This window comes from Methylobacterium brachiatum (assembly GCF_020523825.1).
Classification (GTDB): Bacteria; Pseudomonadota; Alphaproteobacteria; order Rhizobiales; family Beijerinckiaceae; genus Methylobacterium; species Methylobacterium brachiatum.
The window spans coordinates 168,742-272,029 of the sequence record NZ_JAJALK010000007.1 but is presented as its reverse complement, the minus strand read 5'-3'; the positions used below and the strand labels follow the sequence as shown (position 1 = coordinate 272,029).

General features: G+C 70.6%; 96 protein-coding genes, 1 tRNA gene and 1 pseudogene. 47 read left to right on the top strand and 51 right to left on the bottom strand.

Going from position 1 to position 103,288, the window contains the following annotated elements; all coding sequences use genetic code 11:
* Positions 1-342: 342 nt before the first annotated feature.
* Positions 343-1,836: an LTA synthase family protein gene (locus tag LGR69_RS17990; RefSeq protein ID WP_230366868.1), complete on the bottom strand. Its 1,494-nt coding sequence runs from the start codon at positions 1,834-1,836 to the stop codon at positions 343-345.
* 215 nt (positions 1,837-2,051) lie between these two features.
* Positions 2,052-3,548: a capsular polysaccharide export protein, LipB/KpsS family gene (locus LGR69_RS17985; protein ID WP_230366867.1), complete on the bottom strand. Its 1,497-nt coding sequence runs from the start codon at positions 3,546-3,548 to the stop codon at positions 2,052-2,054.
* Between the two features lie 336 nt (positions 3,549-3,884).
* Between LGR69_RS17985 and LGR69_RS17980 the strand changes: the two genes are divergently transcribed.
* The 4 genes from LGR69_RS17980 to LGR69_RS17965 all read left to right on the top strand — a co-directional run bounded on the left by LGR69_RS17980 (position 3,885) and on the right by LGR69_RS17965 (position 7,418).
* Positions 3,885-5,192 carry a capsule biosynthesis protein gene (locus LGR69_RS17980; RefSeq protein WP_230366866.1) on the top strand — a complete coding sequence of 436 codons (1,308 nt, stop codon included), beginning with the start codon at positions 3,885-3,887 and terminating at the stop codon, positions 5,190-5,192.
* 121 nt (positions 5,193-5,313) lie between these two features.
* Complete coding sequence (locus tag LGR69_RS17975) at positions 5,314-6,081, top strand: SDR family NAD(P)-dependent oxidoreductase (RefSeq protein ID WP_007560152.1); 768 nt, start codon at positions 5,314-5,316, stop codon at positions 6,079-6,081.
* A complete protein-coding gene (locus LGR69_RS17970; protein WP_230366865.1) occupies positions 6,081-6,941 on the top strand; it encodes a formyltransferase family protein in 861 nt (286 codons plus the stop codon). Before LGR69_RS17975 ends, LGR69_RS17970 begins: the two co-directional genes overlap by 1 nt.
* 66 nt (positions 6,942-7,007) lie before the next feature.
* The gene (locus LGR69_RS17965) at positions 7,008-7,418 is read left to right on the top strand and encodes a flagellar basal body rod protein FlgC (protein WP_230366864.1); all 411 of its coding nucleotides are present in this window, start codon (positions 7,008-7,010) and stop codon (positions 7,416-7,418) included.
* On the opposite strand, the gene LGR69_RS17960 is transcribed toward LGR69_RS17965, so the two are convergent.
* From LGR69_RS17960 to LGR69_RS17940, 5 genes are all read right to left on the bottom strand, one after another.
* Positions 7,402-8,814, bottom strand: a complete 1,413-nt coding sequence (locus tag LGR69_RS17960) for an amino acid permease (RefSeq protein WP_370881387.1) — start codon at positions 8,812-8,814, stop codon at positions 7,402-7,404. The genes LGR69_RS17965 and LGR69_RS17960 overlap by 17 nt on opposite strands.
* 59 nt (positions 8,815-8,873) lie before the next feature.
* On the bottom strand, positions 8,874-10,340 hold the full coding sequence (locus tag LGR69_RS17955; RefSeq protein ID WP_230366863.1) for a methyl-accepting chemotaxis protein: 1,467 nt from the start codon (positions 10,338-10,340) through the stop codon (positions 8,874-8,876).
* Positions 10,340-10,729, bottom strand: coding sequence for a hypothetical protein (locus tag LGR69_RS17950; RefSeq protein WP_230366862.1), 390 nt, complete (start codon positions 10,727-10,729; stop codon positions 10,340-10,342). The genes LGR69_RS17955 and LGR69_RS17950 overlap by 1 nt, the downstream gene beginning before the upstream one ends.
* A gap of 337 nt (positions 10,730-11,066) precedes the next feature.
* Positions 11,067-11,687 (bottom strand): hypothetical protein, encoded by a 621-nt coding sequence (locus LGR69_RS17945; protein ID WP_230366861.1) that lies wholly within the window; start codon positions 11,685-11,687, stop codon positions 11,067-11,069.
* A complete protein-coding gene (locus LGR69_RS17940) occupies positions 11,684-13,693 on the bottom strand; it encodes a hypothetical protein (protein WP_230366860.1) in 2,010 nt (669 codons plus the stop codon). Before LGR69_RS17940 ends, LGR69_RS17945 begins: the two co-directional genes overlap by 4 nt.
* A gap of 258 nt (positions 13,694-13,951) precedes the next feature.
* Between LGR69_RS17940 and rpsO the strand changes: the two genes are divergently transcribed.
* The 3 genes from rpsO (at position 13,952) to LGR69_RS17925 (ending at position 17,150) form a co-directional block, all read left to right on the top strand.
* Positions 13,952-14,221: a 30S ribosomal protein S15 gene (gene rpsO, locus LGR69_RS17935; protein ID WP_007560136.1), complete on the top strand. Its 270-nt coding sequence runs from the start codon at positions 13,952-13,954 to the stop codon at positions 14,219-14,221.
* 208 nt (positions 14,222-14,429) lie between these two features.
* Complete coding sequence (pnp, locus tag LGR69_RS17930; RefSeq protein ID WP_122159374.1) at positions 14,430-16,652, top strand: polyribonucleotide nucleotidyltransferase; 2,223 nt, start codon at positions 14,430-14,432, stop codon at positions 16,650-16,652.
* Between the two features lie 276 nt (positions 16,653-16,928).
* A complete protein-coding gene (locus tag LGR69_RS17925; protein WP_007560132.1) occupies positions 16,929-17,150 on the top strand; it encodes a YgaP-like transmembrane domain in 222 nt (73 codons plus the stop codon).
* An 86-nt stretch (positions 17,151-17,236) separates the two neighbouring features.
* Here the strand turns inward: LGR69_RS17925 and LGR69_RS17920 are convergent, their stop codons facing one another.
* Positions 17,237-17,500, bottom strand: a complete 264-nt coding sequence (locus LGR69_RS17920) for a GlsB/YeaQ/YmgE family stress response membrane protein (protein WP_007560130.1) — start codon at positions 17,498-17,500, stop codon at positions 17,237-17,239.
* A 180-nt stretch (positions 17,501-17,680) separates the two neighbouring features.
* On the opposite strand from LGR69_RS17920, the gene LGR69_RS17915 reads away from it, so the two are divergent.
* Both LGR69_RS17915 and LGR69_RS17910 read left to right on the top strand, forming a co-directional pair.
* Complete coding sequence (locus LGR69_RS17915; RefSeq protein WP_230366859.1) at positions 17,681-18,037, top strand: RidA family protein; 357 nt, start codon at positions 17,681-17,683, stop codon at positions 18,035-18,037.
* Between the two features lie 104 nt (positions 18,038-18,141).
* Positions 18,142-19,218, top strand: coding sequence for a polyamine ABC transporter substrate-binding protein (locus tag LGR69_RS17910; RefSeq protein WP_039902331.1), 1,077 nt, complete (start codon positions 18,142-18,144; stop codon positions 19,216-19,218).
* 43 nt (positions 19,219-19,261) lie between these two features.
* On the opposite strand, the gene LGR69_RS17905 is transcribed toward LGR69_RS17910, so the two are convergent.
* The 3 genes from LGR69_RS17905 to LGR69_RS17895 all read right to left on the bottom strand — a co-directional run bounded on the left by LGR69_RS17905 (position 19,262) and on the right by LGR69_RS17895 (position 22,488).
* The gene (locus tag LGR69_RS17905) at positions 19,262-19,675 is read right to left on the bottom strand and encodes a DUF3597 domain-containing protein (protein ID WP_230366858.1); all 414 of its coding nucleotides are present in this window, start codon (positions 19,673-19,675) and stop codon (positions 19,262-19,264) included.
* Positions 19,676-20,283: 608 nt separating this feature from the next.
* Positions 20,284-20,607, bottom strand: a complete 324-nt coding sequence (locus LGR69_RS17900; RefSeq protein WP_230366857.1) for a hypothetical protein — start codon at positions 20,605-20,607, stop codon at positions 20,284-20,286.
* A 27-nt stretch (positions 20,608-20,634) separates the two neighbouring features.
* Positions 20,635-22,488, bottom strand: a complete 1,854-nt coding sequence (locus LGR69_RS17895) for a DEAD/DEAH box helicase (RefSeq protein WP_268868634.1) — start codon at positions 22,486-22,488, stop codon at positions 20,635-20,637.
* A 254-nt stretch (positions 22,489-22,742) separates the two neighbouring features.
* On the opposite strand from LGR69_RS17895, the gene LGR69_RS17890 reads away from it, so the two are divergent.
* A tRNA-Tyr gene (locus LGR69_RS17890) sits at positions 22,743-22,826 on the top strand.
* Between the two features lie 50 nt (positions 22,827-22,876).
* Here LGR69_RS17890 and ruvC read toward each other — a convergent pair.
* Positions 22,877-23,500, bottom strand: a complete 624-nt coding sequence (ruvC, locus tag LGR69_RS17885; RefSeq protein WP_122159368.1) for a crossover junction endodeoxyribonuclease RuvC — start codon at positions 23,498-23,500, stop codon at positions 22,877-22,879.
* Between the two features lie 131 nt (positions 23,501-23,631).
* On the opposite strand from ruvC, the gene LGR69_RS17880 reads away from it, so the two are divergent.
* Positions 23,632-24,204 carry a peroxidase-related enzyme gene (locus tag LGR69_RS17880; protein ID WP_122159366.1) on the top strand — a complete coding sequence of 191 codons (573 nt, stop codon included), beginning with the start codon at positions 23,632-23,634 and terminating at the stop codon, positions 24,202-24,204.
* A gap of 7 nt (positions 24,205-24,211) precedes the next feature.
* On the opposite strand, the gene LGR69_RS17875 is transcribed toward LGR69_RS17880, so the two are convergent.
* Positions 24,212-24,532, bottom strand: a complete 321-nt coding sequence (locus tag LGR69_RS17875; RefSeq protein WP_122159364.1) for a YnfA family protein — start codon at positions 24,530-24,532, stop codon at positions 24,212-24,214.
* A gap of 184 nt (positions 24,533-24,716) precedes the next feature.
* On the opposite strand from LGR69_RS17875, the gene LGR69_RS17870 reads away from it, so the two are divergent.
* From LGR69_RS17870 to LGR69_RS17850, 5 genes are all read left to right on the top strand, one after another.
* A complete protein-coding gene (locus LGR69_RS17870; RefSeq protein WP_230366855.1) occupies positions 24,717-26,255 on the top strand; it encodes a PAS domain-containing protein in 1,539 nt (512 codons plus the stop codon).
* 55 nt (positions 26,256-26,310) lie between these two features.
* On the top strand, positions 26,311-26,562 hold the full coding sequence (locus tag LGR69_RS17865) for a DUF4926 domain-containing protein (protein WP_122159362.1): 252 nt from the start codon (positions 26,311-26,313) through the stop codon (positions 26,560-26,562).
* Entirely contained in the window at positions 26,562-26,900 is a 339-nt protein-coding gene (locus LGR69_RS17860) for a DUF6883 domain-containing protein (RefSeq protein WP_230366854.1), read from the top strand. Before LGR69_RS17865 ends, LGR69_RS17860 begins: the two co-directional genes overlap by 1 nt.
* A gap of 195 nt (positions 26,901-27,095) precedes the next feature.
* On the top strand, positions 27,096-28,064 hold the full coding sequence (locus LGR69_RS17855; protein WP_230366853.1) for a tyrosine recombinase XerC: 969 nt from the start codon (positions 27,096-27,098) through the stop codon (positions 28,062-28,064).
* Positions 28,065-28,218: 154 nt separating this feature from the next.
* Positions 28,219-29,076, top strand: a complete 858-nt coding sequence (locus LGR69_RS17850) for a response regulator (protein WP_091864218.1) — start codon at positions 28,219-28,221, stop codon at positions 29,074-29,076.
* A 21-nt stretch (positions 29,077-29,097) separates the two neighbouring features.
* On the opposite strand, the gene lpdA is transcribed toward LGR69_RS17850, so the two are convergent.
* From lpdA to gloB, 11 genes are all read right to left on the bottom strand, one after another.
* Positions 29,098-30,498, bottom strand: coding sequence for a dihydrolipoyl dehydrogenase (gene lpdA, locus LGR69_RS17845; RefSeq protein WP_091864217.1), 1,401 nt, complete (start codon positions 30,496-30,498; stop codon positions 29,098-29,100).
* A 68-nt stretch (positions 30,499-30,566) separates the two neighbouring features.
* The gene (locus tag LGR69_RS17840) at positions 30,567-31,316 is read right to left on the bottom strand and encodes an SDR family oxidoreductase (RefSeq protein WP_230366852.1); all 750 of its coding nucleotides are present in this window, start codon (positions 31,314-31,316) and stop codon (positions 30,567-30,569) included.
* An 8-nt stretch (positions 31,317-31,324) separates the two neighbouring features.
* Positions 31,325-31,639, bottom strand: a complete 315-nt coding sequence (locus tag LGR69_RS17835) for a DUF2442 domain-containing protein (protein WP_230366851.1) — start codon at positions 31,637-31,639, stop codon at positions 31,325-31,327.
* On the bottom strand, positions 31,636-31,890 hold the full coding sequence (locus LGR69_RS17830) for a DUF4160 domain-containing protein (protein ID WP_081496934.1): 255 nt from the start codon (positions 31,888-31,890) through the stop codon (positions 31,636-31,638). The genes LGR69_RS17835 and LGR69_RS17830 overlap by 4 nt, the downstream gene beginning before the upstream one ends.
* A gap of 46 nt (positions 31,891-31,936) precedes the next feature.
* Positions 31,937-33,268 carry a 2-oxoglutarate dehydrogenase complex dihydrolipoyllysine-residue succinyltransferase gene (odhB, locus tag LGR69_RS17825; protein ID WP_230366850.1) on the bottom strand — a complete coding sequence of 444 codons (1,332 nt, stop codon included), beginning with the start codon at positions 33,266-33,268 and terminating at the stop codon, positions 31,937-31,939.
* A gap of 110 nt (positions 33,269-33,378) precedes the next feature.
* The gene (locus LGR69_RS17820) at positions 33,379-36,369 is read right to left on the bottom strand and encodes a 2-oxoglutarate dehydrogenase E1 component (RefSeq protein WP_007560102.1); all 2,991 of its coding nucleotides are present in this window, start codon (positions 36,367-36,369) and stop codon (positions 33,379-33,381) included.
* Positions 36,370-36,524: 155 nt separating this feature from the next.
* On the bottom strand, positions 36,525-37,409 hold the full coding sequence (gene sucD, locus LGR69_RS17815) for a succinate--CoA ligase subunit alpha (RefSeq protein ID WP_007560100.1): 885 nt from the start codon (positions 37,407-37,409) through the stop codon (positions 36,525-36,527).
* A 2-nt stretch (positions 37,410-37,411) separates the two neighbouring features.
* The gene (gene sucC / locus LGR69_RS17810; RefSeq protein WP_007560098.1) at positions 37,412-38,608 is read right to left on the bottom strand and encodes an ADP-forming succinate--CoA ligase subunit beta; all 1,197 of its coding nucleotides are present in this window, start codon (positions 38,606-38,608) and stop codon (positions 37,412-37,414) included.
* Between the two features lie 116 nt (positions 38,609-38,724).
* On the bottom strand, positions 38,725-39,687 hold the full coding sequence (gene mdh / locus LGR69_RS17805) for a malate dehydrogenase (RefSeq protein ID WP_007560096.1): 963 nt from the start codon (positions 39,685-39,687) through the stop codon (positions 38,725-38,727).
* Positions 39,688-40,113: 426 nt separating this feature from the next.
* Complete coding sequence (locus LGR69_RS17800) at positions 40,114-40,683, bottom strand: TetR family transcriptional regulator (protein WP_007560094.1); 570 nt, start codon at positions 40,681-40,683, stop codon at positions 40,114-40,116.
* Between the two features lie 355 nt (positions 40,684-41,038).
* A complete protein-coding gene (gloB, locus tag LGR69_RS17795) occupies positions 41,039-41,815 on the bottom strand; it encodes a hydroxyacylglutathione hydrolase (protein ID WP_007560092.1) in 777 nt (258 codons plus the stop codon).
* Between the two features lie 183 nt (positions 41,816-41,998).
* Between gloB and LGR69_RS17790 the strand changes: the two genes are divergently transcribed.
* Positions 41,999-42,733, top strand: a complete 735-nt coding sequence (locus tag LGR69_RS17790) for a methyltransferase domain-containing protein (protein ID WP_007560090.1) — start codon at positions 41,999-42,001, stop codon at positions 42,731-42,733.
* Positions 42,734-42,786: 53 nt separating this feature from the next.
* Entirely contained in the window at positions 42,787-43,503 is a 717-nt protein-coding gene (locus LGR69_RS17785) for a MarC family protein (protein ID WP_007560087.1), read from the top strand.
* Between the two features lie 7 nt (positions 43,504-43,510).
* Here the strand turns inward: LGR69_RS17785 and LGR69_RS17780 are convergent, their stop codons facing one another.
* Positions 43,511-44,563: a hypothetical protein gene (locus LGR69_RS17780; RefSeq protein ID WP_230366849.1), complete on the bottom strand. Its 1,053-nt coding sequence runs from the start codon at positions 44,561-44,563 to the stop codon at positions 43,511-43,513.
* A 902-nt stretch (positions 44,564-45,465) separates the two neighbouring features.
* Between LGR69_RS17780 and LGR69_RS17775 the strand changes: the two genes are divergently transcribed.
* On the top strand, positions 45,466-46,302 hold the full coding sequence (locus tag LGR69_RS17775; RefSeq protein ID WP_007560082.1) for a nucleotide-binding protein: 837 nt from the start codon (positions 45,466-45,468) through the stop codon (positions 46,300-46,302).
* Positions 46,299-46,736: a hypothetical protein gene (locus LGR69_RS17770; protein WP_091864209.1), complete on the top strand. Its 438-nt coding sequence runs from the start codon at positions 46,299-46,301 to the stop codon at positions 46,734-46,736. The genes LGR69_RS17775 and LGR69_RS17770 overlap by 4 nt, the downstream gene beginning before the upstream one ends.
* A 377-nt stretch (positions 46,737-47,113) precedes the next feature.
* Here LGR69_RS17770 and LGR69_RS17765 read toward each other — a convergent pair whose 3' ends face one another.
* The 5 genes from LGR69_RS17765 to LGR69_RS17745 all read right to left on the bottom strand — a co-directional run bounded on the left by LGR69_RS17765 (position 47,114) and on the right by LGR69_RS17745 (position 55,144).
* Positions 47,114-48,157 carry a cytochrome-c peroxidase gene (locus LGR69_RS17765; RefSeq protein WP_230366848.1) on the bottom strand — a complete coding sequence of 348 codons (1,044 nt, stop codon included), beginning with the start codon at positions 48,155-48,157 and terminating at the stop codon, positions 47,114-47,116.
* A 145-nt stretch (positions 48,158-48,302) separates the two neighbouring features.
* Positions 48,303-50,447, bottom strand: coding sequence for a penicillin-binding protein 1C (gene pbpC, locus LGR69_RS17760; protein WP_370881386.1), 2,145 nt, complete (start codon positions 50,445-50,447; stop codon positions 48,303-48,305).
* Between the two features lie 78 nt (positions 50,448-50,525).
* The gene (locus tag LGR69_RS17755; RefSeq protein WP_091864244.1) at positions 50,526-50,744 is read right to left on the bottom strand and encodes a hypothetical protein; all 219 of its coding nucleotides are present in this window, start codon (positions 50,742-50,744) and stop codon (positions 50,526-50,528) included.
* A gap of 163 nt (positions 50,745-50,907) precedes the next feature.
* Positions 50,908-54,321, bottom strand: a complete 3,414-nt coding sequence (locus LGR69_RS17750) for an acyl-[ACP]--phospholipid O-acyltransferase (RefSeq protein WP_091864206.1) — start codon at positions 54,319-54,321, stop codon at positions 50,908-50,910.
* 562 nt (positions 54,322-54,883) lie between these two features.
* Positions 54,884-55,144: a hypothetical protein gene (locus tag LGR69_RS17745; protein ID WP_122159337.1), complete on the bottom strand. Its 261-nt coding sequence runs from the start codon at positions 55,142-55,144 to the stop codon at positions 54,884-54,886.
* A gap of 194 nt (positions 55,145-55,338) precedes the next feature.
* Between LGR69_RS17745 and LGR69_RS17740 the strand changes: the two genes are divergently transcribed.
* Positions 55,339-56,358: an SDR family oxidoreductase gene (locus tag LGR69_RS17740; RefSeq protein WP_230366847.1), complete on the top strand. Its 1,020-nt coding sequence runs from the start codon at positions 55,339-55,341 to the stop codon at positions 56,356-56,358.
* A 142-nt stretch (positions 56,359-56,500) separates the two neighbouring features.
* On the top strand, positions 56,501-57,376 hold the full coding sequence (locus LGR69_RS17735) for an MBL fold metallo-hydrolase (protein WP_230366875.1): 876 nt from the start codon (positions 56,501-56,503) through the stop codon (positions 57,374-57,376).
* On the opposite strand, the gene LGR69_RS17730 is transcribed toward LGR69_RS17735, so the two are convergent.
* Genes LGR69_RS17730 through nthA form a run of 3 tightly spaced genes read right to left on the bottom strand, consistent with a single transcriptional unit; the run spans position 57,364 to position 58,981 of the window.
* Positions 57,364-57,687 (bottom strand): nitrile hydratase accessory protein, encoded by a 324-nt coding sequence (locus LGR69_RS17730; protein ID WP_230366846.1) that lies wholly within the window; start codon positions 57,685-57,687, stop codon positions 57,364-57,366. The two genes, LGR69_RS17735 and LGR69_RS17730, sit on opposite strands and share 13 nt — an antisense overlap.
* Positions 57,684-58,343: a nitrile hydratase subunit beta gene (nthB, locus tag LGR69_RS17725; RefSeq protein ID WP_230366845.1), complete on the bottom strand. Its 660-nt coding sequence runs from the start codon at positions 58,341-58,343 to the stop codon at positions 57,684-57,686. Before nthB ends, LGR69_RS17730 begins: the two co-directional genes overlap by 4 nt.
* Positions 58,340-58,981: a nitrile hydratase subunit alpha gene (nthA, locus tag LGR69_RS17720; RefSeq protein ID WP_230366844.1), complete on the bottom strand. Its 642-nt coding sequence runs from the start codon at positions 58,979-58,981 to the stop codon at positions 58,340-58,342. Before nthA ends, nthB begins: the two co-directional genes overlap by 4 nt.
* A 200-nt stretch (positions 58,982-59,181) precedes the next feature.
* Here nthA and LGR69_RS17715 point away from each other — a divergent pair, with 200 nt between their 5' ends.
* Positions 59,182-59,886: a sigma-70 family RNA polymerase sigma factor gene (locus LGR69_RS17715; RefSeq protein WP_230366843.1), complete on the top strand. Its 705-nt coding sequence runs from the start codon at positions 59,182-59,184 to the stop codon at positions 59,884-59,886.
* A 277-nt stretch (positions 59,887-60,163) separates the two neighbouring features.
* Here LGR69_RS17715 and LGR69_RS17710 read toward each other — a convergent pair whose 3' ends face one another.
* Positions 60,164-60,412: a hypothetical protein gene (locus LGR69_RS17710; protein WP_230366842.1), complete on the bottom strand. Its 249-nt coding sequence runs from the start codon at positions 60,410-60,412 to the stop codon at positions 60,164-60,166.
* A gap of 119 nt (positions 60,413-60,531) precedes the next feature.
* On the opposite strand from LGR69_RS17710, the gene LGR69_RS17705 reads away from it, so the two are divergent.
* Positions 60,532-62,862: an FdhF/YdeP family oxidoreductase gene (locus tag LGR69_RS17705; RefSeq protein WP_007560052.1), complete on the top strand. Its 2,331-nt coding sequence runs from the start codon at positions 60,532-60,534 to the stop codon at positions 62,860-62,862.
* 12 nt (positions 62,863-62,874) lie between these two features.
* Here LGR69_RS17705 and LGR69_RS17700 read toward each other — a convergent pair whose 3' ends face one another.
* Together LGR69_RS17700 and LGR69_RS17695 are read right to left on the bottom strand one after the other, a co-directional pair.
* On the bottom strand, positions 62,875-64,266 hold the full coding sequence (locus tag LGR69_RS17700; protein ID WP_230366841.1) for an amidase: 1,392 nt from the start codon (positions 64,264-64,266) through the stop codon (positions 62,875-62,877).
* Between the two features lie 5 nt (positions 64,267-64,271).
* Positions 64,272-65,873 (bottom strand): ABC transporter substrate-binding protein, encoded by a 1,602-nt coding sequence (locus LGR69_RS17695; protein ID WP_230366840.1) that lies wholly within the window; start codon positions 65,871-65,873, stop codon positions 64,272-64,274.
* A gap of 207 nt (positions 65,874-66,080) precedes the next feature.
* On the opposite strand from LGR69_RS17695, the gene LGR69_RS17690 reads away from it, so the two are divergent.
* The 5 genes from LGR69_RS17690 to LGR69_RS17670 are packed head-to-tail and all read left to right on the top strand — an operon-like array spanning position 66,081 to position 73,554.
* Positions 66,081-67,625 (top strand): acetolactate synthase large subunit, encoded by a 1,545-nt coding sequence (locus tag LGR69_RS17690; RefSeq protein ID WP_230366874.1) that lies wholly within the window; start codon positions 66,081-66,083, stop codon positions 67,623-67,625.
* Positions 67,622-69,970: a penicillin acylase family protein gene (locus LGR69_RS17685; protein ID WP_230366839.1), complete on the top strand. Its 2,349-nt coding sequence runs from the start codon at positions 67,622-67,624 to the stop codon at positions 69,968-69,970. The genes LGR69_RS17690 and LGR69_RS17685 overlap by 4 nt, the downstream gene beginning before the upstream one ends.
* Positions 69,971-70,004: 34 nt before the next feature.
* A complete protein-coding gene (locus LGR69_RS17680; RefSeq protein ID WP_230366838.1) occupies positions 70,005-71,498 on the top strand; it encodes a M81 family metallopeptidase in 1,494 nt (497 codons plus the stop codon).
* A complete protein-coding gene (locus LGR69_RS17675; protein WP_230366837.1) occupies positions 71,495-72,637 on the top strand; it encodes a M20/M25/M40 family metallo-hydrolase in 1,143 nt (380 codons plus the stop codon). Before LGR69_RS17680 ends, LGR69_RS17675 begins: the two co-directional genes overlap by 4 nt.
* On the top strand, positions 72,634-73,554 hold the full coding sequence (locus LGR69_RS17670; RefSeq protein WP_230366836.1) for an NmrA family NAD(P)-binding protein: 921 nt from the start codon (positions 72,634-72,636) through the stop codon (positions 73,552-73,554). The genes LGR69_RS17675 and LGR69_RS17670 overlap by 4 nt, the downstream gene beginning before the upstream one ends.
* A 2-nt stretch (positions 73,555-73,556) precedes the next feature.
* Here LGR69_RS17670 and LGR69_RS17665 read toward each other — a convergent pair whose 3' ends face one another.
* Both LGR69_RS17665 and LGR69_RS17660 read right to left on the bottom strand, forming a co-directional pair.
* On the bottom strand, positions 73,557-73,721 hold the full coding sequence (locus LGR69_RS17665) for a hypothetical protein (RefSeq protein WP_230366835.1): 165 nt from the start codon (positions 73,719-73,721) through the stop codon (positions 73,557-73,559).
* Positions 73,722-73,796: 75 nt separating this feature from the next.
* Positions 73,797-75,191: an amidase family protein gene (locus tag LGR69_RS17660; protein ID WP_230366834.1), complete on the bottom strand. Its 1,395-nt coding sequence runs from the start codon at positions 75,189-75,191 to the stop codon at positions 73,797-73,799.
* Between the two features lie 319 nt (positions 75,192-75,510).
* On the opposite strand from LGR69_RS17660, the gene LGR69_RS17655 reads away from it, so the two are divergent.
* Complete coding sequence (locus tag LGR69_RS17655) at positions 75,511-75,672, top strand: hypothetical protein (protein WP_007560031.1); 162 nt, start codon at positions 75,511-75,513, stop codon at positions 75,670-75,672.
* Between the two features lie 72 nt (positions 75,673-75,744).
* Here the strand turns inward: LGR69_RS17655 and LGR69_RS17650 are convergent, their stop codons facing one another.
* Positions 75,745-76,653, bottom strand: coding sequence for a metallophosphoesterase family protein (locus LGR69_RS17650; protein WP_007560029.1), 909 nt, complete (start codon positions 76,651-76,653; stop codon positions 75,745-75,747).
* Between the two features lie 63 nt (positions 76,654-76,716).
* Positions 76,717-77,208: pseudogene (locus tag LGR69_RS17645) on the bottom strand (VIT1/CCC1 transporter family protein); the annotation flags it as partial.
* Positions 77,209-77,494: 286 nt separating this feature from the next.
* Between LGR69_RS17645 and LGR69_RS17640 the strand changes: the two are divergent.
* Genes LGR69_RS17640 through lpxK form a run of 3 tightly spaced genes read left to right on the top strand, consistent with a single transcriptional unit; the run spans position 77,495 to position 80,606 of the window.
* Complete coding sequence (locus LGR69_RS17640; protein ID WP_230366833.1) at positions 77,495-78,280, top strand: lysophospholipid acyltransferase family protein; 786 nt, start codon at positions 77,495-77,497, stop codon at positions 78,278-78,280.
* Complete coding sequence (locus LGR69_RS17635; RefSeq protein ID WP_230366832.1) at positions 78,277-79,608, top strand: 3-deoxy-D-manno-octulosonic acid transferase; 1,332 nt, start codon at positions 78,277-78,279, stop codon at positions 79,606-79,608. Before LGR69_RS17640 ends, LGR69_RS17635 begins: the two co-directional genes overlap by 4 nt.
* Positions 79,608-80,606, top strand: coding sequence for a tetraacyldisaccharide 4'-kinase (lpxK, locus tag LGR69_RS17630; protein ID WP_230366831.1), 999 nt, complete (start codon positions 79,608-79,610; stop codon positions 80,604-80,606). Before LGR69_RS17635 ends, lpxK begins: the two co-directional genes overlap by 1 nt.
* Here the strand turns inward: lpxK and LGR69_RS17625 are convergent.
* The gene (locus LGR69_RS17625; RefSeq protein WP_007560020.1) at positions 80,584-80,802 is read right to left on the bottom strand and encodes a DUF2093 domain-containing protein; all 219 of its coding nucleotides are present in this window, start codon (positions 80,800-80,802) and stop codon (positions 80,584-80,586) included. The genes lpxK and LGR69_RS17625 overlap by 23 nt on opposite strands.
* A gap of 52 nt (positions 80,803-80,854) precedes the next feature.
* Positions 80,855-81,841 (bottom strand): bifunctional riboflavin kinase/FAD synthetase, encoded by a 987-nt coding sequence (locus tag LGR69_RS17620; protein ID WP_230366830.1) that lies wholly within the window; start codon positions 81,839-81,841, stop codon positions 80,855-80,857.
* A 291-nt stretch (positions 81,842-82,132) separates the two neighbouring features.
* Between LGR69_RS17620 and LGR69_RS17615 the strand changes: the two genes are divergently transcribed.
* The 6 genes from LGR69_RS17615 (at position 82,133) to LGR69_RS17590 (ending at position 86,195) form a co-directional block, all read left to right on the top strand.
* Positions 82,133-82,516: a response regulator gene (locus LGR69_RS17615; RefSeq protein ID WP_007560016.1), complete on the top strand. Its 384-nt coding sequence runs from the start codon at positions 82,133-82,135 to the stop codon at positions 82,514-82,516.
* Between the two features lie 110 nt (positions 82,517-82,626).
* Positions 82,627-83,160: a protein phosphatase CheZ gene (locus LGR69_RS17610; protein WP_007560015.1), complete on the top strand. Its 534-nt coding sequence runs from the start codon at positions 82,627-82,629 to the stop codon at positions 83,158-83,160.
* 111 nt (positions 83,161-83,271) lie between these two features.
* Positions 83,272-84,066 carry a creatininase family protein gene (locus LGR69_RS17605; RefSeq protein WP_230366829.1) on the top strand — a complete coding sequence of 265 codons (795 nt, stop codon included), beginning with the start codon at positions 83,272-83,274 and terminating at the stop codon, positions 84,064-84,066.
* A 70-nt stretch (positions 84,067-84,136) separates the two neighbouring features.
* Complete coding sequence (locus LGR69_RS17600; RefSeq protein ID WP_230366828.1) at positions 84,137-84,853, top strand: DUF1223 domain-containing protein; 717 nt, start codon at positions 84,137-84,139, stop codon at positions 84,851-84,853.
* Positions 84,854-84,975: 122 nt separating this feature from the next.
* Positions 84,976-85,533, top strand: a complete 558-nt coding sequence (locus LGR69_RS17595; protein WP_230366873.1) for an RNA polymerase sigma factor — start codon at positions 84,976-84,978, stop codon at positions 85,531-85,533.
* The gene (locus LGR69_RS17590; protein ID WP_230366827.1) at positions 85,533-86,195 is read left to right on the top strand and encodes an NrsF family protein; all 663 of its coding nucleotides are present in this window, start codon (positions 85,533-85,535) and stop codon (positions 86,193-86,195) included. The genes LGR69_RS17595 and LGR69_RS17590 overlap by 1 nt, the downstream gene beginning before the upstream one ends.
* A 3-nt stretch (positions 86,196-86,198) precedes the next feature.
* Here the strand turns inward: LGR69_RS17590 and LGR69_RS17585 are convergent, their stop codons facing one another.
* Complete coding sequence (locus tag LGR69_RS17585; RefSeq protein ID WP_007560010.1) at positions 86,199-86,690, bottom strand: YcgN family cysteine cluster protein; 492 nt, start codon at positions 86,688-86,690, stop codon at positions 86,199-86,201.
* Between the two features lie 239 nt (positions 86,691-86,929).
* Between LGR69_RS17585 and LGR69_RS17580 the strand changes: the two genes are divergently transcribed.
* Genes LGR69_RS17580 through LGR69_RS17570 form a run of 3 tightly spaced genes read left to right on the top strand, consistent with a single transcriptional unit; the run spans position 86,930 to position 90,553 of the window.
* A complete protein-coding gene (locus LGR69_RS17580) occupies positions 86,930-89,230 on the top strand; it encodes a transglycosylase domain-containing protein (RefSeq protein ID WP_122159301.1) in 2,301 nt (766 codons plus the stop codon).
* A 4-nt stretch (positions 89,231-89,234) separates the two neighbouring features.
* Entirely contained in the window at positions 89,235-89,939 is a 705-nt protein-coding gene (locus LGR69_RS17575) for a DUF1214 domain-containing protein (protein ID WP_122159299.1), read from the top strand.
* Entirely contained in the window at positions 89,927-90,553 is a 627-nt protein-coding gene (locus tag LGR69_RS17570) for a DUF1254 domain-containing protein (protein ID WP_007560007.1), read from the top strand. Before LGR69_RS17575 ends, LGR69_RS17570 begins: the two co-directional genes overlap by 13 nt.
* 12 nt (positions 90,554-90,565) lie before the next feature.
* Here LGR69_RS17570 and LGR69_RS17565 read toward each other — a convergent pair whose 3' ends face one another.
* Together LGR69_RS17565 and LGR69_RS17560 are read right to left on the bottom strand one after the other, a co-directional pair.
* On the bottom strand, positions 90,566-91,411 hold the full coding sequence (locus tag LGR69_RS17565; RefSeq protein ID WP_268868633.1) for a hypothetical protein: 846 nt from the start codon (positions 91,409-91,411) through the stop codon (positions 90,566-90,568).
* 55 nt (positions 91,412-91,466) lie between these two features.
* Positions 91,467-91,679, bottom strand: a complete 213-nt coding sequence (locus LGR69_RS17560) for a hypothetical protein (RefSeq protein ID WP_007560004.1) — start codon at positions 91,677-91,679, stop codon at positions 91,467-91,469.
* 416 nt (positions 91,680-92,095) lie between these two features.
* Between LGR69_RS17560 and LGR69_RS17555 the strand changes: the two genes are divergently transcribed.
* Positions 92,096-92,389: a hypothetical protein gene (locus LGR69_RS17555; RefSeq protein ID WP_230366825.1), complete on the top strand. Its 294-nt coding sequence runs from the start codon at positions 92,096-92,098 to the stop codon at positions 92,387-92,389.
* Positions 92,390-92,435: 46 nt separating this feature from the next.
* Positions 92,436-93,392: a glutathione synthase gene (gene gshB / locus LGR69_RS17550; protein WP_230366824.1), complete on the top strand. Its 957-nt coding sequence runs from the start codon at positions 92,436-92,438 to the stop codon at positions 93,390-93,392.
* A gap of 3 nt (positions 93,393-93,395) precedes the next feature.
* Here gshB and LGR69_RS17545 read toward each other — a convergent pair whose 3' ends face one another.
* Positions 93,396-94,931, bottom strand: a complete 1,536-nt coding sequence (locus tag LGR69_RS17545; protein ID WP_007559998.1) for a cation:proton antiporter — start codon at positions 94,929-94,931, stop codon at positions 93,396-93,398.
* Positions 94,932-95,058: 127 nt separating this feature from the next.
* A complete protein-coding gene (locus tag LGR69_RS17540) occupies positions 95,059-96,510 on the bottom strand; it encodes a carbohydrate porin (RefSeq protein ID WP_230366823.1) in 1,452 nt (483 codons plus the stop codon).
* A 121-nt stretch (positions 96,511-96,631) separates the two neighbouring features.
* Here LGR69_RS17540 and LGR69_RS17535 point away from each other — a divergent pair, with 121 nt between their 5' ends.
* Positions 96,632-98,227: a gamma-glutamyltransferase family protein gene (locus LGR69_RS17535; RefSeq protein ID WP_230366822.1), complete on the top strand. Its 1,596-nt coding sequence runs from the start codon at positions 96,632-96,634 to the stop codon at positions 98,225-98,227.
* Between the two features lie 64 nt (positions 98,228-98,291).
* Here the strand turns inward: LGR69_RS17535 and LGR69_RS17530 are convergent, their stop codons facing one another.
* The 4 genes from LGR69_RS17530 to LGR69_RS17515 form a co-directional block, all read right to left on the bottom strand.
* A complete protein-coding gene (locus LGR69_RS17530; protein WP_230366821.1) occupies positions 98,292-99,146 on the bottom strand; it encodes a class I SAM-dependent methyltransferase in 855 nt (284 codons plus the stop codon).
* A 13-nt stretch (positions 99,147-99,159) separates the two neighbouring features.
* Entirely contained in the window at positions 99,160-99,669 is a 510-nt protein-coding gene (locus LGR69_RS17525; protein WP_091864176.1) for an OsmC family protein, read from the bottom strand.
* Between the two features lie 72 nt (positions 99,670-99,741).
* Positions 99,742-100,875, bottom strand: coding sequence for an aminotransferase class I/II-fold pyridoxal phosphate-dependent enzyme (locus LGR69_RS17520; protein ID WP_230366820.1), 1,134 nt, complete (start codon positions 100,873-100,875; stop codon positions 99,742-99,744).
* Between the two features lie 235 nt (positions 100,876-101,110).
* Positions 101,111-101,338, bottom strand: a complete 228-nt coding sequence (locus tag LGR69_RS17515) for a hypothetical protein (protein WP_230366819.1) — start codon at positions 101,336-101,338, stop codon at positions 101,111-101,113.
* A gap of 120 nt (positions 101,339-101,458) precedes the next feature.
* On the opposite strand from LGR69_RS17515, the gene LGR69_RS17510 reads away from it, so the two are divergent.
* Positions 101,459-102,724, top strand: a complete 1,266-nt coding sequence (locus LGR69_RS17510) for an adenosylmethionine--8-amino-7-oxononanoate transaminase (protein ID WP_230366818.1) — start codon at positions 101,459-101,461, stop codon at positions 102,722-102,724.
* Between the two features lie 133 nt (positions 102,725-102,857).
* Complete coding sequence (locus tag LGR69_RS17505; protein ID WP_007559982.1) at positions 102,858-103,247, top strand: response regulator; 390 nt, start codon at positions 102,858-102,860, stop codon at positions 103,245-103,247.
* Positions 103,248-103,288 lie beyond the last annotated feature (41 nt).

Below are 103,288 nucleotides of genomic sequence, written 5' to 3'. Positions count from 1 at the left end.
CCGTCGGCGGTCGCGACTTCCGCGCCCGCCTCGATCGCGCTCGCCGTCGGTCCCGCCGCGGGCAGATACGTGCAGCCGCCGATGGACCCTGCCGCAAGGGCGGCTGTCAGCGCAGTGAGCGCCGTCTTACGCAGCATCACAGAGACTTCTCCTCGCCGGCCTCCGCACCATCGCTGGCTCGGACCGGGACATCCATGGTGACCGCCAAACGCTGCGATGGCTTTAACGGCCGCGTCGAACCTGCGGGCTCCTCGCGGAACCCGCGTCTCGGACAGGGTTGCTATCCGTTCCCAATGCGACACCAGCGTGGCACGGCCAAGCTCGGTGCAGTTAAGCTTAACCTTATCGCGTCCGTAGCGGAATGTCTGCAAGTGTACAGGCCAGGGCTGAGCGCAGATCGCGCCCCAGGGCGTCGGCGGTGATGTCCAGGCGGCGCGGCGTGACCGGGGGAATGCCGAACCGGAACACTGCGTAATCTGTCGCTTGATCGCCGAAGCCCGGCTTGCAGGTCGGCAACGACGGTGCGTGATCGCCGAACACGCAGAGGGTGATGGTCTGGCCGCGTTCGCGGGCCAGCGCGTCGAGCCCGGCCACGAGGTTCTCGACCATGCGCCCGGTATTGACGACGTGGTGGAGGTACTGCGCCTCCGGGGCGTCGATGCCGGGCAACCGCCCGGGCTTCCACGGCCCGTGATTCTCCATCGTGACGCAGAACAGGAACAGCGGCGTGCGTCGTCCCCGAACCTCCTCCAGCAGGCGCTCGCCCAGGGCCACGTCGCCGACATAGGGGCCGACCCGGGGCGCGGCCGTGAACGTCTCGCCCATCACCAGATCGGCGAAGCCGAAGGCCTGCATCACCTTCGCCCGGCGGAAGAAATCCCTGTGGAACGGGTGCAGGAACAGGGTACCGTAGCCCCGGCTGCCCGCCAGCCGGGCGAGGCTGGTCGGCTCGTCGCCGCTGCGGGACGTGTAGGGATCGTACCGGCCGAAGCCGAGGCTGTCGGAGGGCCGGCCGGTGAGCACGGCGTGCTCGCTGCGCATCGTGTAGGCGCCGTGCGCCGGAACCCGCAACCGGCCGTATTGGATGGCCCGGGTGCGGAACAGCTCCATCGCCGGCAGTGCCGGGCCGCCGAGTCGCTCGGGATCGATGAACGACTCGAGCTGGATCACCACGACCACGTCGTCGCCCGGGCCGGAGGGCAGCGTCGGCACCGCCGGCACCGGAGCGCTGCCGGCCAGCGCCCGGGCCGTATAGCCGAGCAGGCTTGCCGGCAGGCCGACCCGCGCGACATCCGTCTCGAGGTCTGGCTCGGGGAACCAGCGCGCGATCAGCTTCGCCAGCGGCGGCCGGGAGGCCGCGCGGAACAGCAGCCAGAGCCCCAGGGGCAGGCCGATGAGGGCGGCGACGCGCGGGACCGGCGCGTCCGGCAGGACGCTCGGCTCGGTCCGGTACCAGATCACCGTCGCGATCAGGGTCAGGATCACGGGGATCGAGATCCGCGGATCCCAGACCGGCGGGATGTAATAAAGCTGCGGGTGGCGCGGCACCTGCGGCAGCAGGACGAAATCGCTGAACAGGAGCGGCTCGCCGATCACCGAGCGCTTGGCGCGGCTGACATAGATCAGCGCCGCCACCGAGACGACGCAGGTCAGGGCCGCCAGCCAGGGCCGCCACGAGAAGGCGAACCAGAACAGCAGGATCAGCAGATAGCCCAGCAATCGTAGGGCCAGGTCGCGCGGGGCCAGGCTCGCCCGGGTGAGCGAATCGCCGACGAAGACCTCGAGGGCGAGGCAGATGGCGAGCGTCAAGCTGGCGGCGATGAGGAACGTCGTCACGATACGGGAACTCGGTGAGATGCGCGCGTGCCAGGAATCGCCACGGGATGCGGACCGGCCCGGAAAATGATGCGAAAGCAGGGGCTTCGGAGGACTTTTCGGAGCGCGGATGTCGGGCCCGTCACGTCACCGCCGACGGCGACCGGAACGGCCTCTATCCCCCTGCTCGCGTGCGGAGATCCCGAGAAGCTGGATGCCACGATTGCGCCCCCGCCCTAGCGCGGCCCGGCCTCACGGCCGACGCCGCGGCGGTTGCGCAGCGCCCGCACGATCGGATTGAACAGGCCGTAGCGCATCCGCATGACGAGATGGGCGGTGCGGCCGATCGAGAGCGCGTTGCGCGGGGCGGCCTCCCGGGCGGCACTGAGCCGGTCGAGGAGCTGCTCGGGGCTGCACGGCTTCATCGCCACGGGATCGAGGTAGCGCGAATAGAGGATCATCGCGCCGGCCACCAACTCGTCGAGCGTCAGCGTGCGGCCGCGGTCGGCCCCCGGTGCCAGATCCTCCGACAGGCCCCAGCCGGAGTAGAATGGCCGGCCATGGGCCGCCACGCTGAGCCCACGGATCAGCGCCTCGAAGCCCGCGAGCGACGTCATGGTCTCGACGTGATGCACCCGGTCGAGCAGGTCGACGATGCTGATCCCCGCCACGATCCGGTCGGCCAGGGTCAGGGCCTCGGCCTCCGGGATGATGCCGGGCCGGAACCCCGCCTCGACATCGGGATGGGGCTTGTAGAGCAGGAAGGCGTCGGGGTTGCGCCGGCGGGCGGCCTCCAGCAGCGCGCGGTTCGAGCGGACCAGCGGCGAGCCGTGCTGCACCGAGGCGTCGTCCTCGACCTGCCCCGGCACCAGAACGATCCGCCGACCGGCCGGCCAGTCGAGGGCGGCGGCGTCGAGGCCGACATTGTATTTGCTCAGGCGGCGCGCAACGACCTCCTCGCGCAGGCGCTTGGCCCGATCCACCAGCTCGGGCGGGAAATCCGCCTCGGCCAGCAGTCGCTGCAGGCGGCTCTCCCGGCGCGGGTCGTAGTAGATGCCCAGGTCGTCGATCACGATGGAGGCGCCGGGCTGCAGGCTCGCCCCGAGGCCCACCGAGCGCAGGAAACCGTCCTCCACCCGGGCGAGCGGCAGACCGGCCTCCCTGCAGGCCTCTTCGAGCTTGCCCGGCGCGCGGGTCGCCCAGGCGAGGATCCGGCCGTGATGACGCTTGCCCGCCTCGACCGCGGCCTCCGCCGTCATGGTGTGGACCGGGCGCCCGGCCGGTCCGGTGCCGAGCACGTCGAGGGCGGGCCGCTTCCAGCGCGACATGCCCACATAGACGACGCGCCGGTCGTTCTCCGCAAACCGTGCCGCGAGCCAGGCGACGTGCTCGGTGCAGGCCTCGCGGCCGATCGGCTGGCGGGTCCAGGGATCGAAGTAGTGGATGCCGCCCTGCCCGCCGAACGGTTTGCCGTCGAGGCTGATCCGCAGGGACGCGAACCCGGTCTCGGGCCGGTCGTACGGGCTCAGCAGCGGGCCCGGCGCGACGATGAGCCGGCGGCGGCCCCCGAGCGCGAGCATCCGGTCCGGCAGGCTCTTCGCCCCCCAGACGGCGCCGACCGCGCTCGGCCGTACCGGGGCGAAGGCGAGACCCGTCGCAGCCTCGATCTCCGCCCGCAGGCGGCGGATCGTCCGGCCGGTCGCGTAGAGCGCCGGGGTCGGTTCAAGGGACATGATGGGGCGTCCAGCTCCGGTCGTCTCGATCGTTCGGGCCGCCTAGTAGCGCATTTTACCCGGCATGGGATGGCCGGCCGAATGGGGACAAGCGTGGCAGATCCATCAAAGCGTCACGGCGTGGAAAGGATTTGGACATATCGTCGCCGTGATTGCCCCCTCAATCCAGGCGGTGGCCGCGAAACTGCGACCGTTGCAGACGGGCCACGCCGGAGCGGAAACGCCACCCTGCGACGCGGCCTCGGATTGCCGGGCCGCGATGCTGCGTGCCACCTCTGGTCATTCTTTCCGGTCCGGCTCCGTCCGGCCGAGGGTCAAGGATAGAAGCGCCGCGGAATGCAAAAGACCGCCCCCGACGCCCTCCGCGACCGTCCTGCAACCTTTCTGTTCCTGCAGGGCATCGCCTCTCCGTTCTTCTCCGACCTCGGCAAGGCCCTGCGCGCGCGGGGCCACGAGGTGCGGCGCATCAACCTCTGCCCGGGTGACTGGCTGTTCTGGAACGGGAAGGCCGACAATTACCGCGGTCGCCGCGAGGCCTGGGGCACCTATCTCGAAGCGTATCTCGACCGCGAAGCCGTCACCGACATCGTTTTGTTCGGCGATTGCCGGCCGTTCCACCGGGCGGCCCGGATGATCGCGGAGGTCCGGGGCCTGCGCGTCCACGTGTTCGAGGAAGGCTATATCCGGCCCAACTGGATCACCTGCGAGCTCGGCGGGGTGAACGGCTTCTCGTCGCTGCCGCGCACGGCGGACGAGGTCCGCGCCCTGGCGCGGCGCCTGCCCCAGCCCGGCCGGGCGATGCCGTCCACCGGCGACATGGCCCGCCGCAGCGTCTGGGACGTGAGCTACAACGTCGCCAACATCGCGTTTCCCTATCTCTTCCCGCACTTCCGCAGCCACCGGCCGACCCATATCGCGGCCGAATACGCGGGCTGGATCAAGAAATTTACCCGCCGCTCCCATACCCGACGCGAGGCGGCGCGCTGCGACGAAATCTACCGTGCGGTCGGCTGCGACTACTTCCTGCTGCCGCTCCAGCTCGACAGCGACTACCAGATCCGGGTGCACTCGCCGTTCCTGGGCGTCGAAGGCTTCATGGACCGGGTGATCAAGTCCTTCGCGGACGCGTCCTCGGCGCCGACCCGGCTCCTGGTGAAGCTGCATCCGCTGGACAGCGGGCTGATCAACTGGCGCAAGTTCGCCCGCGCCTCGGCCCGGCGCCACGGCGTCAGCGACCGGCTCGACTTCATCGACGGCGGCGACCTGCCCTCCCTGATCAAGGGCGCCCGCGGCGTCGTCATCGTGAACTCGACGGTGGGCATGCTGTCCCTGGAGATGGGCCGCCCGACCCACGCGGTCGGGACCGCGATCTACAACATGGCCGGCCTGACCCATCAGGGCGACCTCGACAGCTTCTGGACGAACCCGACCGCGCCCGACATGGGCCTGATGGCCGATTTCCGCCGGGTCGTGCTGCACCGGACGCAGGTCAACGGCGGCTTCTTCTCCAAGGGGGCGATCGAGCGGGCGGTGGCCGGCTCGGTGCCGCGGATGGAATCCGCCCTGCCCGATTCGATGCTGGCCGCCGCGCGGACGATCCGCGAGGGCCGCGAGGGCGACGGGCAACTCGCGCCCGTCTATTGAAGCGGAACGGGAAACGGGCCGGTTTTCGCCGAGCGTTTCCGGGTCGAGCCGAACCTTTAAGTCACCGGTGAGCGCTTCCCGGTCTTGATCTTTGCGTGCTGCACGGCGTAGCACCCGCGTTATGCCCCGCATTCTGATCACTGGCGCGTCGAGCGGTATCGGCGCTGCGCTCGCACGCCATTACGCGCGTGCCGACGCGAGCCTCATCCTCATCGGACGCAATGTCGACCGCCTGGAAGCCGTGGCCCGGGATTGCCGGGCCAGCGGCGCCACCGTCGAGGCGGTGCGCCTCGACACCCGGGACCGGGCCGCCGCGATCGACCTGATCCACAAAGCCGACGCGGCCCAGCCGCTGGACCTCGTCATCGCCAACGCTGCGGTGAACGGCGGCAACCAGAAGGGCGAGGTCGAGCCGGAGGCGACGGCGTTCGAGACCGCCGACATCAACTATACCGGCTCGCTCAACATCGTGCTCCCGACCCTGACCCTGATGCTCCAGCGCGGGCGCGGGCAGATCGTGCTGATGTCCTCGCTGGCCGCCTACGCGCCGCTTCAGGATGCCCCGGCCTATAGCGGCGCCAAGGCCGCCCTGGTCGCGCACGGGCTGGCCCTACGCCAGAAGGTCGGGCCGCGCGGCGTGAAGGTCAACGTCGTGGCCCCGGGCTACGTGAAGACCCCGATGGGCGGCGAGTTGAAGGGCTGGCGCCCCCTGGAGATGAGCGCCGAGGAAGCGGCCCAGCACATCGTCAAGGGAATCGCGAAGGATCGCGACGTGGTCGCCTTTCCGCTCGTCCTGGCGGCCCTGGCGCGCACCGTGCTGCTCCTGCCGGAGAGCGTCCGCCGGGCGAGCCTCTACGCGTTCCGGTTCCAGCGTCGGCCGCGCCGCTGATGGCCCGCGCCCGGATCGCCCTCTTCGTCCTGGAGGCGCTGCCCAATGCGCGGGTGGTGCGCCGGTTCGTGGCCGATCACCGGGCCGACATCGCCTTCGTCGGGCTCTCGAACGCGGAGCGGCCGTCGAGCGGCGGCCTGACCGGGCAGGTCCGCAAGCATCTCGCCCGCTCCGGCGCCGGGATTCTGCCGTATCTCGCGGTGAATTTCGGGCTGCCGGACCTGCTGCGCCCGCTGGCGCCCCTGACCCAGGCTGTGGCCGGCAGCGGCGACGCGCCGGAGGCGACGCCGCTCAAGACCCTGTGCCGGCGCCTCGGTATCCCGACCCTGACGGTCGACGACGTCAACGGCCCCGAGGTCGCGCAACGATTGCGCGAGACCGCCCCCGACCTGATCCTGACCTATCATTTCGACCAGATCCTGAAGGCGGGCACCATCGGGCTGGCGCGGCTGGGCGGCATCAACGGCCATCCCGGGCTGCTGCCGCGCCATCGCGGCCCGGTTCCGACGATCCATGCGCTCGCCGACGGGCCCCGCAGCTTCGGCATAACCCTGCACCGTCTCGCCGCCACGATCGATACCGGGGCGATCCTCGCCCAGGAGCCTGTGGCGCTCCCGGCCGACACCACGGCCACGCGGGCGGCCGTGGCGCTCCACGCCCATGGGCGTGGCATGCTGGACCGGCTGCTCGACGCGATCGCCCGCACGGACCGGATGCCTGAAGGCCGGACCACGGAAGTCCTGCCCTATTGCCCGTTCCCGGACCGTGCGCTGCTGGCCTCCCTGCGCCGCAGGGGACTGCGGCTCACCGACGGGCGGGACCTGCGCGAGGCGGTAAGCCTTTCGGGACGAGCCGCTTAACCGAGCGTTAAGGCTGTTGCACGGAGGATCGTTCGGCCCCTCCCCGTGCCGCCCGAGCCAACCCGCATGCCGGATACCAGCCCCCTCAAGGCGGCCACGGACGCGCTGGCCTACGGCCGTCGGATCCAGAGCGGCCGGATCCGGGCGATCTCCGAGAACATCGCGAACGCCGATTCGGCCCCGGCCGATCCGAGCGGGACGCCCTACGCCCGGAAGATCGCGGTGTTCCAGCCGGTCGACGTCGACAGGGCGCGCGAGCCGGTGGGCCGCATCGTGCGCGACAGCAGCGACTTCCGCCGGCGCTACGACCCGTCCAACGCGGCCGCCGACCGGCAGGGCTATGTCCGCCTGCCGAACGTCAACGTCGCCTTGGAATCGGCCGACCTGCAGCGCGTGATCCGGACCTACGAGCTGAACCTCAGTGCCGAGGCCTCGATCGATTCGGTGAGCCGGGCGACGCTCAACCTGCTCGGGTGAGCCGGGCGTTGCGCCTGCCGTAGCCGGCATAGATCGCCAGCCCAGTCACCAGCCAGACCGCGAGCCGGATCCAGGTGTCGGCCGGCAGCGAGGCCATCAGGATCAGGCAGGACAGGATGCCGAGCACGGCCATCGGCACCGCCGCCGGCACGCGGAACGGGCGGGGCCGGTCGGGCTGCGTCCGGCGCAGGATCAGCACGAGGGCGCAGACCAGGCAGAATGCCAGCAGCGTCCCGATGCTGACGAGCTCGCCCAGGATATCGATCGGCACCAGCCCGGCCACCGCCGCGGTGAACAGCCCGATCACCACCTGGCTCGTCACCGGGGCCCGCGTGGCCGGATCGACCCGGCAGAACAGGGGCGGCAGCAGCCCGTCCCGGGCCATGGCGAAGAAGATCCGGCCCTGGCCGTAGAGCGCCGTGAGCGCCGAGGTGGTCAGCCCGATCAGGGCGCCGAGCTTGATCACGATGGCGAGGCTCGGCAGCGCCAGGCGGTCGATCGCCTTGGCGATCGGGTCCGCGACGTCCAGCTCCCGATAGGGCACGAGGCCGGTCAGCACCGCCGCCACCGCCACGTACAGGATGGCGCTGATCGCGAGCGAGCCGATCAGCCCGATCGGCGCGTCGCGCTGGGGCGCCCGGCACTCGCCCGCCGCGGTCGCGACCGTCTCGAAGCCGATGAAGGCGAAGAACACCACGGCGGCTCCGCGGAAGACGCCGCTCCATCCGTAGCTGCCGAACGCACCGGCATTGTCCGGCACGAACGGGTGCCACAGGGCCGGCTGCAGATGGACCACGCCGACGCCCACGAAGGCGAGGATGATCGCGACCTTGCAGGCCACCAAGAGCCCGTTGATCAGCGAGGCGTCCCGGGTCGAGCGCGTCAGCAGCGCGGTCAGCATCAGCACGATGCCGGCCGCCGGCAGGTTCACGAGGCCCCCGTCCCCCGGCGCCCCCGACAGCGCCGCGGGCAGCCTCAAGCCGAAATCCGCCGCGAGCGATTGCGCGTAGCCGGACCAGCCGACCGCGACGGTCGCCGCCGCCATGGCGAATTCGAGCACGAGGTCCCAACCGATGATCCAGGCCGGGAGCAGGCCGAGGCAGGCCCGCGTGTAGGTATAGGTCGAGCCGGCCTCGGGGATCATGGCGGCCAGTTCGGCGTAGCACAGGCCGACGAAGCCGCAGGCGATGCCGCCGATCAGGAAGGAGAGGCTGATCGCCGGACCGGCATATTGTGCCGCGGCGGTCCCGGTCAGGACGAAGACACCCGCGCCGATCGTGGCGCCGAGCCCGATCGCCACGAGGCCCGGAGCGGTGAGGCTGCGGGCGAGGCCGGAATGCCCGGCCGTCGGGTTCTCGATCGGGCCTAGGGCGGTGTCGGGTATGTCGAGGCTCACGGTCTTCGGTCACCGGATGTGTCGGATGGGAACCCGGTCAGCAAGTTCCGAGCCGGGCCTCAGGCGGCGCGCACGGAAGCCAGGAAGCGCCCGACCTCCCTGCGCAGGTCCGCGAACTCTTTCGACAGGTCGGAGACCGACGCAAGCACGCGGCCGGCCTCGGAGCCCGTGACCTGCACGTCGCCCGTCACATCCGTGAGCGTGGCGGTGATGGCGCTCGTGTCGGTGGCGGCCTCCGAGACGTTCCGCAGGATCTCCCGCGTGGCCACGCCCTGCTGCTCGACCGCCGCGGTCATCGCGGTGGCGAGGCCGCTCATGTCGCGGATCCGGACGGTGATGCCGTCCACCGCCGCGACCGCCTGCCCGGTGGAGCTCTGGATGCGGTTGACCTGCGCGGCGATCTCCTGCGTGGCCTGCGCCGTCTGATCCGCGAGTTCCTTGACCTCGGCGGCGACCACCGCGAAGCCGCGGCCCGCCTCACCGGCCCGGGCCGCCTCGATCGTGGCGTTGAGGGCGAGCAGGTTGGTCTGGGCGGCGATCGACGAGATCAGCGCGACCACGTCGCCGATGCGTTCGGCCGCCGTGCGCAGCTCGGTGACGAGCGGCGTCGCCGCGGCGGCCTGGTCGGCCGCCTCGCGGGCCATCCCGGCCGACACGTCCACCTGCCGGCCGATCTCGCCGATCGTCGAGCCCAGCTCCGCGGCCGCCGCCGCGGCGTTCTGCACCTTGCCGGCGGCACCGCCGGCGGCGGCCGTCACCGCGATGGACCGGTCCGCCGTGGCATTCGCCGTCGAGGCCATGCTGGCCGCCGTCGCCTCGACGGCGTCGGCCGCCGTGGCGACGTGATCGAGGATGCTGCCGATCGTCTCCTCGAAGGTGCGGGCGAGCTGCGCGGTCCCGGATTTGCGCGCGGCCTCGAGCGCGGACCGGGTCGAGGCGGCCTCGCGCTCCAGCTCCATGGCCCGGGCGAGCTGCGCCTGCGCGTGCGCCTCGGACGAGGCGAGGGCCCGGAAGGAGTCCTCCACGGTCCGGCAGACCCAGATCAGGATGCCGGTCTCGACCAGCACGATCGCCGCGTGGAGGATCACCCGGCCGAGATCGCCCGCCCCGCCGGGAAAGATCAGGGCCGGCATCGCGAGATCGAGGGCGAGGTGATGCACGGCCGTGGCCGCCGCCGCCGCCAGGATCACGCGCCAGTCGCACCAGCCGGCCAGCATCGCCAGGCAGGCGAAGAAGTACATGTGCAGGTCGATCTGCCAGGGATGGCCCGCGAAGGCGACCAGCAGGAGCGCTGCCATGCCCACGAGGGCCACGCCGCTCACGATTCGGGTTGCCGCGCTCGCCGGGTCGCGCAACCACAGGGCCGTCGTGACGCCCGCGAGGCAGATGGCGCCGACCACCGGCCCCAGAGCCGGAAACGCCGACGTCAGCACGGCTTCGGCCGCGCCGATCAGCGCGACATGCGCCCAGAGGAGCGGGATCAGGAAGCGGCCGAACCGGCGCTGAAGGGTTTCGAGATGGTTCATCAAGGCAGATTCCCGGCCGTGTCCGCGGCGGTGGTCAACGAAGACGGTGAGGGTGCGGACGGTCCGCATCCCTCGGCGAGGCGGCCATCGAGGACGAGGCGGGCGCCCGCGGCGTAGAGACGGCGCGCGAAGCCTGCCCGGTCCGAACGCGCCAGCAGGACGTTGTCCGAGCCGCCGCGGTTCAGGACGGTCCCGCCCGCCTCCGCGATGATCCGGACGGCATCGGTTGTGTCGGCGCCGGGCGGTGCGACAACCGCCACCACCTCCGATTGGGGCAGCGCCAGGACGGCCAGCGGCACCAGCAGGCTGGCCAGGCAGCCGAGCGCTCCGACCCCCCATTCGACCGCGGCGCGACGAGAGGGGCGTGGATGACCAGGGCGTGCAGGCATCACCGGAAAGGCGTAGGGTTCGGCATCGGGCGCAACCTTTCGGCGATCAAGTCTAAAGAAAGTGTTGCGCGGACATATAGAGCGCTATCCTCCGTGGCCAGTGGTGTCGCTCAGCGATTGCCCACCAATCCCAGCATAAATTCGTTGTTCGAACGGGCCGAATTTCGCACGAATGACATACGATGACTCTTGAATTATTTCGATTGATTCTCGAAAATGGCCGCGTGGGCAACTTAATCAGATTTTGGATGTAATGTTTGATATTGAAATGAGAGACCGAGATTTATAAATTTCAATGATCGAAGTAGTCTGATGAAAATCCAGCTCTCTGTTGTGTTCAAGGCGGGGTGATCTTCGCGGTCCGCGGTTCGGCCTCCACCATTCGCTTGTCGGTGCGGAAGAGTCTGGCCACTAGGCCCGAGAATTTCATGAAGGCGCGGCCCTGCGGGGTGATGACGTAGCCGTCCCCCGCCGGGGCGACGTTGCCCGAGGCGGTCTGCTCCGCCAGACGGCGCTCGATCTGGTGGAACTCCCCCAGATAGACCGACTCGAACACCGCCCGCGCCCGCTCGGCGCTGAAGCGTTCCTCGGGCCGGGCCGCCATCTGGCCGAGCAGGAACACGCTGATCGAGCGGTCGACCGTGACGGGGAAGATCACGAAGACGCTGAGGTTCAGGGCGAGCGACAGCGCGCAGGCGCCGAGGGCATCCCGGCGCCGCAAGCCCCAGGCGCGGCCGAGCCCGGCCAGAAGCACCGTCGCCGCACCGGTCAGTAGGAAGGCGACGATCAGAAGGATCAGGCCGCGGTAGAACAGGATCGTCACGCCGGACCAGAGATCCGTCTGGAACAGCAGCACGAAACAGGCGAGCCCGGTGAGCAGGGCGCCGGCATGCAGCGCGGTCTGGACCGCGAGCCAGCGCAGGGCCTGCCCCAGGCGCGCCTGGGCGGTCGGAGTCATCGAGCCCATCCACCGAGATCGTCGACCGACAGGATTCGGACGAGCGGCGAGGCATAGAGCGGTCGGCCGTGCCACACCCAGGAATCCGGGTTTGCCCAGGGGGCGTCCTGCGCGGTGACGACCAACGCGTCGATGCCGGCGGCGGTGGCCCGGCGGCGCACCTCGTCCCCGTCGAGCGCATCGCGGAAGATCGGCTCGACCTGCGCGAGCCGCTCCGCGACGGCCGCCTGCGGGGCGCCGAACAAACGCGCCTCCCGATCGGCCACCCCGACCGGCTGGCCTCCGTAGAGACCGAAATCGAACACGCGCGGCGCGCCGGGCGCGTGCTGCAGCACCCGGGTCCGGGGCAGATGCGTGCCGGCCCAGGTATAGGCCGTCCGCAGGGCGCGATCGATGTCGGGGCGGCCGTTGAGAAAGGCGAAGCTCGGGACGCCGGAAGCGGGATAGGCCCGCATCCCGGCGAAGCCGTAGAGGGTCGTGGCGTAGCCGAGCAGGAGCAGCGCCGCGATCAGGCCGGGAAGACGGAGCCGTTCTCCTGCGACCCGGATCAGGGCCGCCACGGTCCAGACCAGAGTCGCGACCTGCGCCAGCAGGACCACACGCCAGCCCAGGTCGTTGTAGAGGATCGCGGAGCGCAGGAAGCCCCCGATCAGCAGGGAGGTGACTGCCACGATGGTCAGCAGCCGTCCGGCCTCCCGGGCGTGCGCCTCGCGCCGGGGAACGATCCGCCAGAACAGGAGCGCGCCTGCGGCGAAGATCCCGAAGGCCAGGTAGTAGTTGAGCGGCAGCAGGATCAGGCGGAGCAGCGTCAGGACCCAGCTGTCCGCCATGCCCTCGATCGGGCCGAAGCTCCGGACCGCGAAGACGATCGCCTGCCCGGCCTCGCTCCGGCTTGCCAGGAGTCCGGACAGGTACGGCGCGGCCAGGAGGGCGGCCACGAGCCCGGACGCGACGAGCCGGCCGGCCGCGCGCCAGCGGCGCTCGATCGCGAGCAGGGCAAGCCAGGTTCCGGCCGCCGCGACCGTGCCCAGGCAGACCCAGACCGACAGGCCCGCGCAGGCCGCGAACGCGGTGCCCGCCATGATCACTGTCGCGCCGGGGGCGCGACGCTGCCCGTCCGCGGCCTCGGCCAGCGCCAGGAGCCCCAGCCAGCCCGCGATGGCGCCGGCGACATGGTGCGGAACCCAGACCAGGGAGCCCGGCCAGTTGAGCACCTGCTCGTTCAGCCATTCCGGCATCGGGATCCAGAGCCCGGTCTCGATCCGGTTGCGGACGACCAGCAGGATGTCGAGCCCGCCCGCCGGGAGCAGCAGGAGGGTCGCCAGCCGTACCCGACGCCGGGAGGTCTCGCGCACCAGCCCGGTGGCGGCGAGCAGCCGGTCCAGCAGGCCGAGCAACCCGATCCCGGTCCAGAACGCCATCCCGGCGAAGGCGGTGCGCCCGTCGACCAGCGCCCCGCCCGCCCAGTCGACGAGCGCGCAGAGCGTGTAGAAGAAGTAGTAATAGCCGGCGCGCTCAGGGCGGGCGAAGAACGGGTCCAGGGGCGGCAGGCCCGCCTCGACGATCGTCCGGGTCAGGCTCGCATGCTTGACGAGGTCGATCACGGTCACCGGCTGGTACAGGCCCGTTCCGGTATCGATGTCGATCAGCGCGTAGGCGACGATCCCGAGCCAGAGCAGCATCAGCGCCAGCGGGCCTGCCGCCGCCGCGAAGCCGATCCGGCTCCGGAACGCCCGGACCGCCGGGGCCAGTCCCGCCAGCCCGAGCCCGACATTCGCCAGCACGGCGACCGGGATGCCCGCAGCCTGGACCAGCAGGCTGTCGAGGATCGGCAGCAGGCCGAGGCCGAGCGTCGCGGCACAGAGCAGGCGGTCTCCGGTCCCGAGGGCGCGGAACCCCAGGATCCCGGTCAGGCTGCCCAGGGCGTAGCCCGGCAACAGGATGAGGGGGACGCCGAGCAGCGTCGCCACCAGGACGCCGCACGCGTCGGTGAGGCTCGCGTTCATCGCCGGACCACCCTTCGTGCGGGTTCCGGCTAGCACACGGGTGTTAACCCTTCCGCGGCGCGGCCCTCCGGGCCCGGGGCTGGCGTATCCGGCGGTTTCGTGTATGGATCGCGCAGCCTCGGCCCGGGTTACCGGGCGGGGCTTGAGCCGCTTGGCGCTGTGACCGTGCTGGACGACATCCCGGCACCGGCCGAACGCCGAGCTCGAGCGCCCCGACCAGGGCGCCGCATCCGACCAGCACAACCCGAAAGGCATGCGATGTCGATCACGGCAGAGCGCAAGACCGCGCTCATCAAGGAACACCGCAAGGACGCCAAGGACACCGGGTCACCCGAGGTCCAGGTCGCGATCCTCACCGAGCGGATCACCAACCTGACCGGCCACTTCAAGACCCACGGCAAGGACAACCATTCCCGCCGGGGCCTGCTGAAGATGGTCTCGCAGCGCCGCTCGCTGCTCGACTACGTGAAGCGCAAGGACGAGGCCCGCTACCGCGCCCTCATCGAGCGTCTCGGCATCCGCCGCTAAGATCCACCACGCGCGGTTCCGAGCCCGGCTCGGGACCGCGTTCGACACTCTCGGGCTGCCGGAATGGGTCCGGCCGCCCGAAAAACGGGTCGCTTCGAGGCGCCAGCGTCGGGGCAGGATCGCGGGACACTTCATCGAGCGAAGTGTCCCGCCGTCTTGCCCCCGACGGCGCCGGGCCTGGCCCGCCGAAGGCAAGGAAGAGATAAGAATGTTCGACGTTCAACGCGAAGAGCTGATGTGGGGCGACCGCAAGCTCGTCCTCGAGACCGGCAAGGTCGCCCGCCAGGCTGACGGCGCGGTTCTGGCCACCTACGGCGAGACCTCGGTCCTCGCCACCGTGGTCGCCACCAAGGAGCCGAAGCCCGGCATCGACTTCCTGCCGCTCACCGTGAACTACCAAGAGCGCGCCTACGCCGCCGGCCGCATCCCGGGCGGCTACTTCAAGCGCGAGGGCCGTCCCTCCGAGAAGGAGACCCTGGTCTCCCGCCTGATCGATCGCCCGATCCGTCCGCTGTTCGTCAACGGCTGGCGCAACGACACCCAGGTCGTCGTCACCGTCCTGACCCACGACCTCGAGAACGATCCGGACATCGTGTCGATGGTCGCGGCCTCCGCCGCCCTCACCCTGTCGGGCGTGCCGTTCATGGGCCCGATCGGCGCGGCGCGCGTCGGCTACGTCAACGGCGGCTACAAGCTGAACCCGCTGGTCACCGAGACCAAGGAGGAGTCGAGCCTCGACCTCGTCGTCGCCGGCACCCAGGACGCCGTGCTGATGGTCGAGTCGGAGGCCAAGGAGCTCTCCGAGGACGTGATGCTCGGCGCCGTGATGTTCGGCCACAAGCACTTCCAGCCGGTCATCGAGGCGATCATCCGCCTGGCCGAGAAGGCCGCCAAGGAGCCGCGCGACTTCCAGGCTCCCGAGAACGCTGACGTCGAGAAGGCGGTCCTCGAGATCTGCGAGACCGAGCTGCGCGCCGCCTACACCAAGACGGTCAAGCAGGAGCGCTACGCCGCCGTCGACGCCGTGAAGGCGAAGGTGATGGCCGCCCTCTGCCCCGAGGGGGCCGAGAAATACCCGGCCGAGAAGGTCAAGGCCGCGTTCAAGGAGGCGCAGTCGAAGGTCGTGCGCTGGAACGTGCTCGACACCGGCTCGCGCATCGACGGCCGCGACCTGAAGACGGTCCGTCCGATCATCTCCGAGGTCGGCGTGCTGCCTCGCGCCCACGGTTCGTCGCTGTTCACCCGCGGCGAGACCCAGGCCCTCGTGGTCGCCACCCTCGGCACCGGCGAGGACGAGCAGTTCATCGACTCGCTCGACGGCACCTACAAGGAGCGGTTCCTGCTCCACTACAACTTCCCTCCCTATTCGGTCGGCGAGACCGGCCGCATGGGCTCCCCGGGCCGCCGTGAGATCGGCCACGGCAAGCTCGCCTGGCGGGCGATCCGGCCGGTTCTGCCGCCGGCGCACGAGTTCCCGTACACGATCCGCATCGTGTCCGAGATCACGGAATCCAACGGCTCGTCCTCGATGGCCTCGGTTTGCGGCGGCTCGCTGTCGCTGATGGATGCCGGTGTGCCCCTGCGCCGTCCGGTGGCGGGCATCGCCATGGGCCTCATCCTCGAGGGTGAGCGCTTCGCGGTCCTGTCCGACATCCTGGGCGACGAGGATCACCTCGGCGACATGGACTTCAAGGTGGCTGGCACGGACGAGGGCGTGACCTCGCTCCAGATGGACATCAAGATCGCGGGCATCACCGAGGAGATCATGCGGGTCGCCCTCGACCAGGCGAAGGACGGGCGCGCCCACATCCTCAGCGAGATGTCCAAGGCGCTCACCGCCGCCCGTCCGGAGCTCGGCGAGTACGCGCCGCGCATCGAGACGATGCAGATCCCGACCGACAAGATCCGCGACGTGATCGGCACCGGCGGCAAGGTGATCCGCGAGATCGTCGAGAAGACCGGCGCCAAGATCAACATCGAGGATACCGGCATCGTGAAGATCGCCTCGGCCGACGGCAAGGCGATCAAGGCGGCCTATAACTGGATCCGCTCGATCGTCGCCGAGCCCGAGACCGGCATGATCTACGACGGCACGATCGTGAAGTGCATGGAGTTCGGCGCCTTCGTGAACTTCTTCGGCGCCAAGGACGGTCTCGTCCACATCTCGGAGCTCGCTGCCCAGCGGGTCGCCAAGGTGACGGACGTCGTCAAGGAAGGCGACAAGGTCAAGGTGAAGTTCCTCGGTCAGGACGACCGCGGCAAGATCCGCCTGTCCATGCGCGTCGTCGACCAGCAGACCGGCGAGGACATCACCGAGAAGGTGAAGGCCGAGCGCGATACCACCCGCAGCGACCGGGACGGCGAGCCCCGGCGCGAGGACAATGGCGGCCGCCACCGTGGCGAGCGCCGCCGCGAATCCGCCGGCGAGTGATCGTTCCAGCTTTCCCGCGCGGGCTTCGGCCGGTGCGGGTTTGAGATGAGAGGCGCGGTCCTTCGGGGCCGCGCCTTTTTCGTGCGCCGGGTTCGACGGCGTGGAGCGAGAGCTTCGGCGTGCACCCGTTCGGCCGGTCTCAGTCGGTTGCGACTGCGCAGCACGGGACGTCAGGCGGGTCGCCTGCGCGGCCTGCACGCCTCCGCCGTGCGGGACGGTTGGAACGCCCGCCCCGCGCCCGCGTTCGCACCGCGACCTCACAGCGGGAAAGCATTCATGGCCAACGAAATGATCCACGACATCTTCAGCGGGCAGCCGAACCTCACGACCACCGAGCGGGCAGTGTCGGTGGCCCTCGGCCTCGGGATCGCCGCCGCGGCGGCGCAGCCCCGGCCGAACAAGATCCTCAGCCTGCTGGCGCTCGTCGTCGGCGTCGGCCTGGCCGTGCGCGGTGCCACCGGCCACTGCGCCGTGAAGGCGGCGGCGGATCACCTCTGAGGGATCGGCGCCTCGGCCGGCCTTCAACCCATAAAAAAGGGGCGCCCCGCGGGGCGCCCCTTCGCGTTCCGGTTGCCGGAACCGGATTAGATTGTCGTGCGGCGACGGCCGGCGATCATGCCGTAGATGAAGAGCACCACGACGGCGCCCACGACCGCGCCGATGAATCCTGCGCCCTGGTTGGGTCCGTACCAGCCGACGGCCTGGCCGATGAAGGTCGCCACGAAGGCGCCGACGATGCCCAGGATGGTCGTCAGGATGAAGCCCGACGGCTCATTCGGTCCGGGCATCAGGAACTTGGCGATGATTCCGGCGAGGAACCCGATGATGATGGTCCAGAGAATACCCATGACGAACCCCAAGGCGTGACAAGCGATGCCGTGTGAACGCACGGTGGCCGGCCACGGTTGCTCGCAACTGCACACGAGGGGGCGAATTTTCCTGCGGTTCCCGCGGCGCGTCGGCGCGCGGCCCTTTACGGCTGCCCCGGCGCCACGGCAGATACCGGCTTTCATCGACCGGAGACTGGAATGAGCATCGAACGGATTGAACCGGGATCGCGGATGTCGCAGGGCGCGATCCACGGCAACACAATCTACCTCGCCGGCCAGGTGGCGTCCGATCCGGTCGGCACCGGGGTCACCGCCCAGACCCAGAACATCCTGGAGCAAATCGACCGGCTGCTCGCCGGGGCGGGCAGCGACAAGGATCACATCCTGTCGGCCACCATCTATCTGGCCGATATCGGGCACTTCGCCGAGATGAATGCGGCCTGGGACGCCTGGGTGTCCAAGGAGCACCCGCCGGTGCGCGCCACCGTCGAGGCGCGGCTGTGCGATCCGCAATATCTGGTCGAGATCGTGGTCGTCGCCGCGAGGCAGGCATGAGCGGGGCCGGGACGGGCCGGGTCGAACGATCGGTCCGGCGCCCCGTCCCGGGCCGGCGCCGGTCCGCGTCGCGCGCGGGGGCCGGCTTTTCGCTGATCACGGCAATGCTGCTGGCCGCGCTCCTGAGCCTGGCTCCGCCCGCCCGGGCCGCGGAGGAGCGGGTCGTCAATATCTACAACTGGTCGGACTATATCGACCCGAAGGTGCTCGACGCCTTCACCCGGGAGACCGGGATCAAGGTCGTCTACGACACCTACGACAACAACGAGATCCTGGAGACCAAGCTGCTGGCCGGCCGATCCGGTTACGACATCGTCGTGCCGTCCGGCCCCTACCTGCAGCGGCTGATCCGCGCCGGCGCCTTCCTGCCGCTGGACAAATCCAAGCTGAAGAACCTCGGCAACCTCTGGCCTGAGATTTCCAGCCGGCTCGCCGTGTACGACCCCGGCAACACCTACGCGGTCGACTACATGTGGGGCACGACCGGCATCGGCTACAACGTCGCCGCCGTGCGCGAGCGGCTCGGCGCCAACGCGGCGCTGAATTCCTGGACCGTGGTCCTCAATCCGGCTTCCGCGAACAAGCTCAAGGATTGCGGGATCATGATGCTCGACAGTCCCGAGGATCTGATCCCCAGCATGCTCCCGGTCTTCGGCGCGAAGGCCGATTCCAAGCGCTGGGACGACCTGACCCTCGTGACCGACGCCCTCTACAAGGTGCGCGGCAGCGTGCGGAAGTTCCACGCTTCGGAATACATCCAGGCGCTGGCCAACGGCGATATCTGCGTGGCGGTCGGCTATTCGGGCGACGTGATGCAGGCCAAGCGTCGGGCCGAGGAGGCCAAGAACGGGATCGAGATCGCCTACGTGGTGCCGAAGGAGGGCGCGCTCATGTGGTTCGACACCTTCGCGATCCCGAAGGATGCGGCCCATCCCGCCGAGGCCCTGGCCTTCATCGACTACATGCTGCGGCCCGAGGTGGCGGCGGCCAACACCAACTTCGTGGCCTATGCCAGCGGCAACCTCGCGGCGAAGAAGTTCGTGAAGCCCGAGATCCTGAGCAATCCCGGCATCTACCCGGACGAGGCGACGATGCAGCGCCTGGCGATCAACACGGCCTGGGACGACCGCACCCAGCGCTACGTCACCCGGCTCTGGACCCGGGTCCGCACCGGGCGGTGAACGTGGAAGGCCCGGCGCGATCGTGCGCCGGGCCGTTGGGCACTCAGTTCTTCAGGTCTTCCGGCACCTTGCCGCCGTTCTCGGCGAGCTTCTTCATCACCTGCTTGTGCAGCCAGATGTTCATCGAAGCCGAATCTTCCTTGTCGCCGGTATAGTGCAGCTCGTCGGCGAGCTGCTTGCGCGAGGCCAGGCCGGAATCCAGGCCGACCAGCTTCATCAGGTCGACGATGGAATGGCGCCAATCGAGCTTCTGCGGGGTCTTCTCGGCGAGGCTGGTGAGCACGGCCTCGACGTCCACGGCCTCGCCGCTGCCGCCCGCGCTGCCGGGGGCCGAGGAGGCCGGGCTCGAGCCGGCCGAACCGCTCGAGGAACCCGAGGTGGACGAAGGCGCGGCGTCCGCGGTGCCGCCGCCGAACGGGTGGAGGATCTTGCCGACGATGCTGCCGAGGAGGCTCATAGGTCCGCTCCGATAATCAAGGCCCGACCTGCGCGCCGGGCGGGCTGTCAACCGGTTGTCGGCCCGGGCGTTCCGCGATTCGCGCGCCGGCGCGTCGAAACCTAGCCGCGGGCGCCGTACAGCGCGATTCCCAGCAGGGACAGGCCGAGCACAAGACAGATCCCGCTCCACCGTTCGAGGACGGCCACACGCGCGGGGGCGCGCAGCGAAAGACCCGCCAGACCGACACTGCAGATTAAACAGCTCACACTCATCGCGATAACCAGCACGGTCCTTATGATCCGAAATCGACTGAGTCAGCCATAATCTGATTTCGACGCTGTGAGATATCGAAGACCACGTAGCAAACGAGAAATTCACAGGCCTCTCACTGAGGAGGGGCGATGAAAGGAGTTCCGTTCGACAGCTCGATTTGCGCGTTCGGGGTGAAATCAATCTCTCCGCGCCCGATCCGACCGTTAACGTGCTCAGTTATTGAGATTTGTCCCGCGTGGCATCGCCCGTTTGACGAATGGAGCCCGGTGCCGTCGCAGCCGGCCGCGGCGGACGGAGACGAGTCGGCCGGCTTCAGAAGCGGGATCGGCCTCCCGGCTACCGGCAATCGGCGCTCAGCCGGCGCGCGACAGGGCGGCGATGAGAGCTGCCCGCTCCTCCGCGAGCGAGCCGTGGAACACCGGACGACCGGCCCGGTCGTACCAGTAGCGCGCATTGCCGGAATCGCCCTCGATCCGGTGCAGATGGGCGTGCACCCAGGCGGCGTCCGGCCCAGACGCGTCCTGGACCAGGGCATGCGCCCGCGCCCAGGTGGCGTCCGCAGATTCGGTCGCATCCCTGGCCAGCCACCAGAGGGCGGCGAGCGGAGCGGGCCAGGCGTGTGGCGGCGCGCGCCCGGTCAGCGTCGCCGCGAAGTCGGACGGCAGGTTCTCGGTCATCGCGCCTTCTCCCTGAACCGCGACGGGTCAGCGTCCGGCCGCGCGCTCCGGCTGCCAGCGGCCGCGGCGCTGGCGGGCGGACCACGCGTAGCGGGCATCGCCGTCGAGGCGGTCGAGATGGTCCGAGAGCCGGTTGCGTTCAAGCCAGGCGAGCGCCGCCTCAAGCTCGGGCAGGGTCATGGTCGCGCGGCCTTTGCCGAGCACCCGCTTGAGCACCGCGTTGTAGCGATGCGCTAGGTTGCCGCCCCGGGGCACCCGCAGCGACGCCTCGTCCTCCACGGCCTGGCTCGCCACCGCCACGGCGAGCCGCTGGCGCAGGGTCCGCTCGGTGACCGACGGCGGCTCCGGCGCCGGCGCCACGGGGGCGGGCTCGGCGAGCCGCGGGCGTAGCAGGGCGTAGCGCAGCCCGATCGCGTTGCTCTCCAGCGGCGTGATCCCGCCGGGATCCTCATCGCGCCACGGGGTCCGCTCCGGGACGATAGCGCTCGCCGGCCGCTCGCGCTTGGGCCGCACGCTGCTCCCCTGCTCGGTCTCCAATTCCAGGCGGAACCGGGCGAAGAGCGGGTCGTCCGGGTGGAAGACCAGCGCCTGCTGGTTGTCGTAGGGGCCGGCATGCGGATCGACCCTTGTGGCCCGGGCGAGCATCTGCTCCAGCCAGGGCCGGGAGCGGATATGCGTGAGGGCCGCTACCACGGCGACCTCGGGGGCATCGAGCCCCTCATAGGCCATCGCCACCGTCACCAGCACCGCCGGCTCCGCGGTCAGGCGGAACGCCGCCAGGGCCGCGTGGGCGTCGCCCTGGCCCGACGTCGCCAGGCGGACGTCGCGCTCCCCCTGCCCGGCCGGCATCCAGCTCCGCAGGGTCGTCAGGTAGGTGCGGGCGCTCGCCTGATCCGGGGCCACCACGAGGAGCTTGCCGAGGCCCCGGGCCATCTGGCCGGGCGGCAGGCCGAGTTCGGACCGGCGCCGGGCGCGCAGGCGCTTCGTCGCGAAGAAGGATTCGCTCAGGAGATCCCGGGCGAAGCCGGTGCGCAGGGCCGTGAACAGGGCCGGCCGGGTCGTGACTCGGACCGATCCGGCGCCCAGCCGGTGCGGCCCGACCCGGGGGCTGTCACCGGCGATCCGCCCGCCTTCGAGCCAGCTCGCCTCGCCGTCGATCGCCCCGAACGTGACCGGCAGCACGGCCCGCTCGGCCAGGGCCTGCGACCGGGAATAGCCGATCACCGCCAGGCCCGGCGCGTCGAGATCGAGCTCCGGGCCGCGGCCGAGCGCCGCCGGCTTGTAGGGCAGGCCGAGGATGCGTCGGCCGTCGGCCCGCTCCAGGGTGCCGGACAGGAACAGGCCGATCTCGGCCGCCTCCATCACCGGCAGCATCGCCCGGGACCACGCCCCCGCCTCGGCCTCCTCGTCGACGGAGGCCTCGTCCGCCCCCGGACGCCCCGGGACCGGCAGGTGATGGACCTCATCGACGACCAGCAGGGTCCGGTGCGCCCGCGCCTCGGCGAGGTGCAGCGCCGGGGCGGCGGCCACCGCTTGATAGGTGGTGACGTAGCCGGCGAGCCCCCGAGCCGGATCACGCTCGTTGTCGGCGGCCCGCACGCTCAGCGCATGGCCGAAAGCCGCGCGCCAGAGCGGATCGGCGAAGGCTTCCTCGGCCTGGAGGCGCAGGGAATCCCGCGGCACCACCCAGACCACGCGATCGACCCGGCCCGCCGCGATCAGCGTGTGCGCCGCGATCACCGGCAGCAGCGACTTGCCGCCGCCCGGCGTCACCGCCGCCAGAATTGTCCGGACATGCGCCGCCTGCCCGCTCGCCATGGCCGCCACGAGGGCCATCAACGTACGCTGGTGGGACCGCAGGGACGGGGCGGGACGGGTCAATGGCCGGCGAAGCAGGGCGACATGCCCGCACCGTGGCCGATCTCGATTCCTTTGTGAATCCCCCGGACAACCACGGTGTTCGTGTTTCTTTCGCGCAATCGGCGTGATTCGTTCGAATGTGGCGGCGCGATTGCCGCATCCTGCGCCCCGAAAGGCCGCCTTCTGGCTGTCGCGCCTGCGGATCGCTGCACGAGAAGCGTTGACACCCGGCCAGCCCCTCACCATAAGGGCGCCGCGGGCGACAAACCCGCCTTGGGGGAATGTCCCGAGCGGCAAAGGGGGCGGACTGTAAATCCGCTGCGTAAGCTTCGTAGGTTCGAGTCCTACTTCCCCCACCAAGTTTCCTGCCTCACCAAATTTCCTGACCGATCCCGTCAGCCCTGCCCGATCAGCCCTGCTTCGCCAGGGCCGCCTCGATGCGCGCGGCGGCGGCGGCCGAGAACCCCTTCCCGGCCAACCCCTGGCCCGCGGCGGCCTGCCCGGTGAGAGTGCGGCGCTTGCCCTCCGGCAGATGCGTCTTGCGCAGGGCATGCGCGTCGCGGTGGCTGGCATGGGTGATCGCGATGGCCAGCGCGTCGGCGGCGTCGGCCACGCGGAACTCCGCCTTTGGCAGGAGGAAGCGGACCATCGCCTGGATCTGCACCTTCTCGGCATGGCCGGAGCCCGCCACGGTCTTCTTGATCAGGTTGGCGGCGTATTCGAACACCGGCAGCCCGGCATTGGCCGGCACCACGAGCGCCATGGCCCGGGCATGGCCGAGCTTGAGCGTCGCCTGGGCGTCCTTGTTGACGAAGGTCTCCTCCACGGCAACCTCGTCGGGCCTCTGCGCCTCGACGATGCGACCGATCCCCTCGAACAGCTCGCGCAGGCGGAGCGCCAGCGGCAGGTCGCCGTCCGAGGTGACGACGCCGCAATCGCCGTAGGTCAGCTTGCTGCCCTGCGCGGTGATAAGGCCCCAGCCGGTGCGGCGGAGCCCCGGGTCGATCCCCAGGATGCGGACGATGCTGCTCATGACGCTCCAGGGTTATGCTCGGGCCTCGTCGCGGTCCGGAGGCCGGCTGCCCTCGACGATCGGGCCGAGCGTGCCGTACGTATCGTGAACGCCCGGTTTCACCAAGGGACCGGAATCTGGGGAGCCCGACCATGCCCGCGCCAACACCGATCAGCCGCTTCCCGGTGCCGAAGCTGTCCGAGATGCCCGACGACCTGCGCGCCCGCATCGCCCTGGTGCAGGAGAAGGCGGGCTTCGTGCCCAACATCTTCCTGGCGCTGGCGCACCGCCCGGACGAGTTCCGCGCCTTCATGGCCTATCACGACGCGCTGATGGACAAGCCCGGCGGCCTGACCAAGGCCGAGCGCGAGATGATCGTTGTCGCCACCAGCGCGGCCAACAATTGCCTCTACTGCGTGGTCGCCCATGGCGCGATCCTGCGGGTCCGGGCCAAGAACCCGCTGCTGGCCGACCAGGTCGCCGTCGCCTACGCCAAGGCCGACATCACCCCGCGCCAGCGCGCGATGCTGGCCTTCGCGCTGAAGGTGGCGAAGGAAGCCCATACCGTCGAGGCCGAGGATCACGCGGTGCTCGCGGGCCACGGCTTCAGCCCGGACGACGTCTGGGACATTACCGCGATCACCGCCCTGTTCGCCCTCTCGAACCGCCTGGCCAGCGTCGCCGAGCTGCGGCCGAACGACGAGTTCTACACGCTCGGGCGGTGAGGCCGCCTCAGCCGCGCCGCCCGAGCAGGATGATCGCCGTCCCGGCCAGGCACACCAAACCGCCGGCGAGGTCCCACCGGTCGGGCCGCTGCCCCTCGGCGAGCCACAGCCACAGGATCGAGGCGGCGACGTAGACCCCGCCATAGGCCGCGAAGGCGCGTCCCGCCGCCGGGCTGTCCACCAGGGTCAGCAGGCCGGCGAACGCCGCCAGGGAGGCGAGGCCCGGAAGCGCCCACCAGGCCGACCGGCCGAGCCGGAGCCAGGCCCAGAACGCGAAGCATCCGGCGATCTCCGCGATCGCGGCACCGGCATAGGCGAGGAGCGTCATCGCGCGAGCTTGGCACGCGGATCGGCGCCGGGCGAGCCAGGGAAGATAAACCGGTTGAATATGCATCCTGGGAAGATCTGCCCCGGAAGTGCAAGATGCTCCTGCGCGCAAGATCGGCTAAGACCGATCCCGATCGCCTCCGCGTGCTTCCCGGGCCCCGCTGCCCGATCCAACGCCCCCGGCCATGTCAGACTCGATCGAGACCGCCCGCCTTCAGGTCCTCCGCAGCTACGGCATCCTCGATACGCCGCGCGAGCCGGCCTTCGACGACATCGTCGCGCTGGCGACGCAGATCTGCGCGGTGCCGGTGGGCCTCGTCAGCCTCGTCGCGGCGGACCGGCAATGGTTCAAGGCCCAGCACGGCTTCCCCTCCTGCGAGACGCCCTTGAGCCAGTCGGTCTGCGCCCACGCGCTCGGCGCCGCGGACGGGCTGTTGGTGATCCCCGACCTCACCGCCGACCCGCGCACCTGCGAGAACACCCTGGTGACCGAGCCACCGCATATCCGGTTCTATGCCGGCGCCGTGCTCCGGACCGAGGATGGCGTGTCGTTCGGGACCCTGTGCGTGATCGACACGGAGCCGCGGCCCGACGGCCTGAAGCCGGACCAGGCCTTTGCCCTCCGGGCGCTGGCGCAGCAGGTGATGGCGCAGCTCGAGCTGCGCCGGGCGGTCCGGGAGCGGGAGGCCGCCCTGGCGGCCGAGCGCCAGGCGCGCGACGCCCTGGCGATCTCCGAGGAGCGCTACCGGCTCTCGTCGCGGGCGACCACGGATTTGATCTGGGACTGGAACCCGCAGACCGGCCGGATCCACTGGGACGAGGGCCTGTCCGCGCTCTACGGCTACCGGCCGGCGGAGATCGAGCCGAGCACCGACTGGTGGTACGACCACATCCACCCGGAGGATGGCGACCGCGTCCGCCGCAGCGTCCGCGCCGCCATCGCGGACGCGTCGCTCCGCTGGAGCGAACGGTACCGCTTCCGGCGGGCGGACGGCACCTACGCCACCGTGCTCAACCGCGCCATCATCGTCCGCACCGCCGACGGCACCGCCACCCGGATGACCGGCGTGATGCTCGACGCGACCCAGCAGGCCGAGGCCGACGCGCATCGGGAGATGCTGAGCCAGGAACTCAGCCACCGGTTGAAGAACACCCTGGCGATGGTCCAGGCGATCGCCTCGCAGACCCTGCGCGACGCGCCCGACGTCGCCTCCGCCCGCGACGCTCTGCTGCAGCGCCTGCTGGCGCTGGGCAAGGCGCACGACATCCTGCTTGCCGGCAATGCCGAGCGGGCCCGCATGGAGGCGGTGATCCGGGGTGCCCTGGCGCTCCACGACAATGCCCGCCCCGGCCGGCTGCGGATCGAGGGGCCGGCTCTCGATATCGGGCCGAAGGCCGCCCTCGCCCTGGCGCTGATGATCCACGAGCTGGCGACCAACGCGGCCAAGTTCGGCGCCCTGTCGGCCGCGGCGGGGCATGTCGGCGTCACCTGGGAGATCGAGGCCCTGGCCGACGGCCCGCAGCTCCGGCTGAGCTGGGCGGAATCGGGCGGTCCCTCGGTGGTCCCGCCCTCGCGCAAGGGGTTCGGCACCCGCCTGATCGAGCGCGCCTTCGCGGGCACCGTGGCCGGGGCGGTCGCCCTGGATTACCGGGAGACCGGGCTGCACTGCATCCTCACCGCGCCGCTGGCCGGGTTCCAGGGCAAGGACGGGATCCTGAACTGAGGTCGTGCCGTCGCGGCGCCTTGCTTCGAACGCTGCGGCGCGCATATTTTCAGCTATGTCCGTCGTCGCTGCCTTCGCACGCTCGTCGCCCGGAAGCCCCGCCGAGATCCGTGAATTGGATCTCGTGAGGCTCGCTGTTCCCGTACGAAGCGATGCAGGACAGGATGTGCCGGCCGGTGCCGTGGGGACGGTGGTTGGCATTTGGGCCGGCGGAAGCGGCTTCGAAGTCGAATTTTCCGAGCCGTTCGAGGCGCTGGCGACCGTCCGGTCGCGCGAAATCTCCGATCATCAGCCTTTCCACGGCTGATGCCCTACGGGCTTTGGCCGGCGGGTTTCGAGGTGGATCGGCGCAAGATCTGCCTCTACCTCCTGAATTCCAATCACCCGCGCGGCGCCGCCAAGGCGAAATTCTTCATCGGCGTTGGCTTCCATCCCGATGAAGTCTGGCATCTGCAGGATGCGTTATGCGGACACGCCGTCATGGCGAATTACCGTGGGATCACCGTCGCTCCGTTCGGTCTGCGGTACCTGTTCGAGGGACCGTTCGCGACCCCCAGAGGTGGTATGCGGAAACTCCGGAGCGTCTGGCAGCGCGATACCGAGAATGCAGGTGCGGCCAAATTCGTCACGGCCATTCCGCTCTGATCACACAATCGCGTCCCATCGACCGACGCCCACGCTCGTACCGCTTGGCCTTTCCCGCCAGTACCAGCGCTGTAATGCGCCCCTTATCACTTCAAGCAACATTCCGGCCTAGCGGGTTCCCCGGTCGTTGTGCGGCGGGCGCTAACGCCGACCCGCGTTAAGCCCAAGACAACGAAAAAGCGGTCGAGTGGGGCCATGAGCGCGCGCGAGACGGCCGACGACCTGATCCTGATTCCGGGCGATTCGCGCCTGCGCGAGGCGGTCCATGCCTGGGCCGATGGCTTGGCGCGGGAGCGGCGGATGTCGCCCAACACCGTCGAGGCCTACAGCCGGGACCTGCGCCAGTTTCTGGTCCACCTCGCGTCGCGCCTCGGCACGCCGACTATCCCGATGCTGGTGGCCCTGAAGGTGCGCGACATCCGCGCCTTCATGGCCGCGCGCCGGGCCGACGAGGTGTCCGGACGCTCGCTGATGCGCATGCTCGCCGGGTTGCGCTCGTTCGGGCGGTTCCTGGAGCGCGAGGGTTACGGCAGCGTCTCGGCGCTCGGCGGCGTGCGGGCGCCCAAGGTTCCGCGGCGTCTGCCCCGGCCGCTGCCCGTCGCCGCTGCGGTGGCGCTCACCGACACGGCCATCCGGGCCGGCGAGGAGCGCGAGCCCTGGGTGCTCGCCCGGGATGCCGCGGTACTGGCCCTGCTCTACGGCGCCGGCCTGCGCATCTCCGAGGCCCTGGGCCTGACCCGCCGGGACGCGCCGCTTCCGGGCAACGATCAGGTGACGGTGCTGGGCAAGGGCGGCAAGCAGCGGATGGTCCCGATCCTGCCGGTGGTCGCGCAGGCGGTGGCCGATTACGTGGCCGCTTGCCCGCTGCCGCTGCCGCCGGAGGGGCCGCTCTTCCTCGGTGCCCGCGGCGGCGCGCTCTCGCCGCGCATCATCCAGTACACCGTGGCCCGCGCCCGCGGCGCCCTCGGCCTGCCCGAGAGCGCGACCCCGCATGCCCTGCGCCATTCCTTCGCGACGCATCTGCTCGCCCGCCAGGGCGAGCTGCGGGCGATCCAGGAACTGCTGGGCCACGCCTCCCTGTCGACGACGCAGCTCTACACCCAGGTCGATGCCGCCCGGCTCATGAGCGCCTATACGGCGGCGCACCCCCGGGCCGGCCGCTGATCTCGATTGGCCTATAGCAGTGATAAGGGCAGCTAATACGCGATTGTTGCGCTGAATATGTCTCGAAGCGTCTAATCGAGCGCACGTTTAAGGGCTTCGTCATGATCCGCGTCCATTCTCCTGATCGGGGAATTGGATCTGTCGGGGCGGTGCCATGGAGCTTGATGAGGCCAGGTCGCCCGCCCGTGTCGTGATCGCGGATTGCGATGCCGGGCGACGCGCCGCCCTCAAGGCAATCGTCCAACGCTTCGACCCAACGGCCGTGATCGCCGAGGCGACATCGGGCCAGGCGCTGTGCGACAACCTTCTCCGGCAACGCCCGAGTCTTGCCTTCGTCGGGCTGCAGCTCGAGGACCTGAGCGGACCCGAGGCGGTCGCGGTGGCGCGCCGGGCCGGGGCCGAGCCGCCCTGCCTCGTTCTGGTCGCCACCCGCGTGCTGGCGCATTGGCAGGAGATTGCCCAGAGCCTCGGCGCCTACGAGGTGCTGAAGACGCCGCTCAATCCGAGCCACATCGAGCAGCTCCTCCATGCCGATGCCCGCCGCCGAACCCCGACCCGGGCTTTGCTCGCCTGCTCGTCGGCTGCCGGGCGGACCGCGATCAGCCGGGTGGTGGCGCGCAGCGGCTTCGCGATCGAGCTCGAGGAGACCGATTGCGGCCGCCACGCCCTCAAGCAGCTGAAGCTCGGCGCCTACGACTTCGCGTTCATCGACGTGAAGCTCGGCGGCATCGACGGAATGGAACTCGCCTGCCAGCTCCAGCCGCTCGGCCTGGCGACCCGGATCACCCTGCTGACCACCGCCGAGCTGGAGCCGATCGCTCAGGCCGGGCGCTATTTCGGGGTGGACGCCGTTCTGCGGATGCCGTTCTACCCCCGCGACATCGACCTGGCGCTGCACAATGCCCTGGGCCTGCGCCGGCCGTATCTTCTGAACGCGCTCACCGCTTCGCCGGCGCCGAGCGCGCTCCTGCGGATCGCCGACCTGCCGAACGCCCGGCGCAAGATCGCCTGATCCCGCGCCGGGTCTTGCCGATCAGACGTGGATGGCGCGCTTGGACACGGCGAGCGCCGCCTCCTTGACCGCCTCGGTCAGGGTCGGGTGCGCGTGGCAGGTGCGGGCGATGTCCTCGGAGGAGGCACCGAACTCCATCGCCACCGCGACCTCGGCGATCAGGTTGCCGGCATCCGCCCCGACGATGTGCACGCCGAGCACCCGGTCGGTCTGGGCATCGGCCAGCACCTTCACGAAGCCGTCGGTGGTGCCGTTCGCCTTGGCGCGTCCGTTGGCCGTGAACGGGAACTTGCCGGCATTGTAGGCGATGCCGTCCTTGGTCAGCTCCTCCTCGGTCTTGCCGACGGAAGCGACCTCGGGGAAGGTGTAGACCACGTTCGGGATCACCCCGTAATTGACGTGGCCCGACTGCCCGGCGAGCATCTCGGCGATCGCGACGCCCTCGTCCTCGGCCTTGTGGGCGAGCATCGGCCCGGCGATCACGTCGCCGATCGCGTAGATGCCGGTGACGTTGGTCGCGTAGTGCGAATCCGTGAGGATCCGGCCCTTGTCGTCGCGCTGCACGCCGACCGTGTCGAGGCCGAGACCCTCGGTGTAGGGCACCCGGCCGATCGCCACGAGGACCACATCCGCCTGCAGGATCTCCGCCTCGCCGCCCGCGGCCGGCTCCACGGTGACGTTCGCGCCCTTCTTGCCGACCTCGACGCCGGTCACCTTCGTGGACAGCTTGAACTGAATGCCCTGCTTGGTCAGGATCCGCTGGAACTGCTTGCCGACCTCGCCGTCCATGCCGGGCAGCACCCGGTCGAGATATTCCACGACGGTGACCTCGGCGCCGAGCCGGCGCCAGACCGAGCCGAGCTCCAGCCCGATCACGCCGGCACCGATCACCAGGAGCTTCTTCGGCACCCGGTCGAGTTCGAGCGCGCCCGTGGAGGAGACCACCACCTTCTCGTCGATGGTGACGCCCGGCAGGCGCGTCACGTCCGACCCGGTGGCGATGACGATGCTCTTGGTCTCGAGCATCTGGTTGCCGCCATCCTCGGACACGACCTCGACCCGGCCGGCGCCCGCGATCTTGCCGGTGCCGTGGAAGGTGTCGACCTTGTTTTTCTTGAGCAGGAACTCGACGCCCTTTGTGTTGCCGGCCACGCCCTCGGCCTTGAAGCTCATCATCTTCTTGAGGTCGAGCTTCACGCCGCTGACCTCGATGCCGAGATCGGCGAAGTGCTTGTTCGCCTCCTCGAAGGCCTCGGAGGCGTGGAGCAGCGCCTTCGACGGGATGCAGCCGACATTGAGGCAGGTGCCGCCGTGGGTCGCGCGCTTCTCGACCACGGCTGTCCGCAGGCCGAGCTGTGCCGCGCGGATCGCGCAGACATAGCCGCCGGGGCCGGTGCCGATGACGACGAGATCGTAGGACATGGGAGTTCGCTTCCGGTCGGTCATGCCGCCTGGGGCGGTCGGAGAGAAGGGAGATGGAAAGGGTGGGGTCAGCGGCCGCCGCCGACGTCGAGGATGGCGCCCGTGGTGTAGGACGCCTCCTCCGAGATCAGCCACGCGATCGGCGCGGCGACCTCCTCGGCGGTGCCGGCGCGGCCCATCGGGACGCCGGGCCCGAGGCGCTCGACCCGGTCGGGCTCGCCGCCGCTGGCATGGATCTCGGTGGCGATGATGCCGGGCGCCACCGCGTTGACCCGGATGCCCTCCCCGGCGACCTCGCGGGCGAGCCCGATGGTCAGCGTATCGATCGCGCCCTTGGAGGCTGCGTAATCGACGAACTGGCCGGGTCCGCCGAGGCGGGCGGCCACCGAGGACAGGTTGACGATGGCGCCCCCTGCCCCGCCGCGCTTGGTCGACATGCGCCGCACCGCCTCCCGGGCGCACAGGAAGCTGCCGACGACGTTGGTGTTCATCATCCGCTGGAGCCGGGCCGCGCTCATGTCGGCGACGTCCGATTTCAGGTCGACCACGCCGGCGTTGTTGACGAGCGCGGCGAGCCGGCCGAGCCCGTCGGCGGCCTGGAACAGGGCGAGCACGTCGGCCTCGACGCCGACATCGCTGCGCACCGCCAGCGCCTTGCCGCCCTTGGCGGTGATCGCATCCACCACCGCCTGGGCCGCGGCCGAATCGGAGACGTAGCTCAGGCAGATCGCGTAGCCGCGCTCCGCCAGGAGCAGCGACACCGCCCGTCCGATGCCGCGGCTGCCGCCGGTGACGATGGCGACGCTTGGTCCGTTCATGGGCTCACTCATGCGGCTGCGGCGTGGGTGGACGCGTATCGATCGGCCAAATCCTCGACGATCTGGGTCTCGATCCGGATACGCGTCGCGTCGGGGCAGAAATCGATCTCGTGCCCGAGGGCGCCGAGGTTCCAGCCGAAGGTCCAGCCTCCTTCACCGACAGACACCGTCCGGAAATAGGCTTCGTCCTTCAGCGGTGCGAATATCGCGCCGTCGGCAATCAGATCCGAAAGGTCGAGGATGCCGCCAACACCGTCATCGAACGTGATGCGGAGCGTCGGATACTGCAGGGGCTCCACGGAGGCGATCCGATGCGTCTTCATTCGATCATTCCCCCGCTGTGGCGGCCCGCCCGAATCTCTCGCCAAACATAGGAAATTTGTTCACGATTGGCAGCCAGCCATGCACGGATGGCCTTGAGTTTCGCACGCGGCAAAGTCCCGCTGAGGACTTCGCCCGTGACGATCGAAAGCTTCGCCTCCTGGCCAGCAAAGAACGCGTGCAGATGTGGCGGAAGATGATCGTTGAGATAGATCGTGATCCGAACACCCTCGACGATGGCGATGGTCGGCATCGATCAGCCCGTTATCGCGATCGATGCCGAGCCACACCGACGGAGCTTAGAGGTCCAGCACGAGCCGGGCCGGATCCTCCAGGGCCTCCTTGACCCGCACCAGGAAGGTCACGGCCTCCTTACCGTCGACGATCCGGTGATCGTATGACAGCGCGAGGTACATCATCGGCCGCGCCTCGATCTTGCCGGCCCGGACCACCGGGCGCTCCTCGATGCGGTGCATGCCGAGGATGCCCGATTGCGGGGCGTTGAGGATCGGGGTCGACATCAGCGAGCCGTAGATGCCGCCGTTGGTGATCGTGAAGGTGCCGCCCTGCATGTCCTCGATGGACAGCTTGCCGTCGCGGGCCTTCTTGCCGAAGCCGGCGATGGTCTTCTCGATGCCGGCGATGGACAGGTCGTCGGCGTCGCGCACCACCGGCACGACCAGGCCCTTATCGGTGCCGACCGCGATGCCGATGTGGTAGTAGTTCTTGTAGACGAGATCCTGCCCGTCGATCTCGGCATTGACCGCCGGCACGTCCTTGAGGGCGCCGATCACCGCCTTGGTGAAGAAGCCCATGAAGCCGAGCTTCGTGCCGTGCTTCTTCTCGAAGATGTCCTTGTACTGGCTGCGCAGGGCCATCACGGCCGACATGTCGACGTCGTTGAACGTCGTCAGCATCGCGGCGGTGTCCTGCGCGTCCTTGAGGCGGCGCGCGATGGTCTGGCGCAGCTTCGTCATGCGCACGCGCTCCTCGCGCGCGGCATCGTCCGGCGCCGAGGGCGCGCGCGGCAGGGTCGGGCGGGCCTCCTTGGCGGGAGCGGCGGCCGGGGTCGGGCCCTTCGCGATCGCGCCGAGCATGTCGCCCTTGGTGACGCGGCCGTCCTTGCCGGAGCCGTTGAGGCCGGCCGGGTCGAGACCGCTCTCCCGGGCGAGCTTGGCCACCGCCGGGCCGTTATCGCCGGTCGGGCGCTGCCGGGTCGCGGGGGCGCCCGCATCGCCGTGGTTGCCGTAGCCGGCGGAGGATTCCTGGGCCGGCGCCTCGGCCTTGGCGGACGGGGCGGCCTTGGGCGCCTCGCTGCGGCTCTCGGCCTTGGTCTCGGCAGCCTCCTTCGGGGCCTCCTTCGCGGCGGCCTTCTTGCCGCCGGCCGAAGCGCCGGCCTCGACGATCGAGCCGAGCAGCGCGCCGGGCTCGACGGTCTCGCCGTCCTTGGCCAGGATCTCGCCGAGCTGGCCGGCCGCCGGGGCGTTGACCTCCAGGGTGACCTTGTCGGTCTCGAGCTCGACGATCGGCTCGTCGGCCGCGACCGTGTCGCCGGGCTTCTTGAACCAGCGGCCGATGGTGGCCTCGGTCACGGATTCGCCGAGCGTCGGGACGAGGATGTCGGTAGCCATGGTCTTTCGCACTTCCGGATCGGTTGGGCCGTGCCGGACGGCCTGGAGATTGAGGGCGGCGGCCCGAGCGGGTCGCCGCCAGGTCTCGAAAACTCAGCGGGTCCCAGAGATCAGACCGCGAGCGCCTCGTTGAGGAACGCCTGGAGCTGGGCCTGGTGCTTCGACATCTGGCCCACGGCCGTGGATGCGGAGGCCGGGCGGCCGACGTAACGGGCGCGCTTCACCGCGGAGCCGGCCTGGCCGAGCACCCATTCCAGATAGGGCTCGACGAAGGACCAGGCGCCCATGTTCTTGGGCTCCTCCTGGCACCAGATGACGTCCGCGTTGCGGAACCGGCCCATCTCGGTGGCGAGCGCCTTGAGCGGGAACGGGTAGAGCTGCTCGACGCGCATCAGGTAGATGTCGTTGAGCCCGCGCTTCTCCCGCTCCTCCAGCAGGTCGTAATAGACCTTGCCGGAGCACAGCACGACGCGGCGGATCTTGTCGTCCCGCACCAGCTTGTTGGGGGCGCCCTCCTCCTCGGCATCGTCCCACAGGACGCGGTGGAAGGTGGATCCCTCGGCTAGGGCGTCGAGCGTCGAGACCGCCCGCTTGTGGCGCAGCAGCGATTTCGGCGTCATCAGCACCAGCGGCTTGCGGAAGTCCCGCTTCAGCTGCCGGCGCAGGATGTGGAAGTAGTTCGCCGGGGTGGTGACGTTGGCCACCTGCATGTTGTCCTCGGCGCAGGCCTGGAGGTAGCGCTCCAGGCGGGCGGAGGAATGTTCGGGACCCTGGCCCTCGTAGCCGTGCGGCAGCAGCAGCACGAGGCCGGACATGCGTAGCCACTTGCGCTCGCCGCTCGCGATGAACTGGTCGATCACCACCTGGGCGCCGTTGGCGAAGTCGCCGAACTGAGCCTCCCAGAGGACGAGGGCGTTCGGCTCGGCCAGGGAGTAGCCGTACTCGAAGCCGAGCACCGCCTCCTCGGAGAGCATCGAGTTGACGATCTCGATCGAGGCCTGGCCCTCGCGGATGGCGTTGAGCGGCGTGAAGCGCTGCTCGTTCTCCTGGTCGATCACCACCGCGTGGCGCTGCGAGAAGGTGCCGCGCTCGACATCCTGGCCGGAGAGCCGGACCCGGTTGCCGTCGAGCAGGGTCGCCCCGAAGGCCAGGGCCTCGGCGGTCGCCCAGTCGATCCCGGCGCCGGTCTCGACCGCCTTGGCGCGGTTGTCCATGAACCGCTGGATCGTGCGGTGCAGGTGGAAGCCCGGGGGCGCCTGGGTGATCTTGCGGCCGATCTCCTGCAGGGTCTCGGCGGGCACCGCGGTGCGGCCGCGGCGCGGATCGTCGACATCCTCGTGAACCGCCTTGAAGCCGGCCCAGCGGCCGTCCAGCCAGTCGGCCTTGTTGGCCTTGTAGTTGGTGGCGACGTCGAGCTCGCTGTCGAGCATCTGGCGGAACTCGGCCTTGCGGGCGTCCAGCGCCTGCTGGTCGAGGGTGCCGTTCTCGACGAGCTTGCGGCCGTAGGTCTCCAGAACCGACGGATGCTTGCGGATCCGCTGGTACATCTTCGGCTGGGTGAAGGCCGGCTCGTCGCCCTCGTTGTGGCCGAAGCGGCGGTAGCACAGCATGTCGATCACGACCGGCTTGCCGAACTTCTGCCGGTACTCGACCGCCACCTTGGCCGCGAAGGTCACGGCCTCGGGGTCGTCGCCGTTGCAGTGGAAGATCGGCGCCTCGACCATCTTGGCCACGTCCGACGGATAGGGCGAGGAGCGCGAGAAGCGCGGATCGGTGGTGAAGCCGATCTGGTTGTTGATGATGAAGTGCACCGAGCCGCCGGTGCGGTGGCCCTTCAGGCCCGACAGGCCGAAGCACTCCGCGACCACGCCCTGGCCCGCGAAGGCGGCGTCGCCGTGGATCAGCAGCGGCAGCACGGCGGCGCGCTGGATGTGCGGCTTGGCCCATTGGTCCTGCTTGGCCCGGACCTTACCGAGCACCACCGGATCGACGATCTCGAGGTGGGACGGGTTGGCGGTGAGCGACAGGTGGACGTTGTTGCCGTCGAAGGCGCGGTCCGAGGAGGCACCCAGGTGGTACTTCACGTCGCCCGAGCCCTCGACCTCGGCCGGGGAGGCGGACCCGCCCTTGAACTCGTGGAAGACCGCCCGGAAGGGCTTCGCCATCACGTTGGTGAGCACGTTGAGCCGGCCGCGATGGGCCATGCCGAGCACGATCTCGCGCACGCCGAGCGCGCCGCCGCGCTTGATGATCTGCTCCAGTGCCGGGATCATCGCCTCGCTGCCGTCGAGGCCGAAGCGCTTGGTGCCGGTATACTTGAGATCCAGGAACTTCTCGAAGCCCTCGGCCTCGATCAGTTTGTTCAGGATGGCCCTGCGGCCTTCAGGAGTAAAAGAAATCTCCTTGTCCTTGCCCTCGATGCGCTCCTGGATCCACGCCTTCTCGGCCGGATCGGAGATATGCATGAACTCGACGCCGAGCGTCTGGCAGTAGGTCCGCTCCAGGATGTCGACGATCTCGCGGATCGTCGCGAATTGAAGGCCGAGCACGTTGTCGAGGAAGATCGGGCGGTCCCAATCGGATTCCTCGGTGAAGCCGTAATGCTGCGGGTGCAGCTCCTCGTGATCGCCGCGCGGGGCCAGCCCGAGCGGGTCGAGCTTGGCGTGCAGGTGGCCGCGCATGCGGTAGGAGCGGATCAGCATGATCGCCCGGACCGAATCCTTGGTCGCCTGCTCCACCGACACGCCGGTGGTGGCGGCGACGCTGTCGACCGGCTTGCCGGGCTTGGCCTCCTTGGCGTCCCGGGCGACGATCCTGTCGCCGACCGCCTTCTCGAGGGCGCCCCAATTGCCATCGAGCGCCGAGACCAGCTCACCGTTCAGCGGCACCGGCCAGTTGGGCTTCTCCCAGGACGCGCCCGCGGCGTTCTTCTCGACCAGGGTCTCGTCCTCGCCGAGCCCCTTGAAGAAGGTCTGCCATTCCGGATCGACCGAGGCCGGGTTGCGGGCGTAGGCCGCCTGCAATTCCTCGATGTAGGCGGCGTTGGCGCCGTAGAGGAACGAGGTTTCGAGAAGCGCTTCGTTCACGTCCTGGCGTGCCATGGTCCGTTCATCCTGTCGCGCGGGCAGGCTGGCTGCCCTTACGGCGACCCGCTCGCGGGGCGGATCGCCCTGAAAGTTTTCCGGGGCGGCTCACCGCCCCGTCCCGTCGATATGGGGGTCGCGGCCCTGCGCGGGCCGCGACGCAGGCGCGCGCCTCAGCCCTTGAGGACGTCGACGAGCGTCGAGCCGAGCCGGGCCGGCGACGGCGACACGCGGATGCCCGCGGCCTCCATGGCGGCGATCTTGTCCTCGGCGCCGCCCTTGCCGCCCGAGATGATCGCGCCGGCATGGCCCATGCGGCGGCCCGGAGGCGCCGTGCGGCCCGCGATGAAGCCGACCATCGGCTTCTTGCGCCCGCGCTTGGCCTCGTCCTTCAGGAACTGGGCGGCCTCCTCCTCGGCCGAGCCACCGATCTCGCCGATCATCACAATCGACTCGGTCTTCGGGTCGGCCAGGAACAGCTCCAGCACGTCGATGAACTCCGTGCCCTTCACCGGGTCGCCGCCGATGCCCACGGCCGTGGTCTGGCCCAGGCCGGCATTGGTGGTCTGGAACACCGCCTCGTAGGTCAGGGTGCCCGAGCGCGACACGATCCCGACCGAGCCCTGGCGGAAGATGTTGGCCGGCATGATGCCGATCTTCGACTGGCCGGCGGTGACGATGCCGGGGCAGTTCGGGCCGACGAGGCGCGACTTCGAGCCGGTGAGCGCCCGCTTCACCTTGACCATGTCGAGCACCGGAATGCCCTCGGTGATGCACACGATCAGCGGGATCTCGGCGGCGATCGCCTCGCAGATCGCGTCGGCGGCGCCGGGCGGCGGCACGTAGACCACCGAGGCGTCGGCGCCGGTGGCCTCGCGGGCCTCGGCCACCGTGTCGAAGACCGGCAGGCCGAGATGGGTCGAGCCGCCTTTGCCGGGGCTCGTGCCGCCGACCATCTTGGTCCCGTACGCGAGGGCCTGCTCGGAGTGGAAGGTCCCGTTCTTGCCGGTAAAGCCCTGGCAGATGACCTTGGTGTTCGCGTCGATCATCACCGACATGATCAGGCTCCCTTCACGGCGGCGACGATCTTCTGGGCGGCGTCGTCGAGGTCGTCCGCCGGGATCACGTTGAGGCCGGAGCCCCGGATGATATCCTTGCCCTCTTCGACGTTGGTGCCTTCGAGGCGCACCACCAGCGGCACCTGCAGGCCCACCGCCTTGACGGCGGCGATGACGCCGCGGGCGATGACGTCGCACTTCATGATCCCGCCGAAGATGTTGACGAGGATCCCCTTCACCTGCGGGTCTGCGGTGATGATCTTGAACGCCGCCGTGACCTTCTCCTCGGAGGCGCCGCCGCCGACATCGAGGAAGTTGGCCGGGCTCTCGCCGTAGAGCTTGATGATGTCGAGCGTCGCCATGGCGAGGCCGGCGCCGTTGACCATGCAGCCGATCGTGCCGTCGAGCGCGATGTAGGCGAGGTCGTATTTGGACGCCTCGATCTCCTTGGCGTCCTCCTCGGTCTCGTCCCGCAGCGCGACGATGTCGGCGTGCTTGTAGAGCGCGTTCGAGTCGAACGAGATCTTGGCGTCGAGGCACTTGAGATGGCCGTCGGCGGTGAGCACCAGCGGGTTGATCTCGAGCATGCTCATGTCCTTGGACACGAACGCGGTGTAGAGCTTCTCCGTCAGCGACGCCGCTTCCTTGGCCTGGGCGCCGGTGAGCCCGAGGGCCTTGGCGACCGCCCGGCCGTGATGGGGCATCACGCCCGTGGCGGGATCGACCGGGATCGTGTGGATCTTCTCGGGCGTGTCGTGGGCGACCGCCTCGATATCCATGCCGCCCTCGGTGGAGACCACGAAGGCGACGCCGCCGGTGGCGCGATCGACCAGCATCGAGAGGTAGAATTCCTCGGCGATCTGGGCGCCTTCCTCGATGTAGAGGCGGTTGACCTGCTTGCCGGCCGGCCCGGTCTGGATCGTCACCAGGGTCTGGCCGAGCATCTCGCTGGCGTACTGCTTCACCTCGTCGATGGACTTGGTGACCCGCACGCCGCCCTTCGCGCCCTGGGGGGCGTCCTTGAAGGTCCCCTTGCCGCGGCCGCCCGCGTGGATCTGGCTCTTCACGACCCAGACCGGGCCGCCGAGTTCCTTGGCGGCGGCCTCGGCCTCCGACGGGTCGAAGATCGCCACGCCGCGGGAGATCGGCAGGCCGAACTCCTTCAACACGGCCTTGGCCTGGTATTCATGGATGTTCATCGGGGCCTCTTGATGAGGAGCGAGAAGCAAGGAGCGGAGAGCGACGCGACGAGCCGCCTGTGGGGACCGTGACCGGCCCCCGGGTCGGCTGCAACCGCGCCGCTCCGGGCCGTATCTTAGGCGAGGTTGCTGTCGACGCCCTTGCAGGCTTCGATCAGGCCGGTCACCGAGGCGACGGACTTGTCGAACATCGCCTTCTCGGCCGGGTCGAACGTGACTTCGAGGACGCGCTCCACGCCGCCGGCGCCGATGACGATCGGCACGCCGATGAACATGCCCTTCACGCCGTACTGGCCGTCCAGATAGGCGGCGCAGGGCAGGACCCGCTTCTTGTCGCGCAGGTAGCTCTCAGCCATCGCGATGGCGGAGGCGGCGGGCGCGTAGAAGGCCGAGCCGGTCTTGAGCAGGTTGACGATCTCGCCGCCGCCCTTGCGGGTGCGCTCGACCATGGCGTCGAGCTTCTCCTGGGTGGTCCAGCCGAGCTTGACCAGATCGGTCAGCGGCACGCCGGCCACCGTCGAGTAGCGCACCAGCGGGACCATGTCGTCGCCGTGGCCGCCGAGCACGAAGGCGGTGACGTCCTCGACCGAGACCTTGAACTCGTCGGCCAGGAAGTGGCGGAAGCGGGCCGAGTCGAGCACGCCGGCCATGCCGACGATCTTGTTGGTGGGCAGGCCCGAGAACTTCTGCAGGGCCCAGACCATCGCGTCGAGCGGGTTGGTGATGCAGATCACGAAGGCGTCCGGGGCGTAGCTCTTGATGCCCTCGCCCACCGCCTGCATGACCTTGAGGTTGATGCCGATCAGGTCATCGCGGCTCATGCCGGGCTTGCGCGGCACGCCAGCGGTGACGATCACCACGTCGGCGCCCTTGATGGCGGAATAGTCGCTGGCGCCCGAATAGGTCGCGTCGAAGCCCTCGACCGGGGCGGCCTCGGCGATGTCGAGCGCCTTGCCCTGGGGCACGCCGTCGACGATGTCGAACAGCACCACGTCGCCGAGATCCTTCAGGCCAGCCAGGAGGGCCAGGGTGCCGCCGATCTGGCCGGCACCGATGAGCGCGATCTTGTTGCGAGCCATGTCGGATCAACCTCCGCTGCGTGTCGTCTTCGGTGGGATCGGCGAGGCGTCGGGACCGTCCGGTGGCCGGGTCCGACGCGGGATTCGCCGCTCTGGAATCTGCGCGGCTGTGTGACCGAAAAGCCTCGGCGCTTCAACCCGATGGCCGGTTGCAGCCGGGGTGGTTCGGCTCGCGCCGGCGCTCGCGCGGGGCAGGACACGGCGATGAAACATCAATGGCGGGAGGGTTTTAGGTGCGCCGCACTCTGGCTCGGCCGACCCGGAAAGCCGGGATGACACATCCGAAAGCTTGTCATTTCGCCGATTTCGGCCCGGTTCCACCCTGTGGATCGCGCCCTGATCGCAGGCGCTGAAACGCGAAAGGCCCGGACGCGATGTCCGGGCCTTGAGATGCATCAGCAGGCGCCGAGCCGCGCGCTTGCGGCGTCAGAGAATCCCGGAGCGGAGGACCCGCTGGATCGCGTGGATCACCGCGCCGAACCGGGCCTCGATCAGGTCGCGCGGGACTTCCGCATCGTGCTGGATCGCGAGCGGATGGGTGAAGCGATAGCTCGCATCGAAGATGTAGGCGATCGCCCGCTCCCGGTCCCGGGCGGAGAAGATCCCCGAGGTGATGCCTTCTTCGACCACGCGCTCCACCAGGCTGCGCAGGCGCACCCGGTGCCGTCGGGCGATGGGCCGGGCCGAGACCGTGGCGTCGAGATGGACGGCGAACAGGTTGGGCTCGTCGAACAAGGCGTCGCGCTGAACCGTCGCGAGAGCGGTGAGCAGCCGCTCGATCTTGTCGTCGGCCGGGTCGGGCGCGTCGGCGATGCCGGCGAGCCGCGCCTCGACCTCGCGCAGCCAGCGTCCGGCCACCGCGTCGAGGAGCGCATCCTTCGACGGGAAATAGCGGTAGACGTTGGCATGCGTCATCCCGGCTTCCGCCGCGACGGCGACCACCGTCACGCGCTTGGGTCCGAGTCGGGACAGGTGCTCGGTGGCGATACCGAGCAACCGTACATCGGCAGCGACCGGCGCGCGGGGACGCGACGGGGCCGCCCCTTCGCCGGTGTCGCGAAGCGCGTCACTGGCATTCGTGTCTGTAGCAGGAATCTTGGACTTTGCGCTGAGCGCCTCTTCCTTAGCCCCGTCAGATTCTGGCTTAAGGAACGGAAGCGGAAGGCGGGAGGTGGACAGGTGGTAGGGCGAGACGGACCCCCATCATACCGGCGGAAGCGTCCCGGCGCTTCGCGTTGACGTTACGGCTTCCCCCCGGGAGCCCGTTGACCGAGCGGATTGGACCGCTTGCACAGGGTATGTGTCAGTTCGGCTTGAGAACGCAACAAAATTTTCTTGGTTATCACCGGTCCTAGAAGCGGTCCTTCCACGCACGCAGCGCAACAAACACCGCTTCCGGATCTGTGCCGGGCGCAAGATCCACTGACTTAGCCAGAGTCGGTAGGCTCGCACGCAGGAACGGATTGGTCGCGCGCTCATCGCCCATTGTCGAGGGAATCAGAAAACGACCTTCGGCCTTGGCCCGCTCGGCCTCGGCCTTGCGCGCCAACAGGTCGCGGTTGTCCGGTTCCGCCGCCAGGGCGAAGCGGGCATTGGACAGGACGTAATCGTGGCCGCTGAACACCCGCGTGGCGTCGGGCAGGTGTTCGAACCGCCGCAGGGAGCGCCACAGGGTCTCGGGCGGGCTCTCCATCACCCGGCCGCAGCCGAGGGTAAACAGCGTGTCCCCCGAACAGACCAGGCCGGCCTCCTCGAACCAGTAGGTGACGTGATCGGCGCAGTGGCCGGGGGTCTCCCAGACCTGGGCCGTGAGCCCGCCGACCTGCACGGTGTCGCCCTCGCCGACCGTCACATCCACGTCCGGGACCGCGTTGCCGGCTTTGGCCGGCGCCACCACCCGGGCCCCGGTGGCGCGCTTCACCGCCGGGATGCCCTCGACGTGATCGCCGTGCCGATGGGTCACCAGGATGTCGGTCAGGCGCCAGCCGGTCTCGTCCAGCGCCTTCAGGACCGGCCCGGCCTCCGGCACGTCGATCGCCGCGCAGGCGCCGCTGACGGGATCGCGAATCAAGACCCCGATATTGTCGCTGCGGCACAGGAAGGTTCGGATCTCGGTCTCGGCAGCCATCGGAGTCCCTCGTCAGGAGGCGCGAAGATTCGCAAGGCGCGGCGACGCGCGAAATCTGCTGCCGTGAACCGGCGGCGATCAAGCCCGGTTCCACCGCCGGAACATCCCGAGATGCTTGCCGCGGGCGGCGCGGCCCACCATTGAGTTAGGATCGTCGTCCCGGCCTCATTCTCCCGTTCCTCCATGCGTCTCGACGTCAACGGCCTGCGGGCCTTCTACGCCAGCCCCCTGGGGGCCGAGACGCACCGCGTCGTCGCCCGCGCCCTCCACGGGTTCCTGGGTTCGGTCTCGGGTCTACGCGTCCTCGGGATCGGCTACGCAACGCCGTATCTCGGGCCGATCCACTGCATCGCCGAGCGGACCCTCGCCTTCATGCCGGCGACGCAAGGGGTGGTGAACTGGCCGGGCTCCGGCCGCTCCTGCACGGCGCTGGCCGACCCGACCATGATGCCGCTGCCCGAGGCCGCCATCGACCGGGTCGTGCTGGTCCACGCGCTGGAATCGGTCGAGAGCCCGACGGAGCTGCTGCAGGAGGTCTGGCGCACGCTGACGCCGGGTGGCCGGATGATCCTGGTCGTGCCGAACCGGCGCGGGGTCTGGGCCCGGCGCGAGGCGACGCCCTTCGGCCACGGCCAGCCCTACAGCCGGTCGCAGCTCGGCCGGCTGATGCGCGACACGCTGTTCTCCCCCGAGGGCTGGGCCGAGACCCTGTACATGCCGCCGGTGCGCTCGCGGCTGATGCTGCGCACGGGGCCGGCCTGGGAGCGGCTCGGCTCCGGGCTGGCGCTGCCCTTTGCCGGCCTGCACGTGGTCGACGCGACCAAGCAGCTCTACCGCCCGGTGGCGGTCCAGCAGGTCCGCCGCGCCCGCCGCCTGTCGCCGGCCCGGGTGCTGGTGCCGGCGCCCTCCCCGGGCTGATCCGGCCCAAGAGGCTGGCCGTTGCGGGCCGCTTGGTCTAGGCGGCGGCCCTGATGAGCATCGATTTCACAATCCAGCAGTTCCTGCTCGCCCTCTCGGGCCTGATCGCGATCGTGAACCCGATCGGCGGGGCCTTCATCTTCGCCCAGGTGACCAGCGCCTACAGCCATGCCGAGCGGGTGCTGCTGTCGCGCAAGATCGGGGTCTACGCCGCCCTGGTGATGCTCGGCGCCCTCTGGGCCGGAACGCCGATCCTCAACTTCTTCGGCGTGACCCTGGCGGCCCTGCGGATCGCCGGCGGGCTGGTGGTGATGTCCTCGGCCTGGAACCAGCTCAATCGGCCCGAGGCGCGCGAGGCGCGCAAGCAGGCGGAGGCGTCGGGCTCGAAGGATCGTGGCGCGACGACGCTGATCGAGACCGGCGGGGATCCGGCGCCGGCCCCGCTCGCCGAGATCGCGTTCTTCCCCCTGACCCTGCCGTTCACCACCGGGCCCGGCACCATCGCGGTGGCGATCACCCTGGGGTCGAACCGGCCGGCCGCCTACGCGGACCGGTTCGGCTTCTATATCGGCGTCACCCTGGCGGCCCTGGTCGTGGCCCTCGCGGTGGCGCTGATCTACGCCTCGGCCGACCGGGTCGTGGCGCTGATCGGCCCGGCCCGGGCCCGGGTGACCGGGCGCCTGTTCGCCTTCCTGCTGCTCTGCGTCGGGACTCAGATCCTGATCACCGGGCTGACCGACGTGTTCGCGCCGCTGGTCGCGGCGCGCTGAGCGCCCGTCAGATCACCGGCAACGCCTCGAGGCCGCCGAACAGGGCCGCGTGGCCGGCGTAGTAGAGGAAGAGGAACAGCGCCAGGGCGGCCCCGTACCAGGCCGGGGCCAGCACCACGTGGCGGGCGCGGACCGCCATGCGGACATCGTCGGCGGCGATGCCGATCAGCACGACGATGATCCCGGAATGGCCGATCGCGTCGACCTTGCCGAACTCGAACACCGCCGAGATGAAGATCGCGGCCAGGATGATCGCCGCGCAACGCCGGACCAGCGGGGTCCAGATCAGCGCGAAGGCCAGGGTGAACTCGATGACGCCGGCGGCCTGCATGAACAGCTCGGGGGTCGCGCCCAGCGTCATCTGCGGCTTGGCGGCGAGCAGCGGATCGGTCCATTGCGGGTAGGCCCACTTCTCGATCGACGCCCACATCAGCGTGATCGCGGCGGTCCAGCGGACGATGTCGAGCGGACGGAGGCCGAAGGGCGCCAGATCGAGGCCGCGGCAGATCAGGTAGACGGCCACGCCGAGGAAGATCGGGTAGTCGGCGAGGTGGAAGACGCCGTACTGCGCCGTGGCGAAGCTGAACAGGAACACGATCCCCAGGCCCGTGAGCGGCATGGTGCGGCGCCAGATCAGGCAGCCGGCGAGCGCCAGCTGGAACCACGGGATCCAGGCGACATCAGTCTTCAGCTCGGGGGTCAGGATGATGCCGCCGAGTTCCCAGAGCGAGACGAAGAAGAAGCCCAGGGTGGCCCGCACCAGCAGCTCGGTGTCGGTGCGGATCCGGGCGGTCACGCGATCGAGGGCGTTGAGCAGCGCGCTCCCAAGCGGCGTTCCCTCGGCCAGGCACCCGAACATCAGGCAGACCAGGGCGAGCACGGTCAGCCCCTCGAAATTGGCGCAGAGCACCTGTTCGAGGCCCTGCGGCTGCCCGGCGACATCGTAGGCACAAAACCACTTCACATGGGCCTGCGCCTCGCTCGTGGCCGCGAGGCTCGCCGCTCCCGCGGTGGCGAGGGCGTATCCGGTGGAGGTGCGCTTATTCTTGAATGCTGACATCGGAGCCTCGCCGGTGCCTGCCGACACCGTGGTTACCGGGCTATTTAGATAGCTTCATCAGCTCTTCGCCAATAGTTTATTAACGAATATGAGTGGAAGGTTAACGCTGTGAATTGCACGTGCAACCTCGGCGATGGCCGGTTGCATCGCGGCAGGGACCCGGATCCGGGCCCGGACAGCCGCCCGCCGATCCCCGCTCCGCTCAGCAGCATCCCAGGCGTGATGTCTTTGGACGTTGGCGCTGTCGCGGCGGCGTCCTTCCCCGTTCCGGATCGGCTGTTGCCGCACTGCGGTGTGAATTGGGACGATTTCTGTTTGTCTTCGGCGTAGATATGGCGATTGATTTTGGTTCATAACGGTCGTGTACTTATAGATATGAAGCCGATTCCGAAGCATTGGTTTGGAAAATTGCGAAAATTGTGCTGTAATGATTCTTCGGTTTTGGGATCATAGCAGCGTATAAGCTGTCAACATCGGAACTTATAGGCTTGCCTTGCGCCGAGAGCTGGGCGAACTCTCTGTCCTGCGCGACGCCGCCCGGACGACGATCGGGCGCGGCCCCGCCGCGGCACCGGGCCGGCAATGGAGTGCAAGGCGTGAAGTGGGCGAATATTCCCGGTCCCGACCTGCTCGGCTCGATGCCCCGGTTGGGCCTCAGGCGGCCGCGGCACGCGGCCTCCGCTTCGGCGCCCGACCGGGGACCGGCTGCTTGAGAGCGTCCTTCCTCCTGACGCGCACGGGCGGCGCCGGCCCGCGGTCGGCGCCGATATCCGGCCCAGCCGCCACCGGGCCGGGCCCGGATCGACGACACGAACCCTGACACCCCCGCAGGACCGTCTCCGCGCGCCGCAGCCACGCCCGCGCGGACGCAGCCCTGCGCCATTCACCGCAAGGAGACTTCCATGACCGACGCCACGCAGCTCAAGGTTCCGGCCTGGTACACCCCGTCCGAGCTCCAGGACATCCAGCAGGATCTTCTCGGGTCGGGCAATTCGAAGGTCCTGATCTTGTGCCTCGGCGGCAAGGGCGGCGTCGGCAAGACGACCATCGCCCTGCAGATCGCCGATCTCTGCGCCGAGGTCGGCCCCGTCCTGGCGGTGGACACCGATCCGGCCAACCGGCACTTCCACACGGCGCTGATGCGCGAGACCGAGCCGGGCAGCCAGAACTTCGTGCCGCGCCGCCCGGGCGTCTCCTGCTTCCGGCAGCGCCTGCGCGCGGAGGATTCTACCGGCCGCGTCGACCCGACCCTGGTCCAGGACCTGATCGAGCGCGTGTCCGATGCCGCCGAGCGCTTCGTCGTGGTCGATTTCCCGGCGGGCGACACCGAGACGACCCGGCGCAGCACCGAGATCATCGTCGAGAGCTGCCGCGAGGATAAGATCCGCCTCTGCGTGGTCGTGGCCGCCGGCGCCGTCGATCCCACCGCCCTGGACGTGCTGCGGGAGCTCCGGCCGCTGCTGCTCGAATGCGACCGGGCGATCCTGGCCAAGAACACCGCCCAGGCGACCAACTTCGATTATCTGGAAGCCTCGGACGTGTTCCGTCAGCTGAAGGCGCAGCCGAACTTCCGCACCATCGAGATCGAGCGGATCGGCGAGCGCCTGATCGAGGCCCTGCGGATCCAGCACATGACCTGGCTGGAGCTGGCGACCACCGCGCCGATGCGCCTGCGCGTCGAGGGACGGCGCCTGCGGCGCAACTTCCACACGGCCTGGCGCGAGGCCTTCCGTCCGTGAACAACCTCGAGCGGTTCTACCGGACGGTTCACGGCCGGGAACTCCTGCCCTGGGAGCGGCAGCTCGCCGTGCGCGTCGCGGCCGCTCTCAACACCACCACGGACGACGATTTCGTCGTCCACCTTCTGCTGCTGTACAATGCCACCCACGTCATCAGCGAGATGCACAACGAGCTGGTTGCCGCGAGAGACGCCCTCTCTCAAGGCAACCGGGAACTCGTCCACGACCTGTCCATCGAGGTTCGGCGCAACACCCGGACGATCTACGTGCTGCTCGGCGTGGTGGTGGCGAGCGTCCTCGGCAGCGTCTGGATCCTTCTCAGCCTGGCGAGCCTGTCCCACCAATACACGGTCGGCGAGGCCCGGTTCGCCGCCGCGCTCGAAGCCTGCGAGCGGCGCGTGACCGGAGCGCCCCAGCCAGGGCTCGCCCGCTGACGAGTGCGGTTGGGATAGAGTGAGGCCCTTCGCACAACGCCCGTTCGGCTGCCCGTCCGGCCGATGCAGCGGGCGTTGTGTGAGCGGCTCGGGAACCACGTTGACGCGGCTTTCCCATCCGCGCCCTTATCCTGAGGTGCCCTGCGATCGAAGACCGCCGGACGGCGAAGGAGCCTCCCGGGGATCGCGTGGCCAGTCGGAGGGCTCGCTTCGCTCCCACATCAGCATGAGGGTGCGATCGAGATACCCGTCCGGCTTGGGCGGGCCAGCCGGGATTGCGCGCAGCCAAGCAGCCCAATGGTGCGTGGCATTCGCGGATTGCGGTGTCCCTGGATCATCCCTGCGCGCAATGCCTGTCCCGGTCGATCGTGCCGCCGTTACGGCGCCGGGACCGCGGTGGTGAACGAGGCCGTCGTCAGGTCGCGGCTCCGCTCCGTCGCGAGGGTTCCCAGGAACGCCAGCAGGTCGGCCCGCTCCGTCGCGCTCAGATGGAGCGGCTTGATCGCCCGGGACCGGCTCGGGCGGTCGATGCCGCCGCGGTTGTAGAGATCGATCACCGCCTCCAAGGTCGGGGCCGAGCCGTCGTGCATGTAGGGCGCCCGGCGGCCGATCTCCCGGAGCGTCGGGGTCTTGAAGGCGTAGCGCAGGGCGACCGATGTCGGCTTGAACCGGCCGCGGCCAATGTCGGTCCCGGTGCCGACGCCGATATCGTGGAACGAATTGTCGGTGAACGACCAGCCGGAATGGCAGCTCGCGCAGTCGGCCCGGCCGTTGAACAGGTCGAACCCGCGCTTGGCCGATGCGCCAATGGCCGCCTCATCGCCGGCGATCCAGCGGTCGAACGGGGTCGTGCCGGCGACGATCAGGCGCTCGAAGGTCGCCAGCGCCGCTTCCAGCCGCTCACGGGTGATCGCGGGATCGTCGAACGCGCTGGCGAAGGCGGAGGCGTAGCGCGCATCGGCGCTGAGCCGGGCGAGCGCGTCGGCCATCGGCAGGTTCATGTTGGACGGCGAGGTCATCGGCATCGCGGCGACGGATTCGAGGGTCGGGAACTTCCCGTCCCAGCCCATCGGGCCGTCCTGCCAGGCGACGTTGATCAGCGTCGGCGTGCGCAGGTCCATGTCGCCCTGCATGCGCGTCGCCGCGCGGGCGCGCCCGTCACCCCAGCCGAGATCCGGCAGGTGGCAGGTGGCGCAGGTCCGGGTGCCGTCGCCGGACAGGATCGGGTCGAAGAACAGCCGTCGGCCCAGCTCGGCCTTGGCGGCCGAGTACGGATTCTCGCTGGGGAACGGGATCTCGGCGGGCGGACGATAGGCCTCGCGCCAGCCGGCCCGGCGCGGATCGGCATCGCTGCCGAGCCCCGCCGCCACGCCGACCAATCCGAGGAGCACCGCGATCCCGGCGCCGACCTTCCAAGCCATCACCGACCTCACCGGCGAGCACTAGACCGGTATTCGTTGATGAGCGATGAATCCGGCGAGGAAGATCTGCGTCCACGAACGTATTGTCGGGTGCAGAGTGACGCACCCCAGGCATTTTCGTCGGCTCAATCTCTGGGCCGGCCCGTCACTCGATCCGGATGGAGACGCTGTCACTCGCGCCCGTTGCATCGAGAACCGAGATTCGCGCGAAGCCGGCCCCGCCGGGAACCCACTCGGCCCGGCGCCGGGGCGTCTGTGCCACGGGCTGGCCGTCGACCAGCCAGGTCAGCGGCGGAACCCCGCCGAGCGCCTTGAGGGCGAGACCTTGGCCCGCCGTGTCGCGCTCGTCCCCGCGCTCGCCCGCGAGGCCCAGATCGATCCGCGCGCCGTCCGGGGGATAGGCGATCTTGAGCGCCGGGCCCTGCGTCTCCGCCCCGTCGCGATGCAGCCGCCGCAGCGGCGGCGGCAGGCCGCCGGCCTCGGCGACGCTCAGCACGTTGCGGGGCTGCGGGATCGGCTCGGGCTCGATCCCCAGCCGCGCGAAGGCGTCGAACAGGATCGGGGCGGCGGCCACCCGGCCGACGAGGCCCGGCACCGCCGCGCCGTCGGGCCGGCCGATCCAGGCCACCACGGTGACGTGCCGGTCGAAGCCGGCGGCCCAGGCGTCGCGGTAGCCGAAGGAGGTGCCGGTCTTGTAGGCGATGCGGTTCGTCAGCGCGTTCTCCGGCGGCGGCGTCCCGCGCAGGATGTCGGCGACGTACCAGGCCGCCACCGGCTCGGTCACCCGGTGCTCCGGGCCGGTCCCGGCGGCGTCTCCGGCCCGGCGCAGGATGTCCGGCACCGACCCGCCGCGGGCCAGTCCCGCATAGAGCCGCGCGAGGTCGGTGAGCGTGATGCCGAGGCCGCCGAGCGCCACCGGCAGGCCCGGCGCCGCCTCGCGCGGGAGCTGGATCCCGGCGCCGGCCGCGCGCAGCCGGGCGATGAAGCGCGCCGGCCCGACCGCCTCCATCAGCGCCACCGCGGGCACGTTGAGCGAGAGCTGCAGGGCGCGCCGGGCCGTGACCGTCCCCTGGAAGGTCAGGTCGAAATTCTCCGGCGCGTAGTTCGCCGAGAACCGGGCCGGGCGGTCCTCCAGCAGCGTTTCGGGATGGGCGAGGCCGTTCTCGAAGGCCAGCGCGTAGACGAAGGGCTTCAGGGCCGAGCCCGGCGAGCGCACGGCCAGGGTCATGTCGATCGCCCCGCGCCGGCTCGGGTCCAGGTAGCCGGCGCTGCCGACCTGGGCGAGGACGCGGCCGTCGCGGTTGTCGAGCACCACGATCGCCGCGGAGAGGGCCGGCCCGGCCGCGGCGGCGCGCTCGGCCGCGAGCGTCTCCAGCCGCGCCTGCAGCCGCCCGTCGATGGCGAGGCGGATCACCGGCGTCCCGGGCTCGGCCGCCACCGCCGCCTCGGCGGCGTGGGCTGCCAGCATCGGGAACGGCTGTCGCGCGGTCGGCACCGGCTCCGCCTTGGCGGCGGCGGCCTCGGCGGAGCTGAGGAGGCCCCGACTCGCAGCGAGGTCGAGCACCCGGTCGCGGGCGGCTCGGGCGCGGTCCGGGAACCGGTCGGGCCGGCGGGTCTCGGGGGATTGCGGCAGGGCGACCAGCAGGGCGGCCTGCGCCGTCGTCAGCCGCACCGGCTCCCGGCCGAAATAGGCGAGGCTCGCCGCCCGCACGCCTTCGAGCGGGCCGCCATAGGGGGCGAGCGCCAGGTAGAGGTCGAGCAGGGCCGCCTTGCCGAGCTGCCGCTCCAGCGCGACCGCCCGCACCATCTGCCGGAGCTTGGCCTCCAGCGAGCGCCCGTGGCGCGGCTCGACCAGGCGGGCGACCTGCATCGACAGGGTCGAGCCCCCCGATAGGATCCGCCCGTGCCCCAGCCATTGCGCTGCGGCCCGCAGAATCGCCGCCGGGTCGACCCCCGGATGGGATTCGAAGCGCCGGTCCTCGTAGGCGAGCAGCATCGCCCGGTAGCGCGGATCGACGGTCGCGGCGGTGACCGGCAGCCGCCAGCGGCCGTCCGCGGTGGCGAAGGGGCGCAGCAGCGTGTCGGACCGGTCGAGCACCACGGTGGAGCGCGCCGAGGCCGCCGCGAGGTCGAGGGGCGGCAGCGCCGCGGCGTAGCGCCAGACCATCCCGGCGCCGGCCGCCAGGAGCCCCAGCACGAGCGCCGCGATCGCGACGCTCACCCTCGCGGCGCGGCGCAGGCTGCGCCGGGGCGATGCGGCGGGGCTCGGATCAGGCCCGTGGTCCGGCACGCATCCTCCTGATCCTGAGTCCGCCAGCGCGCACAGATTCACCGATCCGGCGGCGCCGGCAAGTCCCGGACGGACGGCTCAGCCGAGGCTGACGCCGCGCAAATCCGGGAAGGCCGGACGTACCGCCTGTCCCACCCGGATCGGGAACGGCACGATGTTGGACGCGGGAGCTGCGGGCTCGGTCTCGAGGATCTGCGGCGCGGCCTTGTGGGCCTTGCCGGGCTTCGTCCAGCGCGCGATCCGCTTGAAATAGGCCCGCCGGGTCAGCCAGATCGGAAATCGCCTGCCCTTGTGCATGTTCAACCCCTCGTCGACACGCGTTTGAATCGCGAAATCCAGTCCACGAACCTCGATCACTGGGGAATGATCGAATCATGACTGTATTCGTGATACGAGGGCATCGGGCCTGCGCCCGCATCCCCCGTTTGGGTGATGCGGGCCGGCCGGGTGGGACAGGCGGTCAGGCGGCGGCAATCTCCTTGGCCCGTTCCTGGGCCAGCTTGACGACGGAGACCTGGTCGACCTTGCCGGTGCCGAGCATCGGAATCGCGTCGAGCACCACCACCTCGGCGGGGATCGCCACGTCGGAGGCGCCGCGCCCCTTGGCGAAGCTCTGGAAGGCCGCCCGGGTCGCACCCTTCTCCTGCGTGAACAGCACCAGCCGCTCGCCCTTGCGCGGATCCGGCACGGCGGCGACCGCGCTCGGCTGGTTCGGCCAGAGCTCGGCGGCGAGCGCCTCGATGCTGGCGAGCGACACCATCTCGCCGGCGATCTTGGCGAAGCGCTTGGCCCGGCCCTTGATCGTCACGAAGCCCATGGCGTCGATCGCGACGATGTCGCCGGTGTCGTGCCAGCCATCCGGCGGCGGCTCCAGCACGCCGGGCTTCTCCGCCCGCAGGTAGCCCAGCATGATGTTGGGCCCCCGCAGCGCGAGGCGGCCGCCCTCGTCGATCCCGGGCACCGGCTCCAGGCGGGTCTCGATCCCGGGCAGGATCCGCCCGACCGTGCCGAAGCGGTTGAACATCGGTGTGTTCAGCGCGACCACCGGCCCGCACTCGGTGACGCCGTAGCCCTCGAGGATGCGCAGCCCGAACTTCTCGCCCCAAGTCTTGCGGGTGGATTCCTTCACCGCCTCGGCGCCGGCCACGACGTAGCGGAGCGAGCGCAGGTCGTAGGAATGCGCGGCCCGGGCGTAGCCGGACAGGAACGTGTCGGTGCCGAACAGGACCGTGCTGTTGGAGCCGTAGATCAGCTCCGGGACGATCCGGTAGTGCAGCGGCGACGGGTAGAGATAGACCGGCACGCCCGAGACCAGCGGCAGGACCAGCCCGGCGGTCAGCCCGAAGGCGTGGAACACCGGCAGGACGTTGAACACCTTGTCGGTCGGGCCGAAATCGATCCGGGCGGCGACCTGGGCCACGTTGGCGAGCATGCAGCGGTTGGCCAGCACCACGCCCTTGGGCGTGCCCTCGCTGCCCGAGGTGAACAGGATTGCGGCCGGGTCCTCGCCCAGGCGCTTCACCAGGGGCTTCCGGCCCGCGAGCAGCGCCCGGATCTTGTCCGGCGTCGTGACGGTCGCGCGCAGGTCTTCCAAATAGACCAGCTCGACGGTCCCCTTGATCGCCTCGACGAGGGTTCCGAGCCGTCCCTTCTCGATGAAGGCCCGGGAAGTCAGGATCTTGTCGACCTGTGCCGCCCGGCAGGCGGAGAGGACGTTGGCCGCCCCGGCGGAGAAGTTGATCATCGCGGGCACCCGGCCCGCGGAAGCCAGGGCGAACAGGGTCACGGCCGCGCCGTTGGCGTTGGGCAGCATCACGCCGATCCGCCCGCCCTCGGGGGCGAGGGGCATCAGCTTGCGGCCGAGCACGTTCGCACCGGTCACCAGGCGGCTGTAGGTCAGGCGGCCGGTGACCGGATCCTCGACCGCGGTGCGGCGCCAGCCGTGGCGCTCCCCGGCATCGATCAGCGCCGCCATCAGGCCGCGGTTCGTGTCGGCGGTGCGGAACAGCAGGTCCGACATGATGCCGTAGAGCGCCGCCCCGGCGGCCTGCCGGCGGGCCTTGCCGCGCAGCGCCGGGTCCACGGTGAGGCGGACCGGCGGCAGCACCGTCACGGTCACCTTCGGCCACCAGCGCCGGCGCACCTGCGAGCGGGACAGGCGCGAGAACGCGGTCCGCTCCAGCCCGTCGATCTTCACGGGCACCACCATGGCCCCTGACTTGTCGGCGATCAGCCCGGCGCCGTCATAGACCTTCATCAGGCTGCCGGTGACCGTGAGACGGCCTTCGGGAAAGATGATCAGCGTTTCGCCGCTCTTGACTGCGTTGATCAGCGTCCGCGTCGCGAGCGGCCGGGTCGGGTCGAGCGGCATCGCCTTGGTGACCCGCAGGAACGGCCGGACCCACCAGCGCTGCGCGATGCCGCTGTCGACCGCGAAGACCGGCTCCTGATCGAGCAGCGACAGGGCCAGGGGCGCGTCGAGGAACGAGACGTGGTTCAGCGCCAGGATGCAGTTCGGTCCGGCCGCCGCAACGTTGTCGAGCCCGCGCACCTCCAGCCGGTAGAAGGCCCGGAACAGGATCGACAGCGCGTCCCGGAACGGGCTGGTCGGCAGGGTCGCGAATACGAGGACGCCGACGACCAGGTTCAGCACCGCCACCAATGCGAGCAGGCTGGCGATCGACAGGTCCATGGCCTGCAGCCCAGCGAGCGCCAGGGTGCCGGCGACCATGAAGGCCGCGGTGACGACGTTGACCGCCCCGATGATGCGGGCGCGCATCGCCTTCTCGGTCCAGGCCTGCACGGCCGCGAAGGAGGGCACGATGTAGAGCCCGCCCGACACGGCGAGGCCGAGGAAGCCGATGGCGGTGCGCAGCCCGTCGCCGCTGCGCAGGAAGTCCAGCGGACCGATCGCCTCCGCGGGCGGCGGCGGCATGGACCCGATCGTCCAGGCGAGGTCGAGGCCGAACAGGCCCATCAGCACCGCCCCGACGGGCGTCGGCAGCAGCACGATCCGGCCGCTGGCGAGCCAAGAGGCCAGTCCCGACCCCACGGCGATGCCGATGGAGAACAGAGCCAGCAGCACGGTGATCACCGTCTCGGTGCCGTTGAAGGCGTCGCGCACCAGAACCGGCAGGAGCGACAGCACCACCACGCCGACCAGCCAGAACCAGCTCACCGTCAGCGAGCCGCGCCACAGGCGCGTGTCGGCCCAGAGGTCGCGCAGCAGCGAGACGGTCGAGCGCGCCACGTTGCGGTCGACATGGAGGTCCGGCGCACCCTCCCCGGTCGGCGGGATCATCCGGGCCGACAGCCAGCACAGAACCGCGAAGCCCATCACCAGGGCGCCGAAGACCAGGCCGGAGCCGCCCATCGCCGAGGCCGCGCCGGCCGCGATCGTGCCCAGCAGGATCGCCAGGAAGGTCGCGGCCTCGACCAGCGCGTTGCCGGCGGGCAGCTCCTCGCGGCGCAGGTGATCCGGCAGAATCCCGTACTTGATCGGGCCGAACAGCGCCGCGATCGTCCCGAACAGGCCGAGCGCCACGAACAGCACCGGCACCGAATGCAGCAGGAAGCCCAGCACCGCGGTGCCGGCGGCGAAGATCTCGGCGAATTTGAGCCGCCGGGCCATCAGCGCCTTGTCGTAGCGGTCGGCCCATTGCCCGCCCAGGCCCGACAGGATGAAGAACGGCCCGATGAACACCGCGCTCGCCAGGGTGACGAGCACGCCCGCATGCGCATAGGCCTGCCCGCCGATCCCGAACAGGATCAGGAATCCCAGCGCGTTCTTCAGGAAGTTGTCGTTGAACGCCGAGAAGAACTGGCACCAGAACAGAGGCGCGAAGCGCCGGGCACTCATCAGGGAACGGAACATGGCGATCTCTCGGTTCCGAACCTGACTGGCCCAGCCGATGCGTCGAGGTCAAATCGGACCTGCGTCGGGCGGCGGCTGCACGGTCGCAATGAACAGGTTTGCGCTTCATTCCGAAGACGGTGCGGGCGGCCACGCGATATTAGTTCGTGCGTCTTTCCCGACGGCCGGCAGGATCGTTAGGCCGCATGCGGTGCTATCGAAAAAACGTGGCTGCCCCTCGCGGAGCGTTCGGCACACGCCGTCATAGCGGGCGCAGCGAAGCAACCCAGGGCAGCGCGCCATCCCCTGGAAGTGGCGCATCACTGGGTTGCTTCGCTGCGCTCGCAATGACGGTTCGGCAACTGCCAATTCGATCGGCGGACATGCCGATCGGCCTCTCGGCCTGAGGCGCAGCTGCCGCGAGGGATCGCGTTGCCGGTTCGGAAGAGTCCTTCGAGGCCTGCGCTTCGCTTCGCCGCCTCTGGATGCGGGCGAGGATGCGACAGCCGGGATCAAACCGTCTCGCGTTCAGGAACACGCATCGAACGGCTGCAGCCGATCAGGCGCGGACGCCTGCCGTCCCTCAAACCTTCCGGACTGCGCGCCCCTGGCCGCCGGCCATCCGGCCGATCTGGCGCTCGACGGCGTCCCGCAGGGATGCGCCCAGGTCGTAGGACCAGGCGATGTAGGCCGCGATCGTCGCGCTCACGACCATCACGGCGCTGGCCGCGCAGAGCGGCACCGCCAGCAGCAGGGTCAGGACCAGACCGACCGACATGCGCTCGCCGAGCGACGCTTGCGGCCAGGGATCGATCGGCAGGGACAAACGTCGTCCGTATCGCATGGCTGCGATCCTCGATGTCCGTGGCGCTTGAACTGTGCGCGACTACCGAGAACCAACAGCGCTCGGCGCCGGATGTTGCGCAAAGGGTTCCGAAAAGACCGGCGGCCGTGACGTTCCGGCACGGTGGTGCGGCGCAACCGGGGGCGGCCACACCCGTTGCCGCAGCGATTCGTCAACGATCGGGTGAGGACAGGATGGCGCGGGTTGCAGTCGTTACCGGAGGGACCGCCGGAATCGGGCTCGCGACCGCGCATCGCCTCGCCGCCGGCGGCTGGTCGGTGGCCGTCGTGGCGCGCGATCCCGGGCGGCTCGCCGCCGCCGAGCGGGCGCTTGCCGCCTACGGCCAGCCGGTCCTGGCGATCGCGGCCGACGTCGCCGACCCGCAGGCCGTGGACGCCGCCGCCGCGCGGATCGAGGCCGAGCTCGGCCCGATCCGGGCCTGGGTGAACAACGCCATGTCCACCGTGGTGAGCCCCGCCGACGAGATCACCCCGGACGAGTACCGGCGGGTGACCGAGACCACCTATCTCAGCCAGGTCTACGGCACCCTCGCGGCGCTGCGTTACATGAAGCGGCGCAACCGCGGCGCGATCATCCAGGTCTCGTCCGGCCTCGCGATCCGGGCGGCGCCGCTCCAGGCGCCCTATTGTGCGGCCAAATTCGCCGTCTCCGGCTTCACCGACGCCCTGCGCTGCGAGTTGCTCCACGACGACGTCGCCGTCAGCCTCAGCGTGGTCTATCTGCCGGCGGTGAACACCCCGCAATTCAACTGGGCGCGCAACCACACCGGTCACCGCCAATACGCCCCGGATCCGGTCTTCGACCCGCGGCTCTGCGCCGAGGCGATCGTCTACGCCGTCGAGCATCCGCGCCGGGAGGTCTGGGTCGGGCGCTCGTCGATGATGATGGCCGCCGCGCAGGCGCTGGCCCCCGCGCTGGCCGACCGCAAGGCCGCCTCGATGTGGTCCGCCCAGCTGTCCGACACGACGATCCCCGAGATGGACGGCAACCTCTACGATCCCGTACCCGGCGAGGTCGGCATCGATGGGCGCTTCACCGATCGGATGAAGACCACGCGGGGCGAGTTCGTCACGAGCCGCACCCGGGACACGGTGGTCGGCGGCCTCGCCGGGCTGGCGCTGCTGGGGCTCGCCGCCGCGGCCGTGGCGGCCACCCGGCCCCGGCGGGCTGCGCTACCGGACCGGACTCGCTAGACACGTCCTGGTTTCAAAAGGTCCGAGACCTTTTGCGGGTCCAGGGCGGAGCCCTGGTCTTTCGGGGTTCCACCTCCGAACCCCGCCGAAGGGCTGGACCCTTTGGAAACCCGGGGCCATGCGCCAGGAGAGGTTCGAGACGATGCCCGGCTATCTGCCCTTCGCGGGCGCCCTGAAGCTGCCCGCCTATACCTGCGACAATTGCGGGTTCTGGCAGCGCCATTTCGAGGCGCCCCCGTCCTGCCCGATGTGCCTCGACGCTCGGCACGTGGCGCCCCAGGACGGCTGGCGGTTCCGCACCGCCCGGGAGGCGCAGGACGCCTTTCCCTGCCACTGGCAGGAGCTGGAACCCGGCGTCTGGCGGTTCTGGAACGAGCCGGTCTCCGGCATCGGCCCCTCCGCCTATCTGATCCGGACCGACGCCGGGAATATGGGGTTCGAGGGCTGCCCGGTCTTCAGCGAGGCCGCCCTCGACCAGATCGAGACGCTCGGCGGCATGCAGGTGCTCTCGGCCTCCCACCCGCATTCCTACGGCGCCCTGGTGCAGCTCCAGGACCGGTTCGACCCGGAATTGTGCCTGCCCGCGGCCGACTTCACCTGGAGCGCCGCCCTGCAGGTCAGCTGGCCCTACGACGACGTGCTGGAGCCCCTGCCCGGCCTGGAGCTGCACCGCACCGCCGGCCATTTCGACGGCCACGCCGTCCTGTTCGACCGCGCGCGCAAGATCTGCTTCTGCGGCGACGCCTTGAAGTTCGAGCTCGACCCCGCCGACCCGCGTCGGGCGACGACGATCTCGGCGCACAAGGCGTTCGTCCGGGGCGTGCCGCTGACGCCGAAGGAACTCGAACGCTACCGCCAGGTCTTCGCGCAATTCGAATTCGTTCAGACCTGGACGCCGTTCGAAGCGGCGAAGAATTGCGGCCGGCGCGAAGTTCTGGCGCTCCTCGACGCGCTTCTCGCCAGCCGCCCGCACGCCGCCCCGGTGCCCCTCGACAGCCTCCCGGCTCAGGGCCGGTAGAGCGGATCGTTCTCGAGCCGGATCGGCTGGCCGTGCGGCGTCGCCGCGGCGGCGCGCAGGAAGGCCGCGGTGCGCGCCGCGACGCTCTCGGAGGCCGTAACCCCACGCTCGGACAGGATAGTTTCCAGCGTGGCGAGCCAGGCGGCGTAATCGGCCGCCCGCTCCGGCGCGTCCGTTGGCCGGATCTCGCGCCCGAGACGATCGGCCCATTCCGCCCAGGTGAACAGGCCGGCCTCCTGCAGGGAGACCACCAGGGCGAAGACCTGGGCCTCCCAGGGGGCCGCGAAGGCCCTGGGCGACGGCGTGCTCACGCCGGCTCCAGATAGGGTTCGAAGGCCGCCACCGTGACGATCCCGCCCGGGTCGCCGCTCGCGCCCCACAATTCCTGAGCGGTAAAGCTGACGGTGTACAACCAGGTCGGGTTCTCGCCCGCCTGGTACGCATTGGTATCGGGGTACACGAACGCGCCCTCGACGCGCTCGACCCGGCCTCGGCGCCCGCGGGCGTAGCGCGGCAGGCGGGTATGCCCGGTGGGATGGGCGTTCCGGGCCAGAACGATGTCGCCGACCGCGAAACGGGCGGGTGCGGCCGGCTCGCAGCTGCTCGGGAAGCCGGCGCGGAACCGGGCTTCCAGCCCGTCCCGGGCGAGCACCCGCGCCACCGGCTTGGTCGGCTCGGACGCCCGACCCGCCGCGATCTCGTCGGGCGTCGCGAGGCCCGTGGCGGCGACCTGCTTCTCCAGGGCCGCAAGCCAAATCTCGTAGTAGCTCGACGCCAGATATTGCGCCGGCGGCAGCGATTCGCGGGTGGCGCGGCTGCCGTCGAGGTTCCAGGCGCCGGTGAAGCCCATCGCCATCGCCATCGCGAAGACGCGGCGTTCCCAATCGGCGTGGAAGACCGGCTCGTCCGGCTCCGGCACCACGGGCCCGAACCCGTGCGCGCCGCCGAGGTCCTGGGCTCCGTTCATACCGGCATCTCCGGCGGGGTCGGCGGGACCGTTCCGGGCAGGCCGGTGCCGATCATCGCGTCGCGGGTGACGAGGGCGGCCAGAGCCTCCTCGGAGAACCCCGCGGTGTTCGCGGGGCGCATCGGCAGGACCATGTAGCGGGTCTCGGCGGTGGAATCCCACACGGTGATCCGGGTGGTCTCCGGGATGGTGACCCCGAACTCGGCCAGGACGCCGCGGGGGTCGATCACCGCCCGGGCGCGGTAGGGCGGCGCCTTGTACCAGACCGGCGGCAGGCCGAGCACCGGCCAGGGGTAGCAGGAGCAGAGCGTGCACACGACGAGGTTGTGGGTCTCGGGGGTGTTGGCCACCACCACCATGTGCTCGCCGCCCCGGCCGCCGATGCCGAGCTCGGCGATCGCCGGGGTCGCGTCGGCGAGGAGCCGCGCCCGGTAATCGGGGTCGACCCAGGCCCGGGCCACGACCCGGGCGCCGGCATGCGGCCCGACCTTCGTCTCGTAGAGCTCGACCAGGGCGTCCATAGCCGCGGGGTCGATATAGCCCTTCTCGGTCAGCAGGGATTCCAGCGCGCGGACCCGCGCCTCGACGGGCGAGAGATCGCTGCCGTGGGGATGGTCGTGTGCATGGTCGTGGCTCATCCCGCTCTCCTCACGAACCGTATTCTGCACCGATGCGGGATTGGGTGCCACACCCAGGAGTCGAACACCATTCATCGCGGCCGCGCCATCCTGCGTAAATTTCCCGATATTGCCGGGAGCGTTTGGCAATGGTTCAGGATTGCTCGGATACCCGGTTAGAGTCATTCCAGATAGCAAGACAGGGGCCTCAGGGAACGCGCATGATCGATGATGGATCGAACCCGCCGGCCGGCCCCACGCCCGAGAGCGCCGTGCCCCGCTACGCCACGATCCTCGGTCAGCACCTCGCCCTACCGATCCGCGACTATTTCCAGATCGTCGAGCAGGAGCCGCTCCCGGCCCAGCTCGCCGGCCTCGTGGAGCGGTTCGAAGCCGCCGTGGCAGCCCACGGCCAGGTCGTGGCGTTCGACTTCCGCAGCGACATCATCAAGGCGCTTCCGGCCCTGCGCACCTTCGCGCTGTCCCTGGTCGGCGATGTCAGCCGGGCCGACGACCTCGTGCAGGAGACCTTCGTGAAGGCCTGGGCCAACCAGGCGCGGTTCCGGCCCGGGACGAACTTCACCGCCTGGCTGTTCACGATCCTGCGCAACCAGTTCTACTCGGAGTTGCGCAAGAACCGGCGCGAGGTCGAGGATGTGGACGGCACCCATGCCAGCCAGATGACCAGCCTGTCCGACCAGGAGGATGCCAGCACGCTCAAGGTCGTGTGGAAGCAGCTCGGGACGCTCCCGGCCGCGCAGCGGCAGGCGCTGCTGCTGGTCGGCGCCGAGGGCCATACCTACGAGGAGGCGGCGACCAAGCTCGGCTGCCAGGTCGGCACCGTGAAGAGCCGCGTCAGCCGGGCGCGCTCCTCCCTCCTGGATACGCTGGGCGTGGTGGTGGCGGGGCAGGCCCCGGCGCCGTGAGACGACGCCATCGCGCGCGTCCCTGAACGCGACCGGCCCGCGCCCGCGTCCCGGGTGGCGGTGGATCGGTGTGCTGTGCCCCCGCTGCGAGAATGACGGTCAGGCGTAGCCCGCTAAGCCCTATGCGGCCCTGCCCTGGGCATCGCATCCGTCATTATCGACGCACGAGAGCAGGCTCCCGGCGGCGTGGGACCTGATCGCCCCCAGAAACTTTGGCGGTCGGTCTGGCCGCTCCGCGGAACCACCGCGCCGCCTCCGTCGTGTCGGGGCTGCCGGCTCAAATCCGCCGTTCGTCAGCCCCGGCGCGGCCCTGCCGGACGCGGTACACCGCGACCATCGCGGCGGCCGCGACGCCGGCGAGGATCAGCGAGGGCCGGATGCCGGTCCGCGCGGAGGCCCGGCTCAGAGCGACTTCCAGCGCCCCGGCCGTGTTGACCGCACGCGGCACGACCTGCGTGTGAAGATAATGCTCGGGGGCTGACGGCCCGGAGGGCTTGTGCAGCATGTAATCGCGGCCGATAACCATGTTAACCTCTGTTATTGATGTATGTTGGGTGTGAATAAATTTCCGGGTCCGGGAATTCTTTTAGGAAACACCGGTCGATGGCAGGTGTTTCCCTGCCTTAGAGGCCCGGAGTTCACCTGTTGGAAAAGCCTACCTTCAAGCCGTACCGTCTGCCCTCCGGCGGATGGGGCTCGGCCTTCTCCGTCGGCAACATCCTGCGGCGTGAGGGCGTGCTGGCGAGCGTTCCGGTCGCGCTGACGCGCCACAACAAGGTCGATGGCTACCAGTGCAACAGCTGCGCCTGGGTGAAGCCGGCGAGCCCCCTGCCCTTCGAGTTCTGCGAGAATGGGGTGAAAGCGGTGGCCTGGGAGCTGACGGCGCATCGCTGCACGCCGGACTTCTTCGCCAAGCACACGGTGACCGAACTCCTGGGCTGGGACGATTACCACCTCGAGCAGCCCGGCCGCCTGACCCACCCGCTCCGCTACGATGCGGCCAGCGACAAGTACGTGCCGGTCTCCTGGGGCCATGCGATCGAGGAGATCGCCCGCGAGCTGCGCGCCGTCGAGGACCGCAAGAAGGGCACGGTGTTCTACAGCTCCGGCCGTCTGTCGAACGAGGGGAGCTACCTCTACGGGCTGTTCGCCCGGCTCTACGGCAACAACAACCTGCCGGACTCGTCCAACATGTGCCACGAGACCACCTCGGTGGCGCTGCCGGCCAGCATCGGCCAGGGCATCGGCACGGTGGCGCTGGACGATTTCGGCAAGGCCGACTGCCTCCTGTTCTTCGGCCAGAACCCCGGCAGCAATGCGCCGCGCATGCTGCACCCGCTGCAGGAGGCGAGCCAGCGCGGCGTGCCGATCATCACCTACAACCCCCTGCGGGAGCGCGGGCTCGAGCGCTTCCTGAACCCGCAATCCCCCACCGAGATGCTGACCCGCAAGGAGACGCGGATCAGCTCGCAGTACCATCAGGTCAAGGCGGGCGGCGACCTCGCGGCCCTCGCCGGCATCTGCAAGGCGGTGCTGGCGCTCCACGACGCGTCGCTCGCGGCGGGCGGCGAGCCGGTTCTGGATGAGGCCTTCATCCAGGAGCACACCCACGGCTTCGACACGTTCCTCGCCTGGCTGGGGACTCAAGAGTGGGACGAGCTCGAGCGCCGCTCGGGGCTGCACCGGGCCGATATGGAATCCACCGCCAAGGTCTATAGCGTCTCGAAGGCGGTGATCGCCGTCTACGGCATGGGGCTGACGCAGCACCAAGCCGGCGTCGAGACCGTCCAGATGCTGGTGAACCTGCTGCTAATGCGCGGCAATATGGGCCGCGGCGGCGCCGGCATCTGCCCGGTCCGGGGCCATTCGAACGTCCAGGGTCAGCGCACGGTCGGCATCACCGAGAAGCCCGAGCTGTTCCCCCTCGACCGGCTCGGCGCGCAGTTCGGCTTCGAGCCGCCGCGCGAGGCCGGCTACAACACGGTCGAGGCCTGCGAGGCGGTCCTCAAGGACGAGGTCCGCGCCTTCTTCATGCTGGGCGGCAACTTCGTCCGGGCGATCCCCGATCACGGCCAGATGGAGCCGGCCTGGCGGCGGATCCGCCTGACCGTCAACGTCATCACCAAGCTCAACCGCAGCGCGCTTCTGCCGGGGGAGATCAGCTACATCCTGCCGGTGATCGGCCGTCTGGAGATCGACGAGACCCAGGCGGGCCCGCAGGTGCTCTCGATGGAGGACACCTCGGCCTGCGTCCACGGCAATCGCGGCCTGCGCAAACCCGCCTCGCCCCACCTGATCAGCGAGATCCGGCTGATCTGCGAGCTCGCCCAGAAGGTGCTCGATCCCAACCCGCGGGTGCGGTGGGATGCGTACAAGCAGGACTATGCCGAGATCCGGAAGGAGATCGGCCATACGCTGCCGGATTCGTTCTGGGACTACGAGCGGCGTATGTGGGAGCCGGGCGGGTTCCAGCGCGACATGCCGGTCAAGCGCCGCGAATGGTGCACCGATACCGGCCGCGCCAACTTCGTCACGCCGAACGCGCTGGACGAGGATGCCGACATGCCGGCGATCGGGCACGACGTGCTGCGCCTCATGACCCTGCGCAGCAACGACCAGTTCAACACCACCGTCTACGGCTACGACGACCGGTTCCGGGGCATCAACAACACCCGCAAGGTGGTGCTGATGAACCGCTCGGACATCGACCGGCTGGGGCTCAAGATCGGCCAGGCGGTGACGCTCAAGACCGTCGCGCATGACGGCATCGACCGCCAGCTCGCGGGTTTGCTGGTCGTGGCCTACGACATCCCGATCGGCTGCATCGGCGGCTATTACCCGGAATGCAACGTCCTGATGCCGATCTGGCACTACGCCACCGGCAGCAAGACGCCGGCGGCCAAGATGATCCCGGTCACGATCCATGCGGAGAGCGACCGCGTGCTCGCGCCGCAGCTGGAATACGCCGCCGGCTGAACCTCCGACGCGTCAGACCGGCGGGCGGCGCCGATGCCAGTCGGTCGCCCGCTGGTAGGCCTGGCCGACCCGCAGGGCCATCGCCTCGTCATAGCCCCGGCAGGTGATCTGCAGCGACAGGGGCAGACCGGCGGCCGTGAACCCGTTGGGCAGCGCCAGGGCGCAGAGGTCGAGAAGGTTGCCGAAGCGGGTGAACCGCGACGGCAGATGCGCCTCGTCGACCTCGGCGAGAGCCACGGCGACGGTCTCTGTAGTCGGCGTCAGCAGGGCGTCGATCCCCTCCAGGGCGGCGGCATAGGCGACCTTCATGGCGGCGCGGCGCTGGAGCGTGCCGAGATACTCCTGCGCCGAGACCTTCGCGCCGGCGAGGATCCGGGCGCGCACGGCGTCGCCGAGCTGCGAGCCCGGGTCCTCGGCCAGCGCGCCGTTGACGAAATAGGCCTCGGCGTTGGTGATCCCGCTCATCGCCACACAGTCGCTGAACCGGAACGGCAGGGCGACGTCGACGATCTCGGCCCCCTGCCGGGCCAGGAGGTCGAGGGCCGCGTCGTAGGCCGCCAGCATGTCGGCGGCGACGCCCTCGCGCTCGGCGTCCGGCATCCGCCCAAGGCGCAGGCCGCGCACGCCCCGGTTCAGCGTCGACCACGGCGCGTCCGGGGCGATCCCCCGGGTCGTCGGATCGAGCGGGTCGGGGCCGGAGATCGCCTCGTAGAGGAGCGCGGTATCCTCGACGGTCCGCGCCAGCGGGCCGGGCGTGTCCAGCGTCGTCGAGAGCGGCACGATCCCCCAGGTCGAGACGCGCCCGACCGTGACCTTCAGCCCGGTCAGCCCGCAGAAGGAGGCGGGCAGGCGCACCGAGCCGCCGGTATCGGTGCCGATGCCCCAGGGCGCCATCCGGGCCGCGACCGCGACCCCGGTGCCGCTGCTCGACCCGCCCGGCGTGCGCTGGGTCTCCGGATCCCAGGGGTTCCAGGGGGTGCCGAGATGCTGGTTGGTGCCCCAGCCGCCATAGGCGAACTCCACCGTGTGGGTCTTGCCCAGCACGATCATGCCCTGCGCGATCAGCCGCCGGGCGATGGTGGCGGTGCGCTCGGCCCGGCGTGCCCGGTGGGCGGCCGAGCCGCCCATGGTGATCCGGCCCTCCAGGTCGATCAGGTCCTTCAGCACCACCGGGACGCCGTGGAGCGGCCCGACCGCGTGGCCGGCGCGGATCGCCCGGTCGGCGCCCTCGGCGGCCAAGCGCGCATCGGCGGCGAACACCTCCGTGAAGGCCTGGAGCTTCGGCTCCAGCTGCGTGACCCGGCCGAGCAGCGCGTCGACCGCGTCCACCGGCGAGAGTTTCCGCGATCCGATCGCCCGGGCGAGTTCGGCCGCGGAGGCGTCGACGAGTTCAAGATCAGCCATCGGGATCATTTCACGCTGACGAGGGTGAGGTCGACGAACCAGGATTGCGGGGAGACGAAGCCGTGGATCTTCTGCGACATCCCGCGCGGGTTGAGGTCGTGCACGATGAACAACCACGGCGGGTTGTCCACCAGCCGTTCGTGAGCGAGCGCCGTCTGCGCGTCGATCACCTTGGCATCGTCGGTCTCGGCCAGCGCCTTGAGGGCGGCGTCGAACGCGTCGTCCTTCCAGTTCGGGAAGTTGAAGCCGCCCGGCGGGAACCGGTCGCCCGCGAAGTAGCGCGCCATCACGCTCGGGTCGGACGAGGGCGAGGAGACGTTGAGCGCCATCGAGCCCTGGAGGCTCGGCGCGTCCGGCAGGGCCCGGCTCGAGTTCAGCAACACCTGCCACTCGACCACGTTGAAGCTCAGCTCGACGTTGCAGGCCTGCTTCAGGTTCTCCTGCAGGTACTCGTTCATCGGCATCGGCAGCATCTGGCCCGAGCCCGAGGACGAGATCATCACCTTGAGGCTGAGCGGCTTCTTGTCCGAGTAGCCCGCCTCGGCCAGCAGCGCCTTGCCCTTGGCGGCGTCGAACCCGTAGCGGTTCTTCGGCGCGCCGAAATTCGGGTCCTTGTCGTTCAGCCAGCCCGAGGCCGGCTCGGCCGTGCCGTTGAGCAGCTCGACGATGGCGGCCCGGTCGACACAGTAATTCAGCGCCTGGCGGACGCGCACGTCCTTCAGCGGGCTGTCCTTGGCGCCGATATTGAAGATGTACGGCCAGACATGCGGGTAGGAACCCGTGGTGATGGCAAAGCCCGCCTGTTTCAGGGACGGGATCGCGTCGGGCGCCGGCACCTCGATCCAGTCGACCTGCCCCGAGCGCAGGGCCGCGACCCGGGCATTCGCCTCCGGGATCGGCATCAGCCGGACCTTGTCGACCTTGGCCATCCGGCTCGGGTCCCAGTAGCCGTCGAACTTGGCGAGGTCGACCGATTCCCGCGGCGCGACCCGGGTGATCTTGAACGGCCCGGTGCCGGCGGCCGGCAACGAAGCCACCTTGGCCCAGTCGCGCCCGGCCTTCTCGAAGGATTGGGGCGAGGTGAACAGCAGGTAGACCACCATGTCGGGGAAGTACGACGCGACCTGCGTGGTCGTGATCTGCACGGTGGCGTCGTCGATCTTCCTGTAGCTCCCAACGAGCGGCGCCCGCGCCCGGGAGATTCCGGCCCCCTGCGGCTCGAATTGCGGGCTGTCGTTCTTGAAGTAGCGGTCGAGGTTCCAGATCACCGCGTCGGCGTTGAACGGGGTGCCGTCATGGAAGCTCACGCCCCGGCGCAGGTGGAAGGTCCAGATCGTCTTGTCGCTCGGGTCCTGCTCCCAGCGCTCGGCCAGGGCCGGGATGATGCCGGCGAGCTTGTCGGTGCTCTTCAGGTCCCATTGCACCAGCCCCTCGAAGATCGGGTAGCCGAGGAAGCGCATGCCCTCGAAGCCGTTATTGGGCATCCCCGTGGCCGTGGGGATGTCTGAGGCGGTCATGGCGATGCGCAGGACGCTCTCGGCACGGGCCGGGGCGGCCAGGAGCAGCGTGCCGGCCATGGAGGCGGCAATCAGGCGGCGAAGTTTCATCGGATCCCGTTCGTCGAAGTTGCGGGATGCCAACGGCAAAACTTGCGCCAGATCGTGCGATAGTCCCGGCGCCCGATGACCGGCAGCGGCGCGTTTCGGCCCTTGCGCTCGGCGCGGGCTGCGCCACGATAATAATGAATGCGAGTCGCCGGCCGCACGAGCCGGACCGAGAGGGAGCCGCCCGTGACCGATGGGACGCCAACCACGATGAACGGGGCCGAGAGCCTCGTCCGGACCCTCGTCGCCGGCGGGGTCGAGGTCTGCTTCACCAATCCCGGCACGTCCGAGATGCATTTCGTGGCGGCGCTCGACCGGGTCGAGGGGATGCGCTGCGTGCTGTTCCTGTTCGAGGGCGGGGCCACCGGCGCCGCGGACGGCTATGCCCGCATGGCCGACAAGCCGGCCTCCACCCTGCTGCATCTCGGTCCCGGCCTCGCCAACGGACTGGCCAACCTGCACAACGCCAAGAAGGCGCGCACCCCGGTCGTAAACATCGTCGGCGAGCACGCCACCTATCACCGCGAATACAACGCGCCGCTGACCTCGGATATCGAGGGGCTGGCCCGCCCGATGTCGTCCTGGGTCCAGACCGGCATGAGCGCCGCCGAGATCGGATCCGACGGCGCCGCCGCCATCGCGGCCGCCCGCACGGCGCCGGGGCAGGTCGCGACCCTGATCCTGCCGGCCAACACCGCCTGGGACCCGGGCGCGGGCGTCGCGCCGGTGCCGCCGATCCCCGAGCGGGCGCGAGCCGAGGATTCGGCCATCGCGGCCGCCGTGGCGGCGCTCGCCAGCGGCGAGCCGGTGCTGCTCCATCTCGGAGACCGGGCGGTGCAGGGCGAAGGCCGGGTGATCGCCGACCGGATCGCCCGCAAGACCGGCGCGACGCTGATGGCCATGACCTCGAACGCCCGGATCGACCGCGGCGCCGGCACGGTGCCGATCGAGCGCCTGCCCTACCCGATCGACCAGGCGATCGCGGCCCTGAAGGGCTTCCGCCACATCATCCTGATCGGCGCGACCCAGCCGGTCGGTTTCTTCGCTTATCCCGGCAAGCCGAGCCTGCTCGCCCCGGAAGGCTGCGCGACCATCACCCTCGCCACGCCCGAGGAGGATCAGATCGACGCGCTGGAGCGGCTCGCCGAGGCCGTCGCCGCGCCGCCGGCCGAGCCCATCGCGGCCGGGCCGCGGCCGAAGCTCCCCGCCTCCGGGCCCCTCGACCAGGACGCGATCGGTCAGGTCCTCGGGGCGCTGATCCCGGAGGGCGCGGTGATTTGCGACGAGTCGATCACCACGGGCCGCAACTTCTTCGCCCTGACCCGGGATGCGGCGCCGCATTCCTGGCTGCAGCTCAGCGGCGGCTCGATCGGGCTCGGCATCCCGATGGCCACCGGGGCGGCCATCGCCTGCCCCGGCCGCAAGGTGATCAATCTCCAGGCCGATGGCAGCGGGCTCTACACCGCCCAGGCCCTCTGGACCCAGGCCCGCGAGCGCCTCGACGTGGTGACGCTGATCTGGTCGAACCGCTCCTACGCGATCCTGCGGGCGGAGCTCGCCAATGTCGGCGCGCACAATCCCGGCCCGAAGGCGCTGGGCATGCTGAGCTTGGACAATCCGGCGATCGATTGGGTCAGCCTCGCCCGCGGTTTTGGCGTGGAGGGCCGCCGCGTCGAGACGCTGGAGGACTTCATCGCGGCGTTCCGGCATGGGCTGGACACACCCGGTCCGCACCTCATCGAAGTCGCCCTGTGAGCGGGGCAGCCTACGCGCTGCCCGGGCTCGAAGGGCCGGCCGAGATCCGCGTCGACCGCTGGGGACTGGCGCATATCCGGGCCGCGACGGCGCTCGACGCCTTCCGGGTCCAGGGCTTCAACGCCGCCCGGGACCGGCTGTGGCAGCTCGACCTCTGGCGCAAGCGCGGCCTCGGCCTGCTGGCGGCGGATTTCGGGCCGGGCTACCTCGCCCAGGATCGGGCCGCGCGGCTGTTCCTGTATCGCGGCGACATGGCGGCCGAGTGGGCCGCCTACGGGCCGCAGGATACGAAGGCCATCGTCACCGCCTTCGTGGACGGGATCAACGCCTTCGTCGCGCTGACCGAGACGCGGCCGAACTTGCGGCCGCCGGAATTCGCCCTGACGGAGACACGCCCGGCCCGGTGGCGCCCGGAGGACGTTGTCCGGATCCGCAGCCACGGGCTCGTGCGCAACGTCCTGTCCGAGGTCGCCCGCGCCCGGGTTCTGGCCCGGGCCGAGACCCGCGAGGACGGGCTCGCCGCCGACGACCTGCGCAAGCGCATCAGCCCGCCGCACGATCCCGTGGTGCCGGACGGCCTCGACGCCGCCGACTGGCCGGACGACCTCCTCGACGTTTTCCGTCTCGCCACCGCGCCGGTCGGGTTCACCCAAGAGCGGATGGCGGCCACGCGCGCGGAGGCCTGGGACTGGACCAAGGTCGACGCCCACGGCGCCGTCACGCGGGGCCCGCGTTCCGCCCCGAAGGAGCCGGTCGAGGGCTCGAACAACTGGGTGGTGGGGCCGGCCCGCACCGAGACCGGCCGCCCGATCCTGGCGAGCGACCCGCACCGGATCTACCTGCAGCCGTCGCTGCGCTACGCCGTCCATCTCACCGCCCCGGGCCTCGACGTGATCGGGGCGGGCGAACCCGCCCTGCCCGGCATATCCATCGGCCATAACGGCCATTCCGCCTTCAGCCTGACCATCGCGCCGATGGATCAGGAGGATCTTTTTGTCTGTGAGACCGATCCGGATCGGTACCGGTACGGCGACGGTTGGGAGCCGATCCAGCGCGTCATCGAAAGGATCCCGGTGCGCGGCGGGCCGGACGAGACCGTGGTGCTGGGCTTCACCCGGCACGGTCCGGTGCTCCGTGAGGCGGGCGGCCGGGCCTTCGCGCTGCGCACCGTCTGGTCCGAGCCGGGCGCTGCCGCCTATCTCGGCAGCCTCGCTTATCTCGGCGCCACGAGCCCGGAGGCGTTCGGCCAGGCCCTGCACCATTGGTCGGCGCCCTCGGTCAACCAACTCTACGCCGATGTGACCGGGCGGATCGCGTGGTTCATGGCCGGCAAGGCGCCGGTGCGGCCGGCCCATGACGGGTTGCTGCCGGTGCCCGGCGACGGCCGCCATGACTGGGCCGGGTTCCACGATCCCGGCGCCCTGCCCCGCCGCATCGACCCGCCGGAGGGCTACCTCGCCACCGCCAACGAGATGAACCTGCCGCCGGATTTTCCCGCCGAGGATTGCAAGCTCGGCTTCGAATGGGCGGAGCCCTGGCGCGCCCGGCGCATCCGCGCGGTGCTGGACGGCCAGAGCCGGCATACGCTGGACCAATCCCGCGCGCTCCAGGGCGACGATGTTTCGGAGCCGGCTCAGCGTCTCGCCGCCCTGGTGCGGGCGCTGCCCCAGGGGGCGGATGCCGATGTCGAGGCGGCCCTCACCCTGCTGACACCGTTCGACGGGGCGCTGCACGAGGATTCGGCTGCGGCCGCCCTGATCGAGCTGTTCTGGGTCCGCCATCTGCGCCCGGCCCTGCTCGAAGCCCTCGTGCCCGATCCTGCAACGCGTCGCCTGCTGCCGCCCGGCGACACGCAGAGCCTGATCGAGCGGCTGGAATCTGGCCTCGATCCGGCCGCCCGCGACGCCTTGCTGACGGGGACGTTGGGCGCCGCCTTCCGGGAGTGCCGCACCCGGATGGGGCCGGATTCCGGGACCTGGTCCTGGGGCCGGCTGCACCACGCCCAGTTCGCCCACCCGCTCTCGGCCCTGCGGTCGGATTCGGTCTGGGATGTCGGCCCGCTGGCCGTCGGGGGCGCCGCGGCATCAGTCATGCACGCGGAGTACCGGACCGACACGTTCCGGCTGACCCACGGCGCCTCGTTCCGCATGGTCGTGGATGTGGGCGACTGGGACCGGTCGGTCTTCATCAACGTGCCGGGCCAGTCGGGGGACCCGGGCAGCCCGCATTACGCCGACCTGGCCCCGATCTGGGGGCGCCGGGACCATGTGCCGATGCTCTACGGCCGCGCCGCCGTCGAGGCGGCCACCGAGACGATCATCACGCTGAGCCCGGCCTCCGCCTGACCGGCGGCCGGCCGAAGACGAGGACCGAAAAACCTTGCAGATCTTCATCGCCGGACTGGCCACCGAGACCAACACCTTCGCACCGCTGCCCACCGGCCGCGCGGCCTTCCTGGCCGATTATGCCCGTCGCGACGGCACCAAGACGGCGCCCCGCCTCAGCAATATCGGTCTCAAGGCCTGGCGCGCGCTGGCCGAGGCGGACGGGCATAAGGTCGTCGAGAGCCTCTCGACCTTCGCGCAGCCGGGCGGGATCACCCTGCGCGCCGTCTACGAGGAGCTGCGCGACGCCTTGCTCGACGACCTCCGGGCCGCCATGCCGGTCGATGCCGTGCTGCTGTTCATGCACGGCGCCATGGTCGCCGAGGGCTATGACGATTGCGAGGGCGACACCCTGGAGCGGGTCCGCGCCATCGTCGGCCCGGACGCGACGATCGGCGTCGAGCTCGACCTGCACTGCCACCTCACCGAGGCGATGCGGCGGAGCGCCGACGTCATCGTGATCTACAAGGAATACCCCCACACCGACATCGTCGACCGTGCCCGCGACCTCTACCCGCTGGTGATGCGCACGGTCGCCAAGGACATCCGGCCCGTGATGGCCTATGCCGATTGCCGGATGATCAACATGTGGCGCACCACCCGCGAGCCGGTCGCGAGCTTCGTGCGCCTGATGGAGGCGCTGGAGGGGCGGAACGGCATCCTGTCGGTCTCCTTCGGGCACGGCTTCCCCTGGGGCGACGTTCCGGATGTCGGCGCGAAGATGCTGGTCGTCGCCGATGGCGACGCCGCCAAGGCCCAGGCCCTGGCGGACGACCTTGCCCGGGAGGTCTGGGCGATGCGCGAGGAGGCGGCGAGCCGCTGCGACAGCATCGATGCCGGCATCGACGCGGCTTTGGCCTCCGACGACCCGCGCCCGATGGTGCTGGCCGACTTCGCCGACAATGCCGGCGCCGGCGCGCCCTCCGACAACACCGCGATCCTGGCGCGTCTGGCCGAACGCGGCATCAGGGACGTGGCGCTCGGTCTGATCTGGGATCCCGGCGCGGTCGGGATCTGCCACGAGGCGGGGCTCGGCGCGACCTTCGTGCTGCGCATCGGCGGCAAGTGCGGCGTCACCTCGGGCGATCCGGTGGACCTGCGCATCACCGTGCGCGGCCTCTCCGAGGATCACAGCCAGGGCGGCCTCAGCGGCGGCCGGGCCCGCCTCGGACCCGCCGCCTGGGTCGAGGCCGACGGGATCCACGTGGTGCTGACCCATATCCGCCAGCAGGCCTTCGCGCCGGACGCCTTCACGGGATTGGGGCTGACCCTCGACGACAAGCGGATCGTGGTGGTGAAGTCGATGCAGCATTTCTACGCCGCCTTCGCGCCGATCGCGAGCGAGGTCCGCTACGTCGCGGCGCCGGGCGCGGTCCCGCCGGATTACGGCGCGATCCCCTACACCAAGCGCTCGGGCCGCTACTGGCCCAAGGTCGCCGATCCCTTCGCCGATCCTTTCGCCGAGTCCTCCGCCGAGAGCGCCCGATGATCCCGGACCTGCCGTTCGACGCGGAGTCCATCCTGGCGACGTTGCGCCCCTGGGTGGAATGCGAGAGCCCGACCCACGATGCCGCCGCGGTCAACCGCATGATGGGCCTGGCCGCCCGCGACCTCGCGGTCGCCGGGGCCGCGGTCGAGACCATTCCGGGGCGGATGGGCCTGAGCGATTGCGTGCGCGCCCGGTTCCCCCATCGGCACCGTGCCCAGCCCGGCATCCTGGTGCTCGGGCATCTCGACACCGTGCATCCGGTCGGCACCCTGGCGAGCCTGCCCTGGCGGATCGAGGGCAGCCGCGCCTACGGCCCGGGCATCCTCGACATGAAGGGCGGCAACGTGATCGCCCTCGCGGCGATCCGCGCCCTCACGGCCGCCGGCATCGAGACGCCTTTGCCGGTAACCGTCCTGTTCACCGGCGACGAGGAGGTCGGCAGCCCCTCGACCCGGGACCTGATCGAGGCCGAGGCCGCCCGCCACGCCTTCGTGCTGGTGCCCGAGCCCGGCCAGGCCGACAACGGCGTCGTCACCGGCCGCTACGCCATCGCGCGCTTCGACCTCGAAGCCGTCGGCCGCCCGAGCCATGCCGGCGCAGCGCCCCACGAGGGCCGCTCGGCGATCCGCGCCATGGCGCGCATGATCCTGGCGATCGACGGGCTGTCGGACGCGGATTGCACCTTCTCCACCGGGATCGTCTCGGGTGGGCAATGGGTCAATTGCGTCCCGACCCTGTGCCGCGGGCAGGCCCTGAGCATGGCCAAGCGCCAAGCCGATCTCGACCGCGGCGTCGAGCGGATGCTGGCCCTGTCGGGGGAGCAGGACGGCGTCCGCTTCGCCGTGACCCGGGGTGTCACCCGGCCGGTCTGGGAACCGGATGCCGGCTGCATGGCCCTCTATGATCGGGCGCGGCGCTTGAGCGAGGCGCTCGGCCAGCCCCTGCCCCACCGCAGTGCCGGCGGCGGCTCGGACGGCAACTTCACCGGCGCCAACGGCATCCCGACGCTCGACGGCCTCGGGCCGCTCGGGCAGGGCTACCACACCCTCGACGAGCATGTGCTGATCGAGACGCTGCCCCAGCGGGCGCGGCTCTTCGCGGCCCTGCTTGCCGATCTCGGCGCGGCGGACCGTTCGTGAGCCCGGCCCCCGTGACGATCGCGGTCGCCGGTGCCACCGGCGATCTCGGCCTGCGGATCGTGCGGGCGCTCCGGCGTGAGGGCGCGAGCGTCACCGCCATCGTCCGCCCCGGGACGGATCAGGCCCGGCTCGGGCCGCTCACCGCCCTGGGGGCTCGCGTGGTCGAGGCCGGCCCCGGCCGTCCAGGCAGCTGGCAGGCCGCCTGCGCGGGGTCCGCCTGCGTGGTCTCGGCGTTGAACGGCTTGAGCGCCACCGTCATCGACGCGCAGACCGCCCTTCTGGAAGGCGCCGTCCGGGCCGGCGTGCCGCGCTTCATCCCGTCCGATTTCTCGATCGACTACGCCAAGACCGCACCGGGCGGGAACCGCAACCTCGACCTGCGCCGGGCCTTTCAGGCGCGCCTCGATGCGGCGTCGATCCAGGCCACGTCGGTGCTCAACGGCGCGTTCATGGAGCTGCTCGACGGACAGGCCCCGCTGATCCTCCACCGCCCGCGCCGGGTTCTGTACTGGGGCCGTGCCGACCAAATCCTCGACTTCACGACCAAGGACGACACTGCCGCCTTCACGGCCCGGGCCGCCCTGGATCCGACGACCCCGCGCTGGCTGCGCATCGCCGGCGACAGCCTCAGCGCCCGCGATCTCGCCGATGCGGCGACCGCGGCCCGGGGCAGGCGCTACCGGACGCTGCGCGCCGGCGGGCTCGGTTCGCTGGGCTTGATGATCCGCGTCGCGCGGACCCTGGCCCCCGGCCGGGGCGCGGTGTTCCCGCCCTGGCAGGGCATGCAGTACCTGCGCGACATGTTCGAGGGCCGCGCCCGGCTCACGCCCCTCGACAATGACCGTTACCCGGACCTGCGCTGGACCCGGGTCCGGACCTTCCTGACCCAGACGGCCGGGGCGCCCGGACACAGCTGAGATCAGGCCCGGCCCCAGCCCAGCGCCGCGACCGCCACGGCGCCGATCACGCCGCCGACCGTGCCGCCCCCGAAAAATCCCGCCAGAGCCAGCAACGGCCCCGAGGAAGCCGTCAGCGCGCAGAGCAGTGAACTTCCGACGCAGCCTGCGGTGGCGATCACGGACATAGGGACCTCGCACAACTATCAGTTGTATAAGCGAGGCCATTTCAATCTGGTTCCCCTCCGCCGACCGGCGTCGGCTCAGACGGGATCGACAGGCATCTCCGGCACCCCGGCCGCCTCGATCGCGGCGCCCGCCGCCAGGCACAGGTCTTCCCGGTACCGGGCGGCCACGAGCTGGACGCCGACGGGGGTCCGCCCGACGAGGCCGGTGGTGACGGTGAGCGCCGGCACACCGATCGGCGCGAGCCCGACCTGCAGCAGGTTCGCCTCGAAGGCGCGCTCGATCCCGGCCGTGCCGGTGCGGTCGAGCCCGTCCGGGAACGGCAGCTCCGCGGAGACCGGCACCAGCAGCACCGGATGCTCGGCGAGGAACAGCGACCATTCCCGAGCCAGCGTCGCCCGGCGGACGAGTGCCTTGGCGATGGCATCCGGCGGCATCGCCTCCGCCCGCCCGCGGAAAGACTCGAGCAGATCGATGGCCGCCGGATCGCCCTCGCGGTCGGCCGCCGCCCGGGCCGCTTCGTAGCCGTCGCCCAGCCAGAGCTGCAGCTGCAGCGCGCTGGCCTCGCGGATCGGTGGCGTGTCGGCGATCTCCTCGACCGCCCAGCCGGCCTCGGTCAGCCGGCGCGCCGCCTCGCGCAACGCGGCCTCGACCTCCGGCACGACCGCGAGGCCCCCGGGCCGCACGCACAGGGCCGCCCGGCACGGTACCGCGGGACCGTCCAGCGGCGCCGGCACCCACCACGAATCGCGCGGGTCGGCGGCCGCCATCGCGTGAAGGCCGAGACGCAGATCCGCGATGCTGCGGGCAAGCGGGCCCGACACCGCCATGAGCTGCGGCCCGATTCCGCGCTCGGGCGACGAGGCGTTCCAGGCCGGGATCCGGCCGAGGCTCGGGCGCAGACCGTGCACGCCGCAGGCATAGGCCGGATAGCGCACCGAGCCGGCGATGTCGGTCCCGTGGGCGATCGCCCCGATCCCGGCGGCCACCGCGGCGCCCGCGCCCCCGGACGAGCCCCCGGGCGTCAGCGCCGGATCGCGCGGGTTCTTGGTCTCCCCGTGCAGCAGGTTGGCGGTGAACCAGCGCAGCGAGAAGGCCGGCGTGTTGGTGCGCCCGAGCAGCACCGCCCCGGCCCGGCGCAGGTTGGCCACAACGGGGTTGTCGTCGGCCGCCACGAGGTCGCGCTGGAGGCGCAGCCCGTTCGTGGTCGCGAAGCCGCGCTGGTCGACATTGACCTTGATCGTCACGGGCACGCCGGCGAGCGGCCCCAGGGCGTCACCGCGGGCGCGGGCGGCATCGACCGCGTCGGCCTGCGCCAGCACCTCCTCGGGGCGATGCTCGACCACGGCGTTGATCCGGCCGTTGACCGCATCGAGCCGATCGAGGGCGGATTGCGCAACCTCCCGGGCCGAAACCTGGCCGGTGCGGATCAGGGCCGAGAGGTCGGTCGCGGTCAGACGCCAGAGCTGCATGAGAGGTCCCTTCGCCGAGCCCTGCGGGGGCGGGATTCGCTTTTGATTCGTGTCGCGCGGGGCCGCGGCGCGGTCCGGCGTCACCTTATTCTGTATGCAAGGGACCGGCCGCATTTTTAAGCACGCATCGATCGCGAGCGGTGGCAACGGTTTCCCGCACTGCAGCAGAAGCCGCTAAGCATTTCGCCGTAGCCGACCCTTGCCAGACATAGATCGATTGATAACCTCGTCATTGTTCGCGCGTTCGACCGGCCAGACCAGCAGAAGGATCGCTCTCCTCCGACGAAGACAGGCAACCTCCAGCACAAGGCAGGCTTCCATGGCAGAGATGATTCGCGTCAAGCCGACTCACGACGGCACCTACACTGTCTATCGCGGGACTCTCGCGTTGATCAGCGGCCTGACCCGCCTTCAGGCCGAGCGCTACGAAGCCAGCATCAGCCAGCAGCAACGGGCCGAACTCGCCTCCGCGAGCAATTGAATCCCGCGCCGAGGCCGGCCCCCGAACGGGTGCGGCCGGCCTCGGAGCGCACGACGCTCAGGGACGCGGACGTCAGTCGAGGGCGATCGGTCCGAGGTCGCAGACGGTTCCGCCCGCATCGAGGCCGCGCCGTCGCGCAGTCACCGCGTAGCCGGCACCATTCCGAGTGATCTCGTAGAGCAGGTAGGAGGCGCGGCGTGCCGCCAGGCCGCCATGCCCGTCCGGCCGCGCCGATGCCGAGGGCGCACCGATCACCGGCACGAAGCGTCCGTCCGGTCCCGGGACCAGGGCGCTGGTGGTGGTGTGGTTGTGGCCATGCAGGATCAGCTCGGCCCCGGCGCGCGCGATCATCGCCGTGAAGGCGGCGGCATCCTTGAGCTCGCGCCCCGATGACGCGCCCCCCGGCTGCGGCGGGTGGTGGATCATCACCACCCGGAACGGCTTTCCGGGCTCCGTGGCCAAGGCCCGCAGCAGGGATTCGGCGGCCGCGAGCTGCGGCGGGCCGAGCCGGCCGGTCGCCACGAAGGGCTTCGTCGGGATGGCGCTCGACAGGCCGACCAGCGCCACAGGCCCACGCCGCCGCAGATAGGGAAACCGGCCGGACGAGCCCGAATCGTCGCCGGTATAGCCGCTGCAGGCCGCCAGCAGACCTTCCAGGGAGCCGCGGACATAGGCGTCGTGATTGCCGGGGACGAAGCTCACCGTCTCGGGCGAGCCCAGCGCTTCGAGGAACGTGCGCGCGGTCTCCCACTCGCTCGGCAGGCCGATGTTGCACAGGTCGCCCGTGCAGGCGACATGCGCGGCCCCCTGCTGCTTCAGATCCGCCACCAGGGTCTCGAGCACGGTCATGTCGTGGCTGCGCGACCGGCCCCGCCGCCAGTTGGCGTAGCCGGTGGCGCGCTTGCCGATGAGCTGGTGCAGGCGCACGCGGCCCAGCGGGCCGACATGCGGGTCACTCAGATGGGCCAGGCGGAAGGTCAAGGCCGACGATCAACGCTCGAGAGGGGCAGGACGCGCCCCGCATCGCGGTCGCGAGGCCCCGCGTCAAGCGCTGCCGATGAGCATCCCGGCGGCGAGGACCAGCGCGCCCCCGAGCATCACCTGCAGCGCCGCGCGCCAGAACGGCGTCGCCATGAAGCGCGTGCGGATCGCCGCGATCGCGACCAGCTCGACGATCACAACCAGGACCGCGAGGCTGGTGGCGAGGAGGAACGGATCCGGCCAGCCCGGCGGGAGCTGGTCCGGGATCGCGTAGGGCAACGTATGTCCGAGGCCGCCGAGCGTCGTCATCACGCCGCAGACCAAGCCACGCATCCAGGGATCCCCCCGCCCGGTGACGCTGCCGTCATCCGACAGCGCCTCCGTGAAGCCCATGCTGATGCCCGCCCCCACGGAGGCCGCGAGCCCGACCAGGAAGGTCGCGCCGTTATGGCCGGTGGCGAAGGCCGCCGCGAAGATCGGCGCCAGGGTCGAGACGGATCCGTCGATCAGGCCCGCAAGCCCGGGCTGCACGTAGCGCAAGGCGAAGACACGCCGGGCTTCGGCGACCTCGGCCGCTGTATCGAGGGCTGCTGCCATGGGCTCGCACTCCTGTTTAGATGAATTCCAATCTATAGTTTGGAACGTATCTAAACAAGGAGGGTTCGATCTTTTGTTGGACGCGGGTCGAGCTTCCGCGGAGCGGGCGCACGACGAAGGGACGATTCGCTATCCCCGGCGGCGCGCGAGTTGCGTTGGCGCGGGCCAGGGGACTAGACCGTGGGCGGACGAATCCCCGCCCGGTCCGTTCGGGCTGCGCCGCTCCGGCTGCCACAAGCGTCTCATGAGTCTCGGCAAGCGCATCCTTCGCCATCCCGCCGTCCAGCGCATCCTCGGGCGCATGGCGGCCGGGTATCTGCGGCTCGTGCAGGCCACGAACCGCTTCGAGGTCCATGCCGATGCGGCCGGCCCCGGTGCCGCGGATGGGTGGATCGACGCGCAGGTGCCGCTCATCGCCGGGATGTGGCACGGGCAGCACATCATGATGCCGTTCATGCGCCGGCCGAGCGACCGGGTGGCCACGATCATCTCGAAGAGCCCGGACGGCAACATCAACACGATCGCGCTGGAGCATCTCGGCGTGCGGGTGATCCGGGCCTCCGGCGCCCGGGGCCGGGACCGGGCGACCGATACCCGCGCCAAGGGCGGGGCCGAGGGGTTGCGGGCGATGCTGCGGGCCCTCAAGGCCGGCGAGTCCGTAGCCTTCAGCGCGGACGTGCCGAAGGTCTCACGCCGTTGCGATGCCGGGATCCTGACGCTGGCACGCTTCTCGGGCCGGCCGATCGTCCCGGCCGCCGTGGTGACGAGCCGGCACCTGCGCTTCAAATCCTGGGACCGGGCCTGTCTCGGTCTGCCGTTCGGGCGGGGCGCGGTTGTGCTGGGCGCGCCGATCTACGTCGCCCGCGATTGCGCCGGCGAGGAGTTCGAGGCGCTGCGGCGGCGCCTCGAAGCCGAGATGAACCGGGTCCATGCCCGCGCCTACGCGCTGGTGGGACGTGCCGACCGCGCAGCGCTCTATCGCAGCACGCCGCCGGCCGCGGGTGTCGATCCGGTCGGAGAATCCGCGTGAAGCTCCCGTCCGTGACCCTGCCGTTGCAGGTCTACCGTGCCGGCCTGCGGGTCGGCGAGCCCGCCCTGGCGGGCCTCCTCGCCTGGCGTGCCCATCGCGGCAAGGAGGATCCGCTGCGGCTGCCCGAGCGGCGCGGCCTGCCGGGCCGGGCCCGTCCGGTCGGGCCGCTTGCCTGGATGCACGGCGCCAGCGTCGGCGAGGTCCTGTCGCTGATCGGTCTGGTGGAGGGCATGATCGCCCGAGGCTTCTCGGTGCTGGTGACCACCGGCACCCGCTCGGCTGCCGAGTTGATCCGGGGGCGGCTCCCGCCCGGGGCGGTGCACCAATACGTGCCGCTCGACGCGCCGCGCTGGGTCGCGCGGTTCCTCGCCCATTGGCAGCCGAACCTCGCCATCGTGGCCGAGTCCGAGATCTGGCCGAACACGATCCTGGAGCTGGACGCCCGCGAGATCCCGCTCATCCTGGTCAACGGCCGGATGTCGGAGCGATCGTTCAAGGGCTGGGAGCGCTGCCCGCGCACCGCCAAGGCCCTGCTGTCGCGGATCGCGGTCTGCCTGACGCAGACCCAGGAGGACGGCGCGCGCTACGCCAAGCTCGGCGCGCCCCGGGTCAGCATCACCGGCAACCTGAAATTCGACGCCCAGGTCCCGCCGGTCGATCCGCAGCAACGCGCCTATCTGGAGGGCATGATCGCCGGCCGGCCGGTCTGGGTCGCGGCGAGCACCCATCCGGGCGAGGACAGCATGGTCGCCTACGCCCATGCGGTGCTGAAGGCGCAGTTTCCGAAGCTCTTGACGATCCTCGCTCCCCGTCATCCGAGCCGCGGCGCCGAAGCGGCCGAAGCCGCGGCGGCCTACACTCTGCGCAGCGCCAGACGCTCCAGCGGCGGTCGGCCCCATCCGTCCGTGGAGATCTACGTCGCCGACACGATCGGCGAGCTGGGCCTGTTCTACCGGCTCGCACCGCTGGCCTTCCTCGGCGGCTCGCTCGTCCCGCATGGTGGCCAGAACCCGATCGAGCCGGTGCGCCTCGACACCGCGATCTTGCACGGGCCGCACACGGACAATTTCGACGCGGTCTATCGCGCCCTCGACCGGGCCGGCGCCGCCCTGCCGGTCAAGGACGGCGTCGAGCTGGCCGCCATGGTCGGCGAGGTCCTGGGCGATCCGAGGCGTCTCGCCGGCATGGTCCAGGCCGGTCCGGGGGCGCTGCGGCCGTTCGAGGGGGCGGTCGGGCGCACGCTCGCGGTGCTCGAACCCTTCGTGGCGCAGATGAAGCTTCAGCGGCTCGACCGGGGCGATCTCGCGCGGCCGCTCGCGCGGGCCTGATGCGGCCACCGCGCTTCTGGACGGCGGGGGCCGACCACCCGGCCGCGCGGTGCCTCGCACCCCTCGGCGCGGCCTACGGCGCGCTCACCGCCCGGCGCATGGATCGGCCCGGCGCCAGAGCCGGCTGCCCGGTCCTGTGCTTGGGAAACTTCACCCTCGGCGGGGCCGGCAAGACGCCCGCCGCGATCGCGGTCGCCGCCCTGCTCACGGAGCTCGGCCGAAAACCGGCCTTCCTGTCCCGGGGCTATGGCGGGCGTCTCGCCGGCCCGGTCCGGGTCGATCCCGACGGTCATGCCGCCGCGGATGTCGGCGACGAGCCGCTGCTCCTCGCCCGCCACGCGCCGACAATCGTAGCCCGGGACCGCCTGGCCGGGGCGGCGCTGTGCCGGAGCCTCGGCGCCGACGTGATCGTCATGGATGACGGGCTGCAGAATCCGTCGCTCGCCAAGGATCTCGCCTGGGCGGTGGTCGATGGCGGCGCCGGCATCGGCAACGGCCGCCCGTTCCCGGCCGGTCCCCTGCGCGCGCCGCTCGCGCGGCAATGGCCCCATATCGCGGGCCTGATCCTCGTCGGCGACGGCGCGCCCGGCGCGGGGGTTGCAGAGATCGCGGCGCGCCGCGGGGTGCCGGTCCACCAGGCGCAGCTGATCCCGGAGGGTGCCGATTTCGCCGGTCGGCGCTGCCTGGCCTTTGCAGGGATCGGCCGGCCCGAAAAGTTCTTCGCGACGCTGCGCGGGACCGGCGCCGTGATCGCGGCCGAGCGGCCCTTCCCGGATCATCACCCCTATCGCGACGCGGATCTCGCCGCGCTCGCCGCGGAGGCGGCCCGGCTCGGTGCGGATCTCGTGACCACCGAGAAGGATGCCGTGCGGCTGCCCGCCGCCTTCGCGACCCGGGTCGACGTGCTGCGCGTGCGCCTCGTACCGGGTGATCCGGAGGCGCTGCGCCGCCAGATCCGGCAGGCGCTGTCGGAGGCTACGGACGTCCGGTTTCCTTGAGGCGCTTCATGATCGCCTCGGGCGACACGTAGGCTTCCTGCCGCGTGGCGCTCCAGTAGCGCAACCCGTCCAGCGGGATCGACTCGCCCGTGACCGCGCAGCGCACGAAGCTGCCGGGCTTGACCACCCGCATGGTGCCGTCCCCGTACTCGACGACCGCCTCGCCGTTCTGTCCACGCTCGTAGCGACCCAGCACATCCGCCTCCTGATCAGGCCCGCCTTCTACATCATCTCACGCGTTCGGAGAATCAGGCGAGCATCGATGGGGTCCGGTCGGCGGTCAGCAGGGACCGGGCCGTGTCGGCGTCGATATGCATGCGCGCGATCAGCGCCTCGGCGCTGTCGAACCGCTCCTCGCCGCGGATGTAGCCGACGCATTCGACCGCGATCTCCCGCCCGTAGAGGTCGCCCGCGAAATCGAACAGGTAGACTTCCAGCAGCGGCGCGCCGTCGTCGAAGGTCGGGCGGCGCCCGTAGCTCGCGACCCCGTCGCGGATCTCGCCCGGCCCGAGGCGCACGCGCACCGCGTAGATACCGTGCGCCAGGCCGCAATCGGGCAGCATCACGTTGGCGGTCGGGAAGCCGAGCTGGCGCCCGCGCTTGTCGCCGTGACGGACCTGGCCGAGCACGAACCAGCGATAGCCGAGCAGCGCGTTGGCCCGGGCGACGTCGCCCGAGGCCAGGGCCGCGCGGATCGCGCTCGACGAGACCGGCTCCGTCTCGCCCCCGAGGGCGACCGGCTCCACGATCCGGCAGCCGAGCCCCGCCTCGCGGCAGAGCTCCGCCAGGATTGCCGGCGTGCCTTCGCGGCCACGGCCGAAATGGAAATCGTGGCCGACCACGACCCCGGACAGGCCGAGCGAGCCCTTGAGGAACGCGAGCACGAAGGCGCGCGCGCTCGTGGCGGCCAGCGCGCCGTCGAAGCGACGCACGATCAGCCCGTCGAGGCCGAGACGGGCGAACACGATCTCCTTCGCGGCCAGCGAGGTCAGGCGGAACATCGGCGCGTCGGGTGCGAAATAGGCGCGCGGATGCGGCTCGAAGGTCAGCACCGCCGCCGGCCGGCCGGCCTCGCGCGCCGCCGCGCGCACGTTCTCGACCAGCACCCGGTGACCGCGATGGACGCCATCGAAATTGCCGATCGCCGCGACCGCGCCGGACAGGGCGGGCGGGACCGGAGCGTCCGCGCCGCAAATCGTGAAGGGCCGCATGGCCGGTTCGTCGCCTGAGGCCATCGATTCGGGGTCGGAGACTCGGAAGGGTCGGATGGAAGCGCCTGAGCTGTCCGCGTCAGGCCCGACGCCGCCGGACCCTGCCGAAACCCGCCCGGAGGGTCAAGCGAAGCGACCGCGCTGCGACATTGCAGGAGCCGGCCGCGAATGACACACCTGCAGATTAACGGCTTCGCAATGCGCGTGCCCTATTTTAAATGCTGTGCAGCGCGGCTATTTTGCGGCGTTAGTGAAGCGTTCATCTTTCCGGGAGCCGCCGCGGCTTCCCGCCGGGCAATACGGAGCAGTTGGTCTATGGCTCTCGATCTGAGCATGCCGATCCTCGTTGTCGACGATTACCAGACGATGGTCCGAATCATTCGGAATCTACTGAAGCAACTCGGCTTCGAGGAGGTCGACGACGCGTCTGATGGTACGGCAGCACTGGCGCGGCTCAAGGACCGCAAGTACGGCCTGGTCATCTCCGACTGGAACATGGAGCCGATGACCGGCTACGAGCTCCTCCGGCACGTGCGGGCGGACGAGAACCTGCGGACCACGCCGTTCATCATGGTCACCGCCGAATCGAAGACTGAAAACGTCATCGCGGCCAAAAAGGCCGGCGTGAACAATTATATCGTGAAGCCCTTCAACGCGGCGACGCTCAAATCCAAGATCGAGGCCGTCTGCGGGAACTGATGAGTTCCGTGGCACGTCCCACGCGCCCTCCGGCGAAGCCCTCGGCACGCCGGAAGACGCCCAAGAGCGATGCCGCCGGCATCGATGGTCGCCGATCCCAGGAGGAGAGCATGGCTTCATCCGCCGCGCGCCAGCCCGATATGCGGTTCCGTGAGCCGCACGCCGTGATCTCCGAGTTGATCGAGATCGCGGATTACATCGCCCACCTGCGCGAGGAGATCGGCGCGCTCCGGGCGAACGAGATGAGCCGCGACCGGATCCCCATGGCCCATGAGGAGCTCGGCAGCGTCGTCGAGGCCACGGCCGGGGCGACCAACACGATCATGGAGGCCGCGGAGGCGATGCTGAGCCTCCCGGACGGGCCGGGCTACCGGGATGCGGTCGAGGAGCGAATCAACACGATCTTCGAGGCCTGCGCGTTCCAGGACATCACCGGCCAGCGCATCGCCAAGGTGGTCGAGGCCCTGCGGCTGTTCGAGCAGCGGCTCGCTCGCTTCGTGGGCGCCGTGAAGGCCCGCGATGCCACCTCCACCGATCCGGCGGAGCTGGCCCGCCGCGCCCGTGCCGAGAACCTGCTCCTCAACGGCCCCCAGGCCGTCGAGGAAACCCCGTCCCAGAACGACATCGACGCCCTCTTCGCCTGACCGGCTCCAAATCGGTCGACCGGCATTCGACGCGGGGCGCTTGGGCGGTATAGATCGCCGTCGGCAACCGGCGCCGAACGGTGGTTTCGAGGGAAGGTCCAGGCCAGGATCATGGTGGCGCGGCTCTGGTCCGATCTGACCACGGACGATCTGGCGCGGCGCGACATGCGGCGCGCCGTTGCGGTGCTGCCGGTGGCCGCCATCGAGCAGCACGGCCCGCACCTGCCGCTCGGCACGGACGCGATCATCGCCGAGGGCTACCTCGCTTGCGTCCGCGCGCTGGTCCCTGACGACCTCGACGTTCTGCTGCTGCCGGTCCAGACCATCGGCAAATCCGACGAGCACGACGCCTTTCCGGGCACGCTCTCGCTCGATACCGGGACGGCCCTGGCGGCCTGGACCGGGATCGGCGCCGCGATCCGGCGCGCCGGGTGCCGCAAGCTGGTGATCGTCACGAGCCATGGCGGCAACAGCGCCCTGATCGATCTCGTGGCCGGCGACCTTCGGGCGCAGTACGGCCTCGTCGCGGTCACGACATCCTGGGCCCGGTTCGGCTACCCGGACGGACTGTTTCCCGCCGACGAGATCGCGTACGGCATCCATGCCGGCGGCGTCGAGACCGCTTTGATGCTGGCCCTGCGGCCGGATCTGGTGCGGACCGACCGGATCGCCGATTTCCCGCCGCGCAATCGCGCCATGGTCCGGGATTTCACCCATCTGCGCGCCGGCCGGCCCGCCGCTTTCGCCTGGAAGGCCGGCGACCTGCACCCCTCCGGAGCTATGGGCGACGCCCGCTTGGGCTCCGCGTCGGCCGGCCGGACCGCGCTCGATCACGGTGCCGCCGCCTTCGTCGAGCTGCTGCGGGACGTGGATCGGTTCGAGCTCGACGGATCCGATCGGGCGTAACCGGCGCCGGCATCCGGCCGAAAGATCGGTCACGCGCCGGCACTCTCCGCCGGTGTCGGGAGGCCCGGCCATGAAAAGCGTCGCGTTGATCTCCGCTGCCCTGATGCTCGCCGCCGTGCGCCCGGCCGTATCGCTGGAGCGCCCCGTCGTCGTCGAGCTGTTCACCTCGCAGAGCTGCTCGTCTTGCCCGCCCGCGGAGGCGCTGATCGGCCGGCTCGCCCATGAAGGTGCGGAGGTGCTGCCGCTGGCCTTCCACGTCACCTACTGGAACCATCTCGACTGGCGCGACCCCTATTCGCTGCCGGCCGCCACCGCCCGACAGAACGACTACGCCGCCCGGTTCGGCGGCCCGAGCTACACGCCACAGGCGGTGATCGACGGCCAGGCGGGCCTCGTCGGGTCGGACGAGGCCGCGCTGCGGTCGGCAATCGCGCAGGCGCGGAGCGCCGGGACGTCGGTCCCGGTGACGCTGGCGCGTGACGGCGGCCGCCTCACCGCCCGGGTCGGGGCGGGCCGCGGCGCCGGCCGGGTCCTGCTGATCGGCTTCGACCCGAGCCACACCAGCCGGGTCCTGCGCGGCGAGAATGCCGGGCGCACCCTCGAGCAGGCCAACGTCGTCCGGGCGATCCAGGATCTCGGCCCCTGGTCCGGCGCCGCCGCGACCGTCGAGGCCGCCGCGCCCGCCGGCGAGACGGCGGCCCTGCTTCTGCAGGCGGAGGATGGCCGCATCCTGGGCGCGGCCCGCCTCGACGAGCGCCCCGGCGCTGTCGCGGGGGGGCTGCGATGATGCTGTCCATGTCGGGTGGCTTGGCGGGTGGCTTGGCGGGGGGCGGATGGGTGCTGGCGCCGGACGCCAACCCCGGGCTAGACTCGATGCAGGCCGGGGAACGGATCGGCGGCGGGGCCCGCATGGCGCTCGAAGGGGAACTGGCCGCCATGATGGCGGCCGCGCAGGGTGGCGACGCGGCCGCGTATCGCGCCCTGCTGAAGGCCTGCCTGCCCGTCGTCTCGGCGATCGCCCGGGCGCAGGGCGTGCGCGGCGAGGCCGTGGACGACGTCGTCCAGGACACGCTGATGACCGTGCACCGGGCGCGCGCCAGCTACGATCCGGCGCGGCCGTTCCTGCCGTGGCTGCGCGCCATCACCCAGCGCCGGGCGATCGACCGCCTGCGCCGGGCCGGCCGGCGGCCGCGGGAGGTTCACGATCCCCTCGCCTACGAGGCCGAGGCCGATCCCGGCCCCGAGCCCGGCCAGGGTCTCGAGGCGCGCGACCGCGCCGCCGCCCTGGCGCGCGCCGTCGCGTCCCTGCCGGACGGTCAGCGGCAGGCCGTGGAACATCTCGGCCTGCGCGAGCTGTCGCTGGACGAGACCGCGGTCCTCACCGGGCGCAGCAAGGGCGCCCTCAAGGTCAACCTGCACCGGGCCCTGAAGGCCCTGCGCGCCAACCTGATGCAGGAGCGGCGCTGATGGCCGATCTGGCCCGTCACGAGCGGCTCGTCGAGGAACTCGCCGGCAACCTGAAGCCGGTCCGGCCGCTGCCTTCTCCCGCTCTTCGCGCCGCTCTGTGGCTCGGCGCGGCTCTGCTCATCGGGCTGATCCTGGCGAGCCGGATCGACACCAGCGGCTTCATGCTGCGCATGGGCGTGCCGGATCTCGCCTGCGCGGCGCTGGGCGCGGCGCTGACCGCCGCGAGCGCGGCCTTCGCGGCTTTCGCGACCAGCGTGCCCGGCCGCTCCAAGCTCTGGGCGCTGCTGCCGCTGCCGCCGCTGGCCCTCTGGATCGGGGCGAGCGGGTTCGGCTGCCTGCGCGACTGGATCGCCCCCGGCACCGGCCAGCCGCATCCGGAAGAGGTCGCCGGCTGCTTCAGCTTCCTGGTCTGCGTCTCGGTGCCGCTCTCGGTGCTGATCGTGGTGATGCTGCGCCGCGCCTGCCCGCTCCGGCCGAGCCTGACGGCAGCCCTGGGCGGGCTGGCCGCTGCGGCTGCGGCCGCGACGCTGCTGATGCCGTTTCATCCGCATGATGCCACCGCGGTGGATCTGCTGATCCACGCGGTCGCGGTCGTCGGGGTGATCGGGCTCAACGGCCTCGCGGGCGGCCGGCTGCTCGGCCGCCGCGCCGGGCTCGCCTGAGGTTCACGGCGCGTCCGGATCCGCTCCCGGCCAGGCCACGATCCGGTCCGGAAGCTCGTCGTCGGAAAATTCCTCCTCGTTGCCGGCGAGCCGGCCCCGGATGGAGATGCCGGCCTCGTGCACGCTGGAGGCGCGGCCCGAGACCAGGGGATGCCACGGATAGAGCGGCTCGCCGTCCCGGATGAGGCGATAGGCGCAGGTCGGCGGCAACCAGGGGATGGTGCGCACCGCCTCCGGGGTCAGGCGGACGCAATCGGGCACGCGCTTCTGGCGCCGGGCATAGTCGCGGCACCGGCAGGTCAGGCCGTCGAGCAGGGTGCAGCCGATATCGGTGTGGTGGACTTCGCCGGTCTCGTCGTCCTCGAGCTTGATCAGGCAGCAGCGACCGCACCCGTCGCACAGGCTCTCCCACTCGGACGGCGTCATGGCTTCGAGGGTCTTGGTCCGCCAGAACGGCTCGGCGACCCCGCGGCGCAGCGCCTCGGGCTTGGACATCGGTTAATCTCGCGATCGGGAAGAGCGTGTCTCTGCCCGAGCCGACGCCGCGGGGCAAGCGGCCCGGCCTGCGGCGAATCACGAGACTGCGCAGAGCCTCGCCGACCGTTCCGGATCCTGCTAAGGAAGGGCTCGCCGCGCGGTGTCTCGGCCGCGGGATCCTGGCCCGCGGCGCGGGCGCTCGATCCTTCGCCGCCAAGATCCGCCGCAGAGGCGCTCGACAAGCCGGGTCCGACAACGTGCGCCTGCCGACGCTCACCGAGATCAAGATCCGCATCGAGCGCGCCGCCCTGGCGTTCGATGCCTGGGTCAATGCCGGCCTGTACGACAGTGGTCGGTCCACCGGCGCGGCCTACGAGCGCTACCAGCGGGTCATGAGCCGGTTCGCGGTGCATGGCTGGAAGCGGTTTGCGCTCGACCTGACCAGCGAGGCCGTCACCCTCGGCGCCGGCGGCGCGGTGCTGCTGCTGGCCTTCGCGCAGCCCGCCTTCCAGCTGACCAGCGAGAACTGGCTGAAGCAGCAGGACCTCGCGGTGACCTTCCTCGACCGCTACGGCACGGAGGTCGGGCGGCGGGGCATCAAGCACGACGACTCGCTCAAGCTCGACGAGTTTCCCGACATCATGATCAAGGCGCTGGTCTCCACCGAGGACCGGCGCTTCTACGAGCATTGGGGCATCGACCCGATCGGCACCCTGCGGGCGCTGGTGAACAACTCGCGCGGCGGCGGCAACACCCAGGGCGGCTCCTCGATCACCCAGCAGCTCGCCAAGAATCTCTTTTTGACGAACGAGCGCTCGCTCGAAAGAAAAATCAACGAGGCGTTCCTGGCCCTGTGGCTGGAGAGCCACCTGACCAAGAACGAGATCCTGAAGCTCTATCTCGACCGCGCCTATATGGGCGGCGGCACCTTCGGCGCCGTGGCGGCGGCGGATTACTATTTCGGCAAGCCGCTCAAGGACATCAGCCTGGCCGAGGCGGCCATGCTGGCGGGCCTGTTCAAGGCGCCGACGAAATACGCGCCGCACGTCAACCTGCCCGCCGCCCGCGCCCGGGCGGCCGACGTGCTGCACAACATGGTCGAGGCCGGCTTCGTCACCGAGGGCCAGATCCAGACGGCGCTCCGCAACCCGGCGACGCCGGTGACCCGCACCCGGGACATCACCGCCGATTACTACCTCGATTGGGCCTTCGGCGAGATCAAGGGCATGGCCGATGCGGGCAAGCTCCGCAGCGACCGGGTGCTCACCGTGAAGACGCCCCTGGACCTCGCGATCCAGAAGCGGGCCGACGACGTGGTCGCCGACATCCTGCGCAAGTCCGGCGACGCCTTCGACGTGGACGAGGCCGCCATGGTCATCCTCGACCCGGACGGGGCGTTGCGCGCCATGGTCGGCGGCGCCGATTACGGCGAGAGCCAGTTCAACCGCGCCACCGACGCGCTGCGTCAGCCCGGCTCCTCGTTCAAGCCCTACGTGTACTCCGCCGCCCTCGCCTCGGGCCTCTACAAGCCCGAGACCGTGGTGGTCGACAGTCCGGTCTGCATCGGCAATTGGTGCCCGCAGAATTACGGCCGGTCCTATGCCGGCCGGGTGCCGATGTGGCTCGCGGTGGCGAAGTCGATCAACACGATCCCGATCAAGATCTCGATCGCGCTGGGCAAGGCCATGGGCATCAGCCACGAGGCCCGGGCCGCCAAGGCCGGGCGCGCCAAGATCATCGAGACCGCCCACCGGATGGGCATCACCTCGAACCTGATCGACACCGTCTCGATGCCGATCGGCTCGGACGAGGTGACGGTGATCGACCAGGCGGCCGGCTACGCGGTGTTCGCCAATGGCGGCTTCAAGGCCAAGCCCTATGCGGCCATGGAGGTGAAGAACTCGTCGGGCGAGGTGATCTACCGCCATGCCGACGAGCCGCCGGATCGGGTTCTGTCGCCCCAGGTGGTGGCCGACATGAACTTCATGCTCAACAAGGTCGTCGAGGAGGGCACTGGCAAGCGCGCGCAGCTGGAAGGCGTGAAGGTCGCCGGCAAGTCGGGCACCACCAATGCCTACCGGGATGCCTGGTTCGTCGGCTACACCGGCAATTACGTCGGCGCGGTCTGGTTCGGGAACGACGACCACACCTCGACCAACAAGCTCACCGGCGGCTCGCTCCCGGCCCAGCTCTGGCACGACGTGATGGAGCCGGCCCATCAGGGCATCGAGATCAAGGGCCTGCCCGGCCTGAAGGACAATCCCCGCGCCGCCCAGCAGCAGGCGTCCGGCGGGCCCACCGCCCCGCTCGACCCCAATGCCAGCGCCTACGGCAAGCTCTCGCGCCGCTCCTTCGAGGTGATCGGCGGGCTCAACGGCCTGTTCCGCACGGTCGAGCGCGCCCCCGCCGGCGAGGCGCGGCCGGATGCCGGCGGCGCCGACAAGGCCACGCAGAAGACCGACCGGAAACCGGGCGACCGGGCCGCGGCCCCCCCGGCGCAGCCGCGGGAGGTGGCCGAGGGCACCCGATCCGTCGGCGGCCGCATCGAGCTGCGGTGATCCGATGAGGCTCGTGATTCCCGGAGGCCCCGGCCGCAGCGCCGCGGCCGGAGACGATCGACCCGTGTCGAAGGTCCGGTCCCTCGGCGGCGCCGGCCGTTTCCTCGCCCATCTCTGGCGCAAGAGCTCGGTCGCCGGCCTGGCCGTCTATGCGCTGGGGCTCGGCGGGGTGCTCGGCCTGGCCAGCGCCGACTGGGCGACCCGCGGCGGCTACCCGTTCGGCGGCGTTCAGGTCGGCGCCTGGACGGCGTGGCCCAAGGCCGGGGCGGGCAATGCCGATCCCTATACGCGGGCGGTCAACGCCCGCCGGGGCGAGATCCCTCTGGCGGTGGGTGAGGGCCTGCTGCTGACCGCTTCGGTGGACGACCAGGGCCAGGCGCTCGACGCCACCTGCAGCTACCGCGTCGGCGGCGGCACGCCCCCGGCCCGGGCCTGGACCCTCACGGTCGCCGGTCGCGGCCCGCGTGATCCCGGCCGCCCCGCCGTGCGTGAAGGCTTCACCTCGACCGAGGTGCTGCGTGGGGCCGACGGGCGGTTCTCGGTGGTGCTCGCCCCCGACGTCCAACCCGGCAACTGGCTGCCGAGCCCGCGCGACAGCGGCCCGGTGCGTCTGGCGCTGCGGCTCTACGATACCCCGGTCGCCGCCAGCGTCGGCTCGCTCGATCGGGATTCGGTGCCGGCCATCACCCGCCTGGGATGCGCCTCGTGAGCCTGCGCTTCGTCTACGCCACGCTGATCGGCCTGGTGCTCGCCGGGATCGTGCACATCGCCGCGGTGCTGGCGATCCCGGTCCTGTCCGAGAAGGATGCCGTCTCGCGCGCCCGGACCAGCGAGAACCTGGACCACCCGCAGCCGATCTACACCATCGCCACCGGTGACGAGCCCTCCCCGCCCGAGGCGTGGCTGCCGATCCCGGACCCGGCCGTGGCGGTGGGCGTCTGCGCCTACGATCTCGCCGACGGGCCGATGCGCGTCTCCGCCAGGACCGGGCCGCTGTCGCTGTCGCTCGCGGCCCATGCCCGCCGCGGCGCCTTCTACGCGGTGACCGACCAGGCCGCGGTGCGCGGCGCCCTCGACCTCGTGATCCTCACCCGCGCCCAGTACGACGAGGCGCTGGCCGACGACGACGAAAACGATCCGAGCCGCGACGTGCGCATCGTCGCGCCGGACAATCGGGGCTTCGTGGTCGTCCGGGTGATCGCGGGTCTGCCGAGCCAGCGGCCCGGTGCCAACGCCGCGGTCCAGTCCGTCTCCTGCACCACCGACACGCCGACGGACGAGCCCGCCGGCAAGGACGCCGGCGGCAAGCCTGCGGGGCGGTAACGCCGGCTCCGGTCAGTCCTTGACGACGAGCGGCGGAGCCTCGGCGACCGGCGCGATGGCGGCTTCGAGGCCGCAGCGGGCTGCGGCATCCGCCGGGAGCAGCGGCTCGAGGAGGTTGCGGCGGGCGGCGAGCATGGCGATGGCACGCTCGGCCGAGACCGATTCCTTGGCCGGGGCCGCGGCGAAGAGGTGCTCCAGGGCGTAGCGGTAGCGGGCGAGCCGCAGGCCGCTCTCGATCCGCACCCAGGCGATCAGGCAGCGGTTCTCGGCGACATGCTGCGCGGCCTGGCGGATGTCGGCATCGTCCAGGGTCTTGGCGAAGGGCAGGCTGCGCAGCCGCGCGGCATCCGCGTCGATCACCCGCGCGGCGAGCGCCGTGAAGATCGGGATCAGCCGGCCATCGGCCGTGGCGTCGTCGGCGAGCTGGCGGTAGCGGGAGACCGGCGAGCGCGATGCTTCCGCGGTCAGGGTGTCGTAATAGGCGCCGACCTCGTCGAACCGCCAGGTCGGCGTCGCGTGCGCGCTGGCCAGTCCGAGCAGCGCATCGTGGAAGGCCGAGAAGGTGCTGGCCGGCTGCACGAACCGCCAGGCGCGGTCGCGCAGGGCCTGCTCGTCGTCGGTGAGGCCGGAATCGAGGATCAGGCGGCCGCGATCCCGGGACGAGAAGCTGCCCGTGGTGTCGATCAGCCCGTTCCAGACGCCGGTCCGGGGCCGGCCGAAATCACCGCTCTGCGTGCAGGCGGCGAGCAGCGCCAGCACCGCTCCGGCGGGCAGGAGCGTGGAGGCCCGGCGGCCGCGGTTCACGCGCCGGCCTGCATCCGGGGGGACATTCGGCCGGGGGCGATCCGGAACAGGCATGATCAAACCGTCGGAAACGTCGCGCGGCCGGGCCGGTCGACCGTCGGGGGCGGGCTCAGGAGGCGAGGCGCTCGTAGCGCACGCCGAGGAAGAACAGGATCTCGCCGCGCTGCTCGTCGGCGCGCGGCAGGCGGCGCGTCCGGCGCGCCTCGGTACCGGGAAACGGGATCAGGAGCGCGGACGCATCCCGGGGCGCATCGCGCATCGGGTCGTTGGCGGGCACCGGCGCATGAATCTCGCGGATCACCTGCGGTTTGAAAGGGGTCATGGTCTCCGGCTCCTGTCGGCGGCTCGAGCGGCAGCGCCCGGGCCCTGCAGAGGGGGTCGGCAAGGGCTACAGAAACCATTCAGCATGACGTGGTTAACGGAGTCTTGCCGGCCATCGGGCGTATGTGGCGCGCGATTTGCGACGCCGTGTTCGCCCATGGCGGGCGTTTCCTCCCTTTGACTGAGGCCCTGTCCGATCGCGGACGGGGCCTTCTTCTTGTCGGCCGTCTGGTGACGCTCCCGATGCGGCTCCGGTGCCACACCGGGGCGGGGCGGTGGCGCGGCGTTCCGCGCGGGGAACCCATGCGGAGCTGCGGCGCTTGCCTACCGCCCTGCGCGACCGATATGCCGGGCCCAAGCGGACGGGAGACCGCCGCATCGATTTTCCGCGCGATCGAGATTTGAGGACACCGCTGAATGCGACTCGTTCCGGAACGCACCCTGCAAGCCTACCGTCGTCGTAGCCTCGCTGCGGCCGCCCTCGCCCTCGTCACGCTCGCCGCAGGACCGGCCTACGCCCAGCGCGAGGACCAGGGGCTGCAGCTCGGCTGCGCCAACGACTATTTCCGACTCTGCGCCGGCGTCGATCCGAACAGCCAGGACGCGGACAAGTGCATGATGCGCAACCGCAAGCGCCTCTCGCCCGAGTGCCGCTCGGCGATCGGCGATTACGACAAGCGCACCGGCAGCAAGTCGCTGTCCGACGATTGAGAACGCCTCCGGTCGAGACAGGCGCCGCAGGCGAAGGGCATTTTCGATGGGCTTGACCGTCGCCGTCCAGATGGACCCGATCCAGAATATCCGGATCGCCGGGGACACCACCTTCGCGCTGCTGCTCGAGGCGCAGCGGCGCGGGCACAGCCTCGTCTATTACACGCCCGACCGGCTCTCGATGCAGGGCCGGCGGGTCACCGCCCGGGTCGAGCGGCTGACGGTCCAGGACGTCGAGGGCGCGCATTTCACCCTCACGCCGCCGGAGCGGATCGACCTCGCCGAGGCGGACGTGGTGCTCATGCGCCAGGATCCGCCCTTCGACATGGCCTACATCACGGCCACGCACATGCTGCAGCGGATCCACCCGGAGACGCTGGTGGTCAACGATCCCTTCGAGGTGCGCAACGCGCCCGAGAAGCTGTTCGTCCTCGACTTCCCCGAATTGATGCCGCCGACCCTGATCAGCCGCGACAAGGCGGAGATCGAGGCGTTCCGGCTGGAGCACGGCACGGTGGCGATGAAGCCGCTGCACGGGCACGGGGGCGCGGCCGTCTTCAAGGTCACCGAGACGGACCCGAATTTCGGCTCGATGTTCGACCTGTTCGCCACCACCTTCCGGGAGGCCTGGGTGATCCAGCGCTATCTCGACCGGGTGACCGAGGGCGACAAGCGCATCATCCTCGTCGATGGCGTGGCGATGGGGGCGGTCAACCGTGTCCCGGCGGCCAACGACATCCGCTCGAACATGGTCCGCGGCGGCGCCGCCTCGGCCTCCGAGCTGACCGAGCGCGAGCGCGAGATCTGCGCGACGATCGGACCGGAGCTGGCCCGGCGCGGCCTGATCCTGGTAGGGATCGACGTGATCGACGGTCACCTGACCGAAATCAACGTCACCTCCCCTACGGGCATCCGGGCGATCCAGCGGCTCGGCGGGCCCGACCTGTCCGTGTCGGTGTGGGACGCGATCGAGGCCCGGGTCGCGGCGCGCAAGGGTGTTTGAGCGCTACGTCTCGGCTTTCGGCGTCGCGTTGAGTTCGGCCCAGTCGAACTCCTCCTCCAGCAGAAAGTAGGCGTCGTCGCCGATCCGGCCCTGGCGGCGCAGGGTCAGGACCGCGTTGCGGGCGGCCTCCACCGAGCGGCGGCGGGCCGCGTCCGAGGGCAAGCTTTCCGGGGCCAGGCCCTCCTCATGGGCCTCTGCCTCTTCGAGGGCCGAGCGGAACTCCGCGCGCAGGGAATCGATCGCCGGCTCGTCGCCGGCTTCCGACAGGCTGTCGAGGGCGGCCTTGTAGGCGGCCGCCCGCGCCCAGCCCACTTCCCGCCCGACCGGATCGTCGTCCTCGAGCTTCAGATGTGCCAGCAGCGGGCGCAGGGTCAGGCCCTGGACGATCAGCGTGCCGAGCACCGTGAAGAAGGCGGTGAACACCACGAGGTCCCGGTGCGGGAATTCCATCGGCAGAGCCAGGGCGGCGGCGACCGTGACGATGCCGCGCATCCCGGCCCAGGACAGAGCGAGCCCCGGCCCGTATTTCGCCCGTTCGCCCGCCTGACGCAGGCCGAGCCCCTTGAGGCCGGTCGTGGGCAGGACCCAGGCCAGACGCGTCACCACCACGGTGGCGAAGATCGCGGCGGCCAGGAACATGGCCTGCCAGGCATCCGCACCGGTCAGCCGGTCCTGGATCGGGTCGATCTGGATGCCGATCAGGATGAAGGCCAGGACGTTAAGCACGAACACGGCCGTGTCCCAGACCGCGTAGGAGATCACCCGGGTGCGCGGCGCCGTGATTCCGGGCGCCCGCCGGGCGACCGTGACCGCGAAGGTCACGATGGTCAGCACCCCCGACATCTCCAGCTTTTCGGCGGCGAGCCAGATCCCGAAGGCGGCGACGAACTGCATCACGATCGTGCTCGCCGGGTCGGTGACGCGGCGGGTCAGGGCGACGAAGGCCAGACCGAGGGCGGGCCCGGCCACCAGGCTCGCCACCACGCCGATCAGGAAGGCGGGGGCCACCTCGGCCGGATGGAAGCCGTCGGACATCGCGGCCGCCACCGCCAGCCGGTAGATGATCAGCGAGGCGGCATCGTTGAGCAGGCTCTCGCCGCGCAGGATCGTGGCGAGCCGGTGCGGCATCGGCGCGTGCTTCAGCACCGCGAGAGCCGCCACGGCATCGGGCGGCGCGACCACGGCGCCGAGCACGATGCAGGCCGCGATCGGCATGTCGGGCACGATCAGATGGGCCACGAATGCGACGGCGAGCGTCGTCACCGCCACCGCGCCCACGGCCAGCCCGAACACCGCGCGCCAGTTCTCCTTCATGTCCCGCACGGAGGCGTCGAAGCCGGCATCGAGCAGGACGGGGGCGAGGAACAGCGCCAGCGCCAGTTCGGGGTCGAGCCGCAGGTTCGGGACGCCGGGCACGAAGGCGAGGCCGACCCCGCCCAAGGCGAGGAACGCCGGGTACGGCGCACCCAGCCGCCGCGCCAGCGCAGCCAACAGGACGGCGCCGAACAGGACGCCGACAACCCACTCGAAGATCACCATAAGTCTGAAAGAGGGCGCGCGCCGCGACCGTTCCAGAGTTAGGCCTGAGAGCCTCTCACAAAACTCCCGCCGCGCCGTCGCGTGCGAACGGAGGGTTCCCGGGGACCTGGAATTTCGTGAGGGGCTCTCAGTACTGCACGGTCGCGCGCACGCCGAGCACCGCCGCGTTGCGCAGCCGGCGCCCGTCCGGGCCGGCCACGCCGGCGCCCGGATGGAAGACGTACTGGATATCGGGCTGCACCGTGAAGCCCGGAACCACCACGGCCTGGTAGGTCGCCTCCAGCACCGTCTCGGCCCGGCGCCGCGGCATCGGGACACCGGTATAGACAATCGTGTCCCGGTCGGCCCGCCGGGCGTCGTCGCTGATCCGGGCATGGGCGAGGCTGACCCCGACCGTGTCGTCGTCGCGGCCTTCGAACAGGCCTTTGTAGGCCAGGCCGGTATCGACATAGGCGTCGACCAGGCTCGAGCGGGTCGGCGAGTAGGCGGCGCGCACGAAGAAGCCGAGGCCCTCGTCGTCCTTGCCGGATTCCCGGTACAGGGTCTGGTCGTAGATCGCATAGAGGCCGGCATTGCCCCGCAGGGGGCGGCCGATGCCGCTGGCGTTCGGGTCGGCCAGCGGCACGCCGGTGATGTCGAAGCGCAGGCTGTCGAACCGGCCGAAATGCTGCCAGCCGCCGAGGGTGATGTCGCCGGGCAGGCCCTTGGCCTCCGGCTCGATGTTGTACGCGTAGGTCGCCTCGGCGACGATCAGGGCCGGATCGTTGGTGCGGAAGTTCGTGCCGGTGCGGTTGAGCCGCTGCGCTTCCGGATCCTGGCCCGGACGGTTCGCCCCGGCCGGATCGCCGTCATAGAGCCCGACCTGGAGCGAGAAGCCGTTGCCCGGCGCGTATTTGGCCCGGATCGCGGGGGCCGAGAGCGGGTAGGCCGGGCCGCCGCTCGGCAGGTCGAGCCCGGTGATCGCCGGCCAGCCGAAGGTCGAATTCACGAACAGGGTCGCGGTCTGGCTGACGAAGAATTCCGTGTCGGCGGCCTGCTGGCCGATCCGCAGGCCGAGCTGCCCGTCCATCAGGCTCTGGTCGAACCACAGGACGTAGAGGCGGCTCGACGGCAGCGCCTCGATGACGCTCGTGGTCAGCAGGTCGCCGACATAGTAGCGCGACAGGCCGGTGCCGTGGATGAAATAGGCGTTGGCGTGGATGGTCGCGCCCTCCCAGCCCGCAAGCCGGTCGAGATTGAGGTTGAGCCGCAGGTTCAGGCGATCCTCGACGATCGCCCCCTGCCGGATTCCGCCGGTCGGGTTGCCCAGAACGTCGGCGATGTAGGTCAGGCTGTACTCGATGCCGCGCGCCTTCAGCACCGGGCGGATGCCGAAGGGATCGCCGAGCGGCCCGAGCGAGGGCTCGATCGACCGGACATAGCCGCCGGAAGCCTGGCTGGTGCTCTCCGGCTGTGAGACCGAGATGCGCGGATCGGCGCCCGCGCCCTCGAAGACCGTCTTCGCATGCTGCTGGGCCGCCGCCGGCGTCGCGGCGAGGGCAAGGCCCATCGCGAACCGGGGCAGATTCTTGAACGGCATCGGCCGCTTCCGCGCGACGGGCATCACCCTGTCTAACACGCCACCGCCCCGGCGGAGCGCGGCACCTTGCGGCGGCCGCGCTCTTGCCTAACGCTGCGACCGGAACACCACAGGACCCCCGATGACCGAGACTCCCGTCTTCTCCGACAGCGCCGTCGCCGCCCCCCATCACCTGGCCGCCTCGGCCGGCCGGACCGTGCTGGCCCAGGGCGGCAACGCCATCGAGGCGATGGTCGCGATGGCGGCCTCGATCGCCGTGGTCTACCCGCACATGAACAGCATCGGCGGCGACGGCTTCTGGCTGGTGCGCGAGCGCGGCGGCCGGGTGCGCGGCATCGAGGCCTGCGGGCCGGCCGGGCGACTCGCCACGATCCAGCGCTACCGCGAGAAGGGCTACGACGCGATCCCGTCCCGCGGCCCCGACGCCATGGTCACGGTGGCCGGCGCAATCGGCGGCTGGGACCTGGCGCTGGCGCTCTCCAAGGCGCTGGGCGGCCGCCTGCCGCTGGACGTGCTGCTCGCCGACGCGATCCAGCAGGCCCGCGACGGCGTCCCGGTCTCGCCGAGCGAGGAGCGCTACAAGCCGCAACCCGGCGACACCCTGCACGAGGCCCCGAACTTCGCCGCGACCTTCCTGAAGGACGGCAAGCCCTATCGAGCGGGCGAGATCCGGACGCTGTCGGCCCTCGGGGCGACCCTGGAGCAGCTCGCCCATGCCGGCCTCGACGATTTCTACCGGGGCGATATCGGCCATGAGATCGGCGCCGACCTGGAACGCCTCGGCGCGCCGGTGACCCGGGCCGACCTCGAAGCCTACCGGCCGGCCGAGCGCGCGCCCCTGGCCCTGCGCCGGCGCGACGCCACGCTGTTCAACTTCCCGCCCCCGACCCAGGGGTTGGCGGCCTTGATCATCCTGGGGCTGTTCGACCGGCTGAATATCGCCGCCCCGGAGAGCCTCGCGCATTACCACGGGCTGATCGAGGCGACGAAGCGCGCCTTCGCGATCCGCGACCGGGTGGTCACCGATTTCGGACGCCTGCGCCACGACCCGGCCGATTTCCTGGCGCCGGCCTTCCTCGCCACGGAAGCCGCGCGGATCGACATGAAGCGCGCCGCCTCGGTGCCCCTGCGCGATTCGCCCGGCGACACGGTCTGGATGGGGGCGATCGACCGGGACGGGCTGGCCGTCTCCTACATCCAGTCGGTCTACTGGGAATACGGCTCTGGGGTGGTGCTGCCGCGGACCGGGATCGGCTGGCTCAACCGCGGCGTCTCGTTCTCCCTGGACCCGAACGCCGTGAACCCGCTGGAGCCGGGCCGGCGCCCGTTCCACACCCTGATCCCGGCGCTGGCCGCCTTCGACGACGGCCGGGTGATGGCCTACGGCGCGATGGGCGGCGACGGCCAGCCGCAATTCCAGGCCCAGATCTTCTGCCGCTACGCCGATTACGGCGTCTCCGTCGCCGACGCGGTCGATGCGCCGCGGCTGCTCTACGGCCGGACTTGGGGAGCGCCGTCGCTCAGCGTGAAGGTCGAGGACCGGTTCGACCCGGCGATCCTGTCGGCTTTGGAGCGCATGGGCCACCAGATCGAGCCGGTCGGCGTGCCCTACAGCGACACGCTGGGCCATGCCGGCATGCTCGTCCGCCGCGCCCGGGACGGGCGGATCGAGGCGATGCACGACCCCCGCTCGGATGGCGGCGCGCTGGGTTTCTGAGGGTGGATCACCGTTGCCCGAAAGCCGGCGACCGGCTTTCGGGATGATGCTCCGAAGGCGCGGCTCAGCCCGCCTGGACCAGCCAGCAGGCGGCGCGCAGGCGCACGGTGCCGCCCTCCGCATGCGGCGTCAGGGCCGCGGTGACGGCGGCCTCGGCCTGGGCGCGCAGATTGGGCTCGGCCTCGCGGACGAGATGCGCGGTCGGCCCGAGATTGAGGGCCACATGCGCCGCGGCCTGCGCCGCCTCGGCATCGGTGGCGCCCCGGCCGAGCACCACGTCGCGGTCGACCGCATCGCAGGCCACGGTCCCGAAGCCGGCGCCGCGCAGCAGGGCGACCAGCGGATCGGCCGCGGCGAAGCGGAACGGGCCGGGCGTGTCCGGCTGTGGGGGCGGCGGAATCTCGGGCAGGAGCGGCAGCACCGCCTCGCGGGGCACCGTCACCCAGAGGTTTTCGGGGAGTGCCCGCCAGCACAGGAAGGTCAGCCGGCCCCCGGGGTGCAGCATCCGGCGGATGTTGGCGAAGGCCCGGGCCGAGTCCGGAAAGAACATCACCCCGAACCGCGACAGGGCCTGCCCGTAGGCGCCGAGATCCGCGCGCTCGACATCCGCCTCGACGAACCGGATCGGCGCGGCACCGCGCTCCGCCTCGGCGCGGCTTCGGGCCACCGCCAGCAGCGGCGCCGAGATGTCCGCCCCGGTCACGGCGCCCTCGGGCCCGACCCGGCGGGCGGCCTCCAGACTCGTGGCGCCCGAGCCGCAGCCGATATCGAGCACGGACTCGCCGCTGCGCAGAGCGGCGCGGTCGAACAGGGCCTCGGTCAGCGGCGCGAACACCGCATCGAGCACCGCCTGGTTGCGGGCCCAGCGCGCGCCGACCTCGCCGTTCCAGTACTCGGCTTGGGTGATGCCGCCGGCCATCGCCGCCCTCCCCTCAGGCCGTCGTGGCCGCGACCGACAATTCGGGCTTGTGGTTCAGGGTCTGGAAGACGACGCAATAGCGCTCGGTGAGCTTGAGCAATTGCGCGAGTTTGTCCTCCGGCGCGTCGGTGTCCAAGGTGAAGAACAGCCGAATGCTGCGGAAGCCCACCGGCGCTTCCTTGTCGACGCCGAGCGTTCCGCGAAAGTCGAGGTCGCCCTCGGCGCTGACCGTGCCGGAGCGCAGCGGGATCTCCAGCGCGGTCGCCACCGCCTTGAGGGTGACGCCCGCGCAGGCGACCAGGGCTTCGAGCAGCATGTCGCCCGAGCAGAGTTCCAGCCCGGACCCGCCTGTGGCCGGGTGCAGCCCGGCCTCCGCGATGGCGCGGCCGGTCTCGACCTTGCAGGCGATCTTGGTGTCGTCGAGCGTACCCCGGGCCTTCAGGGTGATGACCGCCGCATCCGGCGTGGCGCGGTACTGATCCTTGATCGGAGCCTGGAGGGCTCGCAAAGCGGTGGCGTCCATGGGGCGTCGTCCTCTCGGTGTCCCGGGCTCCTCTTGGGCGGGAGCGTCCCGGATGACGTATAGGGGTGCCGCTCAGGGACGGGAAGCGCGGCCCGTCAGCGCCGCCACCGCGTCGGCCAGGGCATCGACCTGCGCCTCCGCGTGGGCCGCCGAGAACGCCACCCGCAGCCGCGCGGTCCCGGCCGGGACAGTCGGCGGCCGGATCGCCACCACGAGGAAGCCGTCGGCCTCGAGCGCCGCGGAGATGTCGAGGGCTGCCTGCGCGTCGCCGACCAGAACCGGCACCACGGCGCTCTCGGCCTCGGGCAGGCCCAGGCGGGCGGTGAAGCGCCGCGCGAGCGCCAGCGGCCGGGCCCGGCGCGCCGGCTCCTCCTCCAGGATCACCAGGGCCTCGAGCGCCGCCGCCGCCGAGGCCGGGGGCAGGCCGGTGGTGTAGACGAAGCTCCGGGCGCGGCTGGTCATCAGGTCGATCACCGGCCGCGACGCGCAGAGATAGCCGCCATAGGAGCCCAGCGCCTTCGACAGGGTGCCCATCTCCAGCGGTGCCCGCGGCCCGTCCTCGACCACGCCGATCCCGTGGGCATCGTCGACCAGCGTCCAGGCGTCGAAATCCTCGGCGACGCCCAGGAGATCCTCGAGCGGGGCCCGGTCGCCGTCCATGCTGAACACCCGCTCGGTCAGGACCAGGGCGCGGGCGTGGTGCGGGCGGTGCTCCGCCAGCTTTGCCGCGAGGTCCGCCGGATCGTTGTGGCGGAAGGTCAGGACCTTGGCTCCGGACAGCCGCGCCCCGGCCCACATGCAGGCATGGGACAGCTCATCCAGCACCACGAGGTCGCCGCACCCGGCCAGCGCCGGGGTGATGCCGAGATTGGCGAGATAGCCGCTGCCGAAGACCAGGGCGGCCTCGGCGCCCTTGTGCTGCGCCAGCCGCGCCTCCAGCGCCCCGAGCACCGGATGGTCGCCGGTAACCAGCCGCGACCCGCCTGCCCCCGCGCCATAGGTCGCGACCGCCTCCTGCGCGGCGGCGATGACCCGCGGGTGATGCGACAGGCCGAGATAGTCGTTGCACGAGAACGACACGAGCGCCCTGCCCCGACGCGCCGCCGCGGCTCCGGACCCGCGCTCAGTGGGCGTCAGCCGCCGCCGCAGGCTGCCGGCCTCCAAGGCGTCGAGTTTGGTGCGGGCGAAGGTGTCGAGGCTGTCCATCGGGTGGGTGATGGGGCCGCGGGGGCGGTGGATGTCAAGGTGGCGGCCAGTACCGAGCGGCCTTGATCCCCCTAGGGGCGGTCGGGCTGACCCGACGTCGTCCGGTGTCCCTCGCCGGCCCCAAGCGGCTTCTGCACGCGGTTCCCCGGCCCCATCGTCGCCGAAAGGTAGATGAACAGGCCCGCCGCGAGAGCAAGCACCGGCCCGAGGGCCATGAGGTAAAGGTCGCCCCAGCTCATTCCCGCAGGCTCCCGAGCAGTGGTCGTGCTGTCAGACGTGGGATGCTGCCGACGGCACGCCAAGCGACAGCAAACAGCGTCGCCCTGAGCGCGCCGCGGGCGCCGGGAACCCCGAGCGAGACGGCGGCCAGCGGCGTGATGAAACCAGCCGCGATCGATGCGATCGCCGTCCCGTTCAGCGCCGTGCCCGACAGCTTCGTGCGATTGTTATGGATAAGGCTCATCGTCGGTCGTGGGGACGGGAATCGGCATCTTCACCGGTGAACGATACCGGTTCCGCTCAGAACGCGTGCTCTGTCGCGGGCCGGCTTGACCACCCCCGCCAAGCCGCCCATCCCTCGGCCATGACGTCCGACCGATCCCGAAAAAATCTCTGGCGGCCCTACACGCAGATGCGGCTGGCGCCGCCGCCCCTGGAGGCGGTGGCGACGCGGGGCAGCCGCATCGTGCTGGCGGATGGCCGCGAATTGGTGGACGGTATCGCCTCCTGGTGGACGGCGGTGCATGGCTACAACCATCCGCACATCGCCCGGGCAGTGGCCGACCAGTTGGCCAGGATGCCCCACGTGATGTTCGGCGGGCTGACCCATGCTCCGGCCGAGCGCCTGGCGGCGCGGCTCGCCGCGCTGCTGCCGGGGGATCTCGACCACGTCTTCTTCACCGATTCGGGCTCGGTCGCCGTCGAGGTCGCGCTGAAGATGGCGGCCCAGATGTGGCTCAACCGCGGGGTGAGCGGGCGGACCAGGGTCCTGGCCTTCCGGGGCGGCTATCATGGCGACACGATGGGCGCGATGTCGGTCTGCGATCCCGAGGAGGGCATGCATCGCCGCTTCGGCGCCTACCTGCCCAGCCAGGTTTTTTGTGACTTGCCGCGCAGCCAAGCCGAGACCGAGGCGCTCGATGCGGCCCTCGCCGCCCATCGCGAGACGCTGGCCGCCGTGATCGTCGAGCCTCTGGTCCAGGGCGCGGGCGGCATGATCCTGCACCCGCCGGAGGTGCTGGCGACGATAGCGCGCCTCGCCCGCCGCCACGGCCTGCCGCTGATCGCCGACGAGATCTTCACAGGGTTCGGCCGCACCGGCAGCCTGTTCGCCTGCCAGCAGGCCGGGATCGTGCCGGACATCATGTGCCTGTCGAAGGCCCTCACCGGTGGCACGATGGCGCTCGCCGCCACGGTTGCCCGGACGGAGGTGTTCGAGGCGTTCTGGTCCGAGGATCCGGCGGCGGCGCTGATGCACGGCCCGACCTTCATGGCCAATCCGCTCGCCTGCGCGGCGGCCAATGCCAGCCTCGACCTGTTCGACTCCGAACCGCGCCTCGATCAGGCCGGCGCCATTGCGCGCCGCCTGACGGAGGGGCTGGCCGAACTCAAGGGCCTGCCCGGGATCGCCGATATCCGGGTGCTCGGCGCCATCGGGGCGGTGCAGTTCACGGCAGCGCCCGACCTCGCCGCGCTGAAGGCGGCCTTCCTCGCGCGGGACGTCTGGGTGCGGCCGTTCGGCGACATCGTCTATCTCACCCCCGCCCTGACCATCCCGGAGGCCGATCTCGACCGGCTGATCGCAGCGCTCGTCGCCGTCATCCCCGGGCAGGCTGCGGCTTTGTCCTGACGACATCGGGCTGACGATCCCGGGCGGTGCCGCCGCGACGGGCTGCAACCTGGAACCGTTTCTGCCGTTGGGCTCACGACGGACAATGCGTGCGGTGGCCCCCGCGGCCGGACGCTGCCGGAGGGAGTGCACAGTGGCGAGCGAGCAGACGGTTTCGGGCGGCGATCGGCCGGTGATCCTCCTCGTCGAGGACGAGGCGCTGACGATCATGGACCTCGGGGACGTGCTCGAGGATGGTGGCTACGACACGGTGCAATGCGCCTCCGCCGAGCGGGCGCTCAGCATTCTTCAGGCGCGCCCGGACATCTGCGGGCTCGTGACGGACGTGCAGCTGTCGGGGAAGACCGACGGGTTCGATCTGGCGAGCGCGGTGGCCGAGGCCCGGCCGCAACTTCCGATTCTGATCGTGTCGGGTCGGGCCGCTCCCGATCCGGCCCGGATGCCGGCCCATGCCGACTTCATCGCCCGCCCCTGCACGGGCGAGGACATCCTGGACCGCCTGAAACGCCTGATGTCCTGCTGAGACGGGCGCTTATCCATCCCCGTCATCGCAGCGTCACCGGC

What these genes read in the sequence shown, in the direction of transcription:
- nthA (WP_230366844.1), bottom strand. Translation starts at nt 58,981, where the DNA reads ATGAGCCACGACCATGCACACGACCATCCCCACGGCAGCGATCTCTCG.
- LGR69_RS17980 (WP_230366866.1), top strand. Translation starts at nt 3,885, where the DNA reads ATGCAAAAGACCGCCCCCGACGCCCTCCGCGACCGTCCTGCAACCTTT.
- LGR69_RS17690 (WP_230366874.1), top strand. Translation starts at nt 66,081, where the DNA reads ATGAACGGGGCCGAGAGCCTCGTCCGGACCCTCGTCGCCGGCGGGGTC.
- LGR69_RS17860 (WP_230366854.1), top strand. Translation starts at nt 26,562, where the DNA reads ATGCCCTACGGGCTTTGGCCGGCGGGTTTCGAGGTGGATCGGCGCAAG.
- lpxK (WP_230366831.1), top strand. Translation starts at nt 79,608, where the DNA reads ATGCGGCCACCGCGCTTCTGGACGGCGGGGGCCGACCACCCGGCCGCG.
- LGR69_RS17865 (WP_122159362.1), top strand. Translation starts at nt 26,311, where the DNA reads ATGTCCGTCGTCGCTGCCTTCGCACGCTCGTCGCCCGGAAGCCCCGCC.
- LGR69_RS17925 (WP_007560132.1), top strand. Translation starts at nt 16,929, where the DNA reads ATGGCCAACGAAATGATCCACGACATCTTCAGCGGGCAGCCGAACCTC.
- LGR69_RS17945 (WP_230366861.1), bottom strand. Translation starts at nt 11,687, where the DNA reads ATGACTCCGACCGCCCAGGCGCGCCTGGGGCAGGCCCTGCGCTGGCTC.
- LGR69_RS17585 (WP_007560010.1), bottom strand. Translation starts at nt 86,690, where the DNA reads ATGTCCAAGCCCGAGGCGCTGCGCCGCGGGGTCGCCGAGCCGTTCTGG.
- LGR69_RS17655 (WP_007560031.1), top strand. Translation starts at nt 75,511, where the DNA reads ATGGCAGAGATGATTCGCGTCAAGCCGACTCACGACGGCACCTACACT.
- gshB (WP_230366824.1), top strand. Translation starts at nt 92,436, where the DNA reads ATGGGCTTGACCGTCGCCGTCCAGATGGACCCGATCCAGAATATCCGG.
- LGR69_RS17775 (WP_007560082.1), top strand. Translation starts at nt 45,466, where the DNA reads ATGACCGACGCCACGCAGCTCAAGGTTCCGGCCTGGTACACCCCGTCC.
- LGR69_RS17600 (WP_230366828.1), top strand. Translation starts at nt 84,137, where the DNA reads ATGAAAAGCGTCGCGTTGATCTCCGCTGCCCTGATGCTCGCCGCCGTG.
- LGR69_RS17590 (WP_230366827.1), top strand. Translation starts at nt 85,533, where the DNA reads ATGGCCGATCTGGCCCGTCACGAGCGGCTCGTCGAGGAACTCGCCGGC.
- LGR69_RS17525 (WP_091864176.1), bottom strand. Translation starts at nt 99,669, where the DNA reads ATGGACGCCACCGCTTTGCGAGCCCTCCAGGCTCCGATCAAGGATCAG.
- LGR69_RS17615 (WP_007560016.1), top strand. Translation starts at nt 82,133, where the DNA reads ATGGCTCTCGATCTGAGCATGCCGATCCTCGTTGTCGACGATTACCAG.
- LGR69_RS17950 (WP_230366862.1), bottom strand. Translation starts at nt 10,729, where the DNA reads ATGCCTGCACGCCCTGGTCATCCACGCCCCTCTCGTCGCGCCGCGGTC.
- LGR69_RS17940 (WP_230366860.1), bottom strand. Translation starts at nt 13,693, where the DNA reads ATGAACGCGAGCCTCACCGACGCGTGCGGCGTCCTGGTGGCGACGCTG.
- LGR69_RS17665 (WP_230366835.1), bottom strand. Translation starts at nt 73,721, where the DNA reads ATGTCCGTGATCGCCACCGCAGGCTGCGTCGGAAGTTCACTGCTCTGC.
- LGR69_RS17565 (WP_268868633.1), bottom strand. Translation starts at nt 91,411, where the DNA reads ATGCCTGTTCCGGATCGCCCCCGGCCGAATGTCCCCCCGGATGCAGGC.
- LGR69_RS17710 (WP_230366842.1), bottom strand. Translation starts at nt 60,412, where the DNA reads ATGGTTATCGGCCGCGATTACATGCTGCACAAGCCCTCCGGGCCGTCA.
- LGR69_RS17640 (WP_230366833.1), top strand. Translation starts at nt 77,495, where the DNA reads ATGAGTCTCGGCAAGCGCATCCTTCGCCATCCCGCCGTCCAGCGCATC.
- LGR69_RS17835 (WP_230366851.1), bottom strand. Translation starts at nt 31,639, where the DNA reads ATGAAGACGCATCGGATCGCCTCCGTGGAGCCCCTGCAGTATCCGACG.
- odhB (WP_230366850.1), bottom strand. Translation starts at nt 33,268, where the DNA reads ATGGCTACCGACATCCTCGTCCCGACGCTCGGCGAATCCGTGACCGAG.
- LGR69_RS17915 (WP_230366859.1), top strand. Translation starts at nt 17,681, where the DNA reads ATGAGCATCGAACGGATTGAACCGGGATCGCGGATGTCGCAGGGCGCG.
- sucC (WP_007560098.1), bottom strand. Translation starts at nt 38,608, where the DNA reads ATGAACATCCATGAATACCAGGCCAAGGCCGTGTTGAAGGAGTTCGGC.
- LGR69_RS17675 (WP_230366837.1), top strand. Translation starts at nt 71,495, where the DNA reads ATGATCCCGGACCTGCCGTTCGACGCGGAGTCCATCCTGGCGACGTTG.
- gloB (WP_007560092.1), bottom strand. Translation starts at nt 41,815, where the DNA reads ATGGCTGCCGAGACCGAGATCCGAACCTTCCTGTGCCGCAGCGACAAT.
- LGR69_RS17920 (WP_007560130.1), bottom strand. Translation starts at nt 17,500, where the DNA reads ATGGGTATTCTCTGGACCATCATCATCGGGTTCCTCGCCGGAATCATC.
- LGR69_RS17695 (WP_230366840.1), bottom strand. Translation starts at nt 65,873, where the DNA reads ATGAAACTTCGCCGCCTGATTGCCGCCTCCATGGCCGGCACGCTGCTC.
- LGR69_RS17785 (WP_007560087.1), top strand. Translation starts at nt 42,787, where the DNA reads ATGAGCATCGATTTCACAATCCAGCAGTTCCTGCTCGCCCTCTCGGGC.
- mdh (WP_007560096.1), bottom strand. Translation starts at nt 39,687, where the DNA reads ATGGCTCGCAACAAGATCGCGCTCATCGGTGCCGGCCAGATCGGCGGC.
- LGR69_RS17875 (WP_122159364.1), bottom strand. Translation starts at nt 24,532, where the DNA reads ATGACGCTCCTCGCCTATGCCGGTGCCGCGATCGCGGAGATCGCCGGA.
- LGR69_RS17660 (WP_230366834.1), bottom strand. Translation starts at nt 75,191, where the DNA reads ATGCAGCTCTGGCGTCTGACCGCGACCGACCTCTCGGCCCTGATCCGC.
- LGR69_RS17975 (WP_007560152.1), top strand. Translation starts at nt 5,314, where the DNA reads ATGCCCCGCATTCTGATCACTGGCGCGTCGAGCGGTATCGGCGCTGCG.
- nthB (WP_230366845.1), bottom strand. Translation starts at nt 58,343, where the DNA reads ATGAACGGAGCCCAGGACCTCGGCGGCGCGCACGGGTTCGGGCCCGTG.
- LGR69_RS17540 (WP_230366823.1), bottom strand. Translation starts at nt 96,510, where the DNA reads ATGCCGTTCAAGAATCTGCCCCGGTTCGCGATGGGCCTTGCCCTCGCC.
- LGR69_RS17715 (WP_230366843.1), top strand. Translation starts at nt 59,182, where the DNA reads ATGATCGATGATGGATCGAACCCGCCGGCCGGCCCCACGCCCGAGAGC.
- LGR69_RS17605 (WP_230366829.1), top strand. Translation starts at nt 83,272, where the DNA reads ATGGTGGCGCGGCTCTGGTCCGATCTGACCACGGACGATCTGGCGCGG.
- ruvC (WP_122159368.1), bottom strand. Translation starts at nt 23,500, where the DNA reads ATGAGCAGCATCGTCCGCATCCTGGGGATCGACCCGGGGCTCCGCCGC.
- LGR69_RS17830 (WP_081496934.1), bottom strand. Translation starts at nt 31,890, where the DNA reads ATGCCGACCATCGCCATCGTCGAGGGTGTTCGGATCACGATCTATCTC.
- LGR69_RS17985 (WP_230366867.1), bottom strand. Translation starts at nt 3,548, where the DNA reads ATGTCCCTTGAACCGACCCCGGCGCTCTACGCGACCGGCCGGACGATC.
- LGR69_RS17520 (WP_230366820.1), bottom strand. Translation starts at nt 100,875, where the DNA reads ATGGACAGCCTCGACACCTTCGCCCGCACCAAACTCGACGCCTTGGAG.
- LGR69_RS17965 (WP_230366864.1), top strand. Translation starts at nt 7,008, where the DNA reads ATGCCGGATACCAGCCCCCTCAAGGCGGCCACGGACGCGCTGGCCTAC.
- LGR69_RS17970 (WP_230366865.1), top strand. Translation starts at nt 6,081, where the DNA reads ATGGCCCGCGCCCGGATCGCCCTCTTCGTCCTGGAGGCGCTGCCCAAT.
- sucD (WP_007560100.1), bottom strand. Translation starts at nt 37,409, where the DNA reads ATGTCGGTGATGATCGACGCGAACACCAAGGTCATCTGCCAGGGCTTT.
- LGR69_RS17780 (WP_230366849.1), bottom strand. Translation starts at nt 44,563, where the DNA reads ATGTCAGCATTCAAGAATAAGCGCACCTCCACCGGATACGCCCTCGCC.
- LGR69_RS17755 (WP_091864244.1), bottom strand. Translation starts at nt 50,744, where the DNA reads ATGCACAAGGGCAGGCGATTTCCGATCTGGCTGACCCGGCGGGCCTAT.
- LGR69_RS17855 (WP_230366853.1), top strand. Translation starts at nt 27,096, where the DNA reads ATGAGCGCGCGCGAGACGGCCGACGACCTGATCCTGATTCCGGGCGAT.
- LGR69_RS17595 (WP_230366873.1), top strand. Translation starts at nt 84,976, where the DNA reads ATGGCGCTCGAAGGGGAACTGGCCGCCATGATGGCGGCCGCGCAGGGT.
- LGR69_RS17735 (WP_230366875.1), top strand. Translation starts at nt 56,501, where the DNA reads ATGCCCGGCTATCTGCCCTTCGCGGGCGCCCTGAAGCTGCCCGCCTAT.
- LGR69_RS17840 (WP_230366852.1), bottom strand. Translation starts at nt 31,316, where the DNA reads ATGAACGGACCAAGCGTCGCCATCGTCACCGGCGGCAGCCGCGGCATC.
- LGR69_RS17515 (WP_230366819.1), bottom strand. Translation starts at nt 101,338, where the DNA reads ATGAGCCTTATCCATAACAATCGCACGAAGCTGTCGGGCACGGCGCTG.
- LGR69_RS17880 (WP_122159366.1), top strand. Translation starts at nt 23,632, where the DNA reads ATGCCCGCGCCAACACCGATCAGCCGCTTCCCGGTGCCGAAGCTGTCC.
- LGR69_RS17820 (WP_007560102.1), bottom strand. Translation starts at nt 36,369, where the DNA reads ATGGCACGCCAGGACGTGAACGAAGCGCTTCTCGAAACCTCGTTCCTC.
- LGR69_RS17535 (WP_230366822.1), top strand. Translation starts at nt 96,632, where the DNA reads ATGACCGAGACTCCCGTCTTCTCCGACAGCGCCGTCGCCGCCCCCCAT.
- LGR69_RS17740 (WP_230366847.1), top strand. Translation starts at nt 55,339, where the DNA reads ATGGCGCGGGTTGCAGTCGTTACCGGAGGGACCGCCGGAATCGGGCTC.
- LGR69_RS17765 (WP_230366848.1), bottom strand. Translation starts at nt 48,157, where the DNA reads ATGGCTTGGAAGGTCGGCGCCGGGATCGCGGTGCTCCTCGGATTGGTC.
- LGR69_RS17555 (WP_230366825.1), top strand. Translation starts at nt 92,096, where the DNA reads ATGCGACTCGTTCCGGAACGCACCCTGCAAGCCTACCGTCGTCGTAGC.
- LGR69_RS17745 (WP_122159337.1), bottom strand. Translation starts at nt 55,144, where the DNA reads ATGCGATACGGACGACGTTTGTCCCTGCCGATCGATCCCTGGCCGCAA.
- LGR69_RS17530 (WP_230366821.1), bottom strand. Translation starts at nt 99,146, where the DNA reads ATGGCCGGCGGCATCACCCAAGCCGAGTACTGGAACGGCGAGGTCGGC.
- LGR69_RS17560 (WP_007560004.1), bottom strand. Translation starts at nt 91,679, where the DNA reads ATGACCCCTTTCAAACCGCAGGTGATCCGCGAGATTCATGCGCCGGTG.
- LGR69_RS17910 (WP_039902331.1), top strand. Translation starts at nt 18,142, where the DNA reads ATGCTGCTGGCCGCGCTCCTGAGCCTGGCTCCGCCCGCCCGGGCCGCG.
- LGR69_RS17850 (WP_091864218.1), top strand. Translation starts at nt 28,219, where the DNA reads ATGGAGCTTGATGAGGCCAGGTCGCCCGCCCGTGTCGTGATCGCGGAT.
- LGR69_RS17870 (WP_230366855.1), top strand. Translation starts at nt 24,717, where the DNA reads ATGTCAGACTCGATCGAGACCGCCCGCCTTCAGGTCCTCCGCAGCTAC.
- LGR69_RS17900 (WP_230366857.1), bottom strand. Translation starts at nt 20,607, where the DNA reads ATGACCGAGAACCTGCCGTCCGACTTCGCGGCGACGCTGACCGGGCGC.
- LGR69_RS17570 (WP_007560007.1), top strand. Translation starts at nt 89,927, where the DNA reads ATGCGCCTCGTGAGCCTGCGCTTCGTCTACGCCACGCTGATCGGCCTG.
- LGR69_RS17750 (WP_091864206.1), bottom strand. Translation starts at nt 54,321, where the DNA reads ATGTTCCGTTCCCTGATGAGTGCCCGGCGCTTCGCGCCTCTGTTCTGG.
- LGR69_RS17700 (WP_230366841.1), bottom strand. Translation starts at nt 64,266, where the DNA reads ATGGCTGATCTTGAACTCGTCGACGCCTCCGCGGCCGAACTCGCCCGG.
- LGR69_RS17620 (WP_230366830.1), bottom strand. Translation starts at nt 81,841, where the DNA reads ATGGCCTCAGGCGACGAACCGGCCATGCGGCCCTTCACGATTTGCGGC.
- LGR69_RS17575 (WP_122159299.1), top strand. Translation starts at nt 89,235, where the DNA reads ATGAGGCTCGTGATTCCCGGAGGCCCCGGCCGCAGCGCCGCGGCCGGA.
- pnp (WP_122159374.1), top strand. Translation starts at nt 14,430, where the DNA reads ATGTTCGACGTTCAACGCGAAGAGCTGATGTGGGGCGACCGCAAGCTC.
- LGR69_RS17610 (WP_007560015.1), top strand. Translation starts at nt 82,627, where the DNA reads ATGGCTTCATCCGCCGCGCGCCAGCCCGATATGCGGTTCCGTGAGCCG.
- LGR69_RS17955 (WP_230366863.1), bottom strand. Translation starts at nt 10,340, where the DNA reads ATGAACCATCTCGAAACCCTTCAGCGCCGGTTCGGCCGCTTCCTGATC.
- lpdA (WP_091864217.1), bottom strand. Translation starts at nt 30,498, where the DNA reads ATGTCCTACGATCTCGTCGTCATCGGCACCGGCCCCGGCGGCTATGTC.
- LGR69_RS17790 (WP_007560090.1), top strand. Translation starts at nt 41,999, where the DNA reads ATGCGTCTCGACGTCAACGGCCTGCGGGCCTTCTACGCCAGCCCCCTG.
- LGR69_RS17545 (WP_007559998.1), bottom strand. Translation starts at nt 94,931, where the DNA reads ATGGTGATCTTCGAGTGGGTTGTCGGCGTCCTGTTCGGCGCCGTCCTG.
- rpsO (WP_007560136.1), top strand. Translation starts at nt 13,952, where the DNA reads ATGTCGATCACGGCAGAGCGCAAGACCGCGCTCATCAAGGAACACCGC.
- LGR69_RS17905 (WP_230366858.1), bottom strand. Translation starts at nt 19,675, where the DNA reads ATGAGCCTCCTCGGCAGCATCGTCGGCAAGATCCTCCACCCGTTCGGC.
- LGR69_RS17510 (WP_230366818.1), top strand. Translation starts at nt 101,459, where the DNA reads ATGACGTCCGACCGATCCCGAAAAAATCTCTGGCGGCCCTACACGCAG.